This window comes from Streptomyces sp. NPDC030862, assembly GCF_055571835.1.
In genome coordinates, this window is sequence record NZ_JBVIEN010000001.1 from 325,651 (window position 1) to 439,265 (window position 113,615).

General features: G+C 74.1%; 98 protein-coding genes and 2 pseudogenes (2 of these 100 only partly in view). 50 read left to right on the plus strand and 50 right to left on the minus strand.

Annotated features, from left to right (window positions below; all coding sequences use genetic code 11):
* A protein-coding gene (locus tag ACZ42X_RS01495; RefSeq protein WP_468282992.1) for a CapA family protein crosses the window boundary here: on the minus strand, window positions 1-951 show its 5' portion. It extends 321 nt beyond the left edge of the window; the window shows 951 of its 1,272 coding nt (coding positions 1-951); the start codon lies at window positions 949-951; its stop codon lies off the left edge, out of view.
* A gap of 279 nt (window positions 952-1,230) precedes the next feature.
* On the opposite strand from ACZ42X_RS01495, the gene ACZ42X_RS01500 reads away from it, so the two are divergent.
* Window positions 1,231-1,764, plus strand: coding sequence for a sigma-70 family RNA polymerase sigma factor (locus tag ACZ42X_RS01500; protein ID WP_468282995.1), 534 nt, complete (start codon window positions 1,231-1,233; stop codon window positions 1,762-1,764).
* A 170-nt stretch (window positions 1,765-1,934) separates the two neighbouring features.
* Window positions 1,935-2,450 (plus strand): hypothetical protein, encoded by a 516-nt coding sequence (locus ACZ42X_RS01505; protein WP_468282998.1) that lies wholly within the window; start codon window positions 1,935-1,937, stop codon window positions 2,448-2,450.
* Between the two features lie 112 nt (window positions 2,451-2,562).
* Here the strand turns inward: ACZ42X_RS01505 and ACZ42X_RS01510 are convergent, their stop codons facing one another.
* The 5 genes from ACZ42X_RS01510 to ACZ42X_RS01530 form a co-directional block, all read right to left on the minus strand.
* On the minus strand, window positions 2,563-2,784 hold the full coding sequence (locus ACZ42X_RS01510; RefSeq protein WP_361426635.1) for a DUF6296 family protein: 222 nt from the start codon (window positions 2,782-2,784) through the stop codon (window positions 2,563-2,565).
* A gap of 86 nt (window positions 2,785-2,870) precedes the next feature.
* Entirely contained in the window at window positions 2,871-4,100 is a 1,230-nt protein-coding gene (locus ACZ42X_RS01515; RefSeq protein ID WP_468283001.1) for a sensor histidine kinase, read from the minus strand.
* A complete protein-coding gene (locus ACZ42X_RS01520; protein WP_468283004.1) occupies window positions 4,097-5,845 on the minus strand; it encodes a sodium/solute symporter in 1,749 nt (582 codons plus the stop codon). Before ACZ42X_RS01520 ends, ACZ42X_RS01515 begins: the two co-directional genes overlap by 4 nt.
* Window positions 5,842-6,255 carry a hypothetical protein gene (locus tag ACZ42X_RS01525; protein ID WP_468283007.1) on the minus strand — a complete coding sequence of 138 codons (414 nt, stop codon included), beginning with the start codon at window positions 6,253-6,255 and terminating at the stop codon, window positions 5,842-5,844. The genes ACZ42X_RS01520 and ACZ42X_RS01525 overlap by 4 nt, the downstream gene beginning before the upstream one ends.
* Before the next feature lie 77 nt (window positions 6,256-6,332).
* Window positions 6,333-7,085 (minus strand): LytR/AlgR family response regulator transcription factor, encoded by a 753-nt coding sequence (locus tag ACZ42X_RS01530; protein ID WP_468283010.1) that lies wholly within the window; start codon window positions 7,083-7,085, stop codon window positions 6,333-6,335.
* Between the two features lie 136 nt (window positions 7,086-7,221).
* Here ACZ42X_RS01530 and ACZ42X_RS01535 point away from each other — a divergent pair, with 136 nt between their 5' ends.
* The gene (locus ACZ42X_RS01535; protein WP_468283013.1) at window positions 7,222-7,941 is read left to right on the plus strand and encodes a zf-HC2 domain-containing protein; all 720 of its coding nucleotides are present in this window, start codon (window positions 7,222-7,224) and stop codon (window positions 7,939-7,941) included.
* A gap of 2 nt (window positions 7,942-7,943) precedes the next feature.
* Here the strand turns inward: ACZ42X_RS01535 and ACZ42X_RS01540 are convergent, their stop codons facing one another.
* From ACZ42X_RS01540 to ACZ42X_RS01555, 4 genes are all read right to left on the minus strand, one after another.
* Entirely contained in the window at window positions 7,944-8,816 is an 873-nt protein-coding gene (locus tag ACZ42X_RS01540) for an Fpg/Nei family DNA glycosylase (protein WP_468283016.1), read from the minus strand.
* Between the two features lie 14 nt (window positions 8,817-8,830).
* Window positions 8,831-10,285, minus strand: a complete 1,455-nt coding sequence (locus ACZ42X_RS01545; RefSeq protein ID WP_468283019.1) for a wax ester/triacylglycerol synthase family O-acyltransferase — start codon at window positions 10,283-10,285, stop codon at window positions 8,831-8,833.
* A gap of 98 nt (window positions 10,286-10,383) precedes the next feature.
* Window positions 10,384-12,492 (minus strand): SpoIIE family protein phosphatase, encoded by a 2,109-nt coding sequence (locus ACZ42X_RS01550; RefSeq protein ID WP_468283022.1) that lies wholly within the window; start codon window positions 12,490-12,492, stop codon window positions 10,384-10,386.
* A 72-nt stretch (window positions 12,493-12,564) separates the two neighbouring features.
* Window positions 12,565-13,752 carry a DUF6777 domain-containing protein gene (locus ACZ42X_RS01555; protein WP_468283025.1) on the minus strand — a complete coding sequence of 396 codons (1,188 nt, stop codon included), beginning with the start codon at window positions 13,750-13,752 and terminating at the stop codon, window positions 12,565-12,567.
* A 199-nt stretch (window positions 13,753-13,951) separates the two neighbouring features.
* Between ACZ42X_RS01555 and ACZ42X_RS01560 the strand changes: the two genes are divergently transcribed.
* The 3 genes from ACZ42X_RS01560 to ACZ42X_RS01570 are packed head-to-tail and all read left to right on the plus strand — an operon-like array spanning window position 13,952 to window position 16,864.
* Window positions 13,952-14,869 (plus strand): YndJ family protein, encoded by a 918-nt coding sequence (locus ACZ42X_RS01560; RefSeq protein WP_468284090.1) that lies wholly within the window; start codon window positions 13,952-13,954, stop codon window positions 14,867-14,869.
* Window positions 14,866-15,408, plus strand: a complete 543-nt coding sequence (locus ACZ42X_RS01565) for a DUF1990 family protein (protein WP_468283028.1) — start codon at window positions 14,866-14,868, stop codon at window positions 15,406-15,408. Before ACZ42X_RS01560 ends, ACZ42X_RS01565 begins: the two co-directional genes overlap by 4 nt.
* Before the next feature lie 22 nt (window positions 15,409-15,430).
* Window positions 15,431-16,864, plus strand: coding sequence for a lipase maturation factor family protein (locus tag ACZ42X_RS01570; protein WP_468283031.1), 1,434 nt, complete (start codon window positions 15,431-15,433; stop codon window positions 16,862-16,864).
* A gap of 68 nt (window positions 16,865-16,932) precedes the next feature.
* Here the strand turns inward: ACZ42X_RS01570 and ACZ42X_RS01575 are convergent, their stop codons facing one another.
* A complete protein-coding gene (locus ACZ42X_RS01575; protein WP_361426670.1) occupies window positions 16,933-17,103 on the minus strand; it encodes a hypothetical protein in 171 nt (56 codons plus the stop codon).
* Window positions 17,104-17,352: 249 nt separating this feature from the next.
* A complete protein-coding gene (locus tag ACZ42X_RS01580; RefSeq protein WP_468283035.1) occupies window positions 17,353-18,819 on the minus strand; it encodes an SDR family NAD(P)-dependent oxidoreductase in 1,467 nt (488 codons plus the stop codon).
* Between the two features lie 174 nt (window positions 18,820-18,993).
* Here ACZ42X_RS01580 and ACZ42X_RS01585 point away from each other — a divergent pair, with 174 nt between their 5' ends.
* Complete coding sequence (locus ACZ42X_RS01585) at window positions 18,994-19,944, plus strand: DMT family transporter (protein WP_468283038.1); 951 nt, start codon at window positions 18,994-18,996, stop codon at window positions 19,942-19,944.
* Here ACZ42X_RS01585 and ACZ42X_RS01590 read toward each other — a convergent pair.
* Window positions 19,825-21,069: a transglycosylase family protein gene (locus tag ACZ42X_RS01590; RefSeq protein WP_468283041.1), complete on the minus strand. Its 1,245-nt coding sequence runs from the start codon at window positions 21,067-21,069 to the stop codon at window positions 19,825-19,827. The genes ACZ42X_RS01585 and ACZ42X_RS01590 overlap by 120 nt on opposite strands.
* 295 nt (window positions 21,070-21,364) lie before the next feature.
* Here ACZ42X_RS01590 and ACZ42X_RS01595 point away from each other — a divergent pair, with 295 nt between their 5' ends.
* Window positions 21,365-21,727: a hypothetical protein gene (locus ACZ42X_RS01595; protein WP_468283044.1), complete on the plus strand. Its 363-nt coding sequence runs from the start codon at window positions 21,365-21,367 to the stop codon at window positions 21,725-21,727.
* A 179-nt stretch (window positions 21,728-21,906) separates the two neighbouring features.
* On the opposite strand, the gene ACZ42X_RS01600 is transcribed toward ACZ42X_RS01595, so the two are convergent.
* The 15 genes and pseudogenes from ACZ42X_RS01600 to ACZ42X_RS01670 all read right to left on the minus strand — a co-directional run bounded on the left by ACZ42X_RS01600 (window position 21,907) and on the right by ACZ42X_RS01670 (window position 36,959).
* Complete coding sequence (locus ACZ42X_RS01600; RefSeq protein ID WP_468284092.1) at window positions 21,907-22,545, minus strand: response regulator transcription factor; 639 nt, start codon at window positions 22,543-22,545, stop codon at window positions 21,907-21,909.
* A complete protein-coding gene (locus ACZ42X_RS01605; protein WP_468283047.1) occupies window positions 22,542-24,326 on the minus strand; it encodes a sensor histidine kinase in 1,785 nt (594 codons plus the stop codon). Before ACZ42X_RS01605 ends, ACZ42X_RS01600 begins: the two co-directional genes overlap by 4 nt.
* An 87-nt stretch (window positions 24,327-24,413) precedes the next feature.
* Entirely contained in the window at window positions 24,414-25,142 is a 729-nt protein-coding gene (locus ACZ42X_RS01610) for a DUF2625 domain-containing protein (RefSeq protein WP_468283050.1), read from the minus strand.
* Between the two features lie 424 nt (window positions 25,143-25,566).
* Window positions 25,567-25,995: an aspartate 1-decarboxylase gene (gene panD, locus ACZ42X_RS01615; RefSeq protein WP_468283053.1), complete on the minus strand. Its 429-nt coding sequence runs from the start codon at window positions 25,993-25,995 to the stop codon at window positions 25,567-25,569.
* 110 nt (window positions 25,996-26,105) lie between these two features.
* Window positions 26,106-26,495, minus strand: coding sequence for a hypothetical protein (locus ACZ42X_RS01620; RefSeq protein WP_468283056.1), 390 nt, complete (start codon window positions 26,493-26,495; stop codon window positions 26,106-26,108).
* A 129-nt stretch (window positions 26,496-26,624) separates the two neighbouring features.
* Window positions 26,625-30,167 (minus strand): hypothetical protein, encoded by a 3,543-nt coding sequence (locus tag ACZ42X_RS01625; protein WP_468284140.1) that lies wholly within the window; start codon window positions 30,165-30,167, stop codon window positions 26,625-26,627.
* Between the two features lie 76 nt (window positions 30,168-30,243).
* Window positions 30,244-30,369, minus strand: a pseudogene (locus ACZ42X_RS01630) (transposase); the annotation flags it as partial.
* A 22-nt stretch (window positions 30,370-30,391) separates the two neighbouring features.
* On the minus strand, window positions 30,392-30,916 hold the full coding sequence (locus tag ACZ42X_RS01635; RefSeq protein ID WP_468283059.1) for a hypothetical protein: 525 nt from the start codon (window positions 30,914-30,916) through the stop codon (window positions 30,392-30,394).
* A gap of 92 nt (window positions 30,917-31,008) precedes the next feature.
* Window positions 31,009-31,251 carry a DUF5302 domain-containing protein gene (locus ACZ42X_RS01640; RefSeq protein WP_468283062.1) on the minus strand — a complete coding sequence of 81 codons (243 nt, stop codon included), beginning with the start codon at window positions 31,249-31,251 and terminating at the stop codon, window positions 31,009-31,011.
* Window positions 31,252-31,346: 95 nt separating this feature from the next.
* A complete protein-coding gene (locus tag ACZ42X_RS01645) occupies window positions 31,347-32,762 on the minus strand; it encodes a DEAD/DEAH box helicase (protein ID WP_468283065.1) in 1,416 nt (471 codons plus the stop codon).
* A gap of 223 nt (window positions 32,763-32,985) precedes the next feature.
* Window positions 32,986-33,396, minus strand: coding sequence for a hypothetical protein (locus ACZ42X_RS01650; RefSeq protein WP_468283068.1), 411 nt, complete (start codon window positions 33,394-33,396; stop codon window positions 32,986-32,988).
* Window positions 33,397-33,442: 46 nt separating this feature from the next.
* Window positions 33,443-33,817 carry a protease inhibitor I42 family protein gene (locus tag ACZ42X_RS01655; protein WP_468283071.1) on the minus strand — a complete coding sequence of 125 codons (375 nt, stop codon included), beginning with the start codon at window positions 33,815-33,817 and terminating at the stop codon, window positions 33,443-33,445.
* 106 nt (window positions 33,818-33,923) lie between these two features.
* Entirely contained in the window at window positions 33,924-35,507 is a 1,584-nt protein-coding gene (locus ACZ42X_RS01660; protein ID WP_468283074.1) for a peptidoglycan-binding protein, read from the minus strand.
* Between the two features lie 11 nt (window positions 35,508-35,518).
* Window positions 35,519-35,893, minus strand: coding sequence for a hypothetical protein (locus ACZ42X_RS01665; RefSeq protein ID WP_468283077.1), 375 nt, complete (start codon window positions 35,891-35,893; stop codon window positions 35,519-35,521).
* 172 nt (window positions 35,894-36,065) lie between these two features.
* Complete coding sequence (locus tag ACZ42X_RS01670; protein ID WP_468283080.1) at window positions 36,066-36,959, minus strand: DUF4437 domain-containing protein; 894 nt, start codon at window positions 36,957-36,959, stop codon at window positions 36,066-36,068.
* Window positions 36,960-37,044: 85 nt separating this feature from the next.
* Here ACZ42X_RS01670 and ACZ42X_RS01675 point away from each other — a divergent pair, with 85 nt between their 5' ends.
* Window positions 37,045-37,623 carry a TetR-like C-terminal domain-containing protein gene (locus ACZ42X_RS01675; RefSeq protein WP_468283083.1) on the plus strand — a complete coding sequence of 193 codons (579 nt, stop codon included), beginning with the start codon at window positions 37,045-37,047 and terminating at the stop codon, window positions 37,621-37,623.
* Window positions 37,620-38,363, plus strand: a complete 744-nt coding sequence (locus ACZ42X_RS01680; RefSeq protein WP_468283086.1) for a maleate cis-trans isomerase family protein — start codon at window positions 37,620-37,622, stop codon at window positions 38,361-38,363. Before ACZ42X_RS01675 ends, ACZ42X_RS01680 begins: the two co-directional genes overlap by 4 nt.
* A 13-nt stretch (window positions 38,364-38,376) precedes the next feature.
* On the opposite strand, the gene ACZ42X_RS01685 is transcribed toward ACZ42X_RS01680, so the two are convergent.
* Window positions 38,377-39,828, minus strand: coding sequence for a dihydroorotase (locus tag ACZ42X_RS01685; protein WP_468283089.1), 1,452 nt, complete (start codon window positions 39,826-39,828; stop codon window positions 38,377-38,379).
* A gap of 273 nt (window positions 39,829-40,101) precedes the next feature.
* On the opposite strand from ACZ42X_RS01685, the gene ACZ42X_RS01690 reads away from it, so the two are divergent.
* From ACZ42X_RS01690 to ACZ42X_RS01700, 3 genes are read left to right on the plus strand one after another with little or no spacing between them, the layout of a single operon-like run.
* Complete coding sequence (locus tag ACZ42X_RS01690; protein ID WP_468283092.1) at window positions 40,102-41,298, plus strand: CaiB/BaiF CoA transferase family protein; 1,197 nt, start codon at window positions 40,102-40,104, stop codon at window positions 41,296-41,298.
* Entirely contained in the window at window positions 41,295-42,116 is an 822-nt protein-coding gene (locus ACZ42X_RS01695; protein ID WP_468283095.1) for a cyclase family protein, read from the plus strand. Before ACZ42X_RS01690 ends, ACZ42X_RS01695 begins: the two co-directional genes overlap by 4 nt.
* On the plus strand, window positions 42,109-43,569 hold the full coding sequence (locus ACZ42X_RS01700) for an MmgE/PrpD family protein (protein WP_468283098.1): 1,461 nt from the start codon (window positions 42,109-42,111) through the stop codon (window positions 43,567-43,569). The genes ACZ42X_RS01695 and ACZ42X_RS01700 overlap by 8 nt, the downstream gene beginning before the upstream one ends.
* Before the next feature lie 9 nt (window positions 43,570-43,578).
* On the opposite strand, the gene ACZ42X_RS01705 is transcribed toward ACZ42X_RS01700, so the two are convergent.
* Window positions 43,579-44,439 carry an HpcH/HpaI aldolase/citrate lyase family protein gene (locus ACZ42X_RS01705; protein WP_468283101.1) on the minus strand — a complete coding sequence of 287 codons (861 nt, stop codon included), beginning with the start codon at window positions 44,437-44,439 and terminating at the stop codon, window positions 43,579-43,581.
* 294 nt (window positions 44,440-44,733) lie between these two features.
* Here ACZ42X_RS01705 and ACZ42X_RS01710 point away from each other — a divergent pair, with 294 nt between their 5' ends.
* The 3 genes from ACZ42X_RS01710 to ACZ42X_RS01720 are packed head-to-tail and all read left to right on the plus strand — an operon-like array spanning window position 44,734 to window position 47,149.
* Entirely contained in the window at window positions 44,734-45,786 is a 1,053-nt protein-coding gene (locus ACZ42X_RS01710) for a hypothetical protein (protein WP_468283104.1), read from the plus strand.
* Entirely contained in the window at window positions 45,783-46,472 is a 690-nt protein-coding gene (locus ACZ42X_RS01715; RefSeq protein ID WP_468283107.1) for a neocarzinostatin apoprotein domain-containing protein, read from the plus strand. The genes ACZ42X_RS01710 and ACZ42X_RS01715 overlap by 4 nt, the downstream gene beginning before the upstream one ends.
* Complete coding sequence (locus tag ACZ42X_RS01720) at window positions 46,469-47,149, plus strand: neocarzinostatin apoprotein domain-containing protein (protein WP_468283110.1); 681 nt, start codon at window positions 46,469-46,471, stop codon at window positions 47,147-47,149. The genes ACZ42X_RS01715 and ACZ42X_RS01720 overlap by 4 nt, the downstream gene beginning before the upstream one ends.
* A gap of 70 nt (window positions 47,150-47,219) precedes the next feature.
* On the opposite strand, the gene ACZ42X_RS01725 is transcribed toward ACZ42X_RS01720, so the two are convergent.
* Together ACZ42X_RS01725 and ACZ42X_RS01730 are read right to left on the minus strand one after the other, a co-directional pair.
* Window positions 47,220-47,861 (minus strand): isochorismatase family protein, encoded by a 642-nt coding sequence (locus tag ACZ42X_RS01725; protein WP_468283113.1) that lies wholly within the window; start codon window positions 47,859-47,861, stop codon window positions 47,220-47,222.
* A gap of 1 nt (window position 47,862) precedes the next feature.
* Complete coding sequence (locus tag ACZ42X_RS01730; RefSeq protein WP_468283116.1) at window positions 47,863-49,056, minus strand: CaiB/BaiF CoA transferase family protein; 1,194 nt, start codon at window positions 49,054-49,056, stop codon at window positions 47,863-47,865.
* Window positions 49,057-49,133: 77 nt separating this feature from the next.
* Here ACZ42X_RS01730 and ACZ42X_RS01735 point away from each other — a divergent pair, with 77 nt between their 5' ends.
* On the plus strand, window positions 49,134-50,114 hold the full coding sequence (locus ACZ42X_RS01735) for a hydroxymethylglutaryl-CoA lyase (RefSeq protein WP_468283119.1): 981 nt from the start codon (window positions 49,134-49,136) through the stop codon (window positions 50,112-50,114).
* A 12-nt stretch (window positions 50,115-50,126) separates the two neighbouring features.
* Complete coding sequence (locus tag ACZ42X_RS01740; RefSeq protein WP_468283122.1) at window positions 50,127-50,822, plus strand: hypothetical protein; 696 nt, start codon at window positions 50,127-50,129, stop codon at window positions 50,820-50,822.
* Between the two features lie 96 nt (window positions 50,823-50,918).
* Here the strand turns inward: ACZ42X_RS01740 and ACZ42X_RS01745 are convergent, their stop codons facing one another.
* Window positions 50,919-51,656, minus strand: a complete 738-nt coding sequence (locus ACZ42X_RS01745; RefSeq protein WP_468283125.1) for an IclR family transcriptional regulator — start codon at window positions 51,654-51,656, stop codon at window positions 50,919-50,921.
* 285 nt (window positions 51,657-51,941) lie between these two features.
* On the opposite strand from ACZ42X_RS01745, the gene ACZ42X_RS01750 reads away from it, so the two are divergent.
* From ACZ42X_RS01750 to ACZ42X_RS01775, 6 genes are all read left to right on the plus strand, one after another.
* Window positions 51,942-53,222: a flavin reductase family protein gene (locus ACZ42X_RS01750; RefSeq protein ID WP_468283128.1), complete on the plus strand. Its 1,281-nt coding sequence runs from the start codon at window positions 51,942-51,944 to the stop codon at window positions 53,220-53,222.
* Window positions 53,223-53,438: 216 nt separating this feature from the next.
* Window positions 53,439-54,743: an acyl-CoA dehydrogenase family protein gene (locus ACZ42X_RS01755; RefSeq protein ID WP_468283131.1), complete on the plus strand. Its 1,305-nt coding sequence runs from the start codon at window positions 53,439-53,441 to the stop codon at window positions 54,741-54,743.
* Window positions 54,740-56,224, plus strand: a complete 1,485-nt coding sequence (locus ACZ42X_RS01760) for an aldehyde dehydrogenase family protein (protein ID WP_468283135.1) — start codon at window positions 54,740-54,742, stop codon at window positions 56,222-56,224. The genes ACZ42X_RS01755 and ACZ42X_RS01760 overlap by 4 nt, the downstream gene beginning before the upstream one ends.
* Window positions 56,221-57,417: an FAD-dependent oxidoreductase gene (locus tag ACZ42X_RS01765; protein WP_468283138.1), complete on the plus strand. Its 1,197-nt coding sequence runs from the start codon at window positions 56,221-56,223 to the stop codon at window positions 57,415-57,417. Before ACZ42X_RS01760 ends, ACZ42X_RS01765 begins: the two co-directional genes overlap by 4 nt.
* The gene (locus tag ACZ42X_RS01770; protein ID WP_468283141.1) at window positions 57,407-58,861 is read left to right on the plus strand and encodes an aldehyde dehydrogenase family protein; all 1,455 of its coding nucleotides are present in this window, start codon (window positions 57,407-57,409) and stop codon (window positions 58,859-58,861) included. Before ACZ42X_RS01765 ends, ACZ42X_RS01770 begins: the two co-directional genes overlap by 11 nt.
* A gap of 140 nt (window positions 58,862-59,001) precedes the next feature.
* Window positions 59,002-60,006: an alpha/beta hydrolase fold domain-containing protein gene (locus ACZ42X_RS01775; RefSeq protein ID WP_468283144.1), complete on the plus strand. Its 1,005-nt coding sequence runs from the start codon at window positions 59,002-59,004 to the stop codon at window positions 60,004-60,006.
* Here the strand turns inward: ACZ42X_RS01775 and ACZ42X_RS01780 are convergent.
* Window positions 60,003-60,311 carry a Dabb family protein gene (locus ACZ42X_RS01780; RefSeq protein ID WP_468283147.1) on the minus strand — a complete coding sequence of 103 codons (309 nt, stop codon included), beginning with the start codon at window positions 60,309-60,311 and terminating at the stop codon, window positions 60,003-60,005. The genes ACZ42X_RS01775 and ACZ42X_RS01780 overlap by 4 nt on opposite strands.
* Window positions 60,312-60,423: 112 nt before the next feature.
* On the opposite strand from ACZ42X_RS01780, the gene ACZ42X_RS01785 reads away from it, so the two are divergent.
* From ACZ42X_RS01785 to ACZ42X_RS01825, 9 genes are read left to right on the plus strand one after another with little or no spacing between them, the layout of a single operon-like run.
* Window positions 60,424-62,160, plus strand: coding sequence for a carbon-nitrogen hydrolase family protein (locus ACZ42X_RS01785; protein ID WP_468283150.1), 1,737 nt, complete (start codon window positions 60,424-60,426; stop codon window positions 62,158-62,160).
* Window positions 62,157-62,975, plus strand: a complete 819-nt coding sequence (locus ACZ42X_RS01790) for a hypothetical protein (RefSeq protein ID WP_468283153.1) — start codon at window positions 62,157-62,159, stop codon at window positions 62,973-62,975. The genes ACZ42X_RS01785 and ACZ42X_RS01790 overlap by 4 nt, the downstream gene beginning before the upstream one ends.
* Complete coding sequence (locus ACZ42X_RS01795) at window positions 62,972-63,943, plus strand: alpha/beta hydrolase family protein (protein WP_468283156.1); 972 nt, start codon at window positions 62,972-62,974, stop codon at window positions 63,941-63,943. The genes ACZ42X_RS01790 and ACZ42X_RS01795 overlap by 4 nt, the downstream gene beginning before the upstream one ends.
* Window positions 63,944-63,975: 32 nt before the next feature.
* Window positions 63,976-65,151 (plus strand): aromatic ring-hydroxylating dioxygenase subunit alpha, encoded by a 1,176-nt coding sequence (locus ACZ42X_RS01800; RefSeq protein WP_468283159.1) that lies wholly within the window; start codon window positions 63,976-63,978, stop codon window positions 65,149-65,151.
* Window positions 65,152-65,153: 2 nt separating this feature from the next.
* Complete coding sequence (locus ACZ42X_RS01805) at window positions 65,154-65,909, plus strand: hypothetical protein (RefSeq protein WP_468283162.1); 756 nt, start codon at window positions 65,154-65,156, stop codon at window positions 65,907-65,909.
* Window positions 65,906-66,871 (plus strand): hypothetical protein, encoded by a 966-nt coding sequence (locus ACZ42X_RS01810; protein ID WP_468283165.1) that lies wholly within the window; start codon window positions 65,906-65,908, stop codon window positions 66,869-66,871. The genes ACZ42X_RS01805 and ACZ42X_RS01810 overlap by 4 nt, the downstream gene beginning before the upstream one ends.
* Complete coding sequence (locus ACZ42X_RS01815; RefSeq protein WP_468283168.1) at window positions 66,868-67,686, plus strand: SDR family NAD(P)-dependent oxidoreductase; 819 nt, start codon at window positions 66,868-66,870, stop codon at window positions 67,684-67,686. Before ACZ42X_RS01810 ends, ACZ42X_RS01815 begins: the two co-directional genes overlap by 4 nt.
* A gap of 5 nt (window positions 67,687-67,691) precedes the next feature.
* Complete coding sequence (locus ACZ42X_RS01820; protein WP_468283171.1) at window positions 67,692-68,357, plus strand: hypothetical protein; 666 nt, start codon at window positions 67,692-67,694, stop codon at window positions 68,355-68,357.
* Window positions 68,354-69,100 (plus strand): maleate cis-trans isomerase family protein, encoded by a 747-nt coding sequence (locus ACZ42X_RS01825; protein WP_468283174.1) that lies wholly within the window; start codon window positions 68,354-68,356, stop codon window positions 69,098-69,100. Before ACZ42X_RS01820 ends, ACZ42X_RS01825 begins: the two co-directional genes overlap by 4 nt.
* On the opposite strand, the gene ACZ42X_RS01830 is transcribed toward ACZ42X_RS01825, so the two are convergent.
* Genes ACZ42X_RS01830 through ACZ42X_RS01850 form a run of 5 tightly spaced genes read right to left on the minus strand, consistent with a single transcriptional unit; the run spans window position 69,080 to window position 74,482 of the window.
* The gene (locus tag ACZ42X_RS01830) at window positions 69,080-69,709 is read right to left on the minus strand and encodes a hypothetical protein (RefSeq protein ID WP_468283177.1); all 630 of its coding nucleotides are present in this window, start codon (window positions 69,707-69,709) and stop codon (window positions 69,080-69,082) included. The genes ACZ42X_RS01825 and ACZ42X_RS01830 overlap by 21 nt on opposite strands.
* A 14-nt stretch (window positions 69,710-69,723) precedes the next feature.
* Entirely contained in the window at window positions 69,724-71,436 is a 1,713-nt protein-coding gene (locus ACZ42X_RS01835) for an AMP-dependent synthetase/ligase (protein ID WP_468283180.1), read from the minus strand.
* A gap of 51 nt (window positions 71,437-71,487) precedes the next feature.
* Window positions 71,488-72,117 (minus strand): acetoacetate decarboxylase family protein, encoded by a 630-nt coding sequence (locus ACZ42X_RS01840; RefSeq protein WP_468283183.1) that lies wholly within the window; start codon window positions 72,115-72,117, stop codon window positions 71,488-71,490.
* Window positions 72,114-73,832, minus strand: coding sequence for an FAD-dependent oxidoreductase (locus ACZ42X_RS01845; protein ID WP_468283187.1), 1,719 nt, complete (start codon window positions 73,830-73,832; stop codon window positions 72,114-72,116). Before ACZ42X_RS01845 ends, ACZ42X_RS01840 begins: the two co-directional genes overlap by 4 nt.
* Window positions 73,829-74,482 (minus strand): TetR/AcrR family transcriptional regulator, encoded by a 654-nt coding sequence (locus ACZ42X_RS01850; RefSeq protein ID WP_468283190.1) that lies wholly within the window; start codon window positions 74,480-74,482, stop codon window positions 73,829-73,831. Before ACZ42X_RS01850 ends, ACZ42X_RS01845 begins: the two co-directional genes overlap by 4 nt.
* A 188-nt stretch (window positions 74,483-74,670) precedes the next feature.
* On the opposite strand from ACZ42X_RS01850, the gene ACZ42X_RS01855 reads away from it, so the two are divergent.
* Window positions 74,671-76,002: a flavin-containing monooxygenase gene (locus ACZ42X_RS01855; RefSeq protein WP_468283193.1), complete on the plus strand. Its 1,332-nt coding sequence runs from the start codon at window positions 74,671-74,673 to the stop codon at window positions 76,000-76,002.
* Here the strand turns inward: ACZ42X_RS01855 and ACZ42X_RS01860 are convergent.
* On the minus strand, window positions 75,980-76,936 hold the full coding sequence (locus ACZ42X_RS01860; protein ID WP_468283196.1) for a poly(ethylene terephthalate) hydrolase family protein: 957 nt from the start codon (window positions 76,934-76,936) through the stop codon (window positions 75,980-75,982). The genes ACZ42X_RS01855 and ACZ42X_RS01860 overlap by 23 nt on opposite strands.
* Window positions 76,937-77,170: 234 nt before the next feature.
* On the opposite strand from ACZ42X_RS01860, the gene abc-f reads away from it, so the two are divergent.
* Window positions 77,171-78,847 (plus strand): ribosomal protection-like ABC-F family protein, encoded by a 1,677-nt coding sequence (abc-f, locus tag ACZ42X_RS01865; protein ID WP_468283199.1) that lies wholly within the window; start codon window positions 77,171-77,173, stop codon window positions 78,845-78,847.
* A gap of 110 nt (window positions 78,848-78,957) precedes the next feature.
* The gene (locus ACZ42X_RS01870) at window positions 78,958-81,174 is read left to right on the plus strand and encodes an ATP-binding SpoIIE family protein phosphatase (RefSeq protein ID WP_468283202.1); all 2,217 of its coding nucleotides are present in this window, start codon (window positions 78,958-78,960) and stop codon (window positions 81,172-81,174) included.
* 10 nt (window positions 81,175-81,184) lie between these two features.
* Here the strand turns inward: ACZ42X_RS01870 and ACZ42X_RS01875 are convergent, their stop codons facing one another.
* Window positions 81,185-82,594, minus strand: a complete 1,410-nt coding sequence (locus ACZ42X_RS01875) for an FAD-dependent oxidoreductase (protein ID WP_468283205.1) — start codon at window positions 82,592-82,594, stop codon at window positions 81,185-81,187.
* Between the two features lie 33 nt (window positions 82,595-82,627).
* On the minus strand, window positions 82,628-83,797 hold the full coding sequence (locus ACZ42X_RS01880) for a polysaccharide pyruvyl transferase family protein (protein WP_468283208.1): 1,170 nt from the start codon (window positions 83,795-83,797) through the stop codon (window positions 82,628-82,630).
* Between the two features lie 201 nt (window positions 83,798-83,998).
* On the opposite strand from ACZ42X_RS01880, the gene ACZ42X_RS01885 reads away from it, so the two are divergent.
* Window positions 83,999-84,226, plus strand: coding sequence for a DUF5133 domain-containing protein (locus ACZ42X_RS01885; RefSeq protein ID WP_468283211.1), 228 nt, complete (start codon window positions 83,999-84,001; stop codon window positions 84,224-84,226).
* Window positions 84,227-84,334: 108 nt separating this feature from the next.
* On the opposite strand, the pseudogene ACZ42X_RS01890 reads toward ACZ42X_RS01885, so the two are convergent.
* Both ACZ42X_RS01890 and ACZ42X_RS01895 read right to left on the minus strand, forming a co-directional pair.
* Window positions 84,335-84,601, minus strand: a pseudogene (locus ACZ42X_RS01890) (DUF6766 family protein); the annotation flags it as partial.
* Between the two features lie 37 nt (window positions 84,602-84,638).
* Window positions 84,639-84,992: a hypothetical protein gene (locus ACZ42X_RS01895; RefSeq protein WP_468283214.1), complete on the minus strand. Its 354-nt coding sequence runs from the start codon at window positions 84,990-84,992 to the stop codon at window positions 84,639-84,641.
* A 200-nt stretch (window positions 84,993-85,192) separates the two neighbouring features.
* Here ACZ42X_RS01895 and ACZ42X_RS01900 point away from each other — a divergent pair, with 200 nt between their 5' ends.
* The gene (locus ACZ42X_RS01900) at window positions 85,193-85,459 is read left to right on the plus strand and encodes a GlsB/YeaQ/YmgE family stress response membrane protein (protein WP_361428362.1); all 267 of its coding nucleotides are present in this window, start codon (window positions 85,193-85,195) and stop codon (window positions 85,457-85,459) included.
* Window positions 85,460-85,480: 21 nt separating this feature from the next.
* On the opposite strand, the gene ACZ42X_RS01905 is transcribed toward ACZ42X_RS01900, so the two are convergent.
* Window positions 85,481-86,113 (minus strand): GNAT family N-acetyltransferase, encoded by a 633-nt coding sequence (locus tag ACZ42X_RS01905; protein ID WP_468283218.1) that lies wholly within the window; start codon window positions 86,111-86,113, stop codon window positions 85,481-85,483.
* A gap of 316 nt (window positions 86,114-86,429) precedes the next feature.
* Here ACZ42X_RS01905 and ACZ42X_RS01910 point away from each other — a divergent pair, with 316 nt between their 5' ends.
* Window positions 86,430-87,284: a DUF5995 family protein gene (locus tag ACZ42X_RS01910; protein WP_468283221.1), complete on the plus strand. Its 855-nt coding sequence runs from the start codon at window positions 86,430-86,432 to the stop codon at window positions 87,282-87,284.
* Between the two features lie 8 nt (window positions 87,285-87,292).
* On the opposite strand, the gene ACZ42X_RS01915 is transcribed toward ACZ42X_RS01910, so the two are convergent.
* Entirely contained in the window at window positions 87,293-87,901 is a 609-nt protein-coding gene (locus ACZ42X_RS01915) for a DoxX family membrane protein (protein WP_468283224.1), read from the minus strand.
* Window positions 87,902-88,092: 191 nt separating this feature from the next.
* Between ACZ42X_RS01915 and ACZ42X_RS01920 the strand changes: the two genes are divergently transcribed.
* Window positions 88,093-88,515 carry a DUF350 domain-containing protein gene (locus tag ACZ42X_RS01920; RefSeq protein ID WP_468283227.1) on the plus strand — a complete coding sequence of 141 codons (423 nt, stop codon included), beginning with the start codon at window positions 88,093-88,095 and terminating at the stop codon, window positions 88,513-88,515.
* A gap of 15 nt (window positions 88,516-88,530) precedes the next feature.
* On the opposite strand, the gene ACZ42X_RS01925 is transcribed toward ACZ42X_RS01920, so the two are convergent.
* Window positions 88,531-89,025: a hypothetical protein gene (locus ACZ42X_RS01925; RefSeq protein WP_468283230.1), complete on the minus strand. Its 495-nt coding sequence runs from the start codon at window positions 89,023-89,025 to the stop codon at window positions 88,531-88,533.
* On the minus strand, window positions 89,022-90,455 hold the full coding sequence (locus ACZ42X_RS01930) for a WGR domain-containing protein (RefSeq protein ID WP_468283233.1): 1,434 nt from the start codon (window positions 90,453-90,455) through the stop codon (window positions 89,022-89,024). The genes ACZ42X_RS01925 and ACZ42X_RS01930 overlap by 4 nt, the downstream gene beginning before the upstream one ends.
* Window positions 90,456-90,647: 192 nt before the next feature.
* On the opposite strand from ACZ42X_RS01930, the gene ACZ42X_RS01935 reads away from it, so the two are divergent.
* On the plus strand, window positions 90,648-91,421 hold the full coding sequence (locus ACZ42X_RS01935; protein WP_468283236.1) for a peptidoglycan recognition protein family protein: 774 nt from the start codon (window positions 90,648-90,650) through the stop codon (window positions 91,419-91,421).
* A gap of 47 nt (window positions 91,422-91,468) precedes the next feature.
* Here the strand turns inward: ACZ42X_RS01935 and ACZ42X_RS01940 are convergent, their stop codons facing one another.
* Window positions 91,469-92,029 (minus strand): CAP domain-containing protein, encoded by a 561-nt coding sequence (locus tag ACZ42X_RS01940; RefSeq protein ID WP_468283239.1) that lies wholly within the window; start codon window positions 92,027-92,029, stop codon window positions 91,469-91,471.
* Window positions 92,030-92,134: 105 nt separating this feature from the next.
* Here ACZ42X_RS01940 and ACZ42X_RS01945 point away from each other — a divergent pair, with 105 nt between their 5' ends.
* The 8 genes from ACZ42X_RS01945 to ACZ42X_RS01980 all read left to right on the plus strand — a co-directional run bounded on the left by ACZ42X_RS01945 (window position 92,135) and on the right by ACZ42X_RS01980 (window position 111,856).
* Window positions 92,135-92,362: a hypothetical protein gene (locus ACZ42X_RS01945; RefSeq protein WP_468283241.1), complete on the plus strand. Its 228-nt coding sequence runs from the start codon at window positions 92,135-92,137 to the stop codon at window positions 92,360-92,362.
* A complete protein-coding gene (locus tag ACZ42X_RS01950; protein WP_468283243.1) occupies window positions 92,359-93,588 on the plus strand; it encodes a carboxylate-amine ligase in 1,230 nt (409 codons plus the stop codon). The genes ACZ42X_RS01945 and ACZ42X_RS01950 overlap by 4 nt, the downstream gene beginning before the upstream one ends.
* The gene (locus ACZ42X_RS01955) at window positions 93,585-94,763 is read left to right on the plus strand and encodes a cytochrome P450 (protein ID WP_468283245.1); all 1,179 of its coding nucleotides are present in this window, start codon (window positions 93,585-93,587) and stop codon (window positions 94,761-94,763) included. The genes ACZ42X_RS01950 and ACZ42X_RS01955 overlap by 4 nt, the downstream gene beginning before the upstream one ends.
* A gap of 23 nt (window positions 94,764-94,786) precedes the next feature.
* Window positions 94,787-102,877 carry a type I polyketide synthase gene (locus ACZ42X_RS01960; RefSeq protein ID WP_468283247.1) on the plus strand — a complete coding sequence of 2,697 codons (8,091 nt, stop codon included), beginning with the start codon at window positions 94,787-94,789 and terminating at the stop codon, window positions 102,875-102,877.
* Between the two features lie 94 nt (window positions 102,878-102,971).
* Window positions 102,972-109,196 (plus strand): type I polyketide synthase, encoded by a 6,225-nt coding sequence (locus ACZ42X_RS01965; RefSeq protein WP_468284094.1) that lies wholly within the window; start codon window positions 102,972-102,974, stop codon window positions 109,194-109,196.
* The gene (locus tag ACZ42X_RS01970) at window positions 109,193-109,921 is read left to right on the plus strand and encodes a thioesterase II family protein (protein ID WP_468283249.1); all 729 of its coding nucleotides are present in this window, start codon (window positions 109,193-109,195) and stop codon (window positions 109,919-109,921) included. Before ACZ42X_RS01965 ends, ACZ42X_RS01970 begins: the two co-directional genes overlap by 4 nt.
* A gap of 11 nt (window positions 109,922-109,932) precedes the next feature.
* Window positions 109,933-111,105 carry an alpha-hydroxy-acid oxidizing protein gene (locus ACZ42X_RS01975; RefSeq protein ID WP_468283251.1) on the plus strand — a complete coding sequence of 391 codons (1,173 nt, stop codon included), beginning with the start codon at window positions 109,933-109,935 and terminating at the stop codon, window positions 111,103-111,105.
* A gap of 10 nt (window positions 111,106-111,115) precedes the next feature.
* Entirely contained in the window at window positions 111,116-111,856 is a 741-nt protein-coding gene (locus ACZ42X_RS01980; RefSeq protein WP_468283253.1) for a 4'-phosphopantetheinyl transferase family protein, read from the plus strand.
* 46 nt (window positions 111,857-111,902) lie between these two features.
* Here ACZ42X_RS01980 and ACZ42X_RS01985 read toward each other — a convergent pair whose 3' ends face one another.
* Complete coding sequence (locus tag ACZ42X_RS01985) at window positions 111,903-112,535, minus strand: TetR/AcrR family transcriptional regulator (RefSeq protein WP_468283255.1); 633 nt, start codon at window positions 112,533-112,535, stop codon at window positions 111,903-111,905.
* 157 nt (window positions 112,536-112,692) lie between these two features.
* On the opposite strand from ACZ42X_RS01985, the gene ACZ42X_RS01990 reads away from it, so the two are divergent.
* A protein-coding gene (locus tag ACZ42X_RS01990; RefSeq protein WP_468283258.1) for a purine-cytosine permease family protein crosses the window boundary here: on the plus strand, window positions 112,693-113,615 show its 5' portion. It continues 478 nt past the right edge of the window; 923 of the gene's 1,401 nt are visible here — the first part of the coding sequence; the start codon lies at window positions 112,693-112,695; the stop codon falls past the right edge of the window.

Sequence of the window (113,615 nt, forward strand, 5' to 3'; positions counted from 1 at the left end):
CACCTTCTCGTAGGCCTGCGGGGCGTGGACGTGTGTGCCGATGATGAGGTCGATGTCGGGCCGGCCGCCCGCGCCGGAGGCGGTGAGGCTCCGCGCGAGGCTCAGCTGCTGCTGGTCGACTTCCGTCTGCCACTCGGTGCCCCAGTGCATGCTCACCACGACGACGTCGGCGCCGGCCTCGCGGGCCGCCCGCGCGTCCGTGACGATCCTGTTCTCGTCGATGAGGTTGACCGCCCAGGACTGCTCCTGCGGCAGCGGGTCGGCGTTGGTGCCGTAGGTGTAGGCGAGGTGGGCGACGGTGGCGCCGCCGGCCTTCAGCAGGGTGGGCCGGGCGGCCTCGTCGGCGGAGCGGGCGGACCCCGCGTGCCGGACGCCCGCCTTGTCGAGGGCGTCCAGGGTGCGGCGCAGGCCGTCGAGGCCGTCGTCCAGGGTGTGGTTGGAGGCGGTGGAGCAGGAGTCGTAGCCGGTCTCGCGCAGCGCGGTGGCGATCTGGGGCGGCGACTTGAAGGACGGGTAGCCGGTGTAGGGGCCGCCCTCGGGGCCGTACACCGTCTCCATGTGGCAGATGGCGAGGTCGGCCGCGGAGACGACGGGCTTGGCGCCCGAGAGCATCGGGCCGAAGTCGTATCCGCCGCCCGCGCCGGTGACGTTCGCGTCCGCCTGGGACTGGCGGATGATCGAGGCGTGCGGCAGGACGTCGCCGCTGGCGACGAGCGTGAAGCCGCGCCGCTCGGAGTGGGCGGCGGCGCCGCCGGCCGAGGACGGCACGGCTGCGGCCGACCGGTCGTGGGCCCCGTTCTCGTGTCGCGCCGCGGCGGGCGCGCCGGAGGGCTGTGCGCCCGCACAGCCGGCCGTCACGGAGAGTAGTACGGCGGTCGCGGCCACCGTCTTGCGTCGGATGCGCGGGCGGGTGCGTGGGCGGGTGCGCGGGGTGGTCATGGCGGTGGTCATGGCCGGGCTCCGTAGGGCTTCGGGTGGGGTGCACCAGGTGCTGGCTCCCTGAAATCCCTACGGGATCCAAGAATCATTCAATCCTTTAAGTCGGAAAATCACACAAATTGCCCGAACCGGACCAAGGGCATCAATCCACCCCGGCCGACCGTTCGCCGCACCATTCGTCGCTCGGTGCGACCGCTCGTCGCAGATCGCGGTGTGCCGCCTGTCCCTCCGCGCCCGGATGCGCTCGGATACGGACCGAGTGACGCGGCACGGCGCGAAGGGATGTGAACGATGACGACGGCGACGGCGACGCCGACCACCGACGAGCGGACCCTGGCGGAGCTCCAGCGCGAGCACGGAAACGCGCTGCTGAACTTCCTGCTCGGGCTGACGTACGGTGACCGGCAGCGCGCCGAGGACCTGATGCAGGAGACGCTGGTCCGCGCCTGGCAGCACCCCGAGGCGTTCGAGGCGCCGTACGAGTCGATGCGGCCGTGGCTCTTCACGGTGGCACGGCGCCTCGCGATCGATGCCCGCCGCTCCCGTCTGGCCCGCCCCACCGAGATCGGCGACGGCGCGCTCGCCGCCACCCCCGACCCGGCCGACGCCACCGAGTCGGCGATGGCGGCCCTCGACGTCCGCGCCGCGGTACGGGAGCTGAGCCCGGAGCACCGCGCGGTACTGGTCCGGATCTACTTCGACGGCCTGTCGGTGAAGGAGGCGGCGGCGGAGCTCGGTATACCGGCCGGGACGGTCAAGTCGCGCTCGCACTACGCGCTGCGGGCGCTCGGCCGGTACCTGCCGGGCTACCCCGAACGCCCCTGACGGCCCTGGTTCCCCCCGGCCCCCGTGGGTCACGGCCGCGGCCGGAACGTATTCGAAACCACAGCACCGAGTTGGGCAAAAGCGCACCCCCGGCCGTGTCCCACGGTGGAGGCTCGTCGTCTGGAAACACGCACCGCGCACGGAAGAACGTCCGGAAGAAGGTGGGAACGTTGCGGCCCGAGAGCACGAACGGCACCGACGGGGGCGGGCTGGCGGTCCCCATGGCCTGGCTGTGTGCCGAGTACTTAGCCGATGAGCTGCTGCGCTCGGGCGGACTGGTCGCGCCCGGTTCGCTCGAATACCGGGCGGGCCGCCGGACGCTCGCGCTCACGTTCTACCTCTGCGACGGGGTCGCCGAGGTCTCCTCGGAGGCCGGGACGGAGGCCCGGCTGGACGAGTGGCTCGCGCTCACCGCGTACGGGCACCCCTGGGACGCCTGGGTCCGCGGCCGGCTCGCCGCGCGGCGCGCGGCGGACGAGGACCTCGCGCGCCCGCAGGACGCGGGGCTGGCGCTCGCGCACGAGACCTGGCGCCTGCTGGACTCCACGCAGCTGCTGGCCACGGACCTCGGCGCGCTGTCCGCCGCCCCGGCGGCCGGCCTCGCGGTGGACGAGTCGGCACGCGTGTGGCTGCCCGCCTGGCAGGTGGGCCTGCCCCTCGGACACCTGGCGCTGCGCCTGTACTGAGCGCACGCCCGTGACCGTACGCGCACGCGTGCGTCGGCGGCCGCGGGCGTGGGCAACGCGCGGCACGCGGGCGCGGCACGCGGGCGCGGCACGCGGGGTGTCGGCGCGGGTGTCAGTGCGGCTGGACGGGGCGGGCCCGGACCCTCGCGGCGGGGTCCTGGTGGCCGCCGCTCGCCATCATCCGCACTTCGCCCTGGTCGCTGATCTCCGCCAGGACGATTCCCGTGTCGTCGGCGTACACCGGGTGCCCGCCGGCGCCGGTGCGGTCCGTGCGGTGCACCTCCACCACTGTGTCCTGCCCGAAGTCCAGCTCGTAGTGGTCATGGATGGGCATGGCTGCCTCCCGGTGGATACCTCCCGGTGGCCGCGATCGCGTGGAGCGGTCGCCGCCCTGCACCCGCGTCCCCACAACGGGACTTTTCATACCTGACCGGACAGGGGCGGGGTGCGGTGCACACCCGCGTGATACTTCGGGACACGCACCGTCACCTTCATGCCCGCGCCCACGGCCGTCTCCACCACCAGGCCGTAGTCGTCCCCGTACACCTGGCGCAGCCGTTCGTCGACGTTGGACAGCCCGATGCCGGAGGACCGGGGGCGCTCGCCCGCGAGGATGGCCCGCAGGACGGCGGGGTCCATGCCGACGCCGTCGTCCTCGATCGTGACGACCGCCTCGGCGCCCGCGTCACGCGCGGCGATGGTCACCCGGCAGGTGGTGCGCGAGTCCTCCAGGCCGTGCTTGACGGCGTTCTCGACGAGCGGCTGGAGGCACAGGAACGGCAGCGTCACCGGCAGCACCTCCGGCGCCACCTGCAGGGTGACCTGGAGCCGGTCGCCGAAGCGGGCCCCGGCGAGCGCCAGGTACTGCTCGATGGAGCGCAGCTCGTCGGCGAGGTGGGTGAAGTCGCCGTGCCGCCGGAAGGAGTAGCGGGTGAAGTCGGCGAACTCCAGGAGGAGTTCGCGGGCGTGCTCGGGGTCGGTGCGGACGAACGAGGCGATGGCGGCGAGCGAGTTGTAGATGAAGTGCGGGGAGATCTGGGCCCGCAACGCGCGGATCTCGGCCTCGATGAGCCGGGTGCGGGACAGGTCCAGCTCGGCCAGCTCCAGCTGTACGGAGACCCAGCGGGCCACCTCGGTCGCGGCCCGCACGAGTACGGCCGACTCGCGCGAGCCGTACGCGACGAGGGCGCCGAGCACGCCCTCCTCGCCGGTGAGCGGGGCGAGGACGGCCCAGCGCAGCGGGCAGTCCAGGTCGCCGCAGTCGGTGCGCACGCTCTGGCTGCGGCCCGAGTCGAGCAGCTCGGCGACCCGTTCCATCACCTGGTCGCGGTGGTGGTCGGCGCCGGGCCCGTCCCAGGCGAGGACGGCGGTGCGGTCGGTGAGGCAGAGCGCCTCGGTGCCGAGCAGCGGCCGCAGGCGCCGGGCGGCCTTGCGGGCGGTGTCCTCGGTGAGCCCGGCGCGCAGCGGCGGCGCGGCGAGGGACGCGGTGTGCAGGGTGTGGAAGGTGGCGCGTTCGACGGGGGTGCCGAGGTCGAGGACGTCCCGCCCAGCGCGCCGGGCGGTGAGCCGGCCGAGCACGAACCCGGCAGCGAGGAGCACGGCCCCGGCGGCGGCGAGGGCGGCGAGCAGGGTCCCGGAGGTACCGCTCATCGCTCGGCCCCCTCGCGGTCGGGGCGGCCGACGAGCCCCTCCGGCAGGTGGAGCCGGGCCAGGATCGCCGGCGTCCCGGCGGGCACGTGGCGGGGCGTCGCCAGGGAGACGCCCACCATGGTGAGGAAGCCGAGGGGCACCGACCAGACGGCGGGCCAGGCCATCAGGGTGTGCGGCCAGCCCTCGGGGGCCAGGCCCGCCCGGGTGGCCATGACGGCGGTGAGCGCGGCCCCGCCGCCGGTGACGAGCCCGGCCATGGCGCCGGGCGGGGTGAGCCGCCGCCACCAGATGCCGAGCACCAGCAGCGGGCAGAGCGACGACGCCGACACGGCGAACGCCAGGCCCACCGCGTCCGCCACCGGCACCTTCGTCGCCACCAGGCTCAGCCCCAGCGGTACGGCCATGGCGAGCGGTGCGGCGAGCCGGAAGTGGCGTACGCCGCGTGAGGGGAGCACGTCCTGGCCGAGCACCCCGGCCACCGACATGGTCAGCCCCGAGGCCGTCGACAGGAACGCCGCGAAGGCCCCGCCCGCGAGCAGCGCGCCGAGCAGGTCCCCGGCCAGCCCGCCCACCACCCGGTCGGGCAGCACGAGGACGGCGGCGTCCGCGGCGCCGGTCAGCGCGAGCTCGGGCGCGTAGATCCGGCCGAGCGCGCCGTAGACGGGCGGCAGGAGGTAGAACACGCCGATCAGGCCGAGGACGACGAGGGTGGTGCGGCGTGCGGCGCGGCCGTGGGGGCTGGTGTAGAAGCGGACGGCGACGTGGGGCAGGCCCATGGTCCCGAGGAAGGTGGCGAGGATCAGCCCGTACGTGGCGTACAGCTGCCGCCCGTCCGGCTGGCCGCCGTCGCGGCCCCCGGCCAGCGGCTGCGACCAGCCGAGGGGGTCGGTCCCGGTGGCGGCGCGCTCGGGGACGCGGGCGCCCTCGGGGAAGCCGAGCGTGGTGCCGGCCGCGACGTGGTGGGTGCCCTCGGCGAGGGTGACGCGGCCGCCGTCGTACGCGACCTGGTCGACGCGGCCGGAGACGGTGAGGGTGAGCGGGGCGTCGACGTCGATGCGTACGGTGTCGTCGACGCGGACCTGCGTGTGCTCCCGGAAGACGGCGGGCGCGTCGAAGCGGGCGCGCGGGGCGTCGTCGCCGAGCCAGGCCGTGACGAGGAAGAGGGCGGGCACCAGCAGGGCGGTGAGCTTGAGCCAGTACTGGAACGCCTGGACGAAGGTGATGCTGCGCATGCCGCCCGCCGCCACGGCCCCGGTGACGACGACGGCGACGACGAGCCCGCCGACCCACTCGGGCGCCCCGGTGAGGATCTCCAGCGTCAGCCCGGCGCCCTGGAGTTGCGGCAGCAGGTACAGCCAGCCGATGCCGACGACGAGGAGGCTGGCGAGCCGCCGGGCGCGCGGCGACTCCAGCCGGGCCTCGGCGAAGTCGGAGAGGGTGTACGCGCCCGAGCGGCGCAGCGGGGCCGCGACGAGGACCAGCAGGACCAGGTACCCGGCGGTGTAGCCGACCGGGTACCAGAGCATGTCGGGGCCCTGGAGCAGGACGAGTCCGGCGACGCCGAGGAAGGAGGCGGCGGAGAGGTATTCGCCGCTGATGGCGGCGGCGTTGAGGCCCGGGCGCACGGTGCGCGAGGCGACGTAGAAGTCGGAGGTGGTGCGGGAGATGCGCAGGCCGAGGGAGCCGATGAGCACGGTGGCGAGGACGACGGCGGTGACGGCGGCCACCGCGTAGGTCTGGTTCACCGGCCTTCCGACCGGCCTTCCAGCAGCCCGGTGAAGTCGCGTTCGTTGCGCTCCGCGCGGCGCACGTACCAGTGGGCGACGAGCCACATGACGGGGTGGACGCCGACGCCGAGGGCGGCCCAGACGAAGGGCGCGGGCGACGGCGCGGTGGGGTCGAGGGCCTGGGGCAGCGCGAACAGCAGCGGCAGGGTGCCGACGACCAGGGCAAGGGTGGCGAGCGCCGACAGCGCGGCGCGCAGCTGGCTGCGCATCAGGGAGCGTACGTAGGTGTGGCCGAGGGAGGTCTGCTCGCTGATCTCGGAGCGGGCCGGGGCGTGACCGGGAGAGCGGGGCGGCCTGCGGGCGGAGCGTGGCACGCCGGTCACGGTCTCGCGGCGCGGGCGGCGCGCGGTGGGCTGCTCTGCGGGCATCGTCGTCCGGGGGCTGGTGGGTCGGGGGGCAGGGGTTGTGGAGTCTACGCAGCAGGTCCGGCCCGGGGTAGGGGGTTTCAGCCCCGGACGCGTCGCATCAGCAGCTCGCGCAGCTGGCGGGCGTGCCGGCGGCTGACCGCGAGCTCCGCGCTGCCGACGCGCACGGTGGTCGCCCCGGCGTCGAGGCGCAGTTCGTCGATGCGGCCGAGCGCGACGAGGTGGCTGCGGTGGATCCGTACGAAGCCGCGCGCCGCCCACCGCTCCTCCAGCGTGGACAGCGGGATGCGCACGAGGTGGCTGCCCTCGTCGGTGTGCAGGCGCGCGTAGTCGCCCTGCGCCTCGACGTAGGCGATGGCGTCGACCGGTACGAAGCGGGTGACGCCGCCGAGTTCGACCGGTATCTGCTCCGGGGCTGCGGCGACGCCCGGCCGGTCGGCGGGGGCGGTGAGGTCGGCGACGCGGCGTACGGCTTCGGCGAGGCGCTCCGTGCGGACCGGTTTGAGGACGTAGTCGACCGCCTTGAGGTCGAACGCCTGGACGGCGAAGCCCTCGTGGGCGGTGACGAACACGATCAGCGGCGGCCGGGCGAAGCCGGCCAGCAGCCGGGCGACGTCGAGGCCGGTGAGCCCGGCCATGTGGATGTCGAGGAAGACGACGTCGATGGCCTCCTCCCCGCCGGGCCCCGCCTCCAGGGCCCGGCCGATGCGGCGCAGGGCCTCGGTCGCGTCGGTGGCGCCCTCCGCGCTGCGCACCCGGGGGTCGCGGCGCAGGAGGTAGAGCAGCTCCTCGAGGGCGGGCTTCTCGTCGTCGACGGCCAGTACGCGCAGCATGGTGCGGAGTGTAGGCGCGGGGTGATTGAGCGAGAAGCCGCTCGTCTGCGTACTCGTTCACGACGGCACAGCGGGACCATCCCGGCACCGACGGGACGCTGACGAACGACGACGATACGGGGAATGGGGCACAGCCATGGGTCTGCGGGAGCGGCACCACGATGCCGCCGATGCCGCCGATGTCGCCGCCTATGCGCTGGGCGTGCTGGAACCGGCGGACGCGCTGCGCTGCGAGGAGCACCTCGCGGCGTGCGTGCCCTGCGCCATGCGGCTGGCGGACCTCACCGGCACGGTGGCGGCGCTGGCGCAGCTGGCCGGCCGGGAGCCGCCGAGGCCGGGCCGGGTGGCGGGACGGGGGGCGGGACCGGGACAGGGTCGGAGGCCGGGGCGGAGGACGCGGCGCGGGCGGGGCCACCGGCGCGGCGCCGCGCGGCTTCCGCGGGTACGCCGGTGGCGCGGGCGCCTGGTCGCGGCGGCCGCGGCGCTCGCGGTCGGCGTGCCCGGAGCCGCCCTCCTCGTGACCGGCGACGAGCCGGCGTCACCGGGGCGGGCCGCGGTCGCGGCGACCGACCCGGCCACCGGGGTGACGGCGGCGCTGGCGCTGCGGGACCGGGCGTGGGGCACCGAGCTGGCCGTGCGGGTGGCGGGGGTGCGGGGGCCCCGCGTCTGCGACCTGGTGGCGGTGGGGAGGGACGGGCGGGAGTGGCCGGTGATGAGCTGGGCGACGCCCGTGGACGGTCACAAGGACGGTGACGAGCCCGTCATCGAGGGCGGTACGGCGCTGCGGCGCGATGAGATCGCCCGGCTGGAGGTGCGCGACCGCGAGGGGCGGCGGCTGGTGTCGGTGCTGCCGTAGACCTACTTCAGCAGGCGGGACAGGCGGCGGTCGGCGAGCGGCTTGCCGCCGGTCTGGCAGGTGGCGCAGTACTGCAGCGAGGAGTCGCTGAAGGAGACCTCGCGGATGGTGTCGCCGCAGACCGGGCAGGGCTCCCCGGTGCGGCCGTGGACGCGCAGCCCGCTCTTCTTCTCCGCCTTGAGCCGCCCGGCGGCCAGCCCGTGCGAGCGCTCCACCGCCTCCCGCAGGGTCGCGCGCATCGCCTCGTACAGCGCTGTCGTCTCCTCCTCCGTGAGGTTCCGGACGGGCTTGAAGGGCGACATGCGGGCGGCGTGGAGGACCTCGTCGCTGTAGGCGTTGCCGATCCCGGCGATGAGGCTCTGGTCGCGCAGCGCGCCCTTGATCTGGCGCCGTTCCCCGGCGAGGAGCGCCGCGAAGGCGTCCCGGTCGAAGTCGTCGGCGAGCGGGTCGGGGCCGAGGCGGGCGACACCGTCCACCGCGGCCGGATCGCGTACGAGGTGGACGGCGAGGCGCTTGGTGGTGCCGGCCTCGGTGAGGTCGAAGCCGTCACCGCCGGTGAGCGCGACGCGCAGCGCCAGCGGCCCCTTGCCGGGACGGGGCGGGCCGGAGGGCAGGACGTCCCGCCACTGCAGCCAGCCGGCGCGGGCGAGGTGGACCACCAGGTGCAGCTCCCCGGCCGGCCCGGCCGTCGCGATGTCGAGGAACTTCCCGTGCCGCGCCACGCCGGTGACCTCGCCGCCGTCGAGGGCGCCGAGCGGCGGGTCGTACGTCTTCAGCACGCTGATGGCGACGGGCAGGGCGCGGGCGATCTCCTTGCCGACGAGGTGCTCGTCGAGGAACTCGCGCAGCGCTTCGACCTCGGGCAGTTCGGGCATGGTTCCAGCTTGCCTCAGGACCCGGAAGAACGGTCGGTGGCCTTGACCAGCCCGGCGAGTTCGGTGTGCAGGGCGTGCGCGAGGCGGTCCAGGTCGGGCAGGGCCCGGCCGTCGGCGACGAGTCCGGTGTGGACGCGTCCGCCGTACGGCGACATGGCGATGGCGAGGGCCTGGCCGCGGGCGAGCGGGGCCATCGGGTACAGGGCGCGCAGCGGGTTGCCGGCGAGGGAGAGCGTGGAGCGGGGCAGGGGCACGTTGGTCACCAGGAGGTCGAACAGCATGCGGGCCGCGCCTCCGGCCAGCGGTGTGCCGAAGCGGTGGGCGAGCGGCGGCAGTTGGTCGGCGAGTACGGCGACGGCCCCGGGACCGCGCGAGGGACCGGCCGCCTTGTTGCGGTCCATGCCGCGGCGTACGGCGGCGAGGCGGCTCAGCGGGTCGGGGTCGCCGAGGGGCAGGTCGAGGAGGTACGCGGAGAACCTGTTGCCGCAGTCGGGCGGCGAGCCGGAACCGGAACCGGAACGGACCCCGGGCCTGCGCCGCGAGACGGGCACCAGCGCGCACGGGTCGGCGGCGGGGAGCGGGTCGCCGCGCTCCAGCAGCCAGTGGCGCAGCGCCCCGGCGACCACGGCGAGCAGCACGTCGTTGGCGGTGCCGCCGGTCACCCGGCGTACCCGGTGCACGTCCTCCAGGTCCAGTTCGGCGGTGGCCAGGCGCCGTGTGCCGCTGGATTCCGCGGCGAGCGCCGGGGTCCCGTGGGGGTCGTGGCGGCCGGCCCGTACGGCGGAGGCGCCCAGGACGGAGGCGCCGACGCCGAGGGCGCGGCCGAGCTCCTCGGCCCGGCCGCGAACGGCGCCCGCGACACCGGCCACCTGCCATGGGCCGGGGAGCCACGAGCGGGGCGTCGCCGGGCGCGGACGGCGCACGGCGGTGGTGCGGGGCCGGGCGTCGGCGATCTCGTCGAAGATCCCGGCGCCGATGGCGACGGCGCGCATGCCGTCGGCGAGGGCGTGGTGGAGTTTGACGAGTACGGCGAAGGACCCGCCGGGGGCCCCGGTCAGCAGGTACATCTCCCACGGCGGCAGCTCGCGTGCGAGCGGGCGCTCCATCAGCTCCCCGGCGAGCCGCGTGGCGGCGGCGGCGAAGTCGCCGTCCTGCGGGAGCCGGACGTGGCGTACGTGCCGGTGGACGTCGAAGGTCTCGTCCACGCTCCAGCGGGCGCCCCCGACCGGCAGCAGGACGTCCCGTACCCGCATCCGCAGGCGCGGGATGGCGGCGGCGCGCTCGGCGAGCAGCGCGAGCACGGACGCGGCGTCACCGGACGCGGCGCCCGGCGCGGAGCCGGGTGCGTCACCTGGTGCGTCACCCGGCGCGGGGTCGAAGCGGGCCAGCGCGCCGAGGTGCATGGGGTGGCCGGCCGATTCGAGGTGCCAGAAGGCCAGATCGAGAGGTGCCAGCAGATCGCTGCTCAAGGAATCCCCAGGTCGTCGAGGGCGGGGCCACGGAACGGCAGTCAATCGCTTTCGGTCGGTTACGGTCAAGCATGATCGCTCTACAGACAGTTAACAGATCATGTCGTGCGGGTTTCCGCTATGACGGAAGACCTGGGAACCTCCGGCCGTTCCGCCACACCGAACTCGCACCACACGCACTTGCCGCCGCCGCGGGACTCCACCCCCCAGACGTCGGCGAGCCGGTCCACCAGCAGCAGGCCCCGTCCGGACACCCCGGAATCCCCCGCCTCCCGGCGGCGCGGCAGCACGCTGGAGCGGTCCTCCACCTCGACCCGCAGCCGCCGCTCGTGGCCGGCCAGCATCCGCAGGGTGACGATCGCGCCGCCGTCGGTGTGGAGCAGCGCGTTGGTGATCAGCTCGTCGGCGACGAGCTCGATCTCGTCGGCCCGCTCCGCCACGCCCCAGGCGCGTACCGCCGCCTGGATCATGTGGCGGGCCGAGCGCAGCGCCTCGGGATCGCTCTGCGCGACGTGCTGCTGGAGCCGTCCGCCGGCCTGCGGGGTGTAGCCGCCCCTGCGGCGCAGCAGCAGGACCGCCACGTCGTCGTCGCCACCGCGCTCGTCGACCACGTCGCACAGGTGGTCGGCGAGCAGCTGGAGGTCGTCCGGCCCGTGCCGTACGACCGCGGTCAGCCACTGCATGCCCTCGTCGAGATCGGAACCGGGCTGCTCGACGAGCCCGTCCGTGTACAGCAGCAGGGCCTGGCCCGGGTCCAGCTCCAGGATGGAGACGGGGTAGTCCAGCCGCCCGAACTCCGCCGAAAGGCCCAGCGGCATGCCTCCCTGGACGGGCACCCGGCGGCAGCTGCCGTCGGTGTCCCTCAGCAGCGGGTCGACGTGACCCGCCCGCACGATCTGCACCACGCCCGTCGCCAGGTCCGCCTCCAGGTAGGTGCAGGTGGCGAAGCGGTCGGTGTCCAGCTCGTGCAGGAAGACCGAGGCCCGCGCCATCACGGTGGCGGGGGTGTGCCCCTCGGCCGCGTACGCGCGCAGCACGATGCGCAGCTGCCCCATCACGGCGGCCGCGTGCGTGTCGTGCCCCTGTACGTCGCCGATGACGGCGCCCACGCGGCCGCCGGGCAGGGGGATGACGTCGTACCAGTCGCCGCCGATGTCCCGGCCGAGCCGGGCCGAGCGGTAGCGGACGGCGATGTGCGCCCCGGCCACCTGAGGGATCCGGCGCGGCAGCATCGCCTGCTGGAGGCCCTCGGCGAGGTCGTGCTCCTGCTCGAAGAGCATGGCGCGCTGGAGGCTCTGGGCGATGCTGCTGCCGAGCGCGACCAGGACGTTGCGGTCCTCGGAGGAGAAGCCGTACTTGTCGCTGTAGAGCAGCCCGAGCGCGCCGATGGGCCGGGCCTGGGCGATGAGCGGCAGATAGGCGGCGGAGGTGATGCCGAGGCCGCTGATGTGCGGCCAGAGGATGGGGTACGAGTCGGCGAAGTCCTCGGGCGACTCGATGAACCGCGGCGCGAGGGTGCGGATCACCTCGCTCATCGGGTACTGCTCGTCCACCCGGGTGTAGCGCGTTCCCGGCACGAAGGAGCCGTCCGGGCCGTCGGCGACCAGGTGGATGCGGCCCGACTCCAGCAGGCCCATGACGACGCTGGTCGCACCGAGGTGTTCGAGACCGTGCGAGTCGCGCAGGACGTCGATGACGTCCTGGACGGTGCGGGCGTGCGCGAGGGCTGCGGTGGTGGACTCCACGACGCTGGTCTGGCGGCGCCGCTCGGCGTCCACCTCGATGCGCGCGGTGGACTCGGTCAGTTCCTGGGTGGCGTCCCGGACGATGCCGATGATGCGGCGCGGGCGGCCGGTCTCGTCGCGCCGGATGAAGCCCTGGGTGTGGGTCCAGCGGAGGTTGCCCTCGCGGTCGCGGATGCGGAAGTACGCGCCGTAGTGGCTGCTGCCGCTCTTCAGCGCCTGGGTCACCATGCCGTCGAGGCGGATCGCCTCGCTCGGCGGGACGCGCGGGGCGAGGCTCTCGGGCCGCCCGTCGTACTCGTCGGCGTCCACCTGGAACACGCCGAGGGCGGCCTGGTCGAGGTGCATCAGCCCGGCGTCCAGGTCCCAGTCGAAGCTGCCCATGCGGTTGAGGGACAGACTCAGATCCGGGCGGGCGGGCCAGTCCTCGGGAAGCGACAGGGCATCCGCTGCCGGATCAACCATGGGGCCACTCTGCCATCATTTGTCGGCTTTTTCGACCGCGCGCGAGAGCGTGGGGAGCGTTCACGAAGGCCGTCAGCCCTCGTGGAGCTCCGGCTCGACGGCCGCGTTGTCCGGCCCCATGAGGTGTCCCTGGCCCTCGTCCTGGTCCGCCTCCTGACCCTGGTCCTGGTCCGCCTCCTGGTCCTGTACGCCTTCGCCTTCGCCGGCGTCCTGGGGGGCGCCGCCGCCGGCCTGGAACTCGGCCTCGGCTTCGGCCTCGGCTTCGACCTCGACCTCCGGCTCCGGCTCCGGGCCCGGGTCGAGGGGTTCGGGCGCCGCGGGCTGCGGCGCGGCGGGCTCGGGGGCCGGGGGCTGCGGCGCGGCGGGCTGTGGCGCGGCGGGCTGTGGCGCGGCGGATTGCGGTGCGGCGGGCTGGGAGGTGGCCGATTCGGGGGAGCTCGCGGCCGCGAGGACGCTTTCGTCGGTCACGATGCGGTCCTGCTCCCCCTCGGTGCCGGCCTTGCGCTCGATCAGCGTGTTGCTGACGACGCTGACGATGACCAGGCTGTCCACGACGTGGTGGGTGGCGTTGACGGTCACGACCCGTCCGGGGTCGAAGCCGGGCCAGGGCTGCCCCTTGTGCTCGACCGCGCCCTCCTCGGGGACCGGCGAGCGCAGCGGGCTGCCGGAGGCGCAGCGCACGCGCGGCGCACCGTACTCGTCCACCAGGACGGCGGTTCCGGCCTGGAGGACGGCCTGGAAGTCGGCTGCCGAGCCGTCGCGGTAACCGTGTCCGGTGACGCGGGTGTCGGAGCGCAGCACCACGGGCGTGAGGCCGTCCAGCCAGGCGGCGAGCCGGGTGTGGGCGACGCCGGCGGCCTGGGCGAAGGCGGCTGCCTTGGCGCCGTCCGAGGTGAGGAGGCGGGTCTGGCGGGCCACGTCGCAACTGGCGACCGAGCGCGCGCCGCCGTACAGGCCGGGGGTGGCGCCGGAGACGATGCCGGTCGCCGGTGCGGTGCCGGGCTCGGCCGACGGCGGGGAGCCGGGCGCGTCGGGTGAGGGCCTCACCGTGGAGGGGGTGAAGGGGGCGGGGCCGTGGGCGGAGACGGGCTGGAGCAGCACCTCGCCCGGCCCGGGAAGACCCTCCACCGCTCCGCCGCCACGGGGTTTCCCGCCGTCGCCGCCGCCACCGCAGCCGGTGGCCAGCACTCCAGCGGTGACGGTGGATGCGGCGAGCGTGGCGAGCGCGCCGTACCGGCGACGACGTGGGGTGGTACGCACGGAGGCCCTCCCGCCTTTCAACACTCGCTTCAACCTTGCTTGCCCGGGTTGCCCTGGTTGCCCTTTATGTCTGCCGGATCCGCCCTCACCCCGCAACCGGAAGCATCCGCCCTCCGCGGGACTTGAACGCGTTCAACGTAGCCTCTAGGCTCATTCCGAGAGTTGAACATGTTCAACCGAAGGGGAGGGGGTGGGTGCGTTGTCCGTGCTCGTCGGGCTGATCGTGGCCCTCGGCATGCTGGTGATCGTCCCGGCGGGTCTGCGCCTGATCGATCCGGAGGACGGCGGAGGGACGGCGGCCGTCCGGACGGTCTGGCCGCTGTTCGCGCTGCCGGGAGCGGCGTCGCTGTGGTTGCCGCGCGGCATCGCCGCCACCGCGCTCGCCTGCTGCTACGCGGTCGGCACCGTGCTCCTGGCGCTGCACGCGCCGGGCCGCCTGGTCCGTACGCCCGCGTCGGCGCCGCCGGTCCGGATCGCCGTGGCGACCGCGCTCGCGAGCCCGTCGGTCGCCGCGGTGGCGCTGGTCGCGGAGCGCCACGGGCACCCGCTGTTCGGCTTCGGCCTGGAGATCCTGGCGCTGACCGTGCCGCACTTCCACTTCGCCGGTTTCGCCGCCGCCCTGGTGGCCGGTCTCGTCTGCCGGGCCACGGACCGGCCCGCCGGGCGCTTCGCCGCGCTGAGCGTGCCGCTCGGCACCCTGCTGGTGCTGCTCGGCTACTTCCTGGACGACTGGGCCGAACTGGCCGGGGCACTCGTGCTCACCGCCGGCATGTGGGCCGTCGCCCTGCTCACCTGGCAGGATGTCCGGGGCGACGGGCCCGACCGGCTCACGAGAGCGATGCTCGCCGTCTCCGCCGCCGTCCTCGTGGCGACCATGCTGCTGGCGCTCAGCTGGGCACTCGGGGAGGCCACCGGACTCCCCCACCCCAGCCTGACCTGGATGGCCGCCACCCACGGCCTCGGCAACGCCCTCGGCTTCGCCCTCTGCTCGGTACTCGCCTGGCGACGCCTCGCCCGCACCACACCGCCCGCCCGCACCACACCTCCCGCCGGCGCCACCCCCGCCGGTGCCACACCCCCCGCCCGCGCCACACGCCTCAAGGAGCCCGTGGCATGACCCGCCTCATCCGCAGCCTCGCCACCGCCGGTACGCCCCCGCTCAGCTATCCCGAGGTCGGCGCCACCCGCACGCGCCCGCTCCCGGTCGGCTACCACCACCTGCGCGTGGAGGTGCCGATCGGCCGCGGCCGGGACGTCTTCCGCACGGCGGGCACGGCCGTCACCACCTGGCGCGTGCACCGCGCCTCGGGCGCCCGGATCCGCGCCGAGTCGCCGCGCGCGGAGCCCGGCGCCGGCGTCGAGGTCTCCGTGGGCCTGGGCCCGCTCCGCCTCACCGCGCCCTGCGAGGTGGTGTGGACGGTGTACGAGGACGACCGCGCGGGCTTCGCGTACGGCACCCGGCAGGGCCACCCGGAGCGCGGCGAGGAGTCGTTCGTCGTGGACCAGCGCGCGGACGGGTCGGTCTGGTTCACGGTCACGGCCTTCAGCCGGCCCGCCCGCTGGTACACGCGCGCGGGCGGACCGCTCGTCCCCGTAGTGCAGCGCTGGTACGCGCGGCGCCTCGGCCGGACGCTGCGAAAGATCGCGGCGGGATGATCCACGGCCGATACTGGAACCGATGGAGTGGTTCTGGTTCACCTCGTCCGACTACTGGCTGAGCAGACTGGTCTTCCAGCGGGCGCTCGCCGGGATCTACCTGGTCGCCTTCCTCTGCGCCGCGCTCCAGTTCCGCGCGCTGATCGGCGAGCGGGGCATGCTGCCCGTCCCCGCCTACCTGCGGCGCGTGTCGCCGCGCCGCGCGCCGAGCGTGTTCCACTGGCACTACTCGGACCGGTTCTTCGCCCTCTGCGCCTGGACCGGCGCGGTGCTCGCCGCCGCGCTGATCGCGGGGGCGGGGGACGCGGTGCCGCTCGCGGTGGCGATGCTGATGTGGGCGGTGCTGTGGGCGCTGTACCTGTCCATCGTCAACGTCGGACAGACCTGGTACGGCTTCGGCTGGGAATCGCTCCTCCTGGAGACCGGCTTCCTGGCGATCTTCCTCGGCAACGAACGCACCGCGCCGCCCGTGCTGATCCTGTTCCTGCTGCGCTGGCTGCTGTTCCGGGTGGAGTTCGGGGCCGGGCTGATCAAACTGCGCGGCGACCCCTGCTGGCGGGACCTGACCTGCCTGTACTACCACCACGAGACGCAGCCGATGCCCGGGCCGCTGAGCTGGTTCTTCCACCATCTCCCGAGGCCCCTGCACCGGGTGGAGGTGGCGGCCAACCACGTCACGCAACTGGTCGTCCCGGTGTTGCTCTTCACGCCGCAGCCGGTGGCGAGCGTGGCGGCGGGCATGGTCATCGCCACACAGCTGTGGCTGGTGCTCTCCGGCAACTTCTCCTGGCTGAACTGGATCACGATCGTGCTCGCCGCCTCCGCCGTGGACGGCTCCCTCGTCGCCGACCCTCCCGCGCTGCCCGCTCCCCCGCACTGGTACGGGATCCTCGTCCTCGCCGTCACCGCCCTGGTGCTCTTCCTCAGCCGGCGCCCGGTGCGCAACCTGCTCTCCCGCCACCAGGCGATGAACATGTCCTTCGACCCCCTGCACCTGGTCAACACCTATGGCGCGTTCGGCACGGTCGGCCGCGTACGCCACGAGATCGTCGTCGAGGGGACGGACGAGCCGGTCCTCCACGCGGGGACGGTGTGGCGGGAGTACGAGTTCAAGGGCAAGCCCGGCGACATCCGCCGGCTGCCGCGCCAGTTCGCCCCGTACCACCTGCGGCTGGACTGGATGATGTGGTTCGCGGCGCTGTCCCCCGCGTACGCCCACTCCTGGTTCGGCGGGCTGGTGGAGCGGCTGCTCGACGGGGACCGGGACACGCTCCGGCTGCTGCGGCGCAACCCCTTCCCGGACGCACCGCCGGTCGTCGTCCGCGCACGGCTCTACCGGTACCGGTTCACGACCTGGCGCGAACTGCGCGCCACGGGCGCCTGGTGGCACCGGACGTACGTCCGCGAGTTCATGCCGCCGACGCGGCTCGCCGGTGCGGACGAACGGGAGCGGTGACGACACGCGCGTGCCCTCCGGCGGAAGACGGAGGGCACGCGGGCGAAGCGTGTGAAGCGGAATCCGGCTCAGTCGATGCCGGGCAGGATGTGCGGCTCGGCGAGGTCGTCCTCGTATCCGGCCAGGCGGATGGGGGCCGAACGGGCCCACACTTCGAGGCTGCCGAGCGTGTCCGATGGACCGGACCCGTCGCCGTCTCTCGCCGAACGCTCTTCCTGCTTCGTCAGTTCTGGTGTCACCGCGCACTCCTTCGTGTCGCGAACCTATGAGGACATAGCTGCCGATCGGTCGCGGTGGCGCCGGTACTGGGGCGGGACCGCAGCCTTGGTGGCAGGCCTTGTCCCCGGGTCGGCCTGAAGGGGGTTTCGTGGATCCCTGTCGGCCGACCGTCGCTCCAGGTTAACCAAATGAGCACGCCTGCGCTCGATGGAACGCGTCACATAGGCAGGTTCCGGACACTCCGCAAGCATCCGGTCACCGGACGGCGATCACCAATTGGCGGGCGCGTAGTCCTTGAGGAAGCAGCCGTACAGGTCCTCGCCCGCCTCGCCGCGCACGATCGGGTCGTAGACCCGGGCCGCGCCGTCGATCAGGTCGAGCGGGGCGTGGAAGCCCGCCTCGGCGAGCCGGACCTTGTCCGGGTGCGGCCGCTCGTCGGTGATCCAGCCGGTGTCGACGGCGGTCATCAGGATGCGGTCGGACTCGAACATCTCCTGGGCGCTGGTGCGCGTGAGCATGTTCAGGGCTGCCTTGGCCATGTTGGTGTGCGGGTGCCCGGCGCCCTTGTAGCCGCGGCTGAAGACGCCCTCCATCGCGGAGACGTTCACCACGTACGTACGCCGGGCCGGGGAGGCCGCCATCGCCGACCGCAGCCGGCTGATCAGGATGAAGGGCGCGGTGGAGTTGCACAGCTGCACTTCGAGGAGCTCGACCGGGTCGACCTCGGAAACCGTCTGGATCCAGCTGTTGGTGTCCGCCAGGTCGGGCACCAGGCCGCCCGCGTCGATCGCGGTGCCCGCGGCGATCCGCTCCAGCGACGCGGAGCCGCTGACAAGAGCGAGCTCTGCCACCTCCTGGGCGGACAGCCCGCTGCCGTTGCGCGACGACGGCAGGGCCGCCATCGTCTCCACGGCGCCGCTGCCGAAGGTGCCGATGATCTCGGCGGGCGGCAGCTCGCCGGCCGGCAGCGGCGCGGACTCGGCGGCGACGAGCTCGCGGTAGGCGCCCGGCGAGCGGCGCACCGTCTGCGCGGCGTTGTTGATCAGGATGTCCAGCGGGCCCTCGGCGGCGACCGAGTCGGCGAGCGCGACGACCTGGGCCGGGTCGCGCAGGTCGATGCCGACGATCTTCAGCCGGCCGATCCACTCGTCGCTGTCCGGCATCGCCTTGAAGCGGCGGATGGCGTCCTTGGGGAAGCGGGTGGTGATGGTGGTGTGGGCACCGTCACGCAGCAGCCGCAGCGCGATGTACATGCCGATCTTGGCGCGGCCGCCGGTGAGCAGTGCGCGGCGGCCGGTCAGGTCGGTGCGGGCGTCGCGGCGGGCCCGGTTCTCGGTGGCGCACTTCGGGCACAGCTGGTGGTAGAACGCGTCGACCTCGACGTACCGGGTCTTGCAGATGTAGCAGGAGCGGGGGCGCTGGAGGATGCCCGCGATCTCGCCGCTCACCGAGGAGGAGGGCAGCAGGCCCTGCGTCTCGTCGTCGATGCGCTCGGCGGAGCCGGTGGCGGTGGCCTCGGTGACCGCCTTGTCGTGGGCGGTCTTGGCGGCCCGGCGCTCCTGGCGGCGGCGCTGCTTCACGGTGCGGTAGACACCGGCCGTGGCACGGCGGACGGCGATCGCGTCCGGGTGGTCGACCTCCAGCTTGTCGAGCTCCTCGAGGACGCTCAGGCAGACGGCCAGACGCTCGGGGTCGATGCCCGGCCCGTACGCCTGGTTCTCTTCAGTCACCGTCATGGCCTCTTCGGTTCCTCGATCACTCGTCTGGCACGTTTCAAAAGCCGAACTTTACGTCAGCGCGGGCCCTCGCCGCCAAACGGCCCTCTCGTACTCCCGTACTCCATCGGGAGTACGACCGATGGAGTGCTCAGGGACGACGACGGGAACGATCTAGGGCGCCATCGTGGGGGCATGAGCCTCCTCGCCCTGTCGGTGCTGTTGTCGCTGGTCTCCGCGGTCGCCTACGCGGCCGGGGCGATCACGCAGGAGCGCGTCGCGTCGCGCCCGGATGCGCCGGCGCGCTGCGCCGTCTGGTGGGCGGCGGTGCTGCTGAACGGGCTCGGCGCGCTGCTGCACGTCGTGGCGCTGGCGTACGGGCCGCTGAGCCTGGTGCAACCGCTGGGCGCGCTGACGATCGTGTTCGCGCTGCCGCTGGCCGCGCTCTTCACCCGGCGGCGGGCGGGGGCGGCCGCTTGGCGCGGCGTGGTGATGGCGACGGCGGGGCTGGCCGGGCTGCTCGCGCTGACGGGGCAGGCCGGGGCGCGGTCGGTGGACGGCGGGGCCCGGCTGCTGCTGGCGGGGCTCGGCGCGGGGACGGTGGCCGTGCTGTACGCGGCGGCGCGGGGCCTGGCCCGGCGGCCGGGGGTGCGCGGTGTGCTGCTGGCCGCCGGGGCGGGCGTGGCGTTCGGGACCGCGTCGGTGTTCACGAAGACCGTCGCGGCCGGCTTCGTCTCGGTCGGCTTCGTCGCGCGCGACCCGCTGGGCCGGTGGCCGAGCCTGCTGACGGTCGCCGTGTTCGCGGCGGCCGGGCTGGCGCTGTCGCAGGCGTCGTACCGGGGCGCGGGGCTGACGGCGCCCCTGGCGACGGTCACCGTGGTCAATCCGGTGGTGGCCGCCGCCGTGGGGCTCACGCTGTTCGGCGAGGAGTTCCGGTACGGCGTGCCGGGAACGGTGCTGGCGCTGGGCTGCGGGGTGGTGGCGGCGGGCGGCCTCGTCCTGCTGAGCACGGTTCCCGGCGGGGGGTCAGAGCCGGACGCCACCCGACCTGAGGTACGCGAGGGGGTCGATGTCGGAGCCGTACCCCGGCCCCGTCCGCACCTCGAAGTGGAGGTGCGCTCCGGTGCTGTTGCCGGTCGATCCTGAACGGGCGATCCGCTGGCCGCTGTTGACGCGCTGCCCTTCCCGGACGGTGAGCGCGGACAGGTGGGCGTACTGGCTGTACCTGCCGTCGTCGTGCCGGATGACGACCTCGTAGCCGTACGCGCCGCCCCACCCGGCGGACACCACCCGCCCGGGCGCCACGGCCTTGACGGCGGTGCCGGTGGGGACCGGGAAGTCGACGCCGGTGTGGTAGCCGCTGGACCAGGAGGAGCCCGCCTTGCGGTACGCGGTGCCGGGGTTGGCCTCGACGGGGGCGCTGAAGCCCACGCTCCGGGGCTTCGCGGCGGAGGCGGGCTTGGCGGCCGGCTTGGCCGCGGGCTTGGCGGCCGGCTTCTTCGCGGCCGGGGGCTTGGGCGCGGGCCGTGGCGCGGGCCTCGTGGCGGGCTTCTTCGCCGCCGGTTTCGACGGGGCCGGCGGCTTCGCGGACGGGGTGGCCGGCGGCTTCGCCGGCGCCGTACGCAGCGTCAGCTTCTGGCCCGGCATGATGAGGTCCGGATCGCCGCCGATGACCGCGCGGTTGGCGGCGTACAGGCCCCGCCACCCGCCCTTGACCTTCCGCTCCTCGGCGATGCCGGAGAGCGAGTCGCCGCGCGCCACCGTGTAACTCTCGCGCTGCCCGGGCACGGTGGTGGGCGTCGCGGGGGCGGAGCGTGGCCTGGCGGGCGGCGTGGCGCGGCTCGTGGCGGGTGCCGCGGCCTTCGCCTGCGGCGCGATGTCCGGCGCTTCGCCGCCCCGGGTGAGGCCCGCCTTCACCGAGCAGGTGGGCCAGGCGCGCGGACCCTGCCCCTTGAGCACCTTCTCGGCGACGGCGATCTGCTGGTCCTTGGTGGCGAGGTCGGCGCGCGGGGCGTAGCGCGTGCCGCCGTACGCCTCCCAGGTGGACTGGGTGAACTGCAGCCCGCCGTAATAGCCGTTGCCGGTGTTGATCTTCCAGTTGTTGGTGGACTCGCAGGCCGCGACCTTCTCCCAGACGTCCACGGACGCCGCGTGCGCCGCGCCCGCCCCGAGGAGCGGGAGCGCCATTCCGGCACCGCCCGCCGCGACGGTGAGCGACGCCTGGTTGATCCGGCTCGGCTGGTACCGGCGGTGTCGTCCGCGTACGGCCATGGTCCCCAATCCCCCCTTGCCTTGCACACAGCGGCAGGCGCCCAAGCTATGGGCAGCGTCGGGCGGTGACAAGGGGGCATGCGTGGCACGGCGGGGCGCTCAAAAACCCGTTCGTGCCGAACGGGTCGGCCCGGCTCAGGGCTAGCCCTGATGTGCCCCGGGGCGCGGACCCCTAGATTCGGTGTCGCGGGTCGGCGGGCACCGCGAAGTCGCGACTCCTGGACGGGGGAAGGGTGTTGCGGCCGCGTGCCCGCCGATGACCGCGCTGATGACCACGAAACGGGGGAAGCTCCACATGAACAGGACCAGGAAGCTCGTTCGCAGCGCCACCGTGGGGATCGTGTCCATCGGCCTGGCCGCGGTGACGCTGTCGGGCGCCACGACCGCCAGCGCCGGCAGCAACGGCAACAAGCTCAAGGTGCACACCACCTATGCCGACCAGATCCAGCTCGAGGGGTACAACCAGCACGGCGACAAGGTCACCACGCGCTGGATCGCCACCCCGGATGCCTGGACCTGGGTCCACGGCTGGTGGTGGAAGGGCAACGTGAAGGTCAAGGGCACCGGCATCTACAAGGGCAAGAAGGTGTCCAAGACCGTCACCTGCTTCGTTCCCGGCGAGGCGGCCGACGACTGGATCAACTGCCGCGCGCTGTGATGCGCCTCTGACGCTCCCGTGTGCGCCGGGGGACCGTACGTGAGGGGGCCACGTACGGGCGGCGGGGGGACGCGGCCGGACGGCGTGGCGCGGGCTCTGCGAGCCCACGCCCGTCGCGCCGGCCAGCCGCGTCTGCGACGTCCGTGTGGCCGCGGCACGCACCGCCACACACGGCTTCGTCAGGCCTGGAGGTACGCCAGGACGGCCCGGACCCGCCGGTGCTCGCTCGGGTCGGGTTCGAGGTGGAGCTTGGTGAAGATGCTGCGGACGTGGGTCTCCAGCGTCTTGGCGGCGATGTGCAGGCAGGCGCTGATGCCCTCGTTGGAGCGTCCCTCGGCCATCAGGGCCAGGACCTCGCGCTCGCGAGGAGTCAGCGTCTCCAGCAGACAGGCCGGGCCGGGGCGGCGCATCAGCCGTGCCACGACCTCCGGGTCGAGGACGCACTCGCCGCAGGCCACCCTCTTCAGTGCGTCGAAGAGCTCCTGCGCGTCCGTGACGCGTTCCTTCAGCAGATAGCCCACGCCCCGACCGTCGCGGGTCAGCTCCTCGAGCACGCTGCCCGTCTCGACGTACTGGGACAGCAGCAACACCCCTGTGCCGGGCCGGCGCAGGCGGATGGCCCGCGCGGCCCGCAGGCCCTCGTCGGTGTGGGTCGGCGGCATCCGGATGTCGAGGACCACCACGTCGGGCCCGGTCTCGGCCACGAGCTCCACGAGCCCCTCGGCGTCACCGCGCTGCGCGACCACGGTGATGCCGCAGTCCTCCATCAGGCGGGCCAGGCCCTGCCGCAGCAGAGCGGAGTCCTCGGCGAGGATCACGCGCACGGCAGCTCCGCCTCGATCCGCGTGCCGACCCCGGCCGGGGAGCTCACCCGCAGGCTGCCGCCGACGGCGGCCACCCGGTCCGCCAGCCCGCGCAGGCCGCGGCCCTCCGGATCGGCCCCGCCGACGCCGTCGTCCACCACCTCGACCACCACCCACAACCCTTCCCGGCGCACGGTGACCGTCACCGCCCGCGCCCCCGAGTGCTTACCCGCATTGGACAGGGCCTCGCTGACCACGTAGTACGCCGTGGCCTCCACCAGCTCCGGCAGCCGGACCGGATCGGCCATCACCACCACCGGTACCGGCGACTCGTCGGCCAGCCCGGTCAGTGCCGCACGCAGTCCTTCGCGCGCGAGGACGGCCGGGTGCAGCCCCCGGGCCAGCTCCCGCAGCTCCGTCAGTGCCGTGCGCAGCGTCTGCTCGGTCTCGTCGACCGCGGCGCGCAACTGCGGGTCGCGGCCCCACTGGGTGCCGATCCGCCGGAGCCCCATGAGCGCGAACACCAGCCGGCCCTGCGCTCCGTCGTGCAGGTTCCGCTCCAGGCGCCGCCGCTCCTGCTCCTCCGCGGACAGCAGGCGCAACTGCAACTCCCGCGCCCGCTCGGCGTTCCGTGCGGCCCGTTCGGCGAGCTGCATGGTGCGCAGGCACAGCCCCACGGACGCGGAGACCGCTTCGAGCAGCTCCGGTTCCTGCACGAGCGCCCGGTCGTGCACCAGCACGGCCGGCGGCGTACAGCCGGGTCCGAGCGGTGTCACGGCGGCACCGGCGCCCGGGCGGCCCCGCGACGCCGGCCCGCCGATCGCGCGCCCTTCGGGGTCGGTGTACAGCCCGGACACGGTGGCGTGCGGGATCCCGAGCCGCAGCGTCGGGTCGCCCAGGACCTCACGCAGCGCCGTCTGCAGCTGGGACGGCGTCGGGTCGGGCCCGGCGGCGATGACCAGGTTCCCGACGTCGGCGCGTCGCAGGCGTATCCGGAACAGTCCCACCAGGAAGGCCACGGGAAGCGCGACCTGTGCCAGGTCCGACAGCACCAGGGGCAGCAGTTCGCCGCCGCGCAGCAGCCCGGGGCGGAGGACGTACAGCACCTCCCAGCCGACGAAGGCGACCGCGATCGCCAGCGGCACGGCGACCGGCACCAGGACGCGGCGGTACGCGGGACTCCCCGCCAGCCACCGGCTCACCATCAGCACCGCCACCCATAGCGTGAGCGCGGCTCCCACCCATCGGTAGGCGAGGTCGACACCGGCGAACACGGCGGGATCGCGCACGAGGAGCAGCGCGTTGCCGCGGCAGTCGTCGCACAAGAGGTACGAGCTGCCCGGGTCGGCCGCCGGGTCGTAGCTCAGGGCCCGCACGAGTCCGCCCACCGCCACCAACGTGTACGCGGTGCCCACCGTGATCCGGGCCCGGCGCGGCGCCACCCGCCCCTCGGGGAAGGCCAGCAGCAGGTGGGCCAGTACGGCGAGGTTCAGCGCCTCCCACCAGGCCCCCACGCCGATCAGCACAGGCTGGTCGAAGCCCTGCAGGTTCCCGATGAACCAGGTGAGCCCCTCGGCGAGCATCAGCCGCCCGGTGCCGTTGGCGGGCCGCCGCCAGAGCGCGATGAGGCCCGCGGTCGCGTAGGCGAGGCCCGTCAGCACGTCGACGACCACCGCCGACGGCTCGGCGCCCGTACGCGCGTACCCGACCGTTCCGACGGCGCCGGCGGCCGCCGCGGCGACCGCCCATGCCACCAGCCGCCCGGCCTCGCGGCTCGCTCCAGGCCTGTGTTCCACCCCAGCGTCCCCCGCGTATTCCGACCGTGCTCACGCCGGTCGCCATTGTGTCATCGTCGGTGGTGGCCGCCGCGCGGGGAGGGACGGCTACACGGCACCGAGGAAGCCGGGGTCGGCCCCGTCGAGCTGCCGGCAGGAGGCGCGGCTCACACCGAGGAGCTCGGCCATCGGCACCGCGCGCCGGGTGGCGGCCGACAGGTCACGCCGGGCCTCGGCCGTCCACAGGGGCGGGAAGAAGGACAGCCCCTGCCCGGCGGTCAGTGCGCGCACCTCGTCGTGCCAGCCCGGCCAGCGCAGTGTCCCGTAGAACTCCTCGAGCGCACCGGAGAGGATCCACGACAGCCATGCCCCGTGTCCGGCGCCGAGTGCCTCCCAGCGGAGGGAGTCGGGCGCGAAGTACACCACCTCGCCGGGTGCCCCGGGCCGTCCGGCCTCCTCGGGCGCGGCGCCGTTGACGGCGAAGACGCCGCCGAGGACGTCGTGCGCGATGACCAGCCCCGCCTCGGCCTGCCAGGCGGCCTCGAACGCCGCGGGGAAGCCGTTGACCCGGGCCAGGGTCGGCAGCCCCTGGGGGTTTCCGGGCGCGGGGCTTCCGTAGACGCGCAGCCAGCCGTGGTCGAGCACCAGCCCGCCGCAGTGCAGGACGAAGGCGCCCAGGTAGGACCTGGCTGTGATCTGCAGTTGCAGGAGCGCGGCGCGTCCCGCCTGGCCATCGCCGGGCACGACGTCCACCGGCACCCGGCCGGAGTCCAGCTCCTGCCGGATCTCGGGCCAGGCGGGGTCGTCTACGTCGATCAACTCGGGCAGCTCACGCACCGCCGCATCCTCGCACGGCCGCCGGTCAGCTCATCGGGCCGGGCTCCGGTTCCGGCCCCGGCACGGGATCGGGTCCGGGCGGCTTCGGCACCGGATCCGGCGCCGGCCCGGGCGGCGGCGGCCCCGGGTGCGGCGGCGGTGCCGGTACGGGACCGGGCGCGGGGCCCGGCTCGGGCCCCGGCGGCCCGGGCTGGGGCACGGGCGTCGGCGGCACCGGGTCGGGCGGCACCGGGCTCGGCGGCGTCGGCGACGGGGGTACGGGGTCGGGGGTCGGCGGATTGGTCATGGCGTCCATCCCCTCGGTGATCGAGCGGGCCCGGTCGGGCGGGCCCGTCCAGCCTCTCGCGCTGCGCGTTCCCCGGCGCGCGCGGATCACTCATCAGGGTGGCGACCGCCGCCGCGCGCCCCGACCGGGTCCGGCCGCTCAGCCCCGCGCGGCGGGAACGGCGTGCGGGCTGCGCGCGGTGTCGCTCCCGGGCACGGGCGCGGAGGCGTCGGAGCCGAGCTCCACGATCCGGTTCGCGGCGTCGACGTGCACCACCCGCGGCACGAGCGAGCGGGCCTCTGCGTCGTCGACCTGGGCGTAGCTGATCAGAATGACCAGATCCCCGGGGTGCACGAGGTGCGCGGCGGCCCCATTGATCCCGATGACCCCGGAGCCGCGCTCACCCTCGATGACGTACGTCTCCAGTCGCGCGCCGTTGTCGATGTCGACGATGTGCACGAGCTCGCCGGGGAGGAGGTCGGCGGCCTCCATCAGGTCGGCGTCGACGGTGACCGATCCCACGTAGTGCAGGTCGGCCTGGGTGACGGTGGCGCGGTGGATCTTGGACTTGAACATGGTGCGCAGCATGTTGGACTCCTGGAAGACGGCTCCCTGCCTGCTTTGCGCAGGTCAAGGGCGGTCTTCACTGTACACCGGCACACGTCGGACTCGACGGCTGTGAGGAACATCGCTGCACGCTATGGAGCGCCATCGCGATCAGCGCCATGAGTCTCCCAAGGCACAGCAGGCAGAGCCGGAAGCCGGGAAAGGGTCAGCAGCAGATCGTCGCGTCGGTACTCGATGCCGGCTGCCAGCAGGACGCGGGTGTGGTGGTCCAGTGCTTCGATGAGACTGTCCGGCAAGCCGACGGCGACGGGAATGCGCCAGGCGTCCTTGAGGAGGGCAGGGATGTCCTGCTCGTTCACGCGCAGGTGCGTGTGAACCAGCCACGGTTCGACGGACCTCATCGGTCCGCGCACCGAGCGGTCGTGCTTGCCCAGGATCCGGTTGCCGGCCAGCTGCAGAGCACGCAGCACAGCCATCTCGGAGACTGCGGTGATCAGCACCGCGCGGTCTTCCGCATCCATCGGCGTCGCTCAGCTCCTTGCTGGCCTTCCGTGACGGCCCCGCGGCCCCAGGGCGTGTCGGATCGGCTCTGTACACGGCCGCGCTCCCGGTTGTGTCAGGGCCGCTGGCCGGCGCCCCACGCTCTGTGGTCACCGGCCGCGGACGCGCGCTGCGCGTTCCTGCTCTTCAGCCTCACGGAGCAGCTCCCGCTGCTGTGAGCGGCCCGCTGCTGCCACCGCCTGCAGCACTGGGACACGATCGGCGAGGGCGGTGAAGTATTCAAGAAGCTCGGAGTGCACGCGTGAGCGATCTCCCCACCAGGTGTCGTACCAGCCAGCGGCCGCAGCGATCTTCTCCGCGCGCACCCCCCGCTCCAGTAGAAGCGGACCGATCTGTTCCAAGGCTGTGTTGCGCTGTCCGGCTAGGGCCTCCACCAGCTTGTCAGGGGTGACGGCGTACTCGTCGAGCAGTTGCCGGGCCAGCTCGATGTCCGAGTTGACGAGATGGATCAGGGCACTGGGGCCGATGCGAGGCAGACCGATGCACCGAGAGGCCAGCCGTAGCCGGTGCGGGCGGGGCAGGCGGGCCAGGATGCCATCATCATTATGAGGAAGAGGTGAGGCATACCAGCCCTGGTCGGTCACGTCCTGCAGCCGTCGGCAGAACCACCCTTCGAAGGTGTCGGCGTCATGCTCGGCGATGTAGGCGAGTACCTGGCCGGCTCTCCACTGGTTGTGCTGCGCTAGGTGATCGATGCGCATCCTGTGAATGGCGGTGCGCCACGCAGCCTGCCAGTCAGGGGGCAGGGTGGGTCCGTGCCGTGCGCCCATGCCGAAGCTGACCGCTGCGCTCGCGGCGATGGCAGGTTCGGCATGGACGAGCAGCCGATGCATGACGTCATCCGCCTCGCGGTGGAAAAGCATGTCTAGACGAACCGCGTCCTCGGCTCGCATCGACTCGATCACCAGCTCCCCCGTCCGGTCCACCACGCCGCGCACAAGGACCGCACTGATGGCAGCCGGCCGAGTGCGAGCGTCGTCCAGGGCTGCACGCAACACGGCCAACGGCACTGCGTCGGGGTCCGTACTGAGCCATCGCGTCAAGGCGACACTCAGCAGCGTCCTGCATCCCGACGCGGCCGCCTCTCGGTACCACGCAGCCGGGTCAGCCATCAGTTCGCCCAGGCGGACGGCCGTCAGATGACCGGTGTGGTCGCCGACCAGGCGTGCCTGTTCCGCCAGTTCATCGAAGCGGACCACTCCTGCGGCAGGACCCAGTTCCGCCAGCTTTGTCGCCAAGGCTGCGGCGTGGGAGGAAACCTGCTCAGCGGCGGTCTCGTAGTCGTCTGTGAAGTCGATGCCTCCCCATTCGCAGAAGGACTGCAGGTCCGGCTCGATGTCGAAGACGGGCAGCTCATACCCTGCCGCGCGGGCGCGGTTACGGATGTGGGCGAGTTCTCGGTGGGCACGCAGCGCTGTGCCAGCACTGCGCTGCAGGAGCGGGTGGAGGGTGTCCAGGATACGGCGGCCTCCCTCGGCACCGTACTGCATCTGCTTGGTCGAGGGAGTCTGGCCCTTGAGGGCGACGCCGAGGCCAAGACGGATCCATCCCAGCGCCATGTCCAGCAGGGCTATCAGCGCGTGGGGCGGACAGGGCACTCTGTCGCCGCCGGACGCATCGCTGGTCAAGAGCAGTACTACTTGCTCCCACAAGCGGAGCAGGCCGAATAGATTGTCAGCGGCATCGATGCCGTTGGCGATGGTGACCGTGTTCAGCGCGCCGGGGTCCTGCCAGTTCCCTGACACCTCGACGCTGAAGATGCCGGCCAAAGCTTCGGTGGCCACGCACCACTGTTCTTCGGTTCTGCAGCAGTTGCGGATCCAGTCGAGCACAGCACCCAGCAGACGCCTGCGGATGTCGAGGGACGTGCCGAAGTCGGGATCGATGACACCCGCCAAGTCGCCGAGCACCCGCAGCGGATGATCCGGGGTGGAGTTGCGGCGTCGCCTGTCACCCACGGCCAAGGCCAGCAGGCCCTTGATCGCTTCAGGTAGTAGGAACTGGCGTGCGCTTTGGATCAGTTGGCCGACCGCTGCGTCACCGATGGGGTCGACAGCTATCCCGTATGCCTGGTCCGGTTCCCGGGGAGCCGCCAGGACGACCAAGGCCGCGTTGGTGGCGAACTCGGCTGCAGAGGCGTCCAGACGTGCGTACTGTGCGACCACGGCGAAAGTGCTGGTGTCCCAGGACGTGGCGGCCGGCAGCGATCGGACCCATGTCTCAGCCTGGTCCCGTGCCCGTTGGGAAGAAGACACTTCAGCCGCGGACATCACCGCCGACGCCAGGCTCAGTGCATGGTCGGGGAAGGCTGCCGCCAGCGTGGCCCACGGTCGTCGAACTGGTGTGGTGAAGAACCAGCGTGCCACCAAGGCCGCTCGCAGGACCGGCTGCAAGTGCCAGATGTCGTCGCGGCACTCCACCAAGCCGTTGTGCGCAAGACCCTCAACCATGCCCGAGAGCTCAGCCGGAGCCACCCCAACCAAGGGTGCGAGTGCGTACAGCGTCTCCGGCGATGCGCCCCCCAGTGCTGCCACGCAGGCGAGCGCATCCAGCACCGTGTGCGAGGAGGTCACCTCGCGCAGATACCTCTCGACGTGTGCCACATGCGCCCTACCACTGAAGACGTCCCGGCCTTGGCCGCGGGCCAGCGACTCGCACAGCACCAGCGCCCAGCCCGGTCTGCCGTCCGCCTGATCGAGTACGGCGGTCCGGGAACGGTGCCCGGTGACTCCTGCGGACGTCACCAGGACGTTCATCTCCGCCCGTTCAAGGAGGCCCACGTCGACGACTACCGCTTCAGGCAGCCATCCTCGTACCTCGTCAAGCTGGTCCGGCCAGGTCGTCGTCACGACGGAGAACGCCAAACCCGTCTGTCGACGCGCGTGCCTGAGGGCACGTACCGCATCAGGGCGAACATGCGCATCGTCCACGACCACTGCTTCCGGCGTCGTCAGCTGCAGGTCGTCATGCAAATAGCCCAGCGCCGTGGGCTCGAAGTACAAAGCTCGATCACCCAACTGACCGGTCAGCCGTGTCTTCCCCACTCCCGGGACTCCGACGACCACCACGTCACGGCCGGCGTCGACCGCGGCAGACAGGGCATCGACCTCCTCCTGCCTGCCCACCAGCGGGGGCAGGCATATACCCATCGGCGTGTCCAAGGGCGCTTCGAGTAGGGCACCCAGACGGCCCTCGATCCCCAGCAGACTTCTGCGCCAGGCTGCGTCCTGTACCAGCTCGCGAACAAACCAGTCCTGGCCGTAGACATGCGCAGGAGGTAGTCCCCGGTCGGAGCACAGCGTGTAGAGGGCTTCGCGCGTACGGGCATTGACGGGCTGTGAACAAGCCACCACCACGAGGTCGACCCGCAAGCCTTCCTGCTGCATTCGCCGCAGACCGTTGCGCACGTTGGCTACCGGATCACCGGTAGTGACCATAAGACGTCCCCGTGCCTGAGAGTCTGTGCCGCCGGAAGGGAAGTAGATATCTGCGTCACGGCCGAAGTCGTGGCCGCCCTCGACCGCCGACAGCCCCGGATACCGGGACTGCAACAGGGCACAGGCACACCGCTCGAACTCCGTCGGATGGACAGCCTCGTTGAGAGCCTGCCGAACGCGCGCTGGAAGGTTCACAACCCCACATATTAGGCATCGCCGTACCGTCACGGGCGAGTAACGGTAATGGACCACCACGGTGAAACGACACTGTCGGCAGTTGCTGCCATGTGCAGCCCGACGTAGCCACGAACACGATCGCCGCCAGGACCTCTCGGTCGCCGTGCCGACGTCGACCACCCCCTGAGGGCCGCGACGGCGCTTCCAGCAAGCCGCTCAACGACGCCTACGACCTGTCGCGCCTACGCCTCGCTTGAGCAGTCGGTCTCAGCCCACGTCGCCCGGAGGTCACGGCAGACAATGGTGAGTGTGCCGTCCCAGCAGGCGATCTCGTGGGTGCAGCCGTCTTGGTGCGGCAGGATCTCGTCGAGCATCACAGCCCCGAGGTTGGTCCCGCGGCCCTCGTCGGCGGGATCGATGATGAAGTTGGACACCCCTGTGTAGCGGATGACGAGGTCTTGGTCGTGCTTCCAGCAGTTGTGCTGGAACTCGACCTCGACCTCCTCACCACCGGCACCCCGGACGGCCCGAAGCGTCAGGTCCTTCACACATCGCCTGCTGCGGAAGTCGTAGTGATCCGTATCAGTGGCGAAGGACCGGGCACCCGGCGGCAGATCACCAGAGATCAAGGGCAGATGCTTCAGGTAGCGAGCCGGGTCCAAGACCCCTGACAGGTCGCCGACCTGCGCGTCGAGATTGACGTACTCCATCGGCCTTCGCCCCCGCTCGTGGCTTCCTGCTGGCCGATGAATCGTCGCATCGGCCATGACAGGTGTGCACGTGGCGGGCCACTGCGCCGGGCGCGAGCGGGTAGCGCTCAGAGGGCCGGCGCAGGGGCCGGAGCCCGGGACCGGTCGGCTCAGCCGCCGCTCTTGCGCCTGAACGACCGCTGGCTCGCGGCGGGGCCGTGCGCCGCGCGCACCTTCGAGGCATCCCGGTTGGCGGCGACATCCGCCGCGTCCGCCTGCGCACCGCGCTTGCGCGCCAGGGCTTCGCGGAACTTGCGCTTGAGGTCGTACGTACCGTCGCTGTCCGGCGCCAGCGGGGACGTCTCGGGGGCAGCCGGCTCCGAACCTTCGGTAGTAACGGGCTCTGCGGTCATGGTGACCTCCTGGGTTCGGGGGTGGGCAAGCACAGCTTGTCATGCCGGGCGCAGTGGGAGCGCCGGCAACGGCATCGGAGACAGTCCGACGGCTCTCAGCCGTTGCGACGCACGAGGGCCGCCTTGCGGGCCTCGGCCAGCTTGCGGGCCTCGCCGGCCTTGCGGGACTTGCCACCCGCGGCGCGGGAGGCGTCCTTGCTGGTGCCGAGGCCGCGGAAGGGAGCGTTGCCGTTCTTGGGGCGGGGGGCGGCGGGCGCGCCGTCGAGCGGGGTGCCGGAGGGAGCCTTGGCGCCGGTGATCCGGCTCAGTTCCGCCTCGCCCGAGCGCACCTTGGTGACGGTCGGCGCGATGCCGGCCTCGGCCATGACGCGGCTCGTCTCGCGGCGCTGGCCCGACAGCACGAGTGTGACCACGCTGCCGGACTCACCGGCGCGGGCGGTGCGGCCGGCCCGGTGCACGTAGTCCTTGGGGTCGGTGGGCGGGTCGACGTTGACCACGAGGTCGAGGTCGTCGACGTGCAGGCCGCGGGCCGCGACGTTGGTCGCCACCAGGACGGTGATCTGGCCGTTCTTGAACTGTGCCAGGGTCCGTGTGCGCTGCGGCTGGGACTTGCCGCTGTGCAGGGCCCCGGCGTGCACCCCGTTGGCCCGCAGGTGCCGGGTGAGCTGGTCGACGGCGTGCTTGGTGTCGAGGAACATCAGGACGCGGCCGTCACGGGCGGCGATCTCCGTGGTGACGGCGTAGCGGTCGGGGCCGTGCACGACCAGGACGTGGTGTTCCATCGTCGAGACCGTGCTCGCGGAGGGGTCGACCGAGTGGACGACGGGGTCGTGGAGGTAGCGGCGGACCAGCTGATCGACGTCGCGGTCCAGGGTGGCCGAGAACAGCATCCGCTGGCCGTCGGGGTGTACCTGGTCGAGCAGGTCGACGACCTGCGGCAGGAATCCCAGGTCGCACATCTGGTCGGCCTCGTCCAGGACGGTGATCCTCACCCGTCCCAGGCGGCAGGCGTTGCGCTCGATCAGGTCGTGCAGGCGTCCGGGGGTGGCGACGACCACCTCCGCGCCCTGGCGCAGTGCGGCGACCTGCCGGCCGATCGAGACGCCGCCGACGACTGTGGCCATCCGCAGCCGCAGTGCCTCGGCGTACGGCGTCAGTGCCTGGGTGACCTGCTGGGCCAGCTCCCGGGTGGGCACGAGGATCAGGGCGAGGGGCTGCTTGGGTTCGGCACGCCGCCCGGCCGTACGTGTCAGCAGCGGCAGGCCGAAGGCGAGGGTCTTGCCCGATCCGGTGCGGCCGCGCCCCAGGACATCGCGCCCCTTCAGGGCATCGGGCAGGGTGGCGGCCTGGATCGGGAAGGGTTCGCGCACCCCGAGCTCGCTCAGTGTCCGCTGCACCTCCGCCGGCAGTTCCAGACCCGCGAAGGAGACGGCCGCGGGCGGCGCCGGGGCCGTGGCCTCGGGCCGGGCGGGGCCGCCGTGGGCGATGCCGGAATCGTCGGGGTGCTTCATGTACAGCCTTCCGCTGGGGAACGTACCGGGGAAGGCCCGGCAGGAGGGAACAGCCCGCGCGCAAGCCGAACCGAACAGCGAGAAGCGCCCACCGCGACGACCACGCAAACGTATGACCCTAACACAAGGCAGAACGCGGGCCGTGATACCGGTCGTCCGGGGTCCGGCCGGGCGCCCCAGTGGCCCGACAGGCCCTGCCGTGGACCGGGTCGAAGGCGTGCGCTCACCACGTGCCGCGGTCGCGCGCCCGCGTCCGCTGCTTCTGTTCGATGAGGGTCGCGACAGCGCGCAGCCAGGTGGCCGCGGTGTCGTCGGCGGTGGTTCCGCCCGTGATCTCGGTGCCGGCCTGCAGCCATTCCCGTACGAGGGCGGCCGCCTCCGGGCGGGGCAAGGGCTCGGGGAGCTCCACGGCGTGGGTGAGGCCACCGGCGCGGACGGTGTCGGCGAGGAAGGCGACCGACCGCGGCTCGGTGGCGAGGCGGTCGAGGAGGACGGCTGCGGCTGCGGCGCCGTCGCCGAACAGGGCGGTGCGGCGGGGGCCGGGCTCGGCGGTGAGGCCGTAACGCAGCAGGACGGTGATGTCGAGCTCGGCCAGCTCGTCGTCCGTGAGCTCGGGTGGATACGGGTCGTTCATGGTGGGACCTCGGGTGTCTCGTCGCGTCGGGCTGGTCCGCCGTGGCTCAGCCGACGGTGACGGTGTAAGTGATGCGCTCGGGCGCCGGGGAGGGGGTTGCCGTCCCCGTGGTCGGGGTGGCGGAGGGCCCGGTCGCCTTGGGGGGCAGGCTGGAGGTGTTGCCCTTGCAGGTGGTGAAGGTGCAGTGCAGCAGCGTGAAGTGCGTGGTGCCCTTGGCCTTGGCCTCGAAGGTGAAGGTGAGCCGGCCGCCGCCACCGGCCCCGCGGCCGGAGTCCGCCACGTACTCCCGGTCGCTGCTGACGAGCACCGAGCTGTCGGGCAGGGGGTCGACCAGGTACCAGTACTCGCGGGTGGAGACGTTCTCGTGGACGGTGAGCGTGAAGCGCTCACCCGGCTTGGCGCTGATGCTGGTGTCTTCCACCGGGTGGCTCACGGTATGAGGAGAGCCACCGGGGTTGTCGGCGCCCGGGCCGCAGCCCGAAGCGAGAGCCAGGAGCGCGGCCGCCGCGATCGCGGCAACGCCCCGGCTAGCGCGGAAGGTAGACACTGTACGCGTTGGGGAGATCACTGCTGGAAGCCTTGCCCATGTTGCCGTTGATGAAGTCGTACTCGCTGACCCAGGTGGTCGTGCCCCAGGGGTTGTACACCTGCAGCATGTCACCCTCGTGGGCGATGATGGTCATGGCGTGGGCGCCGTCCTTGCCCGAGACGTCGACCGGCACCGGCCGCCCCTCGGCCACCGACTTCTCGACCTCGGTGAGGACCGCCCGGCGGTCGGCGGCGTTGTTCAGGTCCTGGCGCTGGTAGTCGGTGCCGGTGGCACTGCCGACGTGGGTGTCGTTGATCCGTTCCTGCCCCTCGGGGCCCATGCCGGTCCACTTCTCGCCGCCTTCGCCCTCGGTGTGCAGGCGGTGCTGTTCGGCCACGAGGCGCTGCCTGAAAGCGACGGGGTCGTCCTGCTGCCCGTCGGGGCCGCCGGTGAGCTGGAGCGCGTACACCGGGTCGACCATGGCGCGGGACGTGACGGTGGAGGAGGCCACGCAGGTGCCCTCGGAGCCGTCGCCGCCCTGGATCCACCCCTGGCCGTTGAACGTCACCTGTTCCTTGTTGACGTTCGAGCCATCCTGCTCCAGGCCCCTGTCCTTCATGCTGTCCGCGCCGGTGACCACCGGAGAGAGGTGCCGGCGCATCCACTCGGGGTCCTTGCCGTGGATCTTGTCCTGGAACTTCCCGATCTCGGTGACGCTGTGCCCGGCGGCCAGGGCCTTCATCAGGTAGGCCCGTTCCTCCGGACTGTTCGACTTCGCCAGCATCCGGTCCATGGCCGTCGCGTCGTCCAGGCTCAGCTGGTCCATCCGGGTCGACGCGCGCGCCAGGTCGCTGGGCGTGAGGATCTCGTTCAGCTCGGTGTGGGCGCCCGCGACGCCGGTGTCGGCGAGCATGATCTTGTCGACGGCGGTGAGTTCGCTGGTCCCCATCTTGCCGGCCCGCGCTTCGGCGGCCCACTTGTTCAGCTCGCGGGCCGCGTTGCGGGTGGCCTCCTGCGCCTGGGAGACGGCGGCGTGCATCATGTCGACCGCGTAGGAGCCGAAGTGGGCGGCGTTCAGACGGTCCCACTCCTCCTCGTCGTCCTCGTGCAGGTCGTCGAAGAAGCCGTCCCTGCCGCCGAGCATCTTCTTCTGCTCCAACAGCTGTCCGCGGCCCTCCTGGTCCTTGCGCTGCGCTTCGTCGATCGCGTCGGCCAGCGTCAACAGGGTCGTGGCGCAGCCGTTGAACGCCTCGGTCATCTGGGTCACGGACCGCCCGGTGGCGTTCACCGCGTCGGAGGCGAGGACGCTCGTGTCACCGACCCACACCTCCGGGAGGCCCTTGCGTGCCACCCGGTCGACCCTGTCGAAGACGGTGCCCACCGGGTCGACCTGGCTGCGGTAGAGCCTCGCCACGCCCTCCAGCAGGGCTCGGTCGCCGCCCGGTTCGGGCACCGAGAGGGCGTTGTCGATCAGGTCGAGGAGCTCGTTCTTGCTTTCGACACCGAGCATCTTCTTGGACAGCCCGGCCAGCCAGTCGAGGCGGAAGGACGGGGAGTCGAAGGGGGAGGAGAAAAAGGACACCGGCCAGCCCCTCAGTAGCTCGAGAGGGCCGAGGAACGCCGCTCGCCCTGGGTCGACGTGTCGGTGAGGCCGCTCGTGCCGCCGGCGGGGACGCCGTCCACCCGCGTCTGCACCAGGCCGTCGGAGCCGCGGTAGGCCTTCTTGGCCAACTGCACCTTGGCGCCGAGCTCGTGCAACGCGGACGCCACCGTCTTGGCCTCCGCTTCCCACGCCTTGACGAAGGCGTTCAGCGCCGACGCGGCGTCCTCGCCGCCGACGTTGCCGTACGAGTAGGTGGTGCGCGGCTTGACGGCCGCGCTGACGGCGTCCATCTCCGTACCGGCGTCGTCGAGTTGCTGGGCCTGGCCGGTCATACCCGCCTTGACCTGGTAGCCGTCAGAGACCACCGTGCCTCCCCCGTGTGCATACGATCATGATCGCGGGCAGGCTAACACGCACCGTACATACGAACGATCGCACGTCGTTCGCCCCACACACCCCCTCCACAACACGCCCACGGCACGCCCGGGATCCGGTCCGGGGTGGCCGTCGTCGGGGCTGGTGCCCGGTTGGGCCACTTCACTGCCGCGAGGGGTCCTCCCACGGGCCGATGCTGCGGGAGCGTACGGGCTCGACGAAGCGGGGCGGCGCGGTGTCGGGGTGGTCGGGGCCCCAGTTGAGCGCCTCTCCGGTCATGACCACGCGTGCGTCGTCGGTGTACCAGTCGACGAGGTCGCTGTCGGAGCGGACGAGCCAGGTGCAGCCCTTCTCCGCGTCGGCCGTGAAGTCGCCGTGGCGGATCAGCGGCGGACGCCAGAAGTAGGTGCCGGGCCACATCTTGCCGTAGTTGTACTCGAAGGCTCCGTCCAGGCAGTACGCCTCCTCGCTGCACGGGTGGTGCGCCAGGGGTTCTTCGCGCCAGCCCGGCTTGGCCTTGATGAGGCGGGTGTAGAAGCCGGTCTTCTCGTCGCGGTGCAGGAGCTTGATGTACAGGCCCGGCACGGGGGTGCCGCCGAGGTCGAAGCGCATGGGACTGCCGTCCTTGACGTCGATCCACGGCATGTCGGAGGTCCGGAGGACGACGAGCCTCTGGTCCTCGCGCACCCCCGGCCGATCACGGTCGGCGAGGTCGAAGCGCCAGTCGCCGTACTCGCGGAAGAGGAGGATCTCGGTGCCGGCGGCGGCCCGGACCGGGGGCGTGAGGACGCCGGCGGGCGCGGTCCAGTAGCCCTCGGGGCCGAGGAGCGAGTCGCCGATCGTGACCTCGCCCGCGAGGACGTACCACTCCGTGTCCGCGTGGTGGACGCCGGCGGGCCGCGACCAGTCGCCGGTGAAACGGACCTTGAGGGAGGCGGAGCCGTCCTCCTCGTCGTAGCTGAGGTTGAGCTGTTCGGCGGTGCCCGTCGCGTGCTGGAACTCGGCGGGGTGCCAGATCAGGTCGCGCTCGTCGATGAGCTCCACGTGTGGGCGCATGGGTCCTCCTCCGGTGGCTCACTGAGGTTTCCGATACGGAACGTACCGCTTATCAATACCCGGTGCAATGTGTATCGTTAATCTCATGACGCGACCCGGCCGGCCCGCGGGGCCCACCGACGACACCACGACGGTCGTGCTGACCGCCGCCCTGGAGCTGCTCCTCGCCGAGGGGGCCGCGGCGCTCACGCCGCAGCGCCTGCACACCGTGACGGGGGTGTCCCGCTCGACCGTCTACCGGCACTGGCCCACTCCGTACGCCGTGCTGGCGGCGCTCATCGACGTCGCTCCGCTGCCCCCGCGCGAGTCGACGGGCGACCTCGCCGCCGATCTGCACGCCGAGGTGGACCTGCTGTGCAACCGGCTGCGCGACAAGCCCGTCGGGGGGTTCCTGCAAGCCCTGATCGCCGCGGCGTCCCTCGACCCGGCGACGGCCGAGCTGAGGCGCCGGTACGTCGGCGACCTGCTGGCCCCGTTCCACGACGCGCTGCGCGCCGCCGGGGTCACCCGGCGGGAGCGCGAGGACGCCGTGGCGGCGATCGCGTCGCCGCTGCTGGTGGAGGCCCTGCTCCTCGACCGGCCCACCGGGCGGACCAGGGCGCACCGGACGGTGGACGAGGTGCTCGCGAAGCTGGTGCGCGCGGAAGGGAGGGCGGACCGGTGACCAACGCCGTCGGGCCGCGCGCCGTCTTCGGAGTGGTCGTCCCCAGCACCAACACCGTGGTCGAGCACGATTACTGGACCGCGGGCGTCCGCGGCGTCGCGTACCGCGCCGGGTCGATGTACATCCCCGATCCGGTGATGGGCGACGACCGCGGTTTCCAGGCGCTGCTGGTCCAGATCAGGGCGTCCATCGACACCGCGGTACGGGACGTGCTGACGGCCGAGCCGGACCGGATGGTCATGGGGATGTCGGCCGAGACGTTCTGGGGTGGGGTCGAGGGCAACGCGGCGTTCGAGCGGCGGCTGCGCGACCGTACGGGCCTGCCCGTGACGACGGGGGCGAGTGCGTGCCGGGCGGCCCTGCAGGAGCTGGGGTGCCGCCGGATCGCGGTGTTCTCGCCGTACCAGCCGGTGGCGGACCGGGAGGTGGGCCGGTTCTTCACCGAGGCCGGGTTCGACGTGACCGCCGTGACCGGCCTGCGCTGCCCGACCGCGATGGACATCGCGCGCGTACCGGACGAGCGGCTGCGGCGCGTGGTGGGCGAGCTGGACGGGCCGGACGTCGACGCCGTCGTGCAGGTCGGCACCAACCTGTCGTTCGTGGCGCTCGCCGACGCGCTCGAAGCCGAGCTCGGCAAGCCGGTGATCGCCATCAACAGCGCGACGCTGTGGCACGCGCTGCGCCAGCACGGCATCGAGGACCGCGTGGAGGGGGCCGGCTCGCTGCTGCGTGAGCACTGACGTACGCGTCGGGTCAGTCCCGGCGGACGTACCGGCCCGAGGGCTCGCCCACCACGACGCCGTCGCGGTAGGCGACGCGGCCGCCGACGATGGTGGTGACCGGCCAGCCGCGCAGCTCCACTCCCTCGAACGGGCAGTGGTCCTGGCCGGACAGCAGGAGTTCGGCCGACACGGTCCGCCGTCGGTCGAGGTCGGCCACGACGATGTCCGCGTCGGCGCCCACCAGCAGGGAGCCCTTGCGGGTCAGGCCGTACGCGCGTGCCGGGTTGGCGGACACCAGCTCGGCCACCCGGTGCAGCGGCAGGCCGCGCCGGTGGTGGCCCTCGGAGAGCAGCACCGGGTACAGCAGCGCCGTGCCGCCGAACCCGGGCAGGGCGGGCCACAGGTCGTCCCCCTTGTGCTCCTCCATGCAGCAGGCGTGGTCGGAGGCGATCCAGTCGACGTCACCGTCGAGCACCCCGGCCCACAGGGCGTCGTTGTCGTGGCGCGTGCGCAGGGGCGGGTTGACCTTGGCGCCGAGCCCGGCGCCCGCCGCGTCGAGCGAGGCGTGGTCCAGGCACAGGTGGTGGAGGGTGACCTCGGTGCGTAGGTCGAGGCCCGGATGGGCGCGCCGGGCGGTGCGCGCGGCGTCCAGCGCGTCGGCGCCGGAGAGGTGGAGCAGGTTGACCGGGCAGCGGGCGGCGTGGGCCAGCGTGACGGCCTCGCCGATGGCGACGCGTTCGGTGAGCGGCGGGCGGCCCTCGTGGTAGGCGGCGAGGGTCTGTGGGTCGCCGTTCTTGCGTACGCGGTCGATGAACAGCCGCATCAGCTCGGACTGTTCGCAGTGGAGGGAGAGGGAGACGCGGCGGCCCGGGCGGCCTGGGGCGGCGGCTGCCGCGACGCCTTCCATCAACTCGAAGAGGTGCCCGAGGTCGTACTCCTGGCCGTCGTCGGCCATCCGGAACGCCTGGGCGTCGCGGGAGCTGGAGGCGAGGTTGAAGCCCTTGTAGAACATGTAGTACTTGAACGAGGTGACGCCGTGCTCGGCGATGAGGCGCGGGATCTCGCCGATCTGGCCGGTGGTCATCGGGGCGAGGTGGAAGCCGTAGTCGGTGAACGCCCGGCCGGCCACGGCCCGCAGGACCTCGGGGAAGATGTCCTCGTAGCTCCCGGTGCGGTTGAGGTAGTGCTCTCCGGTGCGGAAGTACGACAGCACGGTGGTGGCGCCGCCGACGAGTGAGGACCGGGTCTCCTCGTACGCGTCCAGCGCCAGGTCGCGGTAGATGCCCAGGTGGTAGTGGGCGTCGACGGCGCCCGGCAGGACGACGCGGCCGGTGGCGTCGAGGACTTCGTCGGCGTCGGCGGTGGGCAGGTCGTGCCCCAGGGCGGCGACGCGGCCGTCCTTGACGGCGAGGTCGGCGCGCACCTCGCCGACGTAGGGCTGGATGAGCGTGCCGTTCGTGATGAGCAGGTCGTAGCGCGCCATGGCTCGGGGCTGCGGAGAGCAGCCCCCACCCCCTTCGATACGGAAGACGAATTCCGGAGACGGATGCCGGAGCGGATACCGATGTCGGACACCGGAGCCGGACACCGGAGTTGGATGCCGATGTCGGCCGGGGAAGCCCCAAGCCCCCCGAGCCTGTTTCGGTGAATGGAACAGCGTTCCCCTATCGGGCCGTGACGGCACATGCTAACTTCGGCACTCCCGTTCCACAATGAGGAACAGGATTTCCCTCACGGCACCGGGAGGTGAAAGCCCATGTCCGACGGCCCTTTGCGCGGCGTCTCGGTCCTCGACTGTGCGACGCTCTTCGCCGGGCCCCTGGCCGCGACGATCCTGGGCGACTTCGGCGCGGACGTCGTCAAGGTCGAGCACCCGCGCAAGCACGATCCCGCGCGGACGCACGGCCCCGCGAAGGACGGCGTCGGCCTGTGGTGGAAGTCGCTGGCCCGCAACAAGCACACGGTCACCATCGACCTCGGCACACCGTCGGGCGCGGCCCTGCTGCGCCGCCTGGCCGCGCGGGCGGACGTCCTGATCGAGAACTTCCGCCCCGGCACGCTGGAACGGTGGGGCCTCGGGCCGGACGTCCTGCACGAGGCGAACCCCCGGCTCATCGTCGCCCGGGTGACCGGCTTCGGCCAGTTCGGGCCGTACGCCGGGCGCCCCGGGTTCGGCACCCTCGCCGAGTCGATGAGCGGTTTCGCCGCCGTCACCGGCGAACCCGACGGGCCTCCGACCCTGCCGCCCTTCGGCCTCGCCGACGGCGTCGCCGCGCTCACCCTCGCCGGGGCCGTACAGACGGCGCTGTACCACCGCGATGTGCGCGGCGGTCCCGGCCAGGTCATCGACCTGGCCATCATCGAGCCGCTGTTGACGCTGCTCGGGCCGCAGCCGATGGCGTACGACCAGCTGGGCATCGTGCCGCGGCGCACGGGCAACCGGTCGGTGAACAACGCCCCGCGCAACACCTACCGCACGCGCGACGGCAGGTGGGTGGCGGTCAGCACCTCCGCGCAGTCGGTCGCCGAGCGCGTGCTGGCCCTGGTCGGCCATCCGGAGGTGACCACCGAGCCGTGGTTCGCCACCGGTTCGGGCCGGGCCGCGCACGCCGACCTCCTCGACCGGTACGTGGGCGACTGGATCGCGGCCCGGGACCTCGCGGACGTCCTCGACGCGTTCGGCGAGGCGCAGGCCGCCGTGGCGCCCGTGTACGACATCCGCGACGTCTTCGCCGACCCGCAGTACCGGGCGCTGGACTCGCTCACCACCGTCGAGGACGAGGAGCTGGGACCGGTGCGCATGCAGAACGTCCTGTTCCGCCTGTCCCACTCCCCCGGTTCCATCCGCTGGACCGGGCGCCGCCCCGGGGCCGACAACGACGCGGTCTTCTCCGGCCGGCTGGGCCTGGGCGCCGACGAGCTGGCCGCCCTGCGTGAGGAAGGTGCCATTTGACCAGTCCGACGAGCCGCCTGTGGGAACGCACCGCCCGGGCCGAGGTGTTCGACCTCGCCCAGCCCATGCGCCGTGGCATGCCCCAGTCCCCCAACCACCCGCCGTACCGGATGCTCCTGGAGCGCCGGCACGGCGACATGGTGCGCGCGGACGGCGGTTCGGCGGCCAACGAGCTCATCATCACGGGCGGCCATGTGGGCACCCACGTCGACGCGCTCGCCCATGTCTCCCAGGAGGGACGGCTGCACGGCGGGAAGCGCGCGGAGGACGTCCAGGGCCACGAGGGCTTCGGCGCGCTGGGCATCGAGGAGTTCTCCCCGTACGTCGGCCGCGGCGTCCTCCTCGACGTCGCGCGGCTGCACGGCGTGCCGGTCCTCCCCGCCGGACACGAGGTGACGGCCGGCGAACTCGCCGCCGCCGAGCGCCGCCAGGGTGCGGCCGTCCGCCCGGGTGACGCCGTGCTCGTCGGCACCGGCTGGTCACGGCTCTGGCACGACGCCGGCACCTTCACGGGCACGACCGGCGGGGCTCCCGGGCCGGGGCCCGCAGCCGCGCGCTGGCTGGCCGAGCGGGGCGTCCGGCTGGTCGGCGGCGAGACCATCGCGTTCGAGCACATCGCGCCCGGCAAGGGCCACGCCACCCTCCCGGTCCACCGGATCCTGCTGGTGGAGGCGGGCATCCACATCGTGGAGACCATGCGCCTGTACGAACTGGCCGACGCGGACGCCGGCGAGTTCCTCCTCGTGCTGGCCCCGCTCCCGCTGGTCGGCGCCACCGGCGCGCCGGCCCGTCCGCTGGCGGTGGTGGAGCGTGGCTGACGCGACCGGCACCCCGGCCGTGCCGTACGCCCACCGGCTCGCCGCCTTCGCCACCGCGGCCCGGGACGAGCCGCTGCCGCCCGCCGTCACGGCCGATGTCATCGGCCGGATCCTCGACACCGTCGGCAACTGCCTCGCCGCGCTGGAAGGGGGCGAGGGGTCCGAGGCGCAGGCCGCCGTAGGGCGCATGGCGCGGCGGGCCGGCGGCGTACCCGAGGCCTCGGTGATCGGCTCGGCCGAGCGGCTGCCCGCCGACCGGGCCGCTCTGCTCACCGGCACGCTCGCCCACGCGCTCGACTTCGACGACACGCACCTGCCGTCGGTGCTGCACCCCTCGGCGTCCGTGGTGCCCGCCGCCCTGGCCGCCGGGGAGGCGGCGGGCGCGTCGGGCCGCGAGCTGATCGCGGCCGTGGCCGCCGGCGGCGAGGTCTGCGTACGCCTCGGGCTCGCCTCGTACGACGCGGCCCTGCGCAACTCGGTGTTCTTCGAGAAGGGCCTGCACGCCACGTCGATCTGCGGGACCGTGGGCGCCGCCGTCGCCGCCGGGCTGCTCTACGGCCTCGGCGGCGACCGGCTCGCCGACGCCCTCGGCATCGCGTGCTCCCTGGGCGGGGGGATCATCGAGGCGAACCGCACGGGCGGGACCGTCAAGCGCGTCCACTGCGGATGGGCGGCACACGCCGGTGTCAGCGCCGCACAGCTCGCCGCCGAGGGGATCACCGGGCCGCCCACCGTACTGGAGGGGCGCTTCGGGTTCTTCCGCGCCTATCTGGACGACGCCTGGCACGCGGGACCCTTCCTCGCGGGCCTGGACCGGATGGACCTGGACGGTGCCTGGGAGCTGCCGCGGACCGTGTTCAAGCCGTATCCCTCGAACCACTTCACCCACCCGGGGATCGACTGCGCGCTGGCCCTGCGTGCCGCCGGGCTGGACCCGGACGCGGTGCAGTCCGCCGAACTCGGGATCGCCGCCGCGCCGTTGCGGACCATCGGCGAGCCGCGCGCGCTCAAGGTCCGGCCCACGACGCCGTACCACGCGAAGTTCTCCGGCCCGTACACCGTCGCCTCCGCGCTGATCGGGGGCGGTGGGCTCGGCCTGCACCTCGACGACTTCTCGCCGGAGGCGTTCGCGGACCGGCGGCGCCTGGCGCTGGCGGAGAAGGTGGGCGTGGTCGTGGACGAGCGGTGCGACGAGGAGTTCCCCCGGTCCTTCGGCGCGGTGCTACGGGTACGGACGTACGACGGCCGGCACTGGGAACACCGGGTGCGCTCCTCGCGCGGCGGGCCGGGGAACCCGCTCACGCTGGACGAGCTCGAGACGAAGTACCGGCTCAACGCGGCACGCGTGCTGCCGGAGGAGGAGGCCACGGCGCTGGCCGCCCGGATACGGGCGCTGCCCGACCGCGGCGACCTGCGCGGGCTGCTGCCCACGCGGGGCGGGCGGGCCGGGTAAGAGGCGCCGTCATGCGGTTCGGCCCGCCGCGAGGACGCGGCGGGCGCCGCGTACGACCGCCTCGTCGATCATCCGGCCGTCGTCGGTCAGCACCGCCAGCCCGGCGCGTACGGCCGCCTCGTACCGGTCGACGAGCCGCCTGGCGCGCTCCACCTCGGCGGGAGTGGGCGTGAACACCTCGTGGACGACGGGCAGTTGCGCAGGGTGGATGCAGGCGCGGGACCGGTAGCCGAGCCGTCGCAGCGCTTGCGTGGAGCGCCGCAGGGCGTCCGCGTCGTGGTAGTCGGTGAAGACCGGACCGACGGGTGGGCGGATACCGGCGGCGACGGACGCCAGCAGGACGTGCGTGCGCAGGGCCAGCAGTTCGCGCTCGTCCTCCCCCGGTTCCATGCCCAGCTCGGCGCACAAGTCGGCCTCACCGATCTGGAGTTGTACGACGCGTGGCGAGGCGGCGGCGATGGCGGGTGCCGCCAGTACCGCAGCGGCGTCCTCCAGGAGCGGTGACACCGCGATCCGGCCCGCGGCGATGCCCGCCTTGCGCTCGCGTTCCGTGAGGACGGCGTCCAGCGCGCGGACGGCGTCGGGCCCGGCGCACTTGGCCATGATCACGCCGTCCAGGGCCGGGGCCGCGACGGTCCGGGCGTCGGCGTGACCGGCCTCGCCGGGGTTGATCCGCACCCAGAGGGAGCACGGTCCGCCGGGTCGCTGCGCGGCAGCCCAACGGGCGGCCTGGTCGCGGGCGGATTCCTTCGCGGACACCGGTACGGCGTCTTCGAGGTCGACGATGACGGCGTCGGCGCCCCGGGTGAGGGCCTTGCCCAGCAGCGCGGGCCGGTCGCCGGGCACGTACAGCCAAGAGCGCGGGGTCACGGTCACTCCATCCGTCCTCGGGCGCGGCCGCCCCTCGGAGGCGCGCGCCGACGCACGCCGCGGCGGAAGCCGGGCGGGGGTGGGGAACGAGCGGCGGCAACCGTAGCGGCGCCCGATTCCGGGGGTCAAGGCAGGCTCCTCCGTTCGTGTTTCGCATGCCGATCCAGCGTTTCCCGTTCCAGCCCTTGACAGCGAGACCTGACACGGGCTGTATAGGGGGCCTGATAGGCAACACCGTTTCCCTGTTGGAAACGACTGTCCGTCCCTTTCCTCCTGCTCCGGAAGGAGCACCCCATGACCGCCGAGCCACGCCGGCCCCGCGTCGTGGACGCGTTCACCGGTGCCGCCGCCGGACTCTTACCCGGCTCCCTGCTGGTGGGCGCTCCGCTGCTCGGCGGTGTCGTCGGGATGCCGGGCTCCGCCCTCCGTTACGTGCTGCTCTCGGCGGGACTGCTGAGCGGCCTCACGGCGATTGCGGCCGCCCGGCGGCGCCGGCGGGCGGGGTCCCTCTCGGCCACGGCCGCCGCCCGGTACGCCGCGGTGGCCTGCCTGCTGACGGCTGTCGCGGGGGTGTGGCCGTCGGTGGCGGTGTTCTGTACGGCGGTGGCGGCCTCGGCCGTCCTCGGGGCCCCCGCGCTGTCCCGGCAGCCCGGTACGACGCCGTGGTACGCGGGCGTCCTGGCCGGTCTCGGCGCGGCAGGGGCGGTGACCGGAGCGCTCGCCGACCGGCCCGGCACGGCGCTCGCCGCGTGTGGCTGCGCCGGGGCCGTCCTGCTCATTCCGGCGGCGGCCGGCGGCGGGACGGCCCCTGCCGGGGGTGCGGCGCCCGCACGGCGGGGCGCGTGGGCGGCGGTTGGGGCGGGCACGGCGGCCGCCCTGTCGGCCGCGCAGGACTTCTCCGTCTTCCGGTTCGAGCTTCTGGGCGGATCGCTCGCCCTGTTCACGGCCGGCGCGGCGGGAGTGGCCGTGGGCTTCTTCGCGGCCGGGGCACTGGTCAGCACCATGTGGCGCGGCCCTACCGCTGCGAGGCCGCCCCTGCTCCTGCTCGCCCTGGGCGCGGCGGTGACCGCCTGCGCGGTGGCGGCGAGCGCCTGGCAGCTCACCCTCGCGCTCGGGGGCGTCCTCGCGGTGGCGGCCGGGTGTGCCCGCCTGCTGCCCGGCCGGTACGCCGCGTGGGGGCTGTGCGGGGCGGTGGCCGGGGCGGGGCTCTGGGAGGCGGCGGGGCGGCTGGTCACGGCCGCCGACGCCCTGGTGGTGGTCGCCCTGTGGCCGGCGGGCGCGGCCGTGGCGTACGCGGCGCACGCGCCCGCCCGGCGCGTACGGCAGGACAGGAAGGCATCCTCATGACACGATCCGCGTCGGCCCGGTCCGGTTCGCCCGGACGGGCCTCCGCCGTCGCGACGGTGTGCGCGGCCCTCTGCCTGTACGGCGGCGTCGCCGGCGGCACGAGCGCCGCGGCGGCGGACGGACCGGCGACGGCGAAGGTCTCCGCGGCCGTCGGGCTGACCGACGGTCAGGAGGTCACCGTCACCGGTCGGGGCTTCCGGCCCGGTCTCCCCTCCGTCGCGGTCGGCCTCTGCCGGGAGGGTTACACCGGTATCGGCGACTGCGACCTGGGCGGCGGCGCCACGCTGGTCAACATCGACGGCTCCGGCCGGCTGCCCACGGTCAGACTCACCGTCCGGGCCAGGTTCCTCGGCGTCGACTGCCGGACCACCGCCTGCGTGGTGGGCGTCTCCCCGCTGCCGTCCGCGGCCCCCGCCGCTGTGCGTACCGCCAACACCGTCGACATCCCCGTGGGTTTCCGCGGCGGCACCGTGCCGGGCGAGCCCTCGGGCACCGGCAGCGCCGCCACCGGCCCCGGCTCCTCCCCCGCGCCGGACGGGCGCGGAGACGGGCGCTGGGGCGGGCCGTCCACCGCCCTGTGGGCCGCTTCCACCGGCGTGACCGTGTGGTGCGCCGTCTTGTCCCTCGTCCTCTCACGACGTGGCCGATCCCGTTTCCCTCACACCGACACCGGAGGTACACCATGACGTCCCTGCGCCCGTCCCGTCGCACCGCCGCCCTCGCGGCGGCAGCGGCCCTCGCGGTCACGGCGCTCGCCGCTCCGGCCGCTGCGGCGCCCTCGCTGACCGTGAGCAAGTCCACCGGCCTGGCACCCGGCGACAAGGTCACCGTCTCCGCGAAGGGGCTCAGTCCCAACCAGCCGTTCGTGCCGATCGGGCTCTGCACGCCGAGCCCGGCCAAGCCGACGGACTGCGACACCGCACCGGAGTCCTCGGTCATCGGGAGGACCGACGCGTCCGGTGTCTGGCACAGCGCGTCCTCCAACGGCACCACCGCGCGGATCACCGTCAAGGGGAAGGTGGGTGGCGTCGACTGCACCGCGAAGGCGGGTGCCTGCGTCATCGCGGTGTCCATCACGGCGACCAGGGAGCTGGCGCAGGTGCCGCTGACGGTCGGCGCGGGAGGCGGCACGGGAGGTACGGGCGGCGGTACGGGTGGCACGGGCGGCGGTACGGGTGGCACGGGCGGCGGCACCGCCCCCTCGCCCGGTGCTCCCCGGCCGTCGAGCACCGCCACCACGCCCAGCCTCCCGAAGACCGGTCCCGGCGACACGCTCCCGGTGGCGCTGATCGGCGGCGCCTTGGTCGTGCTCGGCGCCGGGGGGATGTTCGTGGCGCGCCGGCGACAGGCCGCCAGGCACTGAGACCGTGCCGGGCACCGGTTCGGTGAACCGGTGCCCGGCACTCATCCCGTCTTCCGTTGTCCGGTGTGCGCTATCCCCCGCCGAGTGCGGCGCAGGCTTCGCCGAGGCTCACGACGTCCGCGTACTTGGCGTCCAGGTCGAAGAGGTTCGCCTCGTGCGGTGCGGCATCGCGGTCGGCCACGGCCTCGCGTACAACGAGGGGCCGGAAGCCGTGCTGAAGGGCGTCGAGGGCGCTGGCGCGGACGCAACCACTGGTGGAGAAGCCGCCGATGACGACGGTGTCCACGCCGTACGACGTCAGCCGGTCGTGCAGGCCGGTGCCGAAGAAGGCGCTCGGGTAGTGCTTGTACACCGTGTCGTCCCCGGGGGCGGGCGGGCACACCGTGGTGAAGCGGCCGTGCGGGCTGTCCGCGCGGAAGGCGTCGAGGCCCGGGACCTTGCGGTGGAAGTGCGGTACGTGGAGGGCCGGTTCGCGGGCGTAGCGCACGGCGGTGAACACCACCGGCAGGCCGGCCCGGCGGGCGGTGCGGGCGAGGCGCTCCATGGCGGCGAGGGCGTCGGCCGCCGTCCGCAGGAAGAGCGGGGAGCCGGGGTCGGCGTAGGCCCGTACCGGATCGACCAGCAGGACGGCCGGCCGCCGCCCCCAGCCGACGCAGCGGCCGAATCCGGCGGCCCGGTAGTCCTCGTCCAGGCCGTCGGACGCGGCGGACACGTCAGATCACCCCTTCCGCGGCCAGTTCGCCGCGCCGCTCGTCGGTGAGGCCGAGCAGCTTGCCGTAGATCTCGTCGTTGTGCTCGCCGAGGGCCGGGCCGGCCCAGCGGACGGCTCCCGGGGTTTCCGAGAGGCGGGGGACGACGTTCTGCATGGGGATCTCGCCGAAGTCCGGGTGCGGTACGCGCACGATGGCCCGGCGCGCGGCGAAGTGCGGGTCGGCGAGCATGTCGGCGGCGGTGTAGGTCTTGCCGGCCGGGACCCCGGCCGCGTGCAGGGCCGCGAGCAGGTCCTCGGACTGCTGCCGCGCGGTCCACTCGGTGATGAGGTCGTCCAGTGCGCGCTGGTGCGCGCCGCGCGCCGTGTGGGTGGCGTAGTGGGGGTTGTCGGTGAGGTCTTCGCGGCCCATCACCTCGGCCAGGCGCCGGAAGACGGTGTCCTGGTTGGCGGCGATGAGGACGGTGGCGCCGTCGGCGGTCGGATAGGCGTTGCTGGGTGCGACGTTGGGGAGGACGGCTCCGGTGCGTTCGCGCTGGTAGCCGCCGATCTCCCACTCGGGGAGCAGCGACTCCATGTAGGCGAGGACGGCTTCGTACAGCGCGGAGTCGACGACCTGCCCCCTGCCCGTGCGCTCCCGGGCGTGCAGCGCCATGACGGCTCCGTACGCGGCCATCGTGCCGGCGAGTGCGTCGCCGAGGGAGACGCCGGTCCGGGACGGGGGCCGGTCGGGCTCGCCGGTGATGTGCCGGATGCCGCCCATGGCTTCGCCGATCGAGCCGAAGCCGGCGCGGGGCGCGTACGGTCCGCTCTGCCCGTACCCGGTGACGCGGACGAGGACGAGGCGGGGGTTGAGGGCGGCGAGCTCGGCGTAGCCGAGGCCCCAGCGTTCCAGGGTGCCGGGGCGGAAGTTCTCGACCAGGACGTCGGCGCGCACGGCGAGTTCGCGGGCGAGGGCCTGCCCCTCGGGGTGGCGCAGGTTGCAGGTGACCGACTTCTTGTTGCGGGCGACGACGGGCCACCACAGTGATTTTCCGTAGGGGCGTTCACGCCCCCACTGGCGCATGGGATCGCCTCGGCCGGGGTCTTCGAGCTTGATGACCTCAGCGCCGTGGTCGCCGAGGAGTTGGCCGCAGAAGGGGCCGGCGAGCAGGGTGCCGGTCTCCAGGACACGGATGTCGGACAGAGGTCCAGTCATGGCCGCGAGTGTAGTTTTGGGAAACGCCGTTTCGCTAGAGGAACCGACAGGGCAGAATGCGGCGCATGGAGAACTCGATGGGGAAGTCAGTGGCTCACGCGCCCTCCGCCTCCGTCGGCGTGGTGGAGGTCGCACCTCGCGACGGCCTGCAGAACGAAAGCACCGTCCTCAGCCCCGAGTCGCGCGCCGAGCTGGTGCGGCGCGCCGTGGCGGCGGGCGCGCGGCGGATCGAGGCGGTGGCGTTCGTCCGCCCCGACCGCGTGCCGCAGATGGCGGGCGCCGAGGACGTCATGGCGCTCCTGCCCCGTCCGGACGGGGTGCGCTACAGCGGTCTCGTCCTCAACGAGCGGGGGCTGGCGCGGGCGGTGGACGCCGGGGTGCACGAGGTCAACTGCGTGGTGGTGGCCACGGACACGTTCTGCCGCCGCAACCAGGGGGTGGGCACGGAAGAGGCTCTCGGCGCGTGGGCCGGCATCGCGAAGGCCGCGCACGCGGCCGGCGCCCCTCCGACGCTGACGATCGCGGCCGCGTTCGGCTGCCCCTTCGAGGGCGAGGTGCCCGAGGAGCGCGTCGTGGAGATCGCGCGCCGCGGGGCGGCGACCGGGGCCGCCGAGATCGCCCTCGCGGACACGATCGGCGTCGCCGCGCCGGACGCGGTGGGCCGGTTGCTGCACGCGGTGCGGGAGGCCGCGCCCGGCGTTCCGCTGCGCTGCCACTTCCACAACACGCGCAACACCGGTTACGCGAACGCCGTGGCCGCCGTGGCGGCGGGTGCCGCGTGGCTGGACGCGTCCCTGGGCGGGTTCGGCGGCTGCCCCTTCGCCCCGGCGGCGACCGGCAACATCGCGACGGAGGACCTCGTCTACCTGCTGGAGCGGATGGGGACGCGTACGGGGATCGGTCTGGACGCCGCCTCCGACGCGGGTACGTGGCTGGGCACGCTGCTGGGCCGGGAGGCGCCCGCGCTGCTCGGGCGGGCCGGCGGCTTCCCGGGCACGGCCACGGCCCCGAGCCCAGCCCCGACCCCTTCCCCGGCCCAGACCGACGGCCGGGCGTGAGGGAGGGGCACCATGGGCGCGCACCCGCACGGCTGGTGGATCCTGCTCCACCTCGTCCTGTTCGTGTTCTGGCTCGGCGGCGACCTGGGCGTCTACGTCTCCAGCCGCTACGTCCTGCGTGCGGAGCTGCCGTTCGCCGCCCGCGCCACCGCCCTGCGCATCATGGGGATCCTCGACCTCGGCCCGAAGGTGTGCCTGGTGCTGTTCCTGCCCAGTGGCGTCACGCTGATGGCGCTGGAGCCGCACGGGGCCGAAGCCGTCCTGAACGGCTGGACGGTGACGGCCACCTGGGCCGGGGCCGTCTGCTGGCTGTGGCTGACGGTCGTGGACCATCACCGTCCGGGCCGGCGCCCCTGGGTGCGGCGTGCCGACTGGACCGTCCGCATCGCCGCGACGGCGGTGCTGCTCGGCGTGGCGGCGTACACGCTCACCGCCGACGAGCCCTTCGGGGTGACCACGGAGCCGCGCTGGCTCGGCGCGAAGGTCGCGCTGTACGCCGTCGCCCTCGCGTGCGGGCTCGGCATCCGGCTCACCCTGCGGCCGTTCGGCCCGGCCTTCGCGGCCCTCGGCGCGGAGGGCTCGACGCCGGGGACCGAGCGGGCGCTGCGGCGGGCGGTGGACGGCTGCGTCCCGTACGTGGCGACCATCTGGTGCTGCGTCCTGGGCGCGGCGGTGCTGGGCGTACTGAAACCGGGGGCGGGCTTGTGAACCGGGGGCGGGCTTGCGAACCGGAAGCGGGCGTGTGAGCCGGGGCGAGCTGGTGAAAGGGCGGGCCTGTGAGCGGGGCACAGGTCCGCCCGTCGGTCAGTCGGCGGTGGGCCGGTGGCCGAACTCGGCCGACAGCCGCTCGGCCGCCTCGAGCAGCAGGGGCGCGCACTCGCCCATACGGGGCTTGAAGCGGGTCTGCGGGCCGGCGACGCTCAGGACGGCGATGACATGGCCGTCGTGCCCGAGGACGGGGGCCGCCAGGGAGGCGGACCCGGCCTCGCGCTCCCCGACGGACGTCGCGTAGCCCCGGCGCCGGATGGCGGCGAGCTCCTTGCGGAGCTTGGCGGGGTCGGTGATGGTCCGGTCGGTCAGCGGCTCCAGCGCGTGCCGGTCGAGGTACGCGTCGATCTCGGCCTCCGGCAGGAAGGCCAGCATGGCTTTGGACGAACTGCCCGCGTGCAGGGGGAAGGGGATGCCGAGGGCGACCTCCATCCGCAGCTCCTGGACGGGCACGACCTGGTCGACGTACAGCCGGGTGTCACCGCGCCGGATGGAGAGGGTGGCCGTCTCGCCGCACTGCTCCGCCAGGCGCCGCAGCTCGGGTGCGGCGAGGATGCGCAGGTCGGTACGGGCCAGGTAGGCGCGGCCGAGGGAGATGGCCGCGGGGCCCAGCGCGTACCGGCGGGTGACGGAGTCGGTGATGATCAGGTCGCGGTTGCGCAGGGCGGTGAGAATGCGGTGCACGGCCGCCTTGGTGATGCCCAGCTCCTGGGCGATCTCGGTGACGCCCAGATCGGGGCGTCCGGCACGGCCGAAGAGGAGGAGCACGTCCATGGCGCGCTCGACCGCGGCGATGGACCTGCTGCTGTTCTCGCTGCCGCTCTCGCTGCTGTTCTCGTCGGTCACGGTGTCCCCCGGTGTGGTGCGGGCGTGCTGAGCCGGCCGGGGCGACGGGCGCCGACCACGCCCCAGCATAGGGCGCGATTTCCCCATGGGAAACACTCCCCCGGCCACGTATCACAATCCCTTGACGCCCACTCATGCGCCTCGTTACGGTGTGCGTGACACCGTTTCGCATCAGGAAACGACGCAGACAACGACGTGGGGGCGGATGTGGCGATGGACACCGGTACCGCCGTGGACGAGACCACCTTCCGCCGGGTGCTGGCCCGCTGGCCGAGCGGAGTCGGCATCATCACCACCGCCGGGCCCGACGGCCGGCGCCACGGGATGACGGCGAGCTCCTTCAGCAGCGTCAGTCTGCGCCCTCCGCTCGTCCTGGTCTGCCTCGACCGCCGCATCCGCTCCCATGAACTCGTCACGCGCAACGGCGTGTTCGCCGTGAACGTGCTGGGGCGCGACCACATCGGGCTCGGCCGCCGGTTCGCCGGGCTGACGCCGGGCGTCACCGACCGGTTCGCCGAGGGCGACTGGCTGCCGGGCGCCACCGGCAGTCCCGTACTCACCGACGCCGCCGCCTGGGTGGACTGCCGGGTACGCCATGTCTACCCCGGCGGGGACCACACCATCTTCGTGGGCGAGGTGATCGCGGCCGGAGTGCCCCGCATCACCTCCCCGCTGCTGTTCCACTCCCGCTCCTGGGGCCAGCTCGCCGACCCGCTCCCGGAGAAGGTCGCCGTCGCCGACACGGGCCTGGCCCGCACGCTGGCGGCGGAGGCGGGGAACCGGCGGCGCGTGGCGCGGCTGGCGGCCGCCGTCCGCGCCGCCGGTGTGCGGGTACGGCTGCCGCGCGACGAGCTGCGCCGCTCCCCCGCCCTGCCGGAGCGCGTCTCGGTGCGGGTGAGGGACGCCGCCGAGGCGGCGGAGGCGACGGCCGCCGGGTGCAGGGTGGTGGAGGTGACCGTCGCGGCGGACGGCGTCGCCGCCGCGGCCGCTTCCGTCGTCGCCGCGGTGGCCGGCTCCGGTGCCACGGTCGTGGGGCGCGTCGACGACGCCCTCGACCCCGCGCGCGGACGGGCCGTCCTGCAGACCGTCGGCGCGCTGCGGGAGGCGGGCTGCGGGGAGATCGCGCTGGACGAAGCCGGGCCCCGGGGCGGTGAGGAGCACGACGACGGCTCGCCGCGCCATCTGCGCAGACTGCTCCAGGACGCCGTACCGCAGGCGGGAGACGCCCCCCTGCGGCTGGCGCTGCGCGACCACCACGGCCTCGGGCTGGTCAACGCCCTCACCGCGATGAAGAACGGCGTCCGGGACTTCGACACCGGCCTGGCCGGCTGCGGCGGGCTGCTGCCCACCGAGCGCCTGCTGCTGCTGTGTGCGCGCCTCGGCGTCGAGGCCCCGGTGGAACGGGAAGCCCTGCGCCCCTGCCTGAACGAGCTGCACGCCCTGCGGTACGGGCGGCGGCGAGGCGGTCCGGTGCGCCCGGCCGCCGGCTCGTGACGGTACGCCGCCGGGTGACGGTACGCCGCGCGCGCCGCACCCACCGGGCGCCGCACCCACCGCGCGCCCGCGCGCCGAGCACCACGCCCGCACTCCGCGGGCCCGCGCGCCGAGCGCCGAGCGCCGAGCGCCGTACCGATCGTGCACCGTGCCCGGTACCGGCTGCGCGCCGTACGCCCCACCCCAGGCACCCGAAGCCAGTGAGGAGCCGCACCCATGCCATCAGCGTCCCCACCACCCACCGCCCCCCGCCTGACCGCCGAACGCCTCCTCGACGCCATGACCCCGGCCGAACGCGCCCGGGCCGAACGCGTCGAGGCCGTCCTCCCCGCCCTGAGGGCCGCCGCCGCCCGGGCGGACGCCGAAGCCGCGTTCCCCGCCGGCCACGTGGCGCTGCTGCGCGAGGCCGGGCTCCTGGGCCTGGTCGTACCGGAGGAGTACGGCGGACTCGGCGGAACGCTGCGGGACCTGGCGGCGGCGACGTACGCCATGGGCACCGCCTGCCCGTCCACCGCGCTCGCCTACTTCTTCCACAACACCAGCGCCTCGCGCGGGCTGTTGCCCCTCGAAGCCGTCCGGGCCGGGCTCTTCACCCCGGAGGAGGCGGGCGACGTGACCGCCTTCGCCGAGCGGGTGCTGACGACGATGGCCTCCGGGCGGTGGCTCGCCAACTTCGCGAGCGAGTCGGCCAAGAGCGCGGGGGCGAACATCTCCATCGCCACCACCGCCGAACCGGCCCCCGGCGGCTGGCTGCTGTCCGGCGAGAAGTCCTTCGGCTGCGCCACCGGCGTCGCCGACACCTACCTCGTCACCGCGAAGCTGGAGGGGAAGGAAGGGCCCGACGCCCTGGCCCTCTTCCTCGTCCCGCGCACCGCGCCCGGCGTCGCCTCCCGCGAGCCGTGGAACGGCCTCGGCATGCGCGCCAGCGCCAACCACGGCATCCGGCTCGACGGCGTCTTCGTCCCGCAGGACCACGCACTCACCATCCCCGGTGCGTTCACCCGCATGCTCCAGGTCAGCCGGGGCAGCTTCGTCGGCAACCAGCTCGCCATCGCCGCCGTCTACACGGGCGCGGCGCAGGCGGTGTACGACCACACGCTGGAGACCCTCACGCGTCGCACGTTCGCCGACACGGGCAGGCCCATCGCGTCCAGCCCCGTGCACCAGGTGCTCATCGGCGACATGACGCAGCGCCTCCAGACCGCCTACCTGTGGCTGCGGCGCCAGTTGGAGCTGGAGACCTCCGAGCCGCCGGTGCGGCCCAAGTCCGAGGTGTTCACCCACTGGCGGCTCGGCAAGGGGTCGGTGACCGAGGCGTGCTTCGAGGTGGCGCTGGGCGCGTTGAAGGCCTGCGGCACGTCGGGGGCCACGATGGACGGGCCGGTGGGCCGTGCGCTGCGTGACCTGGCCATGGGCCTGGTGATGACGTTCCCGGCGGAACGCGGCCGGCTGGAAGTGGCCGGCATCGCCACGGAGGCGCGGGAGAACGCCCTGTTCGCGACCGTGGAGGCCGACCGGTGAGACCGACCGTCCCGATCGCCGACCTGGTGGACGGTGACCGGCAGCCGTGTGCCCTGGAACTCGACGTGATGCTGGAGGACCCGGCCACCGGTGAGCCCGTACGGCCGGCGACGGCGAGCTCCCCGGAACGCGTCGAGCGCGTCCTCGCCGGCGCGTCGTCGCTCCACGCGGACGAGGGCTGGGGCGGGCTCGCCGACGAGGCGCGGGCGGACGCGCTGGATGCGGCGGCCGCCGCCGTCGAGGCGCGTGTCCCGGAGATCGTGCGGGCCGAGGCGTACGCCACGGGTGTCCCGCTGGCCCAGACGTCGGGTCTCGGCGTCATCGTCGCAGGGGCCTTCCGCCTGGCCGCGGCGCGCCTGCGCGCCGGGCTGCTGCACTCCCGCTCCGTACGGCCGGACGGCCGGGTGGTCGAGGTGCGCCGCGCGCCGCTCGGGCCCGCGCTGTGCGTCGTGCCGTACAACGCGCCCGCGCCCATGGCCGCCCACAAGGCGGCGAGCGCGCTGGCCGCCGGCTGCCCGGTCATCGTGAAGGCGCCGGAACTGGCTCCGTACGGTACGCAGTTGCTGGTCGAGGCGGCGGCCGAGGGACTGGCCGCCGCCGGGGCGCCGCCGGCCGTGCTCCAGCTGCTGCACGGCGACGGCGCCACGGGGGCGCGGCTGGTGGCGGACGACAGGATCCGGGTGGTGTCGTTCACGGGAGGCACGGCGGCGGGCCGCGAGGTCGCCGCCGTGTGCGGGCGGGCGCTGAAGCCCGTCCAGCTCGAACTCGGCGGGAACAACCCGCTGGTCGTGCTGCCGGACGCGGACGTGGAGGTCGCCGGCCGCGTCGCCGCCGAGCTGCTCACCACGCTGAACGGCCAGTGGTGCCGGGCGCTGGGCCGGCTCGTCGTCCCGGCGCCGCTGCTCGCGGACGTCCTCGACGCCGCGAGAGCGGTGCTCCGCGACCTGCGCGTCGGCGACCCGCTCGACCCTGCCACCGAGTACGGGCCGCTGGCGCACTCGCGCCACCGTGCGAGGGCGCTGACGGCGGTCGACGCGCTGACCGGTGCGGGGGCGAAGGCCCATGCCCTCGCCGGCGTTCCGGGGCGGGGCAACTACCTGGCGCCCCTGCTGGTGACCGGCGCGCCGGAGGCGGCGACGCGCGAGGAGGTCTTCGGGCCGGTGGCCACCGTGCACCCGTACGCCGACGTGCGCGAGGCCGTGGCCCTGGCGAACTCCACCGGGTACGGGCTGGAGGGGTACGTGGTGGGCGCCGACGAGACGTCCGCGCTGGCCGTCGCACGGCGCGTCCGGGCGGGCGAGGTGAAGGTCAACGGTTCGTCCCTGCTGAGCCTGCACACCGACACGCCCCGCCCCGCGTGGGGCTTGTCCGGGCTGGTGGACGAGGGTACGGACGAGACGGTCCTGCACTTCACCGGGGCCCGGGTCACCGGCGTGGAGGGCTCCTTCGCCCTGCACACCGGCCCATGGGGCGCGTCGTGAGCCGTGTCCTGGTGGCGGGCGCGGGGCCCGTGGGGCTGACTGCCGCGCTCGTCCTGGCCCGGCGCGGCATTCCGGTGACGGTGCTGGAGCAGGGGGCGGGCCTCGCGGCGGAGTCGCGGGCGTCGACGTTCCATCCGCCGACCCTGGAGATGCTCGACGGGCTGGGGGTCGTCGGAGCGCTGCTCGACCGGGGGCTGGTCGCCCGCACCTTCCAGTACCGCGAGCGCCGTACCGGGCAGCCGGTCGCCGAGCTGGACCTGGCGGTGCTGGCGGACGACACGCCGTACCCGTACCGCGTGCAGTGCGAGCAGAGCAAGCTGACGCCGATCCTGCTCGACGCGCTGGGCCGGCACCCCGCGGCGGAGGTGCGCTTCGGCCGCGCGGTACGGGGCGTGGCGCAGGACGGCCGTGCGGTGACGGTGGTGCTCGAGGACGGCTCCCGGGTCCGCGGTGACTGGCTGATCGGCGCGGACGGGGCGCACTCGGCCGTACGGCGGGCCGTGGGCGCGGGCTTCGCGGGGGTGACGTATCCCGAGCGCTTCCTCGTCGCCTCGCTGGACGAGGACCTGACGGCGGCGATGCCGGACCTGGCGCCGATCGCGTACGTCCTCGATCCGGACGAGTGGCTGGTGCTGCTGCGCACGCCCGACCACTGGCGGGTGCTGCTGCCCACGCCGGACGGCACACCGGACGCGGCCGAATCGGCGCGGCTCCCGGAGCGGCTCCGGGGCGTGTGCCCGGGTGCCCGGCCGTGGCGCGTCGCGCACGCCAGCCTGTACCGGGTCCACCAGCGGGTGGCGGACGGCTTCCGGTACGGCCGGGTGCTGCTGTGCGGGGATGCCGCGCACGTCAACAACCCGCTGGGGGGCATGGGCATGAACAGCGGCATCCACGACGCCGTCCTCATGGGCACCGCGCTCGCCGCCGTGATCACCGGTGCGGCCCCGGACGCGGAGCTGACCCGGGCCGCCGAGGGGCGCCGGCGCTGTGCCCTGACGTACGTCGGGGCAGAGACGCATCGCAACTGGGAACGGCTGCGCGCGCGTGACGAGCCCACCCGGGCGGCGGTGCGCGAGGAGTTGCGGGCCGTGGCGGCGGACCCGGCCAGGGCGAGGGAGGCGCTGCTGCGCAGTTCGATGATCGCCTCGCTGCGGCCTGCCGGTGGTACGGAGGAGGGCGTGCGTGTCGGCTGAGCTCATCGTCCGCCGGAACCCGGCGCGGGTGGACGAGATCGTCGGGAGCGTGCCGGTGGCTGGGGGTGCGGTGGTGGACCGGGCCGTCGCGGCGGCGGAGGCGGCCTCCCGCTCCTGGGCCGGGGAGCCGGCGGAGGAGCGGGCCGGTGCGCTGGTGCGCGCGGCCGCCGCGCTGGACGAGGTGGCGGGCGAGGCCGCGCCGTTGCTGGCGCGCGAGTCGGGCAAGCCGGTGGCGGACTGCGCGGGCGAGATCCGCTTCTCCGGGGCCGTCCTGCGCTGGTACGGCGAACACGCGCCCGGGCTGCTCGCCGACCGGGTCACCGACGACGCGGCGGGGCGGCTGACGGTGAGCCACCGGCCCTTCGGCGCGGTCGCGGCGCTCACGCCGTGGAACGCCCCGGTGGTGCTCACCGCCTTGAAGCTGGCGCCCGCGCTGGCGGCGGGCAACGCCGTGGTGGTCAAGCCCTCGCCGCTGGCCCCGCTGGCGGTGTCGCTGGTCCTGGAGGCGTGCGCGCGGCACGTGCCGCCGGGGCTGGTGCACGTCGTCCACGGGTACGCGGCGACGGCGCGGGCCCTCGCCGGGCACGCGGGGATCCGGAAGGTGTCCTTCACGGGCGGCCCCGAGGCGGGACGTGCCGTAGGGGCGGTCGCCGCGGCCGCGCTGACGCCGACCACCATGGAGCTGGGCGGCAACGACGCCGCCGTGCTCCTGGACGACGCGCGGCTGTCGCGGAGCGACCTGGAACGGCTGGTGCTCGCGAGTTTCGCCACCGCCGGTCAGGTGTGCATGGCGGCCAAGCGGATCTACGTGCCACGGCGGCGGTACGAGCGGTTCGTGGCGGAGTACGTCGCGGCGGCCGAGCGCGCGCTGCTGCTCGGCGACCCGCTGCATCCCGCCACGACGGTGGGCCCGGTGATCAGTGCCGAGGCGGCGGACCGCGTCCGGCGGCTCGTCGCCGACGCCCGGGACCGGGGCGGACGCGCCGTCGAGCTGGGCGGGGTGGGTCCGGACACGGACCTCGCCGCCGGGCACTTCGTGCGGCCGGTGCTGCTGCTGGGCCTGGACGACGGCGCGCCCGTGGTGCGGGAGGAGCAGTTCGGCCCGGTGGTGCCGGTGCTGCCGTACGACGGCGAGGACGAGGTGGTGGCCCGCGTCAACGCCACCGAGTACGGCCTCGGCGCTTCGGTGTGGAGCGCCGACGAGGACCGGGCGTTCGCCTTCGCACAGCGGCTGGAGGCCGGTTTCCGCTTCGTCAACACGCACAACCGCACGGGGATGTCGCTGCGGGCGCCCTTCGGCGGTGTCAAGCGCAGCGGGCACGGGCGGGAGTACGGCGCCGAGGGGCTGTGCGGCTACACGCAGCCGTGTGTCACGCACGCGCCCGCGGCCTTCCGGGCGGGCGGTCCGGGGATGCCTCCCGGCGCGTACCCGGGCCCGGCGTAAGCACCCTCCCGTAGCGGTGCGTCCGCCTCCGCTTCGACGGCGGGTATTGACAGGCCCGGCCTCCTCCGCTGTCATCCACGTATCGCGTGCAGAAACTCAGTTTCCTTCTCGGAAACAGCTGCCCGCTCTCGGAGGATCGCATGCACCTGCCCGCCCTGCGCAAGGTGATCGTTCCGGCACTTGCCGCCCTGCTCCTCGGCGCCGTCCCGGCCACCACCGCCCACTCCGCGCCCGCCACCACCGCCGCGTCCGCCGTCACCAAGGCGTCCACCACCGTCGACGTGTCGTGCGCGGTCTTCACCTACCGCCAGTCCGCCGACTGGTACTTCCCGTCCGGCACCCCGAAGGGCCTGGTCTGGCTCCAGCACGGCTTCGCCCGCGCCAACGACCACATGACGGACCTGGCCGGCCGCTACGCCGCCGCCGGATACCTGGTGTTCGCCCCGACCCTGCGCAGCGCGGACATGTTCGGCTGCACGCTGCAGAACATCGGCAACAACAAGCCGTTCCTCGACAACGTGGCGACCTGGTTCGCCTCCGCCGGCAGCGGCTCGTCCCAACTGGCCCGCAGTTACGCGTCGGCCAAGAGCCAGGCCGGGCGCACCGACCTGGGCGCGCTGCCGAACGCGTTCGTCTTCGCCGGCCACTCGGCGGGCGGCGAGGCGGCGGAGTACGTGGCGCAGAGACTGCGGGCCGACCACCCGGCCGCGTTCGCCAAGGTGCGCGGCCTGGTCCTGCTGGACCCGGTGAAGTCGTTCATCGGGAACAACACGGACGCCTCGCTCACCCAGCTGGCGACGACGTCCCTGCCCATCCTGACCATCTCCGCCCCCGGCTACAGCTGCAACAACAGCGGCAGCGGCACCGCCGCGCTCCAGCAGCTGCTGCCCCGCCCGTTCGTCGGCGTACGCCTGACGTCGGGCGCCCACACGGACGCGGAGGGCTCCACCACCGACAACGCGGGCACGCTGCTGTGCGGCACGCCGCAGCAGAAGAACGTCTCGGCGCTGCAGACCCTCGCGGTCGGCTGGGCGAAGGACGCCTTCGACGGGACGCGCACCGCGGGCCTGTACCCCGGTGGCGCGTACTACGGATCCCTGCTCTCCGCGGGCACCATCCAGACGCTGCCCGGCCGCACATCCTAGTCACGCGACCGGTCGGAGCCTCCTGAGTCGACGTAGTCGACCGTCGCCCGGTCCGCGAGCCGCGGGCGCAGCCAGTCACCCAGTGCGCGATGCGCTGGGTGACGCTGGTAGGCGGCGAGCGCGGCGGCCGAGGTGTGCCGGGTGGTCATGCACAGGTGGTACGAGATGGCCGACCCGGTGACGTCGAGGCCCACACGCATGGACGCGATCTCGCCGACGAGCGCGGGCAGTTCCTCCAGCCGCCTCTTCGCCTCGGGGGCGTCGGCGGGGTCGGTGAACCTCATCAGGACGACATGGACGAGCACGGCGGAACCTCCGGTCGGTCGTCGCTTCCCACCCCTGTCGCGGGGTGGCACCCGAGTGTATGTTGGGGAAACGCTGTTCCGCTAGGGGAACCAGTGACCACGGGAGGCTGTCATGGCCGAAGGCTCCACCGTGCGCGTCGCCGCGGCCCAGTTCGCCGTCGGCCGCGACCGCCGCGCCAACCTGGCCGCGTGCCTCCGCGCGATCGACACGGCGGCGCGGCGCGGCGCCCGCCTGGTGGTGCTGCCGGAGTTCTGCAACCACCTCTCCTGGTACGACGACCGGGCGCACGCGCTGCGCAGGGCGTGCCGGCCCGGTGACGACTTCCTGGCGCCGCTGGCCGCCGCGGCGGCGCGGCACCGCGTGTTCGTCAAGACGCACGTCACCCTGGCCGCACCCGGCGGGGACCGGGTGACCGCGGCCAGTCTCCTGTACGGCCCCGACGGCGCGCTCCTCGCCCACGCGGACAAGCAGGTCCTGATGGGCAGCGAGCGGGACCACCTCGACCCGGCCCTCGACCCGGGGCCCGTCGTCGACACGGCGGTCGGCAGGTTCGGTCTGTACTCGTGCATGGAGGGCGTCATCAGCGAGGTGTGCCGGGGGCTCGCCGTGCGCGGCGCCCAGGTCCTCCTCAACAGCCTCAACTCCTTCGCCCTGGACGAGGCGTCGCTGCACATCCCGGTGCGGGCGGCGGAGAACAAGGTCTGGGTCGTCGCCGCCAACAAGGTCGGCCCCCTGCTGCCCGACGAGCACGTCGACGCCGTCGCCGCCGGGCTGGGGGTGCCCCGCGAGGCGCTGCACGGGGCCGGGGAGAGCCAGATCGTCGCCCCCGACGGCACCGTGGTCGCCCGGGCCCCGCGCACGGGCGAGGCGGTCGTCGTCGCCGACATCGAGCCGACGCGGGCCGACGACAAGCGGCGCCCGGACGGCACGGACGTCTTCGCCGCCCGCCGGCCCGAGCTGTACGCCCCCCTCGCGGCGCCGCCCCACCCGGCGCCGCCCTTCGCGGGGCGGCGGGCCGACGAGGTGACGGCCGCCGTCGTACGCCCCGGGGCCGAGGACCCGCGTGACGCGGTGGCCGAGGCGGCGGAGCTGACCGCCCGGGCGGCCGCCCTGGGCGCGTCGCTGGTCGTGGTGCCCGAGCTGTTCTGCTTCCCCGGCGGAGCCGTCGACCCCGCGGCCGGCGCGGCGCCGACCAAGGAGGCACTGGCCAAGGAGGCACTGGCCGCGCTGACCGGCGCGCTCGCCGGCACCGACACGTACCTCGCCTGCACCCTGCCCCACGAGCGCGTCCACACCGGTTACCTGCTCCGTGCCGACGGCCCCGTCCTCGTACAGCCTCAGCTGCACCGCAGTGCGCGGCACGCGGTCTGGGCCGATGGTCCGCCCGGGTCGCGGCTGCACACGTACGACGCCCCGTGGGGCAGGGTGGCGGTGGTCGTCGGCGACGACGGCCTGTACCCGGAGACCTTCCGGCTCGCCGCGCTCGCCGGGGCGGACACGGCCGCCGTCTGCTTCACCGGGACGGAGGGCTGGGAGAGCGCCCTCGGGCTCCCGGAGCGCAGCGCGGAGAACCGCGTGAACGTGGTGGCGGCCGGTCACGCCATCGGCGCGATCCACCGCCTGCCGCGGGACTTCGGCCTGTGGCAGACCCGAGGGGCGGCGCCCTTCGACGGCCGGATCAGCCACCCCGACACCACCCCGGCGGACGGCCGCCTCACCCTCGCCCCCATCCGGCCGGGCCAGGCCGCCCGCCGTCTCGTCTCGCGCGGAACCGACCTCGTCGACGGACGGCCCTGGCACCTCGCCGGGGCCCTCGTCGCGGCCGCACGCCCAGGAGGAGCATCGTGAGCGACACCCTCAAGGCCGTCCAGGACATGACGGACGAAGCCCCGGTCACCGACGTGACCGACACCTTCGAGCAGTGGCGGGCCCTGCTCATCGAGCTCAAGGAGAAGATCGACGCCCGCTTCGAGCTCCACCGGGACCCGTCCACCAAGGACCTGGAGAGCTACGGTTCGCCGCCCGCGAGCCCCGGCGGCTCGCTGGCCGCGTACACCGGCCCGGAGGTCGACTGGATGGTGCACTCGTGGCTGGGCAATCCCACGCGCGGCTTCGCCAACCTCCACCTGACGGTCTGGCTGGGCCCGCACATCCGCGTCCCCCACCTGGGCATCGCCCTGCTCTGCTGGCCCGGCGGCTGGTTCTACCTCGACTCCGTACCCCGTACGAACCTGCTCGCCGACGGCGACTACTACGACCGCTACTACGAGCCCGTCGCCCGCGAGTGGCTGTCCGTACGCGAGGAGAACCCGGAGCTGTCGTGGTTCACCAGCCGCGCCGGCTTCATCCGGGCGAGCCTCTCCCCCACCGCGTACTGCTACGCGATGCCCCGCGACGAGCACCACGTCGCGCTGGTGCGGCGGCTGACGCACGCGCACGTGGACCGCTGGCTGGGGTGGGTTGACGCGGCCGAACCCGTACCGGAGGAGCAGCGGGCCGCGCTCGCCGCCGCCGACCTGGCGACCCGCCGCAACATCGCCGAACGGGACCCCGCCAACGTCATGGGCGTGCGGTACTTCGGCGAGGAGACCACCGCCCGGCTGGTGCGCGCGCTGTGGGGCGGGGACCGTGAACTGCCTGGGCCTAGCGGGCCCGCGTCATGAGCCAGGTGCGGTCCCTGTGGTGGGCCACCCGGGTGCCCGGTCTCAAGGAGCCGTTCGACACGGCCCACCTGCGGGTCTTCTACCCCGCCCGGCACACGGGTTCCGACGCCGAACGCCTGACGGGCGAGGTGCCGGCCGATCCGGCCCGCGCCCCGTACCCCGTCGTGCTGCTCCTGCCCGGCATCAACGTCGGGCAGGACGCGTACCGCTGGCTCGCCATCGCCCTCGCCGAGAAGGGCCTGGTGACGGTCACGGCGGACCTGGTGGGTGAGCTGTTCGCCGGCAGCCACGGCCTGACCCCGGCCGTCGACCTCGACGCCGCGTCCCCCGCCGGGTACGGATCCCGGCCCACCACCCCGCTCATCGGGGCGCTGCTCACCGCCGTGCGGGAGCTGGCGGGCCGGGCGCCCCTGGCGGGCCTGCTCGACCTGGACCGCGTCGCGCTGGGCGGGCACTCGGCGGGCGGCACCGTGGCGCTGCAGTCCGCCGGGTTCACGCCGGGCGTCCGCGCCGTCTTCACGTACGGCGCCCATACGCTGGTCGCCTCGATGCTGGGCTGGCCGCCCGGCACGGTGCTGCCGGTGAGCGGCACCGCGCCGGTCCTGTTGCTGTCCGGCGAGACGGACGGCGTGATCGCGGCGAGCACCGACCGGTACGGGGGCGAGGGCGCGTCCGATCCGGTGGAGCGCACCTTCGCCGAGGCGCTGCCGGACGCGGACGGCGCGCACGTCTGGGCGCGGCTCACCGGCGCGGGGCACTTCACGCCGTGCGATCCGCACGACCCCACGTCGGCCCGCGGGTTCCTGGAGCGGCCCGGTGGGGCCCAGCGCTCGGCACGGGCCCTGCTGGCCCGGCTCGTCACGCTGTTCTGCACCGCCCACCTGCGCGGCGACGCCGCGGCCCACGGCGCGCTCGCGTCACTGCTCGCCCCGCCCCACCCCGGCCTCGCCCTGGTGCGTCGCCGCTGACTTCCCCACTCCAACGATGAGGAGCGGCACGGATGCTCAAGAATTTCTGGTACGCGGTCGAGTTCGCCGACCGCGTCGGGCGCACGCCCCGGAAGGTGGTGTGCCTGGGCCAGTCGCTCGTGCTGTACCGCACCGGCGCCGGCCGCCCCGTCGCCCTGTCCGACCTGTGCGCGCACCGGGGCGCGGCCCTGTCCGCCGGCACCCTGGCGGGTGACTGCGTGGTCTGCCCGTACCACGGGTGGCGGTTCGACGCGGACGGGGCGTGCACGCTCATCCCGGCCAACCAGCCGGGGCGAGGCATCCCGAAGAAGGCGCGGGTGGACGCCTACCCCGTCCAGGAGAAGTACGGCTTCGTGTGGGTGTTCCTCGGCGACCTGCCTCCGGAGGAGCGGCCCCCGGTCCCGGTGTGGCCCGAGTTCGGCGAGCTGGTCGAGAACGGGGGCCGGTTCAAGGCGGTCCGGGGCGAGTACCTGTGGCGCTCCAACTACGAGCGGGTGCTGGAGAACGGCTGCGACATCGCGCACACCCCCTTCGTCCACGCGGGCTCCTTCGGGAACCCGGACCGGCCGGAGGTCGAGGAGTACACGCTGGAGCAGCCCGACGAGTGGTCGGCCTTCGCGACGGTCGCCCTCCATCCGCCCACCGCCAAGGGGCTGTGGGCGCGGCTGTACGCGGACCGCAGGGCGCGGGCGAAGGACCGGCCGCCGGTGGTGACCACGGCCGGCTGGATGCTGCCGAACCTGATCAAGCTCCATGTGCGGCTGCCGCTGGGCAGCATGGTCATCTACGACACCAACATCCCGGTGGACGAGACGACGACCCTGGTGAAGTGGGTGGCGCTGCGGGACTTCTTCACCGGGGCGTGGGCCGACGGCAACACCCGCAAGCGCGTGATGAAGATCTTCGGCCAGGACGCCCCGGTCGTGGACGGCACCCGCCCCGAGCTGCTCCCCGCCGACCTGGGCGCGGAGCTGCACCTGCGGTCGGACCTGATCTCGGTCGCGTACCGCCGCAAGCGCCAGGAACTGGCCGCGAAGGGGTGGATGGTCGGTGCGGCCGACCGCATCACGGGCGACGTCCCGGCGCGCACCGCCACCGTGATCCCCTCACCGGGGCGGCGTGACGTCCCCGAGTTCGCCCGCGCCTGGGAGCAGAAGGCGCACGGCTTCCACCCCACCGCCGGCCACCCCACCGTCGAGAGCGAGTGATCATGTCGGAAACGGCGCTGTCCCCGTCCGCCGAGCTGTCGGCCCTGGTCCTCGACCGGCTCGTCGCCGGAACGGGGGTGGTGGAGCGACCCACCGAGTGGGCGGCCCTGCGCGGCCCCTCCTTCCCCGAACCGGTCGGCCGCGTACGGTACTTCACCGGCGGCCGGGACGCGTCCGTCGCGTCGGTGGTGTACATCGGGCTGGTGCTGCCCGCGGCGGGGCTGGACAGCCACATGGTGTTCGCCTTCGGCGCGGACGACGGCCCGCTGCCCCACTTCACGCTCGACTCGGTGTACGCGGGCGGCGGTTACGCCTTCCACCTGGACCTGGTGCAGCGGGCCGACCTCGCCGCCCATCCGGTGTACACCGACACCGTGTACGGGCCGCTCACCAAGTCCCACGCCCGCGCCGCCGAGATACCGGGGCTCACCGCGGCGGCCGTCGGTCCGCGGCAGCGGTCCCTGATGTCCCCGTGGATGCTGGTGCACCGCGCCGACGAGGCGGCCCTGCGCGCGGTGGGCCCGGTCGTGGAGGAGTACGCGGACCACTGGCTGTCGCTCGCCGCCTCGATGCCCGCCGAGGCGGCCGGTGAACTCGCCGGCACCGACCTGGCCGTACGGGACCGGCGGCTGCGGACCGCGCTGTTCAGCCGGGAGATCGACCCGGTGTGGGACAGGGTCGACCGGCTGCTCGGCCCCGCGACGACGGACCGCCTGCGGCACCTGCTGGTCACCGGACGGCCGGAGGGGACGCGATGAACCCGTCCTCCCCCAGCGCCTGGCAGCAGCGCATCGCGGGCGAGTGGCACGGCCGCCCGTCCCTCTTCGACGCCCACGGCACCTGGTGCGGCTACGAGGACATCCGCCGCTCGTCCGAGGTGGAGGACGGCGCCACCGTCTACCGCATGGACGGCGGCCTCACGGGCGGCGGGCCGCTCGCCGGGCGGTTCCGCCTCGCCGCGCCCTTCGCGTTCACCGTGGGCGACGCCGACGACAACCGCCTCTACCAGGGGCCCGACTTCCACGGCAGCGGGCAGCCGTACGGCTCCTTCGTCGACGCCCACTACTACGGCCCCGGCTGGCAGGTGGGCCTCAACACCTGGAACCACGTCCTGCCCGACGGCGCCACCCAGGTCTACTCCTCGGTCCTGTACCAGGGCTGGACCGTCGTCGGCTGCTTCAACGGCCTGTACGTCAGGACCACGGACCACGACACCGACCCCGGCACCCGGCGGGCCGTCGCCGCGCACCGGGACGCCGAGACCGCCAACGGCCCCGTGCCGTGGATCCTGCCGACCAAGCAGGCGGGGAGGTTCGCGGGCGACTGCGAGCTGTGGGGCGCGGACCAGAAGCCGCTGGGCACGGTCCGGGTCGTCCACCGGCTCACCCCGCTGGACCTGTTGCGCGCCGAGCACCGCGTCACCTGGACGGGCGGCGGGCTCGACCGGGCCTTCACCGTGGTGCGGCGGCGGGACGGGACGCGGGAGTTCTGGGAGGGCCCCGACGCCTGGGGCGGCGCCCAGGCGTTCGGCCGCGCGAACTTCCCGCTGTGGCACTTCACGGGCGGCGACGTCCACCGGGTGAGGGCGCGGGAGTTCGCCCTGGACGCCACGGCCGGCATGTCGGCGGGTGGGCGGCTGGCCGTCACGTACGAGCTGTTCGGCGGCAACGTCCTCACGGGCGTCCTGCACGGCGTGCTCACCTGGGAGGCCGAGTCGTGAGCGGCCGAGTCGTCGGCGGCGGCACCGTCGTGGTGGTGACGGGTGGCACGCGCGGGATCGGCCTGGGGCTCGTACGGGCGTTCCTGGCGCGCGGCTGCCGCGTGGCGCTGTGCGGCCGCCGGGAGGGCGAGCAGCCCGGCCCGCCGGACCGGGTGCTGGCGCGGGTGGCGGACGTCACCGACCGGGCCCAGGTGCAGGCGCTGTGGGACGCCGCGTACGACCGCTACGGGCGGGTCGACGTCTGGATCAACAACGCGGGTGCCGCCGCGCCCCGCCGCCCGCTGTGGGAACTGGCCGCGGGGGACGTCGAGGCGGTGACGGCGGCGAACCTGCTGGGCACCGCCCATGGTTCGGCGGTCGCGGTGACCGGCTTCCTCGCCCAGGGGCGGGGGCGGCTGTGGAACATGGAGGGCTTCGGCTCCGACGGGCGCGTGCTGCCCGGCCTCGGCGCGTACGGCGCCACGAAGAGCGCGGTCACGTACCTGACGCGGGCCGTGGCCGCCGACCTCGACGAGCGGGCCGGGACCCGCCCGCACGATGTGCGGGCGCTGCGGCTGTCCCCCGGGATGCTCGTGACCGACCTGCTGGTCCACGGCTACACCCCGGAGCAGTACGCGAAGGCGCGCAGGGTCCTCGACATCCTGGCCGACCGGGTGGAGACGGTGACCCCGTGGCTCGCGGACCGGGTCCTCGCCGACCGCACCCGCAACGGGGGCCGCGTGGCGTGGCTGACCCGCCGCAAGGCGGCCGCCCGGTTCGCCGCCGCGGCCTTCCGGAGCAGGAACGTGCTCCCGGCGACGGTCCCGGAACGGTGAGCGCCGTGGACTACCCCGTCGCGCTCGCCCTGGAGGACTTCGTCCCGGTGGTGCTGACCGGTGTGGCGGCGGCGTGGCTCGTGCGGCCGGTCGGCCGCGCCGTCCCTCGCGCCCGTACCGTCGCGGCCAGCGGCGCCGCCCTCGTCTTCGCCGGGGGCCTGTCGAAGGCGGGCTGGAAGCTCACCGTGGCGCTGGACGGACCCGACGTCCAGGCCCTGAACAAAGCGCTCTTCCCGCTCCTCGCGCTGGGGTTCCTGCTCCTGGCACACGCGCTGCTCAGCATGCCCGTGGCCGCGGGTCCGCAGGCCTCCCGGACTCCCCCGCTGTGGGGCTTCGCCGTGACGTGGGCGGCGGCCGCCGCCGGCTCCCTGGCGCTGCGCACGACCATGCCGCTGATGGTGCTCACGATCGCGGCGGTGACGGTCTGCGGCGTCCGGCTGATCCTGCTGGCGCGCGCGGCCGGAGAGCCCCGCGCGGCTACGGCCACCGGTGTGTGGCTGCTGGGCACGTACGCGCTCGGGCCGCTCGCCGCCCAGCCCGACCAGAGCGTGGCGCTGCAGTGGGTCGAGCAGTCCTGCAACACCCTCACGCAGGCCGCCCTCGTGTACGCGGCCTGGCGCCTGTCCGCCCCCACCTCCTCCGCCTCCTCCTTCTGGAAGGTGCCCCTGTGACCGATGCCCTCGGCTGGCGCCGCAAATTCGGCGTCATCGCACCCAGTACGAACACGATCGTCGAGCCCGACTTCTACCGGATGACGGTGCCCGGTGTGACCGCCCACTTCTCGCGCATCCACATCCGCGACCAGAACATGGCGGGCGACGCGGGCATGGAGCGGCTGCTGGAGCAGATACGCGACGAGATCGGCGCCGCCTGCGAGCGGGTGCTGACCTGCGAGCCCGACTACATGGTGATGGGCATGTCCGCCGAGACCTTCTGGGGCGGGGTGGCGGGCAACCGGGCCTTCGTGAAGCAGATCCACGACATCACGGGGCTCCAGGTGGCCACCGGCGCGGAGGCGTGCGAGCGCGCGCTGCGCCTGTACGGCGCCCGGCGCATCGGCGTGGTGACGCCGTACCAGCCGATCGGGGACGCGAACGTACGGCGGTTCTTCGGCGAACTCGGCTTCGACGTCGCCGGCGTGACCGGCCTGCGCTGCCCGACGGCCGTCTCCATCGCCCACGTCGGGGAGGAGCGGCTGCGCGAGGCGCTGACCGGTCTGGCCGCGCTCGACGGGGTGGACGCGCTGGTCCAGTGCGGGACGAACCTGTCCATGGTGGCGCTGGCCGACGAGGCCGAACGGTGGCTGGGACTTCCGGTGATCGCCATCAACGCCGCCACGTGGTGGATGGCGCTGCGCGACAACGGCATCGAGGACAAGGTGTACGGCGCCGGGTCACTGCTGCGCGACCACTGAGGCGGCGCGTGCGCGGTCCTCGCGCAGTGCGGCGACCAGCCCGGCCAGCATGAGCGCCTCGCCCACGTTGCCGAGCGGCGGCACGGCGACGGCCGCCGCCGAGGCGGCGAACAGGGCCACCGCCCCCGCGGCGACCCACGGCACGCGCCGGCGCCGCCAGAGCACCACGCCCGCCCCGAGCAGCAGGAGCATCGCCGCGACCGCGGCTACCGGCACCCCGCCGGGCTCCGCGTCCGCGTACCGCAGGGTGTCCGCCCACCGCCGCGGTACGAGGTCCAGGCCCGGCAGGGTGGCCCAGGCCCCGGCGGCGGCGAGCACGCACGCCGTGCCCCACGCCCCGGCCACCACCGCGCGCCCGCCGCGCAGCAGCATCGCGGCGCAGGGCACCACCAGCGGCGTGAGCAGGGCGTGGAGGAGGTACCGGCCGGTGCTGAGCGTCTCCAGGACCGCGCCGTGGCCCAGCACCGTACCGGCGGCGACGACGGCCGAGTCGTACGCGACGGCGCAGCCGAGCAGCGCGGTCCACGCTCGGGGGCGCGGGCCGCGCAGGGCGACGGCGGCGAGCGCCAGTTGCACAATGGCGACCAGCGCGAGGGCCGGGGAGAACACCGTGTCCGCCCGGCTCAGTGGGTGTAGAGCGACTCGATGAGCTGCGCGTACCGCTGCTCCACCGCCGCTCTGCGCACCTTGAGCGTGACGGTGAGCTCGGGCCCGCCGGGTTCCCACGTGTCGCGCAGGACGGCGTGGGCGCGGACGCGTTCGGGGCGGGAGAGCCGGGTGTTGGCGTCCTCGACGGCGGCGGCGATCTCACTCTCGACGTCGGCCGTGGCCCGGGCGGCGACGGCCTCGCGGTCCAGGACGATGAGGGCGACGTTGCAGGGGCGGCCGTCGCCGACGACCACGGCGTGCCCGATCAGGGGCGAGGCGCCCCGCAGGACACCCTCGATGCGGGTGGGCGACATGTTCTTGCCGCCCGTGTTGATGATGATGTCCTTCTTGCGGTCGACGACGGTGACGTTCCCTTCGCCGTCGACGGTGACGAGGTCGCCGGTGTGGAGCCAGCCGTCCGGGTCGACGGCCTGTGCGGTGAGGCCGGGCTCGTCGCGGTAGCCGCGCATCAGGAACGGCGCCTTCACCAGCAGTTCGCCGTCCTCGGCGACCCGTATGCGGGCGCCCGGCACGGGCCGGCCGACGGTGCCGGGCCTGGGGTCGCCGGGCGGGTTCATCAGCGCCATGCCGGACAGCTCGGACATGCCCCAGGCGTCGCCGAGGGGCACACCGAGGGCGTGGAAGAACTCCACCAGCTCCGGCGGCGCGGGGGCGGCTCCGGTGACGCAGACCCGGGCGCGGTCGAGGCCGATCCTCTTGCGCAGTTCGGCGAGGACCGGTTCGGCCGCGTCGAGTTCCTTGGCCTGTTCGGCCGTCAGTGTTCCGGCGCGCCGGCCGGGGCCGAGGCGGCGTGCGGTGTCGACGCAGCCCTCCACCAGGGTCCGCAGTCCCGGGTCGGCCGCGGCGAGGGCCGCGTCCAGCCCGGCTTTCAGCCGCTGCCAGACGACGGGCACCGCGCCGAAGAGGGTGGGGCGTACGGACGTGAGGGCGTCGGGCAGCTCCTTGAGGTCGGGTACGCAGGTCAGGCGGGTGCCGAAGCGGATGTTCGTGTAGTGCGAGGCCCAGCGGTCGGCGATGTGCGCGGCGGGCAGGAAGGACAGGTGGCTGTCCTCGTGCGTGATGCCGAGGAGCTGCTCCGTGGCGTCCAGCTGGGCCGTCATTCCGGCGTGCGTGACCTCCACGGCCTTGGAGCGGCCGGTGGTTCCGGACGTGTGGATGAGCGTGAGGACGTCGCCGGGCCGTACGCGCCGCCAGGCCGCCGCGACGTCGAAGTCCGCCGGCGCGGCGGCCTCCACCGCGGCCAGCTCGGTGGCCCCTTCGCCCGGCCCGTCCACGGTGACGAGGTGTGCGACGTCCGTGCCGGCGAGGGACTGCCGGAGCACGGGCAGGAAGCGCCGCTCGGTGACGAGGACGCGTGCCCGCGCCCGGGCGAGTACGTCGGTGAGCTGGTCCGGGGGCAGGGTGTTGTAGAGCGAGAACGGTATGGCGCCGAGGTGGAAGGCGGCGCAGTCGGCCACGTGGAACTCGGGCCGGTTGGTGAGCATCAGGGCCACGGTGTCGCCGTGCCGGACGCCCAGGCCGTGCAGCCCGGCGGCGACCGAGGCGACGCGCTCGGCGTACTGGGCCCAGGTCAGCACGTCGCCCTGGACGGTGTGGAGGGCGGGTGCCTGGGGCCGGGTGGCGGCGGTGCGCTGGAAGGTCTCGCAGAGGGTCGCGGCGTCGGGCATGACGGCTCCTCGGTGTCGGGTGGGGTTGGGGCCTGTCTTTCGGATCAGGCCCTAGGAGGCTGCGCCGAACCGCAGGCGGAAGTCCCGCAGCACCAGGCTGAGCAGCGGCGCCCGGCGCGTGAAGCGGCTCAGGGGGCTGTCGTCGGGCACCGACCAGCGCGCACCGCTCGCGAGGGCGACACCGGTCCGGGTGCGGACCGGGCTGGTCTTGAGGCGCCCGTGGAGGGTCTGGGTGACGTGGTAGGTGAGGGGCCAGCGGCCCGGCAGGCGGCGGGCGCCTGCGAACTCGGCGGTGGCCAGGGTGCCGTGGTCGGCCTTGGCGGTGGCGCGCAGGCCTCCTCCTGCCGAACGGTCGAGGTCGAAGGAGGCCGGGTCCTTCGGGATGCCCCACAGCTCCCGGCCGCCGGCCAGGGAGGCGGGGTTGTCGACCCAGATGTCGGTGATGGTGACCCGGGGGCGGAAGCCGTCGCGTACGAGGACGGCGGCGAGGAGCTCGTTGTAGTGGAGCACGCTGTCCTGCTCGTACACGACCCAGGCGAGGCCGGCCACGCCGCGTCCGGCGACGGTGACCGGCCGGGTGCCGGGCGGCAGGCCCGGCGGCAGCGCGTGGCGCGGTACGAGCCAGAGGGAGAGGTACATCTGTCCGGCGAGGTGCCAGGGTTCGGGCGGGTAGGCCGTCACGGTGTGTCCTTCCTGGGGGCGGCCCGTCCCAGCCGCAGCGCGGCGGGGGCCGTGGCGGGCACGGTCGGCGTGCGTGGCGGGACGGGTGCCAGGGTGCGGTAGGGCTCGCCGGGGGCGGGCCGGGGGTCGGGGTCGCCCTTGTTGGGCCACAGGGCGGTGGCGCGTTCGGCGAGGGCGGTGATGGTGAGGGAGGGGTTGACGCCGAGGTTGGCGGAGATGGTGGAGCCGTCGACGATGTGCAGGCCGGGGTGGCCGTGCACCCGGTGGTAGGGGTCGACGACGCCCGTCGCGCCCGTGTCGCCGATGGTGCAGCCGCCGATGAGGTGGCCGGTGGTGGGGATGTCGAAGAGGTCGGCCCACGTGCCGCAGGGTATGCCGTCGATGCGGCGGGCGGCGTGTCGCGCGGCCCGGTGTCCCGCCGGTATCCAGGTGGGGTTGGGGTCGCCCTCGCCGGGCCGGCTGGTGAGCCGGCGTCCGAGGAGACCGCGTCGCGTGTAGGTGGTGACCGAGTTGTCGAGGCTCTGCATCACGAGGAGGACGAGGGACTGCCGGGCCCACCGGCGCGGGGTGTGCAGGGCGGGCAGGTCGCGCAGGTTCCTCGCCATGGCGGCCAGCCCCAGCAGCAGCCGGGAGCGGCCCGGCACGGGGTCCACGAGGGTGGCGCCGAGCAGGCCGAGGAGGTTGCTGCCGCGTCCGTAGCGGACCGGTTCCACGTGCGTGGTGTCGTCGAGGTGGATGGAGGAGGTGATGGCGACACCGCGGGTGAAGTCGGCGTTCCGGTCGCGGGAGCGGGCGGCGAGGATGGCCTCGGAGTTGGTGCGGGTGAGGCGCCCGAGGCGCGGGGAGAGGCCGGGGAGCGCTCCGGTGTCGCGCAGCCGGTGCAGGAGGCGCTGGGTGCCCAGGGCGCCGGCGGCGAAGACGACGTGCTGCGCGGTGAGGGTCCGCGTCCGGCGGCGCAGGGTGCGGCCGGTGCGTACGGAGGTGACGGCCCAGCCCTCGCCGAGGGCGCGGACGTCGGTGACGGTGCGTTCGGCGTGCACCGTGGCCCCGGCGCGCTCGGCGAGGCCGAGGTAGTTCTTGGGGAGGGTGTTCTTGGCGTTGTGGCGGCAGCCGGTCATGCAGGCGCCGCAGTGCAGGCAGGCGGCGCGGGCGGGTCCGGCGCCCCCGAAGTAGGGGTCGGGTACGACGGTGCCGGGCGCGCTGCCGGGCGGCCCGAAGTGCACGCCCACCGGGGTGGGGCGGAAGGTGTCCTCGCGGCCGAGGTCGCGGGCGGTTGCCCGCAGCACCTCGTCGGAGGCGGTGACCAGCGGGTTGGGGGTGACGCCGAGCATGCGGCGGGCCTGGTCGAAGTACGGGGCGAGTTCGGTGCGCCAGTCGGTCAGGGAGGCCCAGTGGGAGTCCTCGTAGAAGGCGGCGGGCGGCTCGTACAGGGTGTTCGCGTAGCCGAGGGAGCCTCCTCCGACGCCCGCGCCGGTGAGGACGAGCACATCGCCGAGGAGGGTCATGCGCAGGATGCCGGTGCAGCCGAGCCGGGGCGCGAAGAGGTAGTCGCGCACGTGCCACGACGTACGCGGGAGGTCGGCGTCGTCGAAGCGGCGCCCGGCCTCCAGTACGCCGACCCGGTAGCCCTTCTCGGTCAGCCGCAGTGCGGTGACGCTGCCGCCGAAGCCGGAGCCGACGACGAGGACGTCGTAGTCGAAGGCCGTCGCGGTCATGGGCGTTCCTCCGTGACGAAGCCGGCCAGGAGGGGGATCACCAGCCGCTCGATCGCGGTGCGCCGGGCCCCGGGCCGGTCTTCGGCGAAGGCGACGGGTCCGGCGAGCCCCGGGGTGAAGGGGGCGAGCGCCAGGTGCGGCAGGAGCAGGAGCAGCAGGGAGAGCAGGGCGTCGGTGTCCGCGTCCTCGCGGATGTCGCCGGCCTCGACGGCCCGCTGGACGAGGGGCCGCAGCCCGGCGAGGTAGAGCCCGTGGACGGGGGCGCGCACGGCTTCCCTGACGGCCGGGTCCATCTCCATGTTGGTGGCGGCGGTGACGCCGCGCTCCAGGGGGTGGGTGGCGAAGTAGTCGAGCCATGCTTCCAGCGCGTCGGTGAGGTGGGTGGTGAACTCCTTGCCGCCGTCGTATCCGTCGAGCCACGGCCGCATCGCCGCGTAGATGCGCAGGGAGGTCTGTTCGGCGACGTACGTGAAGAGGTCGAGCTTGCCCGCGAAGTACTGGAAGAGGGATCCCTTGGCCACTCCCGCTTCGCGGGCGATGACGTTGAGGCTTCCCGTGGAGTAGCCGTGCGTGCCGAACTCGTCCATCGCGGCGACCAGGACCCGTTCGCGCCGCGCGGGCGAGAGGTGTGTCCAGGTGGAGGTGGGCATGAGTGCTCCCGCTGTATGACCAGGCGGTCATGTGACCGCTCGGTCATCGTCGCGAATGCACCGGTACGGCGTCAATCCCCATGCGATACACGCATGTTGACAAGCCATCAGACGCGGCCCCACCCTGTGACCGACCGGTCATGTGACCGGGTGGTCACCCCCGTCCGTCTCTCGTCGGAAGGCTCGTGATGAAACGTGTCTGCGTCATAGGAGCGGGATCCTCGGGCATCGCCGCCTGCCAGGTGCTCGCGGAGCGGAAGATCCCGTACGACTGCTTCGAGGCCGGCTCGGAGGTGGGCGGCAACTGGCGCTATCTCAACGACAACGGCATGTCCTCGGCGTACCGATCCCTGCACATCAACACCTCCCGGCAGGTCATGGAGTACGCCTGCTTCCCCATGTCGGAGGCGTATCCCGTCTACCCGAGCCACTTCCACATCGCGCGGTACTTCGACGAGTTCGTCGACCACTTCGGCCTGCGCCCGTCCATCACTTTCCGGACGGAGGTCATACGCGTCGAGCCGTCCCCCGACGGGCGGAGCTGGTCCGTCACCACGCGGCATCGCGACGGCGGGGAGGAGACCGTCCGCTCGTACGACGCGGTGCTCGTCGCCAACGGCCACCACTGGCGGCCGCGTTGGCCCGAGCCCCCGCTGCCGGGCTCGGGGTCCTTCGCCGGTACGCAGACGCACTCGCACCACTACAGGACGCCCGACCCGTTCGCCGACCAGCGGGTCCTCGTCCTCGGGATCGGCAACTCGGCGTGCGACATCGCCGTGGAGACCTCCCGGGTGTCCCGGCGGACCTTCCTCGCGATGCGGCGCGGCGCACACATCCTGCCCAAGTACCTCTTCGGGATACCCACGGACCATCTCACCGGCTCGTGGCTGGCCCGCGCACCGCTCGCCGTCCAGGACCGGGGGCTCCAGCTGCTGCTGCGGCTCAGCCGCGGCCGGTTGAGCGACTACGGCCTGCCCGTGCCCGCCCACAGGGTGCTGGCCGCGCACCCGACGATCTCCGACGACCTGCTGTCCCGGCTGGGGCACGGCGAGATCACCGTGAAGCCGATGATCGAGCGCCTGGACGGCAAGGAGGCGGTGTTCACCGACGGGTCGCGCGAGACCGTCGACGCGATCGTCTACTGCACGGGGTACGCCATCAGCTTCCCCTTCCTCGGCCGCGAGATCGTCGACCCGGCCGGCAACGACATCGGGCTCTACCACCGGGTGGTGGACCCCGATCACCCGGGCCTCTACTTCATCGGGCTGGTCCAGCCGCTGGGCGCGATCATGCCGCTGGCGGAAGCCCAGTCGCACTGGGTGGCCGACCTCCTCGAGGGGAGGTGTGCGCTGCCCGGGCGCGCGGCGATGCGGCGCGAGATCGCGACGTACCGGGCCCGTACGGCACGGCGGTACGTCGCGTCCTCACGTCACACGATTCAGGTCGACGCCCTCGCCTACCTCCGCGAGCTCAGGGCGGAGCGCCGCCGCGGTGCGCTCAGTACGCCTGCTCCACGGTGACGGTCCGGTCCGTGGCGTCGCCCCAGTACCGCACGTAGGAGGCGGCGACGGGGTCGCCCAGGGACGCCTTGAGGAACAGGGCCGACCAGCGGCCGGCGGCCCGTATGGACTCGGTCTGGTCCAGGGTCTGGGGAGAGGCGTCCGGGGCCGCACCCGGCGGGTTCTGGACATCGGTGATCCCGAAGTGGTTGGCGCCGTGCAGGCCGACGAGCGCCTTGGGCTTGGCGGTCAGCGCCCGGTAGGTGTCCCGCGCGGCCGTGGGCGCGGCGACGCCGTCCGCGTCGCCCTGTACCAGGGCGACCGGTACGCCGGTGTTGTTGATGGGGCCGACGGGCCCGCCGCCCGGCGGCACACTGTTGGTGCCGAAGAAGGCGGCCGCCTTCAGCTGCGCCGGCTTGACCGCGCCGGGCGGCAGCCCCGCGCAGAAGGGCGGCACACACAGCCCCTGGAGGGCGGTCAGCCCGGCGGCCCCGCCGAAGGAGTGGCCGAGCAGGGTCAGCGTGCCGGTGTCGATGCGGCCGGCGAGCGGGCTGCCGTCCCGGCCGTTCTCCGCCGCCGCCCACGCCACCGCGCCCAGGGTCTGGTCCGAGGAGGCCCACAGGCCCGGCACCCCGAACACCGGACGTACGTGGTTGGGCACGACGACCACGAAGCCGAAGGCCGCGACGGTGCGCGCGAAGCCCTCGTAGTGGGCCTTGTCGACGTTGGCGCCCTGGAGGAGCAGCGCCACCGGCAGGCCGCGGCTCGTGGTCGCCGGGTAGTACACGTCGGCGGCGTCGGCGCCGACCTTGGTGGCGTACGAGCCGGTGGGGAAGGTCGTCGGCTTCTCGGGCGTCACGGCCTGACGGGCCTCGGCGTGGCCGCCGGCCGCCGCCAGCAGGGCGAAGCTCAGCAGTCCGGCGAAGAGACCTCGCCGAAGGAAGGTTTGTGCCATCGGGACCTCGATCCTGGGACGATGACCAATGGAGCGTTTCTGATGGAGAAACTCTGTTTCCCTCTCGGGAAGTTAACGGGCGCGAGAGCTCCCGCGTCAACCCGCTGCGCCGCACCACTCGCACCCATACCGCTTGACGAGACGAAACGTATCGTCTAGATTCTTGCCCATCGGTCGGCGGCCGGTTCTCGTTCCGCCTGCCGCACCACCCTGTCCCCCAGGAAAGGACTGCTCTTGCACCCTGCTCCCTCCGGCACGACCACCCCTCCCGCCTCCTCTCCCGGCACGTCCCAGCTGGCTCTCGCCGGGGTGACCAAGCGCTACGGCGACCGCACCGTGCTGGACCGCGTCTCCTTCACGATCCGACCGGGCGAGAAGGTCGGGATCGTCGGGGACAACGGCTCGGGAAAGTCCACGCTGCTGCGGCTGCTCGCCGGGCAGGAGCCGGTCGACAACGGCAGCCTGACGGTCACGGCGCCGGGCGGCATCGGCTACCACCGCCAGACGCTCGGCCTGCCGGGCTCGGCGCGCGTGGGCGACGCCGTGGACCAGGCGCTCGGCGAACTGCGTGACCTGGAACGCCGCATCCGCGGCGCGGAGGCCGCGCTGGGCGCCGCCGGCCCCGACGAGCTCGAGCACTACGCCGCCCTGGTGGCCGCGTTCGAGGCGCGCGGCGGACACGGAGCGGACCGCCGCGTCGAGGTGACCCTGCGCCGCCTCGGCGAGCACGCGCCGCTGGACCGTACGCGTCCGCTGAGCACCCTCTCCGGAGGACAGCGCTCCCGGCTCGCGCTCGCCTCGACCCTGGCCTCCTCCCCCGAGCTGCTGCTGCTCGACGAGCCGACCAACGATCTGGACGACGAGGCCGTGGCGTGGCTCGAGAACCATCTGCGCCGCCATCGGGGCACGGTGGTCGTGGCCACGCATGACCGGGCGTTCCTGGACCGCGTCACCTCCACCGTGCTGGAAGTGGACCACGACCGGCACACGGTACGGCGCTACGGCGACGGCCACGCCGGCTTCCTCGCCGCCAAGGCGGCGGCCCGCGCCCGGTGGGCGTGGGAGCACGAGCAGTGGCGCAACGAGGTCGCCCGGCAGGAACACCTCGCCGACTCGGGCATCGGGCGACTGGCCGAGATCCCCCGCACGGGGCCGCGGGCGTTCAGCGGCGCCGGTGCCTTCCGGGCGCGCTCGCGGGCGCACGGCGCACAGAGCCGCATCCGCAACGCGCGCGAGCGGCTGCAGCGGCTCCGGGAGCACCCCGTACCGCCGCCTCCGCAGCCGCTGCGGTTCACGGGGCGCGTCGCGGGCACGCCGGCCGAGGGGGTTGCGTCGACGGCGGTGCACCTGGAAGACGTCGCGGTCGAGGGGCGGTTGTACGTTCCGTCCCTGGCACTCGCCCCGGGCGAACGGCTCCTCGTCACCGGTCCCAACGGCGCCGGCAAGAGCACCCTCCTCCAGGTGCTGGCCGGGGAGCTGACGCCCGGCACGGGTACCGTGCGCCGACCGCCGCGGGTGGGGTTCCTCCGCCAGCAGGGCGCGCCCGGTGCCGCCTTCGACGACCGGACGCTGCTGGCGGCGTTCGCGGCCGGCAGGGCGGGGCAGCCGGACGAGCACGCCGACGCACTTCTCGCCCTCGGGCTGTTCCACGCCGCCGACCTCGCCGTCCCCCTGCGGGAGCTGTCGGTCGGGCAGCGCCGCAAGCTCGAACTGGCCCGGCTGGTGACGGCCGGCCCGCTCGACCTGCTGCTGCTCGACGAGCCGACGAACCACCTGGCCCCCGCCCTGGTGGAGGAGATCGAGGCGGCCCTGGCCCCCTACACCGGCACCCTGGTCGTCGTCACCCACGACCGGCTCCTCCGGGAGCGCTTCCGCGGTCCCCGCCTGGAGCTGCCCGTGGCCGCCGCGTAGCGGCCGGCCGCATCGAGCGGACCCGATCGGCCGGCCCGGATCGGCCGACCAGGAGCACGCCCGCCGCCGCACAGAGAGCGGGCTGCATGACCTTTCGGTACGTTCGAGCCATGGGGACCGATGTCGATGCGCTCCTGCATCGTCTGGCTCGAAAGCTCCGGCCGCGGGCGGACCAGTTGGCCGAGGTACTGGTCCGACGCCTCCGCGGCGAGCTGCCCGGGCTGTGGGACCACGAGGACCTCGCCGCCCGGCTGCTGGAGGAGATCGGCGGGCACACGACCGCGTTCCTGGACGTGCTCGACAGCGGCCTCGACACGTCCGCCGTCCCGCCGCCGCCCCAGGCCCTGGAGGTCGCCCGCGAGTCCGCCCGGCGCGGGCTGCCGCTGGGCACCCTCCTGCGCGCCTACCGGCTCGGCCACCTGCTCCTGCTGCAGCGGCTGCGGGCGGAGACCGCCCGCCTGACCGACGATCCGAAGCTGGTCGACCAAACGGCGATGCGGCTGATCAGCGCGGCGTTCGCGTACGTGGACCGGGGCTCGGAGCAGGTCGTCGCCGCCTACCAGGCGGAGCGCGAGCGCCGGCTGCGGCGGCGGCTCGCCCTGACCGACGCGGCGAACAGGCGGATCGGGACCACCCTCGACATCGCTCGCACCGCTCAGGAGCTGGCCGAGGTCGGCACCGAGGACTTCGCCGACCTGGTCGTCGTCGACCTTCTCGACTCCGTCGTCCACGAACCACCCGCGCCGCAGCAGCCGACGCCCGGACCGGCGCTCCACCGCACGGCGATCCGGGGCGCCCGCGCCGCCCCGGATCGCCCTGCCGCCGAGGGGGCCGCCAGAGGAGTCGCCAAGGGTGCCACCGAGGGGGCCGCGGAGGGAGCGACCCACCGCTACCCGGAGGGGTCGGAGCCCGCTCGGGCCCTGAGCACCGGGCAGCCGGTCCTGCACCGCGTCACCGGTACCCGCGCCCCGGCGTGGTGGGCGCCGGCGGCGGACGGCGGCACGGCCGGCGACTCCCCCGGCTCGGTCCTGCTGCTGCCCCTGCAGGCGCGCGGCGGCACCCTCGGCCTCGTCCACTTCTACCGCGCCCGCGCCGCGGTCCCGTTCGACGACGACGACCTGCTCCTGGCCCAGGAGATCGGGGCCCGCGCCGCGGTGTCCATCGACAACGCCCGGCGCTACACCCACGAACGCCTCATCGCGCTCACGCTCCAGCGCAACCTGCTGCCGCAGCACACGGTGGAGCACCCCGCCGTCGAGACGGCCTCCCGCTACCTGCCGAGCGGGAGCGGTGCCGGTGTGGGCGGCGACTGGTACGACGTCATCCCGCTGTCCGGAGCCCGCGTCGCCCTCGTCGTGGGGGACGTCGTCGGCCGGGGCCTGCAGGCGGCCGCCACCATGGGCCGGCTGCGCATGGCGGTCCGCGCGTTCGCCGACATCGACCTGATGCCCGACGAACTGCTCACGCACCTGGACGACGTGGTGATCCGCCTCCAGCGCGAGGAGGCGCGCGAGGACGGTGAGCTCAGCGCCAGATGCCTGTACGCCGTCTACGACGCCGCGACCCGGATGTGCTCGCTGGCCAGTGCCGGGCACGTACTGCCGGCCGTGGCCACTCCCCCGAAGCCCGGTGACGGCGGCGTGACCAGGTCGGTCCACTTCCCCGAGCTGCCGATCGGCCCGCCGCTGGGGCTGGGCGGACTGCCCTTCGAGACCGCCCAGTTCGAACTTCCCGAGGGCAGCCTCCTGGCCCTGTACACCGACGGCCTCATCGAGAGCCGCACCCGAGACGTGGACACCGCGTGCGCGACGCTCAGCGAGGTCCTCGCCGGTGCCACGGAGTCGCCCGACGAGACCTGCGACCGGCTGCTGGACGCACTCCTGCCCAGCCGCACCACCGACGACGCCACCCTTCTGGTGGTACGCACGCGCGCCCTCGACGCCGGGAACATCGCGGTGCTGGACATCCCCCCGGACCCGGCGGCCGTGGCCGGAGCCCGGTCGTTCGCGTCCGGCCGGCTGGCCGCCTGGAAGCTGGAGGACCTGTCCTTCACCACGGAGCTGATGGTCAGCGAACTGGTGACGAACGCGATCCGCTACGGAAGGGGCCCCGTCCAGCTGCGGCTGATCCTGCAGTCCACGCTCACCTGCGAAGTGTTCGACGCCGGCAGCACGTCCCCGCACCTGCGCCGCGCGCGCACCTTCGACGAGGGCGGCCGCGGACTGCTGCTGGTGGCCCAGCTCGCCGAACGCTGGGGCACCCGCCACACCCGGGAGGGCAAGGTCATCTGGGCCGAGCAGCCCCTTCCTGCACCACCGGCGTCCTAGCCGGTCGTGCTCAGTGCAGGCTCGCCCCCTGCGCCCGCAGCTCGCGCTGGACCACCGTCGCGGGGACGTCCTGCGGGCGTTTGCCCTGGGTGGCGGCGAGGGCCGCGCAGACGCCCGCCGCCTGCCCGGTGGCCATGGCGATCGGCATGACGCGGTAGGAGGAGTGGGCGACGTGGTCGCCGGAGATGCAGCGGCCGGCGACCAGGACCCGGTCCACGTCACGGGGGAAGAGGCAGCGCAGCGGGATGTCGTAGGACCGGCCGCGCGGGAGTCGTTTGAGGGTGGTGCCGCGGCCGCTGGGGTTGTGGATGTCGACGGGGTACGCGCCGCGGGCGATGGCGTCGTCGAACGTGCGGGCGGTCAGCACGTCCTCGCCCGTCAGCTGGTACTCACCCGTGATGCGGCGGGTCTCGCGGACGCCGACCTGGACGCCGCTCTGCACGACGTACGAGTCGGCGAATCCGGGCACCCGGGCCTTCAGGAAGCGGGCGATCTGCGCCATCTGGCGGTGCGCGGTGAACTCGGCGCGGGTGAGGTCCCAGACGCTGGTGCCGAGGACCTCGGTGACGCGGGTGGAGTTGACCGCGACCTCGCCGGTGTTGGGGGTGGCGAAGAAGAGCACGTCCTCGCGCGGCAGGTCGAGTTCTCCGGCGTCGGTGGCGGCGCGGACCAGGTCCCACAGCCCGTGCACGCCCTTCCACTGGTCCGGGTTGGCGCGGGCGTACGCGGCGAACCGCTCGTGGTCGAAGCGGGCCACCCGGAACATCAGCGTCATGGGCTGCGTCCAGCCGTCCTCCGGCCGGCCGATCTCGTACGAGGCGCCCGCCGCGGCGGCGATGTCACCGTCGCCGGTGCAGTCGACGATCACGTCCGCGTCCATGACCAGCGGCCCCGACTTGGTCTCGAACACGGCACGCGCGCGGTCGGGGAGGTCGACGACGCCGGAGGCGAAGGCGTGCAGCAGCGTGCGGACCTCGTGGACCTCCAGCAGCTCGTACAGCACGAGCTTGAACAGCTCCGGGTCGAAGGGGACGGTGTAGCCGGTCTCCAGTGAGGGGCGGATCGCCGCCCCGGCGCCCACCAGCCGGTCGAGCAGTGTCCGCAGCACACCGCCGACGACCGGCTCGCCCTCGCCGTGGTCGGGCGGCAGCAGCCGGGAGGGGTCGCCGACGACGGCCTGCTTGACCTCGTTGTGGAAGCTCATCAACGGCATGACCAGCGCCGCGGTGGCGTTGCCGCCGAGGAACCCGTACCGCTCGACGAGGACGACCTCGGCGCCCGCGTTCGCCGCTCCGATGGCCGCCCCGATGCCGGCCGGTCCGCCCCCGATCACCAGCACCTGCGTGGAGCCCGCGTGCAGCGCCTGGCGCGGGGGCAGCGTCACGCTCCGGGGGACCCGGGGCGGCATCAGATGGGTCACGGTTCCTCCCTGGGGAGCCGAGGGTTCGTCCGGTCAGCCGACCGCGGCCGTGGCCGCCGCGCCGTCGTGGACGAGGGGGCGGGGAGCGATGCGGTCCAGGTAGGCGAGGAGCCGGTCGGCGGTCTCGGCGGCCCGCACCTTCATCGCCGCCGTCCGGGCGGCCGTGTGCGCCGCGCGGGCCGACCGCTCGTCCCAGAGGCGGTCCACCTCGGCCAGGAGGGGGCCCGCGGCCTCCCTGACCACCCCGCGCAGGGCCGGAGCGCCGATCTCCTGCGCGAAGTCGAAGACCTTCCCCGCGTACGGCAGGGGCAGCAGCGGGACCCCCGCGAGCGCGGCGAAGATCAGGAAGTGCAGCCTCATGCCGATGGCGAGGTCCAGCTGCTTGACGATGTCGAGCACCTCCTGCGGGCGGTAGCTGCCGTGCAGCACCCGGCAGCGCTCGGCCTCGATCATGTGGGCGACCACGGCGTGCGCGTGCCGGATGTCGTCGCGCTCCATCGGTACGAAGACGACGTGGGCGTCCAGCCGGTGGACGAGGAAGTCGCCGACGCTGGCGAGGAGTTGGTGGTAGCCGTCCTCGTCGAGGTGCTCGGCCGCCCGGCCGGGCTCCCGTACGCTCATGCCCACGAGGCGCACCCCGCTGGGCACGGCCTCGGCCCGGAGGAGCGCGCCGCCGCCGTCGCCGGGTTCGAGGAGCAGCGCCGGGTCGGCGGTGACCGTGACCGGCCGGTTCAGCCCGGCCTCCTCCAGGACCAGCTTCGACTCCTCGTCGCGGACCGTCACCTCGGCCGCGCCGGAGAGCGCCGTACGGACCCACGCGCAGTCGGCCTCGTCGTTGAGGGGGCCCGCGCCGACGGCGTACGTGAAGACGGGGACGCCGTGCTCCTGGGCGGTCCCGGCCAGTCGCAGGTAGCGGCGGGCCTCGGTGTTGTAGAGGATGCCGCCGCCACCGAGCACGAGCACGCTGAGCCGGCGCAGGTGCTCGGAGATCCGCTCCCTGTTCACGCCTTCCCAGCCGACCACCTCCACGTCGGGATGGAGGAGGCGGCTGCGGTCGGGATGGCGGGAGAAGACCACGAGGTGGGCGTCGGGGCGCCCGGCCCTGATGCGGTCCAGCATGGCGGTGAGGATCGCCTCATCGCCCACGTTCCGGCCCCCGTAGGAACCGAGGACCCCTACGGTGACGCTGCTCCGGTCGCCCATGATCGACCCCCTCGCCGCCTCTCGTGTACTCCTACACCAGTTCACCCCATGGCGAGATTTACGCATCTCGGGGCGGAGGAGCGGCGGCCGACGGTTTCCGGCCATCGTCCGGGACGGGCCCGCATGGAGTGGCGCGCGCGGGGAACCAGCGCTGTCACCCGGGGCGTACGGCGCCTGCTGGGAGACGAAAGGAGATCTGTTGTGCTGATGGCTCACCCGGCCGTTCTGTCCAAGCTGATCGAGGAGTACGAGACCCTCAAGGCCCTCCACGCGGAGGCGGGCGGCCCGGCGGTGCAGCAGCGTCTCGAAGACGTCACGTACACGCTGTGCGTTTCCACCGGCACGCAGGACGGCGAGTCCGCCCTGGCCGCCGCGCGCCACCAGCTGCTCGGCACGGCGTCGCAGGAGGAGTCCCTGCTCGCCGGCTGAGCCGGCCGCGTCGGCCCGGGTCCGGCCCCGATCCGGTCCGGTCCCCGTGTGAGCCCCCGCCTCGTGGCGGGGGCTCAGCCATGGCGGGGGCTCAGCCATGGCGGGGGCTCAGCCTTCGACGCCGGTGGCGGAGTGGGCGCCCCGACGGGCTTGGACTCCGGGGAGCCGCGCTGCCTGAGGTAGATCGCGAAGATGGCCATGGAGGACGGCCAGGAGCTCGGACTGCCAGTTCTGCAGGGTGCGGCTCCAGAAGTCCGCCGAGGAGAGGTACTCCGGCCAGGTGCTGGGCGCCTGGAGCCGGCGCAGCTGCTGTTCGTTGTAGGCGGCGACGCCCGTGAGGGACTGGGTCAGCCAGGAGAGCAGGAAGATCGCGCCCGCAGCCGCCGGGGACGCGGCACGCAGCCGGCTGCGGTCACCTTCCAGCCCTCGGGAAACCGCGCCAGGAAGAGGTGTCGTGCTCCAGCACCACCCGGGCCTGGTCGCCGTACACGTCCACGCCCCGTACGCCACCGCCGCGCGGCAGGTCCTCCTCGCCGATCGCCCGCTCACATCGCCGCCCCGCCGACTGCTCCAGTTCCTCCCTCGTGGACGGCGCGAGGGCGGCGCACAGGCGCTCGTGCCGCCCGGCGTCCAGCGCCTGTTCGCACCGGGCGGCCTCCGCCGTGACGCGGTCGCGTCGCTCGGGAAGCGTGCCGCACGAGGTGACCGCGACCGTGACGACCGCCCCCACCGCGGCGGTGCCGGGCCCGTACCACCGTCGTGCCATGCTGCCTCCCGCGCGGCCCCGTTCCCGGGCCGGCGGCGGGGCCACCCGGTCGGACATGTGCGAAGCGGTTACCCGCCCATCGGACATCCACGCTCCCCGTCCCGCAACCGAGGCTGGGCCGACGACGTACGCATAGGGCGGCGAAGGGCGGGCACGCGGAGTGTTACCCGAAGGTCGGGCAGTGAACGGAAGGAGACGCTGTGACTTTCCTCTGGGCCATCATCGCGGGTCTGATCATCGGTCTTGTGGCCAAGCTGGTCCTCCCCGGGCGCCAGCCCATCCCCCTGTGGCTGACGGTCCTCCTCGGTATCGTCGGCGCGGTCGTGGGAAACGCGCTGGCCTCCGCTTTCGGAGTGCGGGAGACCGGCGGTATCGACTGGATCCGCCACATCTTCCAGGTGGGTATCGCGGCTCTCCTGATCGGCGTCGTCAGCCCCATGTGGGCCCGTCGACGCACCCACGCCTGAACCCCGGGCGTCACAGCCCCGTCAGCCCCCGGCTGACGGGGCTTTCCTCTTGCCACTCCGGCGTCCCGCCGCCGTGCGCAGGTCCAACCGCATCAGCACCCGGGGGTGGCCGGCCAGCACCGAGGTGGTGTCGGCGGCGTGGACGAACCCGGCGCGCTCGAAGTTCTTCCGGATCCCGGCGTACGCCATCGTCAGGTCGACCTTGGCACCGCCGGCGGCGGAGTTGTCGATGGGATACGCCTCGACCGCCGGTGCGCCGTGAGCGCGGGCGAACTCGACCGCGCCGGCGATGAGGGCGTGGGAGATCCCCCTCTTGCGGTATCCGGGGCGTACCCGGATGCACCACAGCGACCAGACCGGCAGGTCGTCGACGTGCGGGATCTTGCGGTTGCGCGCGAAGGAGGTGTCCGAGCGGGGTGCCACGGCCGCCCAGCCGACCGGCTCGCCGTCGTCGTACGCGATCACCCCGGGAGGGGGATCGTCACGGCACAGCTCGGCGACGTACTCCCCCCGGGCGGGCCCGCGGAGCTCGTTGTTGAGCTTGGACGGGATCCGGTAGCTCAGGCACCAGCAGACGTTTGCGCCGGGTGACTTCGGGCCGAGCACGGTACGGACGTCCTCGAAGACCGACGCCGGGCGCACTTCGATGGTCATGACACCACGATGACACGGGACGGGGGCACGGGGTGTCGCCGCCGGGGCGGCCGCGCGCCGTCCGGGCGGACGGTCGGAGTGCCCTCGCCGCGGGCGGTCCCGCTCACCTGACGGACCGTCTGACGGGCCCCGTCCGGCGGGGCCTCCCGGCGGGCGCCGGGGGCACCCTTCGCCCGCTGATCCGCTTCGTGACCCCGTACGCGCGGGCTTCGTTGTCCCGTTGCTGCCGCCGGGCAGCGACCGGGCGATGGGAGGCCGCAGGATGTGGTGGAGGAACAGGGTCGCAAGGGCGTTGGGCGCGCTCACGCTCTCGGGTGTGCTGTGCGCGACGGCGGTGGCGCCCGCCGGGGCCGCGCCGGCGCCCGTGCCGCGGCCGCCGGGCCTGACGTGTGACGGCCCCGCGCTCGACTGCGTACGCGACGCGAAGCGCGTACTGGCGCGGCTCCGCGACGGTCTGGGGTGCGACCACCGGGCCCCGTTCCCCTCCATCTACACGCATCTGCAGCAGTCACTGGAGGACACCGTCCGGCGGCCGGGCTCCTTCGACGAACCGCAGTGGCTGGCGGGCGACCTGAACACCGGTTTCCTCAGCCTGTACCTGGACGCCTACCGCGCCGACGACGCCGGCCGTCCGGTTCCGCGGGCCTGGCGGATCGCCTTCGACGCGGCCCGCACCGCCGATGTGAACGCCGGTCAGGACGTCCTGCTGGGCGCCAACGCGCACATCCAGCGGGACATGCCGTACGTCCTCGCCGCGCTGGGCCTGACCCGCGCCGACGGCACCAGTCGCAAGCGCGACTACGACCGCTTCCAGGCGGTGGTGGACCGCGCGTACGGCCCTGCCGTCAGGGAAGTCGCGCGCCGTTACGACCCGTTGGTCGCGCTCGCCGACGACCGGTGGAACCCGATCGCCGGTTACACGGCTCATGGGCTGTTCAGCCTGTGGCGCCAGCGTGCCTGGTCCTACGCCGAGCAGCTCAGCGCCGCCGAGGAGGCCCGGGACCCCGCTGCCCGCGCCCGCGTGGCCGACGCCATCGAGGCGAACGCGGCGCAGTGGGCGTCGATGCTGGCCGTGGTGGAGGCCCCGGGCTACCGCACGACACGCGACACGTACTGCCGGGCCCAGCAGCAGGGCCGGACGGCGACGGGCGGAGTCACGGCCGGCCGGTGAGGCGCGGGTCAGGCGGTGCCGTTCGCGGGGGCGCCGTTTCCGGCGGTGCCGTTCCCGGCGGTGCCGTTCCCGGGGGCGCCGTCCTCGCTGCCGTTCTCGCTGCCGTTCTCGCTCACCTGGTCGATGACGCGCTTGCCGATGACGGCGGCCGCGGCGAGCGCGCTGCCGACGAAGGCGGCCGCGAGGGTCCAGGGCTGGTCGAAGCGGTGTCCGGTGGCGTGGTCGAGGGAAAAGCGGCCCGCACCCGCCATGCCGAGGGCGGCGGCGGTGAAGCCGAGGAAGGCCGGGTACTCGAAGCCACCGGACTGGTTGAAGAACCCTGCGGGGGCGTGCACCGCAACCGCCCCGGCCATGGCACCGGCCGCGATGGCTCCGGCGGCGGGCGTGGCGAACCCGAGCGCGAGGAGCGTTCCGCCGCCCGCCTCGCCGAGCCCGGCGGCGATGGCGCTCTGCCGGCCGGGGCGGAAGCCCATCGCCTCCATGGCCTTGGACGTGCCCGCGATGCCTCCGCCGCCGAACCAGCCGAACAGCTTCTGGGTGCCGTGCGCGGCGAGTACCGCTCCGGTGCCGGCCCGCAGGAGGAACAGGCCGAGGTCGCGTCGGATGGTGCGGTCCATGGAGGTCTCCCGGGGGCGTGCGGGCGGGGCGTACGCCTCCACTCTGGCCGCCGTACGGGCCCGAGTCGGCCCGTTGCTGGGCCGTCCGGGTCATGGCCGCCGGATCACGGCACCGAACTGGTGCGCTACATTTTGCGCGCCCTTGACCGCGATCACCATGATCTTTTCATCGATACGGAGCCGGCATCTCAATGAGCGACATCGTCAATGGACTTGGCCGGGCCACCGCCTACGGAGCCCTGGGCGTGGTCCTGCTGATCCTCGGCATCGTCCTGGTGGACCTGCTGACGCCCGGAAAGCTCGGCCGGCAGATCTGGGAGCAGCGCAACCGCAACGCGGCCCTGCTGCTGAGCTCGGCCCTGCTCGGCATCGGCGGGATCGTCTTCACCTCCATCTGGACGACGTACACGGACTTCGGCAAGGGGCTGGTGTCCACGGCGGCCTTCGGCCTGCTGGGGCTGGTGATGATGGCCGTCGCCTTCTGGGTCGTGGACCTGATCACCCCGGGCCGGCTGGGTGCCACGCTGGTCGAGCCGGAGCCGCACCCGGCGGTGTGGGTGACGGTGTCGTGCAACCTCGCGGTGTCGGCCATCGTCTCGGCGTCGATCGCGTAGGAACCGGGTTCCGGATCACGCCGGGCGGTGGCCGTGGGGCGGCTCCACCTCCAGGAACCGCCGTTTGCGCGGGCCCCGGTAGAGCAGCGCTTCCCATCCCAGCGGGTCCAGCGCCCGGACGCACGCGGACAGGGCGGCCTCCTCCTCCCGGGCCGCCTTGCCGCCGGGCGGGCCCAGCCATTCCACCCGCGCCGTCCCGGGCCGCTCCCCCGCCGTGACGCGGTACCCCGTCCTGACGCGCCGGCCGTCCGCGTCGACGGCCGAGGGCGTGATCCCGGCGGCCTCCAGGGCCAGCGCCACGGCCCGTACGGGCTGGTTCAGCTCCCAGGCGGCGGGCACGGCCCCGGGGTCGCCGCCCCGGGGGCCGGTCAGCCGCCGGATCTGGAGCATCCCCTCGAACGCGACCCGCACCTCGGCGGCGCGGCGATCCGCCGAGGCCCCGTCCGCCGGGGTCCCGTCCGCCGGGGCGGGGCCGTCGCCCGTGGCGGCCTCGAACCCCGCGCCGGTCACCGGAGCCTCCTGATGTCACCACGCACCCGGTAGAAGCCGCCCGACGCGGCGTGCAGCGCGTCGACGACGTACCGCGCGCCCGGCTCGCGTATCGCGCGCGGGAACTGGACGTTCCACGACCGCTCGTACCCGTCCGACACCACGTGGACCCGCGTCCGGCCGCCCTCCAGTACGCACTCGACGACCACGGCGCCCGCGGGGGCCGCCGTCACCGTCGTCACCGAGGCGGCGGCGGTGGCCGGGGCGTAGGTGGGCAGGGCGGCGGCGAGCTTCACATCGCGGGCCACCGGCACCGTGCCCTGCTGGGCGGCCGCGATCGCCGCCTCGCTCGCGTCCACGCACACCAGCGAGCCGTCCGTGGTGACCAGGTACAGCCGTTCGTCGCGGTACTGCATGGACAGGGCCGAGCCGCTGCCCGTGCCGAGCTTCCACAGCCGTGTGCCATCCCGGTCGAAGCAGTACACCGACGACGCGCCGTCCCCGGCGAAGACGAACCGGCCGCCGGGCGAGGTGGCGCAGGAGTACACCGCGCTGTCGCAGCCGTACGTCGCCTCGATGACGCCGGTGGCCTTCGACAGCCGCTGTACGACGCGGTGCCCCGTGCCCGCGTACACGGCGTCGTCCTCCTGCCAGCCGAAGAGCACCGCGCCGCGCGTGGGCGTGTGCCACAACTCGGCGCCGCCGTCCGGGGCGTGCGCCGTCACGCCGTGGGTGTGCCCGTGGTAGACGGCCCGGTCGTCGGCGCGCACCATCCAGGCGTGCTCGCCCCGGCCGCCGCGCGACCACTGGTGCTCGTCCTCGTGGTCGATGACGGTGAGCCGTCCGGCGCGGTCCGCGACGTTGAGCACGCCCTGGTGGATGTCGAGCCAGAAGATGTCGACGTCGGCGGCGATGTCGTACGCCGCGAACGGCAGCTTCGACGACAGGTCGTACACGCGGCCGTCGTCGCAGCCGGCGTAGATCCAGAAGTCGTCGGCGACCAGGCACTTGACGCCGTCCGGCAGCTGGTAGCGGGCGAGGACGTCGCCGCCGTGCGCGAGGGTGTAGACGTCTCCGGCCTGGTTGCCCACCCAGCAGCGCTCGTCGTCGATGTGGATGCCGAAGGCCGCGGAGCCGGTGCGGAACCGCCACAGCACCGGCGCGACCCGATGGGCCGTGGAGGGTGCGGACGTCACCTGGCGGCGCGTCACCGAGCGGGGCGCGCGCTGGCCCTGCACGGCCGGGGCGTACCCCTTGCGGACCTTCTCGCCTATCTTCTTGGCGGCCGCCGCCTGGGCCTTCTCTGCGGTGGGGAACGTCGACGTCTGCGTCTGCCCGGCGGCGCCGATGCGGCCGTACCGCACGGTCACGACCTGCCCCGCCACCGTCACTTCGTAGAACTTGTGCGCACCGCCACCGTCCTGCGACAGCTCCAGATACGTCTTCGACATGGCAGACCTCTCCCCAGGTCAGGCCCGGCGGCGTGTCCCCGGGTCCCACTTCCTGAACAGTAGAAGCCGCCACTGACAATCGGCCCGGCTCCCGGTCGGAGCAGTCCGGCGGGCGCGACGGGGGCCGGGGCGGTGACGATGGACCGGCGGGGGACGATCGGACCGGCGGGGAGCGAGGAGCGAGGAGCATGGGTGAGCCTGCGTGAGCCGAGGAGGCGCCGGTCGCGAACCGCCGTCTCCGTCGCCGTGCTCGCGGGGTTCGCCGCCGCCTCGCCGTGGCTCACGCCGTCCGCCGCCCCACCGCCCGGTGCGGACGTCGCCCAGGCGCGCGCGCCGTCCGGGAGCGGCCGCCATCCGGGCCCCCGGCCCGCGATCGTGCTCCGGGCCGCGTGGCAGGCCGACTCCGTGGACACGGCCCCGCCGGACGTCCGGTACGCGCCCGCCGTGCGGGCCGCCGTCATCCACCACACGAGCACGCCGAACGGTTACGACTGCGCGAGTGTGCCGCGCACGCTGCGCGATCTGTACGCCGGGCACGCGTACGGGCGGCACTGGGACGACATCGGCTACAACTTCCTCGTCGACGCCTGCGGCACCGTTTACGAGGGCCGGGCGGGCGGTGTCGACCGGGCCGTCGTGGGCGCGCACACGCGGGGGTTCAACGAGGGAACGGTCGGCATCGCGGCGATCGGCACCTTCGACGGCGGCGAGACGGTCCCGGAGCCGATGCTCGCCGCCATCGCCCGGCTGGTCGCCTGGAAGCTCGACCCCCTCGGGCCGGACCCGCGCGGCAGCGTCGCCCTGGTCTCCACCAACGACGAGGCCCGGTACCCGAAGGGCGCGAAGGCCCTGCTGCCGGTGGTCGGCGGGCACGCGGACGGCTATCCCACCCGCTGCCCGGGCGCCGCCCTGTACGCGAGGCTGCCCGACATCGCGGCCAGGGCGGCCCGAATCCAGCGCCGTTGAGGACGCAGCTCCCGCACCGTCGCCGACGCCGACGAAAGGGCCGGCCGTCAGTCCGGGACGCCGAAGTTCTGGACCCACCACGGGCCGTTGGAGCGGAGGTTGACGCCGACGCCGACGTCCTTGAAGGCGCAGTTGAGGACGTTCTTGCGGTGCTCGGGGCTCTTCATCCAGTCGCGCACGGCCCGCGCCGGGCTCCTCGGCCCGCGGTGGATGTTCTCGCCCCAGGTCCTCCAGCTGTAGCCGGCGGCCTCCATCCGCTCGCCGGCGTCCCGGCCCTCGGGCGTGTCGTGGCGGTAGTAGCCGCGGGCCGCCATGTCGTCGGCGTGTCCCTGGGCGGCGGCCCTGAGCCGGCTGTTGACGCGCAGGGCGGAACAGCCGGCCTTCCGGCGCTCGGAGTTGGCGAGGGCGACCACCTGATCGGCGTACGTGGCCGCCTTGCCGAGGGCTCTGTCCACGCCGGCCCGGGGCACGTCCGCGGCTGCCCGGGGGTGCGCGGGCCGGCCGCCCACTCCGGCTTCGACGGCTTGCGTGTCGCCGTCCGTGCGGGCGGTGCCCACGGTCACGGCGACGACGGTGGCGGCCGCTGCGGCCACCGTGCCGGTGAGCACCGCGCCAAAGGCCGGTCCGCCACCGCGTATTCGCGTCCGGTGCACTCTTCGCCTCCGCGGCCGCCGGGCACGGTCGCGGAGGCGGGTGCGGCCATCGTCGTGGTCATGATCACGGTCACGGTCGTGGTCATGGTCGTGGTCGTGGTTCGCGCGGTGACGGCGTTGCTCCTGCACAGGTATCTCCAGATCTTCTCGGGGGCGTACCCCCACTCGGCCTACCGAGCCCGAGCGGGCCTCGCCCCGGGGTGGCCCGTCCACGTGGTGACCGAGGGCGGTTCACCGGCCGACAGCGATGCGACATCAGTGGACATATGGATGATTATGTCGACATGAGCATTCAGGGTCAGGTCGATCACCTCACGGCCGGCGACGGCCAGGCACCGACCGTGGGCGTCGAGGAGGAGCACTTCCTCGTCCATCCCGGCAGCCGGGCCGTCGAGTCCGCGGGCCCCCGCGTCGTCGCCCGTGCCACGCCGGTGCTGGGCGACCTGGTCTCCGGCGAGTACACCCAGTGCCAGATCGAGGTGAAGACCCCGCCCTGCTCGGACGGCGCGCAACTGCGGGCGGAGCTGGCCCGGCTGCGCGCCGGTGCCGCCGCGGCCGCCCGCGAGGAGGGCCTGCGCCTGTGCGCCTCCGGCACACCCGTCCTCAGGAACGGCGGCCCCTCGGACATCGGCGCGAATCCGCGCTACCAGAAGGCCCTCGGCCAGTACCGCAGCGCCCTCGAGGACTTCGAGGTCTGCGCCCTCCACGTCCATGTGCGGGTCGACGACCGCGAGCTGGCGGTCCTGGCCGCCAACCACGTCCGGCCGTGGCTGCCGCTGCTGGTGGCGATGAGCGCCAACTCCCCGTACTGCGACGGCCGTGACACGGGCTACGAGAGCTGGCGCTCCATGGTGCGCGGCCAGTTCCCGTGCTGGGGGCCGCCTCCGTACGCCGGCTCCCTGGAGCACTACCGGCGGCTGGCCTCCGCCATGCAGGACGTGGACGCGATGCCGGACGCCGCGTACGCCTACTGGGACCTGCGGCCGCACGCGCGCTTCCCGACCCTGGAGGTGCGGGCCATGGACGTCCCGGTGGACGTGGACGACTCGGCGGCGCTCGCCCTGCTGGTCAGGGCGCTCGTCGCCACCGCGGTCGACCGCGCGCGGCGTGGCGACCCCGGCCCGGAGCCGTGCAGCGAACTGCTGCGCGCGGCGTACTGGCGCGCGGCGCGCGACGGCTGGCCGGGGGACGGAGTGTGCGCGCTGACGGGGGAGATCGTGCCGTCCTCGGTGCAGGCCGAGCGGCTCGTCGAGGACGTACGGCCGGCGCTGGAGGCGTACGGCGACCTGGAGACGGTCGAGGACTTCCTGCGGCGGCTCGCGAAGCACGGCACCGGTGCGCAACGCCAGCGCGCCGCCGCCGAGCGGCAAACCGACCTACAAGAAGGGGCACCGGACGACGACGGAGGCGTCACGCGCGGCATCGTGGACGACCTGGTCGTCCGTACGGAGGCCGGCACCGGGCCCGGCACACCGGACCGGGAGCGGCTGCTGCGCGCAGAGGTACGCGGATGAGCCCCGCGCGCTACGGGATCGGGCTGGAACGGCTGGGCCCGCTCCCGGCGTTCATGGCGCACGGCGAGGAGGCCGTCGTCCCGGTCGCCGCGCCGACCGGCGACATGGTGTGGCTGGTGCGCGACTACGAGCTGGGGCGCCTGGTGCTGACCGACAAGAGGTTCAGCCGGGCGGAGGCGGTCAAGCCGCACGTACCGAAGTCCAACGACGCCCAGCCGGTGCCGGACTCGATGATGAGCATGGACGGGGCGGAACACGCCCGGCTGCGGCGCGTGGTGACCGGCGCTTTCACCGGCCGCCGGATGGCGGCTCTGGCGCCCGCCATCGAGCGGATGGCCGACGAGCGCCTCGACCGGCTGGTGGAGGCGGGGCCGCCCGGGGACCTCGTCGAGGAACTGGCGCTGCCCCTGCCGCGTGCCGTGCTCTGCTCGCTGCTCGGCGTACCGGCACAGGACGGCGACCGGTTCCGGGACCTGGTGGAGGTGCTGTTCGACATCACGGCCAGCACCCCGAAGGAGAAGTCCCGGCGCCGCGTCGAACTGGTCGACTACATGGCCGGGTTGCTCGAACGCAAACGGGAGCGGCCCGAGGACGACCTGCTCACCTCCATGATCCGGGTGCACGACCAGGGCGAGATGTCCATGGCCGAGCTGGTCACCATGGGGCTCACGCTGCTGATGGCCGGCTATGAGACGACGGTCGGCCAGATCGGCCTGTCCGCGCTCGCGCTGCTGTCGGACCCGGACGCGTACAAGGAGTTGCGCGGGCGTCCGGAGGCGCTGCCGTCCGCGGTGGAGGAGTTCCTGCGGCTCACCCCCGCCACCCCGGTGAGCTTCACGCGCGTGGCGGTGGAACCGGTCCCCCTGGACGGGGTCACCATCGCGGCGGGTGAGGCCGTCGTCGTCTCCCTGCTACACGGGAACCGGGACGGCAAGGTCTTCGCGGAGCCCGAGCACCTGGTGCCGGAGGGGCGTGACGCCGTCCACCTGACCTTCGGTCACGGGGTGCACCGGTGCCTGGGAGCGCCGCTGGCCAAGCTCCAGGTGCAGATCGTCCTGGAGCGCCTGCTGCGCCGGTTCCCGGAGCTGCGGCCCGCCGCCGGGCCGCCGGAACCGGTCGTCTGGAAGGACGGCCTGCTCACACGTGGGCTTTCACGGCTGCTGGTGGAGTGGTGAGCAGCGGAAAGGAACCGCAACGCATGCTTGGCGAACCCATAGGCGAACCCGTAGCCGTCGTCGGCCTGTCCTGCCGCCTCCCCGGCGCCGAGGACCCCGACGCCTACTGGCGGTTGCTTTCGGAGGGGCGCAGCGCCGTGGCCGACGGGCCCCCCGCCGACCGGCCGGACGGGGTCGTGTGCGGCGACAGGGGCGGGTTCCTCGACACCGTCGACCGCTTCGACCCGGCCTTCTTCGGCATCGCCCCGCGCGAGGCCGCGATGACGGACCCGCAGCAGCGGCTGGTGCTGGAGCTGGGCTGGGAGGCGCTGGAGCACGCGGGCATCGTCCCCGCCGCGCTGCGGGACGGGGACACGGGCGTCTTCATCGGCGCGATGACGGGCGACTACGCCCATCTGGTGCACCGGCCGGACGACGAGGGCTCCTCCGCCGTCACGCACCACTCCTTCACCGGGCTGAGCCGCGGCCTGATCGCCAACCGCCTCTCGTACGTCCTCGGCCTGCGCGGCCCGAGCCTGACGGTGGACGCCGCGCAGGCGTCCTCGCTGGTCGCGGTGCACACGGCGTGCCAGAGCCTGCGGGCCGGGGAGTGCGAGGTCGCGCTGGCGGGTGGTGTGGAGCTCGCTCTCGCGCCCGAGAGCGCCGCCCTGGTCGAAAAGTTCGGCGGGCTGTCGCCGGACGGACGGTGCTTCACGTTCGACGCGCGTGCCAATGGTTTCGTACGGGGCGAGGGCGGCGCCGTCGTCGTCCTCAAGCGGCTCTCCCGCGCGCTGGCCGACGGCGACCGGGTGCTCGCCGTACTGCGCGGCAGTGCCGTGAACAACGACGGGGGCGGTGACGGGCTGACCGTCCCCCGGGAGGAGTCGCAGCGCGACCTGTTGCGGCGCGCGTGCGAGCGGGCCGGGACGGACCCGGCGGACGTGCAGTACGTCGAGTTGCACGGTACGGGCACGGCGGTCGGCGATCCGGTCGAGGCGGCTGCCCTGGGGGCGGTGTTCGGCGCCGCACGCGCGGGGGCGGCGGAGGGCGGAAGCCTGCTGGTCGGCTCGGCCAAGACGAACCTGGGTCACCTGGGGGCGGCGGCGGGTGTGGCCGGGCTCCTCAAGGTGGTGCTCTCCATCGACCACGGCCGGCTGCCGCCGAGCCTCAACTACGCCACGCCGAACCCGCGCATCCCGCTCTCCGGCCTCCGGCTGCGGGTGAACGACACGCTGAGCCCCTGGCCGCGCCCGGACGAACCGGTCGCGGGCGTCTCGGCGTTCGGCATCGGCGGCACGAACTGCCACATCGTCGTGTCCGCGCCGCCGCCCGGTGCACGAGGCGAGCGGGAGCCGGGACCGGCCGCCTTCCGGAGCGCCGTGCTGCCGTGGGTGGTGTCCGGGCAGAGCGAGGCGGCCCTGCGCGCGCAGGCTGACCGGCTGCGCGCGTACGCGTCCCGGACCGAGGACGCCCTCACCGACATCGGGCACTCCCTCGCGGCGTCGCGGACCGCGTTCCGGCACCGGGCCGTCGTCCTGGCCGGCACGCGGGAGGCGTTCGCCGCCGAGCTCGCCGCCCTGGCGGAGGGCGCGCCGTCGTCGTACCTCGCGGGGGTGGCCCGGCCGCTGGAGCGGGTCGTGTTCGCCTTCCCCGGGCTGGACGTCGCCGGAGGGTGGGACCCCGGCCCGGTCGCCGGACTCCTCGACGCCTCGGACGTCTTCCGCGAGAGCGTCGGCGCCTGCGCCCGCGCGTGCGCGCCGTATCTGGACCGGCCGCTTGAGGAGGTGCTGCGCGGCACGGCCGGGGCACCCGGCGCGCCCGCGCTGTTCGCGGTCATGGTGGGCCTCGCCGACCTGTGGCGGTCCTTCGGGGTGCGGCCGGCCGCCGCCGTGGGCCACGGCGAAGGAGAGCTCGCCGCCCGGTACGTCACCGGCGCGCTGTCCCTGGAGGACGCCGCCCGCGCGGTCGCCGCGCTCCGGCACTCGGCCCCGGGCGGGGACGGGGGGATGGCGGAGTTCCGCCGTGCCGTGCGTGCGCTCGCGGACCACGACGTGTTCATCGACGTCGGGCCGGAGCCGGTGCTGCTCGCGGCCGTACGGGAGGCGCTGGAGGGCGCGGATTCGGCCGCCGTCGCGGTGGAGTCGCTGCGCCGTGGCGCGGAGGACGGCCCTCAGGGTTTCCTGAGGTCCCTGACCGGGCTGTACGCGGGCGGCGTGGCGGTGGACTGGGGTCCGGTGTTCCCGCGCGACGCCGCGAGGGTCGACCTGCCGACGTACGCCTTCCAGCGCCGCCGTTGCTGGATCGGTGAGGCGGCCGCGGAGGAAGCCGGTCCCGCATCGGCCGCCGGGCCGCAGACGGCGTTCCCGGGCCTGCGCGGTCACTCCCCCGAGGAGGCGTCGCGCCTCGCCCTCCGGGTGGTGGCCTCCGAGGTGGCCGCGGTCCTGGGCCTCGACCCGGCCGACACCGTCGATCCGGCCGCGCCTTTCCAGGAGCTGGGCTTCGACTCCGTGACGGGGGTGGAGCTCTCGAAGAGGCTCGCGGCCGCCACCGGGCTGTCCCTGCCGGAGACGCTGATCTACGACCATCCGTCGCCGCAGCGGCTCGCCGCCCACCTCGTCTCGGAAGCCGACGGAGCCGACGGAGAGTCCGCGGCGGCCGGAGCCGCCGGAGCCGCGGGAGAGTCCGAGGCCGCCGTCGGCGTCGCGGCCGAGCCCGTACCGGCGCGTTCGGCGGCGGCGCCCGCCCCCTCGGCCGACGACCCGGTGGCGATCGTGTCGATGGCCTGCCGCTTCCCCGGCGGTGTGTCGTCCCCCGAGGAGCTGTGGCGGCTGCTGCTGGACGAGCGGCACGCCGTCTCCCCCTCCCCCGCCAACCGCGGCTGGGCCGGCGACTCCCCGTGGGAGGGCGGGTTCCTCCACGACGCCGACCTGTTCGACGCGGAGTTCTTCGGCATCAGCCCCCGCGAGGCCACCGGCATGGACCCGCAGCAGCGGCTGCTGCTGGAGACCGTGTGGGAGGCCGTCGAGCGGGCCGGTATCGACCCGGAGGCGCTGCGCGACAGCGGCACCGGCGTCTACATGGGCGCCATGGCGCAGGATTACGGCCCGCGGCTGCACGAGGCGGACGACCACAGCGGCGGCCATCTGCTCACCGGCAACTCGACCAGCGTGATCTCGGGCCGCGTCGCCTACACCTTCGGTCTCCAGGGCCCGGCCGTCACCGTCGACACCGCGTGCTCCTCGTCTCTCGTCGCCGTGCACCTGGCCGCGCAGGCGCTGCGCGTGGGCGAGTGCGACCTCGCCCTGGCGGGCGGGGTGACGGTGATGGCGAGCCCCGGCATGTTCGTCGAGTTCGGCCGACAGGGCGGGCTGTCGCCGAGCGGCCGCTGCAAGGCGTTCGCGGACGCGGCCGACGGTACGGGGTGGGGCGAGGGCGTGGGCGTGCTGCTCCTGGAGCGACTCTCCGACGCCCGCCGCAACGGCCATGAGGTCCTGGCCCTGGTCCGGGGCTCGGCGGTCAACCAGGACGGCGCCAGCAACGGCCTGACCGCCCCCAACGGCCCCTCCCAGGAGCGGGTGATCCGGCGGGCCCTCGCCGTGGCGGGCCTGTCCGGCGCGGACGTCGACGCCGTCGAGGCGCACGGCACCGGCACCCGTCTGGGCGACCCGGTCGAGGCGCAGGCGCTGCTGGCCACGTACGGGCACGACCGCCCCGCCGACCAGCCGCTGTACCTGGGGTCGCTGAAGTCCAACATCGGGCACGCGCAGGCGGCCGCCGGGGTCGGGGGCGTGATCAAGATGGTGCTGGCCATGCGGCACGGGCTGCTGCCGCGCACCCTGCACGTCGACCGGCCGTCCACGCGCATCGACTGGAGCGCGGGGGCGGTGGCGCTCCTGACGGAGGCGCGTCCGTGGCCGGAGCGCGACCGTCCGCGCCGGGCGGGCGTCTCGTCGTTCGGCATCAGCGGGACCAACGCCCATGTCGTCCTGGAGCAGGCGCCCGCCGACGACCGCGCCGCACCGCCGCGCGTCCCCGAGACCCTGGCGGGGCCGGTCCCGTGGGTGCTCTCGGCGCGGGGCGAGGAGGCGCTGCGCGCGCGGGCCGGGCAGCTGCGGCGGCCGGCGGCGGAGGCCCCGGAGCCGTGGTCCGTGGCGGACGTCGGTTTCTCGCTGGCGACCACCCGCCCGGCGCTCACCGATCGCGCCGTCGTCCTCGGCGAGGGTGTGACCGGTGCCGAGGCGTACGACGGGCTGCTCGCCGGGCTGGACGCGCTCGCGCGCGGTGAGGCCTCCTCGGCGGAGAACGCGGGGAACGCGGGGAACGCGGGGAACGTCGTGACGGGCCGGGCGGGCGCGGACGGCAAGGCGGCCTTCCTCTTCACCGGGCAGGGCAGCCAGCGGCCCGGCATGGGTCGGGAGCTGTACGACACGTACCCGGCGTTCGCCGAGGCCTTCGACGACCTCTGCGCCACGATGGACCCGCACCTGGACGTCCCGCTCAAGGACCTGGTCCTGGACGACGAGGGCCATCTCGGGCACCTGCTCGACGAGACCCGCTACACCCAGCCCGCGCTGTTCGCCCTGGAAGTGGCGCTGTACCGGCTGGTGGAGGGGTTTGGGGTGGTGCCGGACCACCTGCTGGGGCACTCGGTCGGCGAGCTCGCGGCGGCGCACGTCGCGGGCGTCCTGACCCTGGACGACGCCTGCGCGCTCGTCGCCGCGCGCGGACGGCTGATGCAGACCGCGCGAGCGGGCGGGGCCATGGCGGCCCTGCAGGCCACCGAGGACGAGGTCCGTCCGACGCTCGCGGCACACGGCGGGCAGGTGGTCGTCGCCGCCGTCAACGGGCCCCGTTCGGTGGTGGTCTCCGGTGACGAACGGGCCGTGGCGGAGGTCGAGTCCCACTGGCGGGACGCCGGGCGGCACACCACGCGCCTCCGCGTCAGCCACGCCTTCCACTCGCCGCACATGGACGAGGCCCTCGACGCGTTCCGCGAGGTGGCCGCGAGCGTGTCCTTCGCGCCGCCCTCCCTTCCCGTCGTCTCCAACGTCACCGGACGGCCCGCCACCGCCGAACAGCTGACGGACCCCGACTACTGGGTGCGGCAGCTGCGGGAGACCGTCCGCTTCGCCGACGGGGTGCGGTCCCTGGAGGACGACGGGGTCACCACGTTCCTCGAACTCGGCCCGGACGGGGTCCTCTCCGCCCTCGTCGGTACGAACCTGACCAGGGAGCACGACGCGGACGTGGTCGCCGTGCCGCTGCTGCGTCACGGACGGCCCGAGGCACGGACGTTCGTGGAGGGGCTGGCACGGGCGTACGTCAACGGCGTGGACGTCGACTGGAGCGGGTTCTTCCCGGGCGGACGGAGCGTTCCGCTGCCCACGTACCCGTACCAGCGGGAGCGCTTCTGGCTGCCGGTACCGTCCGCGCGCCCCGCCCCGGGCTCCGGCGCGGCGGGCCACCCGCTCCTGGACGACGGCGCGGAACTGGCCGAAGGCGGCGGGTGGGTGTTCACCGGACGGCTGGACCCGGCGGCCGCCCCCTGGCTCCTGGACCACACGATCGGGGACGAGCCGCTGCTGCCCGGCGTGGCCGTCGCCGAGCTGGCGCTGTACGCGGCACGCCGGACGGGCGGGGACCACGTGTCCGACCTGACGCTGGAGGCGCCGTTGGCGCTCTCCGCGACGGAGGCGGTGGAGATCCAGCTCCTGGTGGGCCCCGCGGCCCGGGACCGGGCCCGTACCGTGGCGCTGTACGCCCGGCCCGCGGGCGTACCGGGCGCCGGGTGGACCGGGCACGCCACGGGCACCCTGGCCGCGGCCGCAGGACCGGCCGCGGCGGAGCCCCTCACCGAGTGGCCTCCGCAGGGCTCGTCGCCCGTCCCCCTCGACGGCCTCTACCAACGCCTGGCGGAGCGGGGTTACGCGTACGGGCCCGCCTTCCGCAACCTGCGCGCGGTATGGCGCCAAGGGACCGCCCTGTACGCGGAGGTGGCCGGGGCGGACGCCGAGGGAGACGGTTTCCTGCTGCATCCCGCCGCCCTGGACGCCGCGTTGCACGCGCTGCTGGGCGAGGACGAACGCTTCCTGGTGCCGTTCGCGTGGACGGGCCTGACCGCGCACACGGTTCCGGTCCGGGCGACCGGTCCCCTGCGCGTACGGTTCGTCCCGCGCGGGGCGGAAGCGGGCACGGCCGGACCGGGCACCTACGCGCTCGTGATCGCGGACGGGGACGGGACGCCCCTGCTCAGCGCCGAAGGGCTGGTGCTGCGGGAGAGGGCCGCGACCGCTCCCGACGGACTGTTCACCGTCGAGTGGACCGAGCCGGATACCCCGCCGGAAACCGACCCGTCCGGCGTGTGGGCGGTCGTCGGTGACCGTACGGGCCTGGCGGACGCCGTACGGGCATCGGGTGCGACGGTGCACGCGTACGAGGACCTGGAGGCGCTGGGACGTGCCCTGGACACCTCCGCGCCGGGTACCGGGGTGCCCTCCGTCGTCATCGCCACGGCGCCGGACACCCGCGGGTCGGTCTCTCCGGCCGCGGCCGGAGCCCAGGTGAGCCACACGGCCCTGGCGCTCGTCCAGCACTGGCTGGCGGAGCCGCGCTTCGCCGACTCCCGGCTGGTCCTCGCCACCACCGGCGCCGTCGCGGTGGTCGACGACGAGGCGCCCGACCCGGCCCAGGCGCCGGTGTGGGGGCTCGTCCGGGCCGCCCAGTTCGAACACCCGGGCCGTTTCGCCCTGCTGGACACCGACGGGCACCCGGACTCCGCCCGCGCGGTGGTCCGCGCGGCGGCGTCGGACGAACCGCAGCTCGCGGTCCGCGTGGGCAGGGTTTCGGTGCCGGCGTTGCGCCGGTGCAGGCCTCAGCCCCAGGGGCCGTCGGCGCCGCCGCCGTTCGGCGAGGACGGCCACGTGTTGATCACCGGCGGTCTGGGCGCGCTGGGCCGTCTGGTCGCCCGGCACCTGGTGGACCGGCACGGCGTACGACGGCTGCTGCTGACCGGGCGGCGCGGCGAGCACACCCCAGGCGCCGCCGAGTTCACCGCCGAGCTGCGTGCGGCGGGCGCCGAGGTGACCGTCACAGCCTGCGACGTGGGCGACCGCGAGGCCTTGGCCGCCCTGCTCGCCGCCGTGGACCCCGGACACCCGCTGACGGGCGTGGTGCACGCGGCGGGCGTGCTGGACGACGCCCTCGTGGACGCGCTCACCCCCGAGCGCGTGGACCGGGTGCTGCGGCCCAAGGCGGACGCGGCCGTCCACCTCCACGAGCTGACCCGCGAGCTCGGCCTGTCGGCGTTCGTGCTCTTCTCGTCCGTCATCGGCCTGCTGGGCAACGGCGGCCAGGGCAACTACGCGGCCGCCAACGCCTTCCTGGACGGCCTGGCGCGCCTGCGCCACGCCGAGGGGCTGCCCGCCGTGTCACTGGCGTGGGGGCCCTGGGCCGCCGAGGGCGGCATGGCCGGGCAGGCGGGCGAGACCAACCTCCACCGCCTGGCGCGCGCGGGCCTCGCGCCCCTGTCCGACGCGGAGGCCCTGGCCCTCTTCGACGCGGGCTGCGCCGCCGGCGTACCCGTACTGGCGGCCGCCCGCCTGGACGCGCGCTCCCTGGACGCCGCCACGGCGCCGCCCCTGCTGCGCGGGCTCGTCCCGGCGCCGGGTGGCGCGGCGGGTGCCCCGGCGGCGGCGCCGGGAACCGTCGAGGAGCGGTCGGCGGCGCTGCGGCAGCGGCTGGCGCAGGCTCCGGAAGGGGAGCACCGCCACATCCTGCTGGAGGCCGTACGGGCGGAGGCCGCGGCCGCGCTGGGGCACGGCACGCCGGACAGGGTGACGGCGGACCGCCGGTTCCAGAACCTCGGGTTCGACTCGCTCACCGCGGTGGAGCTGCGCAACCGGCTGACGGCGGCGACCGGCGTGAAGCTGCCGCCCACGCTGGTCTTCGACCACCCCACCCCAGGCGCGCTGGCGGACCGGCTGCGCACCGAACTCGCCCCTTCCGCCGAGTCGGGCCCCGATCCGGGTTCCGACCCCGGTTCGGACCCGGCCGACTTCGACTCGATGGACGTCGACCATCTGGTGCGCGCGGCACTGGGCGACGACGGCGGCGACGGCAGCGACGGCGAGAACTGACCCACGGAGCCCGGCCCACGGAGCCCCGGAGCTACGGAGAGAAGCGATGGCACCCACATCCCCCGAACAGATCGTCGAGGCCCTGCGGGCCGCCCTGAAGGAGAACGAGCGGCTCCGGGGCGAGAACGCGCGCCTCGCGGGAGGCGGCGACGAGCCCGTCGCGATCGTCGGGATGGCCTGCCGCTTCCCCGGCGGGGTGCGGTCCCCGCAGGACCTGTGGCAGCTCGTCCTCGACGAGGTGGACGCCGTCGGCCCGTTCCCCACGGACCGCGGCTGGGACCTGGCCGCCCTGTACGACCCGGACCCCGACAAGCCGGGGACCTCGTACGCCAAGGAGGGCGGGTTCCTGTACGACGCCGCCCTGTTCGACGCGGGCTTCTTCGGCATCTCGCCGCGCGAGGCGCAGGCGATCGACCCGCAGCAGCGGCTGCTGCTGGAGACGGCGTGGGAGGCGTTCGAGCACGCGGGCGTGGACCCGGCGTCGCTGCGCGGCAGCCGGACCGGCGTGTTCGTGGGCACCATGTACGACGACTACGGCGCGCGCCTGTCCCCCGCGCCGGAGGAGTTCGAGGGCTACCTGCTGACGGGCAGCACCGGCAGTGTGGCGTCCGGCCGGATCGCGTACACCCTGGGCCTCCAGGGCCCGGCCGTCACCGTCAACACGGCGTGTTCGTCGTCGCTGGTGGCGCTGCACCTGGCGTGCGCGTCGCTGCGGCGGCGCGAGTGCGCGCTGGCGCTCGCGGGCGGGGCGACGGTGATGGCGACGCCGATGCCGTTCGTGGAGTTCAGCAGGCAGCGCGGGCTGGCGCCCGACGGCCGGTGCAAGTCCTTCTCGGCGGAGGCGGACGGCACCGGCTGGTCCGAGGGCGCCGGGCTGCTGGTGGTGGAGCGGCTGTCGGACGCCCGCCGCCTGGGCCATCCCGTCCTCGCCGTGGTGCGGGGCTCGGCGGTCAACCAGGACGGCGCGAGCAACGGTCTGACCTCGCCCAGCGGTCCCGCCCAGGAGGAGCTGATCCGGGAGGCGCTCGCCGCGGCGGGCGTCGCGGCCGACGAGGTCGACGCCGTCGAGGCGCACGGCACCGGCACGCCGCTGGGCGACCCGATCGAGGCGCAGGCGCTCCTGGCGACGTACGGCAGCGCCCGTCCGGCCGACCGGCCGCTGCTGCTGGGCTCGTTGAAGTCGAACATCGGCCACGCGCAGGCGGCGGCCGGGGTCGGCGGCATCATCAAGACGGTGATGGCGATGCGCCACGGTGTCCTGCCCCGGACCCTGCACGCCGAGGAGCCGTCCCCGCACGTGGACTGGTCGAGCGGCGCGGTGGCGCTGCTGAGCGAGGCGGCCCCGTGGCCGGAGCGGGGGCGGCCGCGGCGGGCGGCGGTGTCGTCGTTCGGCATCAGCGGCACGAACGCGCACGTCATCCTGGAGCAGGCCCCGGAGCCCGCACCGGATGTGCAGCGGGAACGGGCGCCGCTGCCCGCCGTGCCGTGCCTGCTGTCCGCGAGCGGCGAGCCCGCCTTGCGCGAACAGGCGGCCCGCCTCTACCGGCACCTGTCCGCCGACCCGGGAGCGGACCTCACCGACGTCGGGTTCTCCCTGGCCACGACCCGCGCCCGTCTGCCGCACCGCGCGGTGCTGGTGGCGGAGGGCCGGGACGGCCTCCTCGACGGGCTCAACGCCCTGTCCGGCGGTGCCGACGAGCGGCCCGGTCTGGTCCGGGGCAGGGCGGGCGACGGCAGGACCGCGTTCCTCTTCACCGGGCAGGGCGCCCAGCACGCGCGGATGGGCCAGGAGCTGTACGCGGCGTTCCCGGCGTACGCGGCCGCCTTCGACGCCGTCAGCGGGGCGCTGGACGGGCATCTGGACCGTCCGCTGCGGGAGGTGGTGTTCGCTCCGGAGGGTTCCGCCGAGGCGGGCCTGCTGGACCGTACGGAGTACACGCAGCCCGCGCTGTTCGCGTACGAGGTGGCGCTGTTCCGCCTCCTGGAGTCCTGGGGCGTACGGCCGGACGCGGTGCTGGGCCACTCCGTCGGCGCGCTGGCCGCCGTCCACGTGGCCGGGGTGCTGTCCCTGGAGGACGCCGCCGCGCTGGTGGCGACCCGGGGGCGGATCATGCAGGAACTCCCGCCCGGCGGGGCCATGGTGGCGCTGCGCGCCTCGGAGGAGGAGGCCGCCGGGCTGCTGGCCGGCGCCGGGCAGTACGCGGACCGGCTGTCGGTGGCGGCGGTGAACGGTCCCGCCGCGACCGTCCTGTCCGGCGACCGGGAGGCGCTCGGCGCCGTTGTCGAGCGCTTCGAGGCGGGCGGGGGCAAGGCCGTGTGGCTGCGCGTCAGCCACGCGTTCCACTCGCCGCTCATGGACCCGGCGCTGGACCGGCTCCGTACGGTCGCCTCGGGCGTGACCTGCCGGCCCCCGCGCTTCACCGTCGTGTCGGACCACACCGGGCGGCCCGTGGAGCAGGGCGAGCTCGCGGACCCGGAGTACTGGGTGCGCCACGCCCGCCACGCCGTGCGCTTCCGGGACGGGGTGCACGCCCTCGCGGAGCTCGGCTGCACGCGGTTCCTGGAGGTCGGTCCGGCGGCGGTCCTGACGGCGATGGCCGCCGACTGCCTCGGCGATGCCGGTGAGGCCCGGCGGGAGCTGGTCGCCGCCGCGCCGCCCGGCGGGCCGGAGGCCGTGTCGGTGCTGGCCGCCGTCTCCCGGATGTACGTGTGCGGCGCCGAGGTCGACTGGGCCGCGGTCTTCGCCGGGCGCGGGGCCCGGCGCGTCGAGCTGCCGACGTACCCCTTCCAGCGGGAGACGTACTGGCTGGACGGCGGTGGCCCCCGGCCGGCGGACACGCCGCGTCCTTCCGCCGTGCTCCCCGGAGCGCTGGACCATCCGCTGCTGACGGACACCACCGACGTCCCGGAGCCGGAAGGGCTGCTGCTGACCGGGCGGCTGTCGGCCGGGACGCACCCGTGGGTGACCGGCCACCGGGTGGCGGGCGAGGTGCTGCTGCCCGGTACGGCGCTGCTGGACCTGGTGGCGCGGGCGGGCCATGAGGCGGGCTGCGACCTGGTGGAGGAGCTGGTCCTCCAGGCACCCCTGGTCGTACCGGAGGAGGGCGAGGCCGAGCTGCGGGTGTTCGTGGCGGCGGCCGACGTCTCGGGCCGCCGCGCGGTCACCGTCCACTCCCGGACGGCCGGTGCGTGGGTGGGCACCGCCCACGGTACGGTCGGCCGCTCGGCCCCCGGCGCACCGGCACCGGTCGCCCTGGCGGACTGGCCACCGCCGGGCGCCGCGCCCGTACCGATCGACCGGTTCTACGAGGACCTCGCCGCCCGGGGCCTGGAGTACGGGCCCGGGTTCCGTTCCGTACGGGCACTGTGGCGGCGCGGCCAGGAGCTGTTCGCCGAGGTGGCGCACGGGGACGAGCGGCCGTCCGGCTGGGAGACGTACGGGGTGCACCCGGCGCTGCTGGACGCGGCCCTGCACCCCCTCCCGTACGACGCGGGCCACGGCCTCGTCCCGTACGTGTGGTCCGGGGTGCGGTTCCACGGGGGCGCGGACGCCCGGCTGCGGGTGCGGCTGGCGCCGGCGGGCACGCGCGCGGTGGCGGTCGACGTGTCCGACGGCGAGGGGCGTCCGGTGGTGTCGGTCGCCTCGCTGGCGCTGCGGCCCCTTCCGGGCAGCCGAGCCGAGGAGGTCCGGGACGGGCTGTTCGTACCGTCCTGGGCCCCCCTTCCCGCCCTGCCGGAGGCACCGGCCGTGCGGGAGGAGACCTGGGCCCTGCTGGGCGACAGCGCCGAGGGGTCCGGAACGGAGGAGTTCGGTACGGGGGCGCTGTACGTCCACCCCGACTGGGACTCCCTGACCGGCGCGCTCGCCTCCGGTGGGCCCGTCCCGGACGTGATCGTGCTCCCCTGCGCCGGTACGGCTCCCGGCGCCGGCTCCGTACGGGAGCTGCTGCACCGCGTCCTCGGCGTCGCCCAGCGGTTCGTGGGCGACGAACGGCTGGCGGGCGCGCGGCTCGTGGTGCTCACGCGCGGCGCGTTCGCCGTGGGGGGCGCCGCGGGCGGCGACCGGCCGGCCGGCGGTGTGGCGCACCGGGCCGTGTGGGGCCTGGTGCGCGCGGCGCAGAGCGAGCACCCGGACCGGTTCACGCTGATCGACACGGACGGGACGCCCGCCTCCCGCCGGGCACTCGCGGCGGCGGTGGCCTGCGGAGAGCCGCAGCTCGCCCTGCGCGGCGGCACCGCCCACCGCCCCACCCTCTCCCCCGACGGCGCGACGGCCCGGCTGCGTCCGCCCGCCGACGCACCGGACTGGCGGCTGGATTACGTCGCCAAGGAGTCCTTCGACGGCCTGGCCCTCGTGCCCTGGCCGGAGGCGGGAGCCCCGCTCGCCGAGGGCCAGGTCCGGGTACGGCTGCGGGCCGCCGGGCTCAACTTCCGTGACGTGCTGCTCGCCCTGGGCATGATCCCGCCCTCCGTCGACCCGGACGCGGGTGGTCCTGGCCAGGGCGGCGAGGGCGCGGGGGTGGTGACCGAGGTCGGTCCGGGCGTGACGGGGCTGCGCCCCGGCGACCGGGTGATGGGCCTGTTCTCGGGCGTGGGCCCGGTCACGGTGACCGACCACCGGCTGGTGTGCCCGATCCCCGACGGCTGGTCGTTCCGGCAGGCGGCGGCGGTTCCGGTGGCGTACCTCACGGCGTACTACGGGCTGGTGGACCTGGCGGGCCTGCGCCCGGGAGAGGCCGTCCTGGTCCACGCCGGCACCGGCGGCGTCGGCACCGCCGCGCTGCAACTCGCCCGTCATCTCGGCGCCGAGAGGTACGCCACGGCGAGCCCGGCGAAGTGGGACGCGCTGCGCGCGGCCGGCCTGCCGGACGAGCGGATCGCGTCCTCGCGCACGCTCGACTTCGAGCGGCGGTTCCGCGACGCCACCGACGGCCGGGGCGTGGACGTGGTGCTCAACTGCCTGGCCGGGGAGTACACGGACGCGTCGCTGCGTCTGCTGTCGCACGGCGGCCGGTTCCTGGAGATGGGCAAGACCGACCGGCGCGACGCCGCCGAGGTGGCCGCAGGCCACCCGGGCGTGGTGTACCGCGCCTACGACGTGCGCGAACCGGGCCCGGACCGCATCCGGGAGATGCTCACCACCCTCGTGGAGCTCTTCGCCGGAGGCGCCCTGAAGCCGCCGCCGGTGTCGTCGTGGCCCGTCGGCCAGGCCCCGGAGGCGTTCCGGTACCTGGCCGAGGCACGGCACGTCGGGAAGGTGGTCCTCGACCTGCCGGACGACGGGGAGCCGTGGGACCGGGACCGCGCCGTGCTGATCACGGGCGGCTTCGGCTGGCTGGGCCGGCTGGTGGCCCGGCACCTGGTCACCGAACACGGCGTGCGGCGGCTGGTCCTGATGGGCCGCCGCGTGCAGGAGGACGCCGCCGCCGAGCTGAGCCGTCTGGGCGCCGACGTCCGCGCGGTGGCGTGCGACGCGGCGGACCGGGACGCGCTGGCCACCGCCCTGGCCGGGCTCGCCGCCGACGGCGTACGCGTCGGCGGCGTCGTCCACGCGGCGGGCGTCCTCGACGACGGCGTGCTCACCGCGCTCACGCCCGAGCAGCTGGACCGGAGTCTGCGGCCCAAGGTGGAGGCGGCCCTCCACCTGCACGAGCTCACCGGCGACCTGGACCTGTCCGCCTTCGTGGCCTTCTCGTCGGTCGCCGGGACGCTCGGCTCCGCCGGACAGGCCGGGTACGCGGCGGGCAACGCCTTCCTCGACGGGCTGGTGGAGCACCGGCGCGCACTGGGGCGGCCGGGCGTCTCGGTGGTGTGGGGCCTGTGGGAGGGCGCGGGCATGGGCGCCGGCCTGACCGCCGCCGACACCGCCCGCATCGCGCGGTCGGGCGTCGTGCCGCTCGGCGTCGAGCAGGGCCTGCGGCTCCTCGACGCGGCCGTCCGCCGCGACGAGCCGGTCGCCGTGGCGGCGCGGTGGCACCTCGACGGCCTGGGCGCCGGGGGCGCCGTACCGCCGCCGCTGAGGGACCTGGTGTCCGGGTCGTCCCGTACGGAGGCGCCCGCGCCCGCGAGCGACGGTGCGGCGCCCGACGACCTGCTGGGCACCGTCTGCCGCGAGACCGCCGCCGTCCTCGGTCACGCCGCCGGCACGGCCGTCGAACCGGACAGCGTCTTCGACCAGATCGGCCTCGACTCGCTGACCGCCGTCGAGCTGCGCAACCGGCTCGCCAAGGCCACCGGCGTACGCCTGCCCGCCACGTTCCTGTACGACTGGCCGACCCCCGCCGACCTGGTGGCCCACCTGCGGGAGCAGACGTCATGATCCGTACGTACGACGGGAAGGAAGCGTGCGCGGCCCGGCTGGTGTGCTTCCCGCACGCGGGCGGTTGCGCGAGCGCCTTCCGCCCGCTGTCGGCGGCGCTGCCGGACGACGTCGAGCTCCTCGCGGTCCAGTACCCCGGCCGCCAGGAGCGGCGCGCGGAACCGTACGCCGAGGAGATCGGGGCCCTCGCCGAGGAGTCGGCGCGGGCGCTGGTGCCGTACGCGCAGCGGCCGCTGTTCCTGCTCGGGCACAGCATGGGCGCGCTGGTGGCGTTCGAGACCGCCCGGCTGCTCGAACAGCGGGGCACCGTGGTCCGGCTGTTCGCGTCCGCCGCCCGGCCGCCGTCACAGGACTGGGAGGAGCTCGACCTGGACGCGTGCGGCGACGACGAGCTGGTGGCGGAGCTGCGGCGGCTGGGCGGGGTGCCCGAGGCGCTCCTGCAGGACGAGGAGTCCGTACGGGAGGCGCTGCGGCTGCTGCGCGCCGACCACCGTCCGCTGCGCCGCTACCGCTGTCCGCCGGACGCGGCCGTCGCGGCCTCCGCGACCGTGCTGCTCGGCGTGTCGGACCCCAAGAACACCGTCGAGCAGGTGCGGGGCTGGCGGCGGCACACCACCGGCGACTTCACGCTGGACGTGCTGCCCGGCGGCCACTTCTGGCTGACGGACCGGCACGCGGGCGCCGCTCCCCTGCTCACCCGCTACATCCGCGACGACCTGCCGTGAGGGGACCCGCTATGGAGACCGCCGTTGCCGCCGCCGATCTGGTGCGCGACATCTACCTCGCAGGCCGCGACGGCGAACGGCCCGCGCTGTCCACGGACCTGACCGGCCTGGAGGCGGCGGCGCGCGAGGTGCTGGCGCCGACCGCGTACGGCTACGTGGCGGGCAACGCGGGTGTCGGCGCGACCGCCCGGGCGAACCGTGAGGCGTTCGACCGGTGGCGGCTGGTGCCGCGGATGCTGCGCGGCTGCGCCGCCGCACGCGACCTGGGCGTGGAGCTGTTCGGGCGGCGGCTTCCGGCACCGGTGATGCTCGCGCCGGTGGCCGCGCAGACCGTGGTGCACCCGGAGGGCGAGCGGGCCGCTGTGCGGGGCGCGCGCGAGGCCGGGGTGCCGTTCGTGCTGTCGACGCTCTCCTCGCATCCGCTGGAGGAGGTGGCGGAGGCGGCCGGGGATCTGCCGCGCTGGTTCCAGCTGTACTGGCCGTCGGACCGGGCGGTGGCGCGGTCATTCGTGCGGCGGGCCGAGGAGAGCGGGTACACGGCGCTGGTCGTGACGGTCGACGCGCCCTCGTTCGGATACCGTCCGGCGGACCTCGACGGCGGGTACCTGCCGTTCCTGCACGGCGTGGGCATCGCCAACTTCACCAGCGACCCGGCGTTCCGGGAGGGGCTCGGCCCGGACCCGGAGGACGAGGCGGTCACCGCGCACTGGGCGCGGGTCTTCGCCCACCCCGCCCTGTGCTGGGACGACCTGCCGTGGCTGCGCGAGCAGACCGGGCTGCCCCTCCTGCTCAAGGGTGTCCTGCACCCGGACGACGCCCGCCGGGCGCTGGAGTCCGGCGTGGACGGGCTGGTCGTGTCGAACCACGGCGGGCGCCAACTCGACGGCTCCGTGGCGTCCCTGGACGCCCTCCCGGCGGTGCGTGCCGCCGTCGGCCCGTCGGTCCCCGTGCTGCTGGACTCGGGGGTGCGCACCGCCGCCGACGTCGTCAAGGCGCTCGCGCTCGGCGCCGACGCGGTGCTGTACGGCAGGCCCTACCTGTACGGGCTGGCGCTGGACGGCCGACGGGGCGTCGCGCACGTGCTGCGGTGCCTGCTCGCCGAGCTGGACCTGGCGCTGGCCCTCACCGGGTGCGCGTCGGTCCGTGACGTCACGTCCGGCCTGCTCGACCGCGCCCGGGCCTGAGCGGCCGGGCGTGAGCGGCCGGCGGCGCAGGCGGTACGTTCCGGCGGAGTTCGTGCTGGGCGAGCACCCCCAGAGCGTGGCCCGGCCCACGTCCGCCGACGGACCCGCCCTGTGGATGGTGGACGCGGGGCGGCAGGGCGAGCGGGGCGTACGGCTCGCCCCCGCGGTCCTGGACGCGGCGGAACTGCGGCGGGCGGCCGCCTTCCGGCGACGCGCGGACCACCGCAGCTACGCCGTCGCCCATGTGGCGCTGCGGCTGCTCCTCGGGGCGTGTCTGGGGGTGGCGCCGCACCGGGTACGGCTGGTACGGGACCCCTGCCCGCGCTGCGGCGGCCCGCACGGGCGGCCGGCGGCGGAGGACGACAGGGGCGTGCACTTCTCCCTCTCGCACAGCGACGACCTGGTGCTGCTCGCGTTCGCCGCCGTGCCGGTGGGCGTGGACGTGCAGAAGGGGCCGGGGTACGAGGCGGTGGCCGACGCCCGTTCCGCTCTGCACCCGGTGGAGGTGCGGGAGTTGGCCGCGCTGCCGGAAGGGGAGCGGCCGGCGGCGTTCGCGCGGGCGTGGGTGCGCAAGGAGGCGTACCTGAAGGGCATCGGCACGGGCCTGGCCCGCTCCCCGTCGCTCGACTACGTGGGCACGGGCCCGGACCCGGCGGACGGCCCGCCGGGGTGGAGGGTCCGTGACGTGGTGGTGCCGGAGGACTTCACGGCGGCCGTGGCGGTACGGAGCCGGGCGGTACGGCGCGGGTGAGGCGCGGTAAGGGACGGGGGAGCCGCCGGTAAGGGGCCGGTGAGGGTCAGGCGCTCGGCGGCGGCGTGGTGCCGCCCTTCACGATCAGCCGCTCGGCGGCGGCCCGTGCCGCCGTCAGGGCCGCCGTGCGGTCGGTGCCGCGCTGGCTGAGGACGACACGGGTGCTGAGCCCGTCGAGGAGCGCGAGCAGCAGGTCGGCCCGCTCGGCGACCTGGTCGCGCGTGATCCCGAAACGCCCCTGGGCGACGCCCTTGGCGAGGAGCGCCTCCAGGTCGGTCTGCCAGCCGCGGTCCATCTCCTCCTGCGCGTCCCGCAGCGGGCCCTCCCCCGTCGTACGGGCCCAGAGCTCGATCCACAGCGTCCAGCGCGGGTCGCGCGGTCCGCGGGGCAGGTACATCCCGAGGAACAGGTCCAGTTTGCGCTCGGCCGTGGTGCGGCGCGTGAGCAGGGCCCGCCGCTCCTCGCCGAGCGCGGTCTCGCTCCAGCGCAGGGCCTCCAGCAGCAGCCGGTCCTTGCTGCCGAAGTAGTACAGGATGTGGCCGCCGCTGGTGCCGAGGCGTTCGGCGAGGGACGCCATGGTGAGCGAAGCCAGGCCGTCCTCGGCGATGACCGTCATGGCCTCTTCGAGCATCCGCTCCTGCGCGATGCGCCCGTCCCGCCGCCGCGCCGTTGCCGCCACGCGCCCGTTCCTCCAGTCGGCCGACCTCGTCGTGCTGTCCGTCGTGACCTTATCCCGCGGATTCGGTTCGGGGTCTTGACGGGCGCGAACATGTGCCACATCTTGAATGCCGTTCTAACTTCTAGAACGGCATTCAAAGTACAGGAGAGGGGTCCGGATGGTTGTGCACGGCACCGGTGTGGAGAGCGACGAGGTCTTCCGGGTCGAGACCCACGGCATCGACACCATCCCCGACGAGGACCGCCACGGCAGTCCCAAGGACCTCTTCTGGCTCTGGTTCGGCTCCAACCTCACCTTCACGTACGTCATCAACGGCGCCCTCGCCGTCGCGTTCGGGCTCTCCTTCTGGCAGGCGACGGCCGTCGTCGTCATCGGCGGCCTCGCCTTCTTCGTCGTCAGTGCCGCGGGCCTGAGCGGCATCCGCACCGGCACCGCGACGCTCGTCATCTCGCGCGCCGCCTTCGGCCACCGCGGCAACCTGCCCGCCGGAGTGCTCAACTGGGTGGTCAGCATCGGCTACACCGTCGTCAACACGGTGGTGGGCACCCTCGCCCTCGAAGCCTTCTTCACCGACCTCGGCTGGGCCTCGCCCGGCGACGGCGGACGCGCCCTCGCGCTCCTGGTCACCCTCGCGCTCACCTTCGTGGTGGCCATGTGGGGCCACGCCACGGTGCAGGTGGCCGAGCAGTGGCTCGCCTACGTCCTCGCCGCGGGCTTCGGCGCCTTCCTCGTCTTCACGGTCCCGCAGGCCGACTTCGGCGCCCCCGCCGCCGCGGGCGTCGCCGCCGCGTCCGCGTGGAGCTGGGCGCTGGTCGTCGCGCTCTCCAGCCCGTTCTCGTACCTCCCGATGCCCGCCGACTACACGCGCTACCTCCCCAAGGAGACCTCGCTGCGCGCCATCACCTGGAGCGGGGCGCTCGGCGGGTTCCTGTCCTCCGTGGCGCTCGGCGTCGGCGGGGTGGCCGCCGCGACGCAGACGGACATGACGGACGCGGTGGCGGGTGCGGAGTCCCTGCTGCCCGGCTGGTTCCAGCCGCTCTTCCTCGTCCTGGTGCTCGGCGGCTCGGTCACCAACTCGAT

Coding starts and splice junctions, on each gene's coding strand:
- ACZ42X_RS01500 (WP_468282995.1), top strand. CDS start 1,231: ATGACGACGGCGACGGCGACGCCGACCACCGACGAGCGGACCCTGGCG.
- ACZ42X_RS01510 (WP_361426635.1), bottom strand. CDS start 2,784: ATGCCCATCCATGACCACTACGAGCTGGACTTCGGGCAGGACACAGTG.
- ACZ42X_RS01515 (WP_468283001.1), bottom strand. CDS start 4,100: ATGAGCGGTACCTCCGGGACCCTGCTCGCCGCCCTCGCCGCCGCCGGG.
- ACZ42X_RS01525 (WP_468283007.1), bottom strand. CDS start 6,255: ATGCCCGCAGAGCAGCCCACCGCGCGCCGCCCGCGCCGCGAGACCGTG.
- ACZ42X_RS01530 (WP_468283010.1), bottom strand. CDS start 7,085: ATGCTGCGCGTACTGGCCGTCGACGACGAGAAGCCCGCCCTCGAGGAG.
- ACZ42X_RS01535 (WP_468283013.1), top strand. CDS start 7,222: ATGGGTCTGCGGGAGCGGCACCACGATGCCGCCGATGCCGCCGATGTC.
- ACZ42X_RS01540 (WP_468283016.1), bottom strand. CDS start 8,816: ATGCCCGAACTGCCCGAGGTCGAAGCGCTGCGCGAGTTCCTCGACGAG.
- ACZ42X_RS01550 (WP_468283022.1), bottom strand. CDS start 12,492: ATGGTTGATCCGGCAGCGGATGCCCTGTCGCTTCCCGAGGACTGGCCC.
- ACZ42X_RS01565 (WP_468283028.1), top strand. CDS start 14,866: ATGACCCGCCTCATCCGCAGCCTCGCCACCGCCGGTACGCCCCCGCTC.
- ACZ42X_RS01570 (WP_468283031.1), top strand. CDS start 15,431: ATGGAGTGGTTCTGGTTCACCTCGTCCGACTACTGGCTGAGCAGACTG.
- ACZ42X_RS01580 (WP_468283035.1), bottom strand. CDS start 18,819: ATGACGGTGACTGAAGAGAACCAGGCGTACGGGCCGGGCATCGACCCC.
- ACZ42X_RS01585 (WP_468283038.1), top strand. CDS start 18,994: ATGAGCCTCCTCGCCCTGTCGGTGCTGTTGTCGCTGGTCTCCGCGGTC.
- ACZ42X_RS01590 (WP_468283041.1), bottom strand. CDS start 21,069: ATGGCCGTACGCGGACGACACCGCCGGTACCAGCCGAGCCGGATCAAC.
- ACZ42X_RS01595 (WP_468283044.1), top strand. CDS start 21,365: ATGAACAGGACCAGGAAGCTCGTTCGCAGCGCCACCGTGGGGATCGTG.
- panD (WP_468283053.1), bottom strand. CDS start 25,995: ATGCTGCGCACCATGTTCAAGTCCAAGATCCACCGCGCCACCGTCACC.
- ACZ42X_RS01620 (WP_468283056.1), bottom strand. CDS start 26,495: ATGGATGCGGAAGACCGCGCGGTGCTGATCACCGCAGTCTCCGAGATG.
- ACZ42X_RS01635 (WP_468283059.1), bottom strand. CDS start 30,916: ATGGCCGATGCGACGATTCATCGGCCAGCAGGAAGCCACGAGCGGGGG.
- ACZ42X_RS01640 (WP_468283062.1), bottom strand. CDS start 31,251: ATGACCGCAGAGCCCGTTACTACCGAAGGTTCGGAGCCGGCTGCCCCC.
- ACZ42X_RS01645 (WP_468283065.1), bottom strand. CDS start 32,762: ATGAAGCACCCCGACGATTCCGGCATCGCCCACGGCGGCCCCGCCCGG.
- ACZ42X_RS01650 (WP_468283068.1), bottom strand. CDS start 33,396: ATGAACGACCCGTATCCACCCGAGCTCACGGACGACGAGCTGGCCGAG.
- ACZ42X_RS01670 (WP_468283080.1), bottom strand. CDS start 36,959: ATGCGCCCACACGTGGAGCTCATCGACGAGCGCGACCTGATCTGGCAC.
- ACZ42X_RS01675 (WP_468283083.1), top strand. CDS start 37,045: ATGACGCGACCCGGCCGGCCCGCGGGGCCCACCGACGACACCACGACG.
- ACZ42X_RS01685 (WP_468283089.1), bottom strand. CDS start 39,828: ATGGCGCGCTACGACCTGCTCATCACGAACGGCACGCTCATCCAGCCC.
- ACZ42X_RS01690 (WP_468283092.1), top strand. CDS start 40,102: ATGTCCGACGGCCCTTTGCGCGGCGTCTCGGTCCTCGACTGTGCGACG.
- ACZ42X_RS01710 (WP_468283104.1), top strand. CDS start 44,734: ATGACCGCCGAGCCACGCCGGCCCCGCGTCGTGGACGCGTTCACCGGT.
- ACZ42X_RS01715 (WP_468283107.1), top strand. CDS start 45,783: ATGACACGATCCGCGTCGGCCCGGTCCGGTTCGCCCGGACGGGCCTCC.
- ACZ42X_RS01720 (WP_468283110.1), top strand. CDS start 46,469: ATGACGTCCCTGCGCCCGTCCCGTCGCACCGCCGCCCTCGCGGCGGCA.
- ACZ42X_RS01730 (WP_468283116.1), bottom strand. CDS start 49,056: ATGACTGGACCTCTGTCCGACATCCGTGTCCTGGAGACCGGCACCCTG.
- ACZ42X_RS01735 (WP_468283119.1), top strand. CDS start 49,134: ATGGGGAAGTCAGTGGCTCACGCGCCCTCCGCCTCCGTCGGCGTGGTG.
- ACZ42X_RS01740 (WP_468283122.1), top strand. CDS start 50,127: ATGGGCGCGCACCCGCACGGCTGGTGGATCCTGCTCCACCTCGTCCTG.
- ACZ42X_RS01745 (WP_468283125.1), bottom strand. CDS start 51,656: ATGGACGTGCTCCTCCTCTTCGGCCGTGCCGGACGCCCCGATCTGGGC.
- ACZ42X_RS01750 (WP_468283128.1), top strand. CDS start 51,942: ATGGACACCGGTACCGCCGTGGACGAGACCACCTTCCGCCGGGTGCTG.
- ACZ42X_RS01755 (WP_468283131.1), top strand. CDS start 53,439: ATGCCATCAGCGTCCCCACCACCCACCGCCCCCCGCCTGACCGCCGAA.
- ACZ42X_RS01775 (WP_468283144.1), top strand. CDS start 59,002: ATGCACCTGCCCGCCCTGCGCAAGGTGATCGTTCCGGCACTTGCCGCC.
- ACZ42X_RS01785 (WP_468283150.1), top strand. CDS start 60,424: ATGGCCGAAGGCTCCACCGTGCGCGTCGCCGCGGCCCAGTTCGCCGTC.
- ACZ42X_RS01795 (WP_468283156.1), top strand. CDS start 62,972: ATGAGCCAGGTGCGGTCCCTGTGGTGGGCCACCCGGGTGCCCGGTCTC.
- ACZ42X_RS01800 (WP_468283159.1), top strand. CDS start 63,976: ATGCTCAAGAATTTCTGGTACGCGGTCGAGTTCGCCGACCGCGTCGGG.
- ACZ42X_RS01805 (WP_468283162.1), top strand. CDS start 65,154: ATGTCGGAAACGGCGCTGTCCCCGTCCGCCGAGCTGTCGGCCCTGGTC.
- ACZ42X_RS01810 (WP_468283165.1), top strand. CDS start 65,906: ATGAACCCGTCCTCCCCCAGCGCCTGGCAGCAGCGCATCGCGGGCGAG.
- ACZ42X_RS01835 (WP_468283180.1), bottom strand. CDS start 71,436: ATGCCCGACGCCGCGACCCTCTGCGAGACCTTCCAGCGCACCGCCGCC.
- ACZ42X_RS01845 (WP_468283187.1), bottom strand. CDS start 73,832: ATGACCGCGACGGCCTTCGACTACGACGTCCTCGTCGTCGGCTCCGGC.
- ACZ42X_RS01850 (WP_468283190.1), bottom strand. CDS start 74,482: ATGCCCACCTCCACCTGGACACACCTCTCGCCCGCGCGGCGCGAACGG.
- ACZ42X_RS01855 (WP_468283193.1), top strand. CDS start 74,671: ATGAAACGTGTCTGCGTCATAGGAGCGGGATCCTCGGGCATCGCCGCC.
- ACZ42X_RS01860 (WP_468283196.1), bottom strand. CDS start 76,936: ATGGCACAAACCTTCCTTCGGCGAGGTCTCTTCGCCGGACTGCTGAGC.
- ACZ42X_RS01870 (WP_468283202.1), top strand. CDS start 78,958: ATGGGGACCGATGTCGATGCGCTCCTGCATCGTCTGGCTCGAAAGCTC.
- ACZ42X_RS01880 (WP_468283208.1), bottom strand. CDS start 83,797: ATGGGCGACCGGAGCAGCGTCACCGTAGGGGTCCTCGGTTCCTACGGG.
- ACZ42X_RS01895 (WP_468283214.1), bottom strand. CDS start 84,992: ATGGCACGACGGTGGTACGGGCCCGGCACCGCCGCGGTGGGGGCGGTC.
- ACZ42X_RS01905 (WP_468283218.1), bottom strand. CDS start 86,113: ATGACCATCGAAGTGCGCCCGGCGTCGGTCTTCGAGGACGTCCGTACC.
- ACZ42X_RS01915 (WP_468283224.1), bottom strand. CDS start 87,901: ATGGACCGCACCATCCGACGCGACCTCGGCCTGTTCCTCCTGCGGGCC.
- ACZ42X_RS01920 (WP_468283227.1), top strand. CDS start 88,093: ATGAGCGACATCGTCAATGGACTTGGCCGGGCCACCGCCTACGGAGCC.
- ACZ42X_RS01930 (WP_468283233.1), bottom strand. CDS start 90,455: ATGTCGAAGACGTATCTGGAGCTGTCGCAGGACGGTGGCGGTGCGCAC.
- ACZ42X_RS01945 (WP_468283241.1), top strand. CDS start 92,135: ATGATCACGGTCACGGTCGTGGTCATGGTCGTGGTCGTGGTTCGCGCG.
- ACZ42X_RS01950 (WP_468283243.1), top strand. CDS start 92,359: ATGAGCATTCAGGGTCAGGTCGATCACCTCACGGCCGGCGACGGCCAG.
- ACZ42X_RS01955 (WP_468283245.1), top strand. CDS start 93,585: ATGAGCCCCGCGCGCTACGGGATCGGGCTGGAACGGCTGGGCCCGCTC.
- ACZ42X_RS01960 (WP_468283247.1), top strand. CDS start 94,787: ATGCTTGGCGAACCCATAGGCGAACCCGTAGCCGTCGTCGGCCTGTCC.
- ACZ42X_RS01970 (WP_468283249.1), top strand. CDS start 109,193: ATGATCCGTACGTACGACGGGAAGGAAGCGTGCGCGGCCCGGCTGGTG.
- ACZ42X_RS01975 (WP_468283251.1), top strand. CDS start 109,933: ATGGAGACCGCCGTTGCCGCCGCCGATCTGGTGCGCGACATCTACCTC.